Below are 115,343 nucleotides of genomic sequence, written 5' to 3'. Positions count from 1 at the left end.
GGCTGAAATCCGGTCGAGCATGACTTCTTTCAATGTGCCGCGCAAATAATCACTTTTTTCTTTAATTTCCTCAACATCACTTGGAGGGCCTTCCGGCGCTTTTAAAATGTTGTTCACCATGCTGAATAAGCTCCTTTCAAACCAAAATCAATATACGTCACGCTGATAGCGTTTTTTCTGCTGCATGTCTGCCAGGAAGCTTTCCGCTTTTTCACGGCTCATGCCGCCTTCTTCCTGAATGATATCGAGAAGCGCCTGGTGCACGTCATGCGCCATATGCTGTTCATCACCGCAGATGTATACGGCGGCTCCCTGCTGCAGCCATTCATACAGCTCTTTGCTTTGTTCTTTCATGCGGTGCGCACATATACTTTTTCCTCCGAATCCCGGGAAAAAGCGACGGCCATTTTTGTGAGAACACCGTTTTGCAGCCATTTTTGCCATTCCGTCTGGTACAGAAAATCAGTGACAAAGTGCTGATCCCCGAAAAACAGCCATGTTTTCCCTTCAGCTCCGGTTTCTTCACGCTCCTGCATAAAGGAACGGAACGGTGCGATGCCTGTCCCCGGCCCGACCATAATGATCGGTGTATCCGGATTTTCCGGCAGCTTGAAGTTTTGGTTGTGCTGAATGTAAATCGGAAGCGTATCTCCCGGCTGGAGTCTTTCCGCACACAAAATGCTGCACACGCCTTTACGTTCTCTGCCGTGCGCGTCATATCTGACCGCTCCGATTGTCAGATGCACCTCTTCCGGATTCGCTTCTAAACTGCTTGCGATCGAATAGAGCCGGGCCGGCATTTTACGCAGGATCGAAAGAAAGTCTTCCGCGGAAGCTTCCCACGGACCGAAATCCCGGACGAGATCAAGCAGATCACGGCCGTTGGTGTATGCTTTCAGCTGCTCTTCGTTTCCTTCGGCCAGAAGTTCACTCAGCTTTTGATCAGCCGTAAACTGTGCGGCCTTTTGCAAAAGCGGCTTTGTTAAGACGGTAATTTCAAAATGAGAAGTAAGCGCGTCTTTCAGCGGACGGCGCTCTCCTTGTTTATTCACCGCCACTTCCTGTTCCGGATTCCATTTCAGCTCATTGATCAGCTCATCAACGAGCGCCGGATCATTTTCCGGATAGATGCCGAGGCTGTCTCCGGGCTGATACGCGAGGCCCGACCCTTCAAGCGAAAGCTCGAGATGACGTGTTTCTTTATTTGAACCGCGTCCGTTCAGATTGATGTTCTCAAGAACCTCCGCCCGAAACGGGTTCGTTCTGGAATAAACGGATTCACCGAGAGCGGGCGTCTCGGCAGGCGCTTCGGCTGTTTGATTTCCCGCTCCTTCGTTCAAACCGCCGATGACCGCTTCAAGCCATTCCGAAAACGGCTCATCATAATCAAGATCGCAATCAACCCGCGGCGCAAGCTGGGTGCCGCCGAGCTCTTGAAGACGCTCGTCAAACTCTTTGCCGGTCTGGCAGAAAAATTCATACGAGCTGTCCCCGAGCGCCAAAACGGAGTAACGGAGCGCTTCAAGCTTCGGCGCGCGTCTGCCGTGAAGAAATTCATGAAAGGCCAGCGCGTTATCCGGCGGATCGCCTTCTCCGTGCGTGCTCACCACGATCAGTAAATTGTTTACTTTTTTCAGATTATTCGGCTTAAAATCGTTCATCGACGCGACGGTGACCTGGAATCCCCGTTCCTCAAGCGTCTTTACCGTCTGTTTCGCAAGACCTTCCGCATTTCCCGTTTGCGATCCGTATAATACGGTCACTTCTTTCGAGACTGCCGGGCTTTCTGCAGGAGCCGGAGCAGCGGGCGCGGCTGTTTCACCGGATTCGGACCGGGCCGCAGCCAAATAACCGCTCAGCCAGATTTTCTGTGATTCTGTCAAGGTCGGCAGAAGGCGGTTAAGGAGCTCTGCCTGCTCCTGATTAAACGGACTGTTCATGACCTGAAGTTGCAACGATATCCACCTCACAAGGAATTAAACGTAACGTACGTTATTTCTATAGGAATTGTCAAAATAATATTCTAATTGAAACTTTACCGAAAGTTTGTATGTAAGTAAAATATATAATCATGATGACAACGATTAAGATTACTAATGATAAAAAGCCCTTTGCACTCGGCAAAGGGCTTATACGAATAAGCCGGCGGGCACTTCTTTTATAAAAGGAGAGGGTTCTCCCGGAGACAATACGGTCAAATGATGCATCGCCCGCGTACAGGCCGTATATAACAGCTTACGGTCATGTTCGCTATTGTACTGGGCAGCAGAGGCGTCAGCGGCAATGACGGCGTCAAACTCAATGCCTTTTGCCAAATAAACGGGAATGACGCATACCCCTTTTTGAAAAGGCTGGTTTTCTTTATTGATCAAGCGGACACCGCTCTCGGCGCTGACTGCCTGAAACACTTTTTTGGCTTCCGCGGCCGTTTTGCAGATGACGGCGATCGTCTCCCAGCCTTTTTGTCTGAGCTCCCGGATTGTATCCGTCAATTGTTCCTGCCGCGCATTTTCTGTATCCGTCCGCAAAACACGCGGTTTTTCCCCGTTCCGGTTAAAAGGCTCAATGTCATCGCCGTCAGCCAGCAGCGCTTTCGTAAATTCAACAATCTGCCGCGTCGATCTGTAAGTCCGCTTCAGGCTGACATACTTTTCTGCACCATTGCGAAAGCAGCCGGCGAGGGAAGAAGGGCCCGTAATGGTGTGGGCATAAATCGACTGGCTGACATCACCGAGCACCGTCATCTTTGCCGCCGGGAAGATGCTTTGAATATACGTGAGCTGAAATGAGGAATAATCCTGCGCTTCATCAATGAAGACGTGCTTCATTTGTGTGTTTTTTCTTTTTCCTTCTAGCAGATCCTGCAAATACAGATACGGAGCGGCATCTTCATACAGAAGCGACCGTTCTGCAAATGCGTTTCTGGTCAAAGCGCCGATGCTCTCCCAATGATCGGGCTTTTCATCAGCTCCCCAGTCTGAAAACAGCCGGAGATACATCCGTTTTATATCGAGAAAGCCGAGCCGTCTGACGGCCTGCTTAATCGGTTTAAAGGCTTTCCCGACAATAATGGCTGCAAGCAGGCGCTGTTCGCGCTGATGGTCGTCAAATGCAGGTTCATCATCTGCCGCCTGCTTCTTGAGTGTTTGATAAACCTCAGCATAGTCTTCCTTATCAAGCAGCTCGCTCTCCTGCAAGACCCATTCCTTCTTACGCTCCTTTTTTTCGAGAGCGCTGATTTCCGCGAGAAGCCATTCCGCCGTCAGCTCCGCTCTGTTCGGAATCGGCAGCTGCTGATCAAGCGAATAAAAATAGGCTTCAATCCGCTCTTTTGAAATCAGGATGTCTCCCCGAAAGCTGATCTGTTTACATATCAGGCCGGAGACCGAAAGCGACCCGGCATAGCGGTCAATCAGGGCCTGGAAAGCTGGTGACGCTTTGTAAGCAATGGCTGCGAGCCTTACGGAAAGTGCGTCCTGATTTTGTTCAGTCAGGCAATATTCAAGCTGCTCGTACGGGCTTTCACAATCAAACTTTCGTCCGAGACGGCGGATGATATATTCCTGAAAGGTGGCCTGCTCCATATTCTCTTCTCCCAGTTCCGGCAATACGGCGGAAACATAACTGTTAAACAAAATGTTCGGGGAAAACAATACAATCTGACGGGCATCAAGCACCCCGCGCCCGCGGTACAGCAAGTAAGCGGCCCGCTGAAGCGCCGCGGATGTTTTCCCGCTCCCGGCGGCTCCCTGAACGATGAGATATTTGCTTTTTTCATCCCGGATGATTTCGTTCTGTTCTTTTTGGATGGTTGACACGATGTTTTTCATATGCTGTCCGGAATGGCCGCTCAGCACCTCTTGCAGCATTTCGTCACCAATCGTCATATCCGTGTTAAACATCGCTTTAAGCGTCCCGTTTTTAATGATGAACTGCCGCTTCAGTGTGATGTCTCCCTCTATCGTTTCTTCCGGAACTTCATAGCGTGCTTTTCCCGGAGAATATTGATAGTAAAGAGATGAGATGGGCGCGCGCCAATCATAAATGAGAAATTGCTCGTTGTTTTCATCCATCAAAGAAGTCAGCCCGATATAAATCCGCTCGGAAGAGGACTCCCCTTCTTCCGTAAAATCGACACGGCCGAAGTAAGGAGAGGTTTTCAGCTTTTGGATTTTTTGAAGCTGCCGGTATTGAAGCCGATGCGTCCGTTCACGTTCTGAAAGCATTTCCGCCTGCTGTTTAATGCTTGAAAATGTCTCAGCCGCTTCATGGGCGTCATCCATATTCACGGTGACATCATCCCAAAACGTTTTTCTCAGGCCGACAATATCCTGCTTCAATCCGCCCGATGAGGCTTCAAGATGAGTTTGTTTCTGTTCCAGTTCCTTCATGACAAAATTGATTCTTTCCTGCTCTTCTTTCCACTCTTTATCACGTTTTGCCATCAGCGGCACCTCCGAGATCAAGCTGACAAATCCGGCTTTCCTCATACAAACATATATGCAACATATTATTCAGCATTATGGTCAAATACCCTTTTTCTTATCATATCGGGCGTCTTTTTTTATCAGAAGCGAGTTATGCAGAAAAACCGATTTCTTTTATGAAATCGGTTTTTTACTGATCTATATGATAGGAACGATTCGGCAGGCGCCACCTGAACACATAACTGCAGATGCGGCATGCCACAAGCACAAGAAACAGCACATACAAACCGGCGGCATCCCCGGCCCAGCCGAGGCCCACGATTAACCCTCCGAGCGCGGCCCAGACTGCATAAATTTCCGCCTTGAGCACAAGCGGCTTTCTGCCCGCGAGCAGATCCCGTATGATGCCGCCCCCGCTGCCGGTCAGGACCGCTGCCGCAATCACCGCACTGAGCGGATGGCCCATTTTCACGGCATATAAAGCGCCTTGGATGGCAAACGCCGATAGCCCGATGGCATCGGATAGGTTGCCCCATTTACTCCAATGTCTTAACAGCAGCTTCGGAAACAAAAAGACAATCGTAACTGATGCGAGAGCGATTTGAAAAAACGCGCCTTGCTCCCACAAGGCGGAGACCGGAACACCGATCAGCAGATTTCGGATGGCTCCTCCGCCGAACGCCGTTACAATCCCCAAGATATACACGCCTAAAATATCATACTCCTCTTCCATCGCAACAATCGCTCCGCTGACCGCAAACGCAATGATGCCGATTACACTAAGCAGCTCCCAGGCCATTCCATATGCTCCTTTTTATTTGTTAAATTTTCTGACGACCATTAGATTTTATAATCGCTTTCTCTTAAAATCAACCTTATTTTTGAAAGATTCTGATTCCTAATCCAGGACAACCTCACCCGCAACCGCTGAGAGCGAGAATATTTTCCTATTTTATACTTTAATGGAAGGTTTATCGGAAGTTTCATTGAATACTTTCTCTAACAAAAAGGGGGTTATGAGATGAAAATCAGTTCACTTGTTTTTCCTGTTTTATTGGCCGCCGGATTAATTCCCGGCCTGCCGTCAGCCGAAAGCCATACGCATTCGCACACTCATGCGGAGCCGGCGAAAACGGTATATACGGACCCGCTTCCGAAAGCCGATCATTTTAAAGATCTGAAGGGCCCGGTCCAAGTTGAACAGACGGTTGACACAAAAATTCTGGATGAGAACGGCAAGCAGGTCGGCACGAAACGATTCAATGCCAATGTCAGTCAGGATAAAGCCTCAACTAAAGCCAGCACGGGCTCCCAGAAGGTCAGAGTGCTGGCGGTGGCGGACGCTGAATACCGCGCCAAATACAGCGACTGGCAAACGCGAATCGTCCAGATCGTGGAGCAGGCGGATGTCGCTTTTAACCGTGATCACAACATTGATTTCGTCGTACAGGCCGTTCAGGCTTGGAATTCCTCCGGCTCAAACAGTTCTCAGATTTTATCGAATCTCCAAAGCAGCTTCAGAAATCAAAATTATCATTTTGTCGTCGGTTTTACCGCAAAATCGAGTTTTGACGCCGGCGGTATCGCGTATGTATATAACGGCAAACCGAGCGGCCCGGCTTTCAGCGTGAACCTTGATCAAGGAACGGCCAACACGGCGAAAGCGGCACAGCACGAGTTTTCCCATAACTTCGGACTTCAGCATGACGCCCAAGGCAGCGGCATCCGCTGCGTCATGAATTATGATTATGCCTATTCCGTGGATATTTGGGACAGCTCCCATAACAGACAGATTGCGACAAACAAAGCTTGGTACAAATAATAGAAAAAGAGCCGCTCCCCATGGAGCAGGCTCTTTATTTTGCCGTGCGTTCCGTTTTGACAAAACACATGCAGATAATAATGAGAATAAATGCCGTCAATGCCAAGAAAGGAATGGTAATGAAACCGAACCAGTTAATATATTCAGATGAGCAAGGCACGCCGTACACACACGGCTTGATGCCGCTGAAACCGGGCACCTTCTGCTCAAGGTAATGCATGGTCGATATAAATGCGCCGATGACGGCCATCGGCAGCACATATTTTTTCACGCGCGTGTCACCCTGGAAGGTGGCGATTCCTAAAATCAGGACAAGCGGATACATGAGAATTCTTTGATACCAGCACAGCTCGCACGGTATGAATTTTCTGATCTCGCTGAAATAAAGGCTGCCGAGCATGGCAGCAAGAGCTATCACCCAAGAAGCATATAAAAATACGATTCTATTTTTCATTTTTCAGCTCTTTCTTAATCGTTTTTGAAATCTCCTCATAATCAGAGAATTCTTTAATCACTTTGTCATTTACGTAAATCGTCGGTGTCGCCGTAATGTTTAATTTATCATTCAGGTCAGTGTCAGCTTTCAGCTCTTTTGCAAAAGTCTCTTTATCAAGGTTTTCCTTCAGCTTGTCAGGATCAACCTTTTTCGCGGTGCTTTTGACCGTTTTTTCAAGCAATGCAGGCGTGACCCATTCCTGTTCGCTTGACGGCTGCTCTTCAAACAGCTTTTCATGGAAAGCCCAGAATGATGCCGGGTCTTCCTTCCACACCTCTTCTGAAGCAAGTGCCGCCAGACGCGAGCCGCTTCCGTGGTACATGACGTTCACAAATGAAAATTTCACGTCGCCTTTATCGATAAAATCTTTTTTGATTTTCGGAATGATATCGCTGTTAAATACTTTGCATGACGGACATTTGTAATCTCCGAATTCAACTACCGTAACAGGCGCGCTGTCTTTGCCGAGCACGGGCTGTCCTTTAATGGAAGGCTGTTCGGCGACTGTTTCGCCCGCTTTTTCCGTTTGGTTGTTAATAATTACGATGGCCGCAAATAAAACGACAACGATTAACGTCAGAATCACCGCAAATTTCGCAGACGATTGTTTCTTTTTCACTCAGACACCTCATTGTTTTTAAAATAAAAAAGAAGCGGATGCCGGATGGCCCGCTTCTCTATTTTACCAAGACAACCTTGTTTAAGAAAACCCTGAAAAATGAATTATCTTTGACAATTATTCCGCTTTCACTCTCATGACGCGCATCGCGTTGGCAACGGCGATCAGCGTGACGCCTACATCTGAAAAGACCGCTTCCCACATGGTGGCGAATCCGAATGCGCCAAGCAGGAGAAAAATGATTTTTACACCTAAAGCAAATCCGATGTTCTGCCAGACGATCCGGCGTGTGCGGCGTGCAATCCGGATGGCTTCGGCTGCTTTTGACGGCTGGTCTGTCATCAGGACGACATCGGCCGCTTCGACGGCGGCATCAGAACCGAGAGCCCCCATGGCAGCTCCGATGTCAGCTCTGGCAAGCACAGGCGTATCATTAATCCCGTCGCCGACAAACATCAGTTTTTCATTCGGTGAAAGCGCCGCTTCAAGTTCTTCGACGCGGTCTACCTTGTCACCCGGCAAAAGCTCTGTGTACACGTCATCAATACCGAGCTCTCGGCCGACAGCTTCTCCGGTCTGCTTTGAATCACCCGTCAGCATCACTGTCCGCTTCACGCCGAGCGCTTTTAAATTGGCAATGGCCTGTTTGGCGTCCTCTTTGATTTCATCTGCGATCACGATCGCCCCCGCATACTGCTGATCAACGGCGACATAAACGACGGTTCCGTTATTTTCAGCTGTGCCGGAAGCGATTTGTTCTTTTGCCATCAGTTTTTGATTTCCGGCCAAAATCGTTGATCCGCCGGTTTTCACCCGAATGCCGTGTCCGGGTATTTCTTCATATTCTTCAATCTCCTCAGCCGCTAACGGTTGATTGTAAGCTTCACGGATGGAAGAAGCAATCGGATGATTGGAATGGACTTCTGCAAGCGCGGCTGCATGAAGCAGGCTGTCATTCGTAAATCCTGCCGCCGGTTTGATATCAGTCACGGCGAAATTGCCTTTCGTTAAGGTTCCCGTTTTATCAAACACGGCGTATGCCACCTGATTGAGCGCTTCTAAATAGTTGCTGCCTTTCACGAGCACCCCTGCTTTAGACGCAGCCCCGATACCGCCGAAAAACCCGAGCGGAATGGAGACGACGAGTGCGCACGGACAAGAAATCACAAGGAAAATCAGCGCGCGGTACACCCAGTCGGATAGCGCGGCTGAAGGCACGAGAAGCGGCGGTAAAAAGGCGAGAAGCACCGCAACAATGACAACGGCCGGTGTATAGTACTTGGCAAACTTCGTAATAAAGTTTTCCGTTTTCGCTTTGCGTCCGGCCGCATTTTCGACCAGATTCAATATTTTTGACACGGCAGAGTCTTCATACCCTTTAGAGGTTTCAATATGAAGCACGCCGTTCTGATTCATAAATCCGGCCATCACCTCTTGCCCCGGCTCCGCTTTTCTCGGCACGGATTCGCCCGTTAAAGCGGATGTATCCACCATCGAGGAACCGCTCAGCACCTTTCCGTCCAGCGGAATCCGTTCTCCGGGATTCACGACGATGACCTGTCCGACTTTGACGTCCTGCGGGGGAACGGCAGCCATGCCGTTTTCCGTTTTCACATTGGCGTACTCAGGACGGATGTCCAATAACGCGCTGATCGATTTTCTGGATCGGCTGACGGCCGCTCCCTGAAACAATTCACCGATCTGGTAGAACAGCATGACCGCGACGCCTTCCGGATATTGATGAATGATAAATGCGCCGATTGTGGCAAGCGCCATCAGAAAATGCTCATCAAATACCTGGCCGCGGACAATATTTTTTCCCGCTCTGGCTACGATATCGCCGCCGATGATCAAATATGAAGCAAAAAAGAGCAGAAACTCAAGGACGGCGCCCGTGTGCGCGAAGTAAGCGATGACGGCCAAAACGGCGCCCGCCGCCAATCTCACTAACATCAGCTGCAGCTTTTTGCGGTATTCATCCTCACCGGGTTTGTCTTCGTGCTTCGAACGAACGGTCACATGAGGATCAATGGACTTTACTTTTTTCGCGACTTCGTCTTTCATCCATTGCTCGTTTTTCCCGCCGGCTGAGACCGTGATGGTGCTTGCCGCAAAATTGACAGCACAGCCGTCTATGCCGTCAATGGCTTTTACGCCGTTTTCTATTTTTTTTGCACAGTTGCTGCAATCAAGTCCGTCTAATACAAATTCACCTTTGGCTGCTTTCATTTTCGACTCACCCTACTTTCCGTAATAGGATTCCCATAACATCAATACAGCTAAACGAATTTATATATATGAACATATACTCATATATGTGTTTTCTCTATTATATGCAGGCTTTGAATAAAGTGTCAATAAAAAAGACAAAACCGGCATCAGCCGATTTTGTCTTTTTTCACCTTCTGTAAACGCAAGGCATTAAGCACGACCGATACCGAGCTGAATGCCATGGCGGCGCCTGCCACCCACGGAGCCAGAAAGCCGGCTGCCGCAATCGGAATGCCGATGCTGTTGTAGCCCAATGCCCATCCTAAATTCTGCTTGATGTTTCTCATGGTCAGCCTGCTCATGCCGATGGCGTCGGCAATGCCGTTCAGGTCTCCGCGGATCAGCGTAATGTCCGCTGCTTCCATTGCGATATCGGTGCCGGTGCCGATGGCCATCCCGATATCGGCCACAGCCAGCGCCGGAGCATCATTGATGCCGTCACCGACCATCGCCACGCGCCGGCCTTCTTTTTGCAGCCGGGAAATTTCCGCCGCCTTTTGTTCGGGAAGCACTTCGGCGATCACGCTGCCGATGCCCGCGGCTTTTGCAATGGCTTCCGCGGTCTTTTTGTTGTCACCGGTCATCATGATGACGTCAAGCCCCATATCATTCAGGCGTTTCACCGCGGCCGGAGATGTTTCTTTGATGGTATCGGCGACTGCGATAAGCCCCGCCGCTTTGCCGTCTGCCGCAATAAGCATCACCGTTTTTCCTTCCGCCTCCAAGCGGGCCATGTGCGGAAGCAGCGCCTCATGTTCAATGTGTTCTGATTCCATCAGCCGTCTTGATCCGGCTAGAATCGTTCTGCCGTCGGCCTCTGCATAGATTCCGGAACCGATCCGGGCTTGAAACCGGGTGAGTTTCGGGATGGAAATCCCCCGTTTTTCGGCTCCTGACACGATGGCTTCTCCGAGCGGGTGCTCTGATCCCGTTTCGGCGGCAGCCGCCAGCCGCAGGAGTTCCTCTTCGTTCATTCCATCTGCCGGTACGGCGTCTGTCAGCACCGGTCTGCCGTTTGTCACCGTTCCTGTTTTATCCAGTACGATGGTCGTCAGACGCTGGGTCTTTTCTAGATGCTCACCGCCTTTAAAGAGAATGCCGAATTCAGCTGCGCGGCCGGAGCCCGCCATAATGCTCGTCGGAGTGGCGAGGCCCAGTGCGCACGGACAGGCAATGACAAGCACGGCGATGAATTTGCCGATCGCTTCAGAAAACTGTCCCGGCGCCGCCCATACATACCAAATGAGAAAAGTCAGCACGGCCAGCCCCAGCACAATCGGGACGAAAATGCCTGAAATGTGATCCGCGAGCCGCTGAATGGGGGCTTTTGATCCTTGGGCTTCTTCCACGATTTTAATAATGTGTGCAAGCGCGGTATCTTTCCCGACATTCACCGCTTTGATTTTGAGAAAGCCGTTTGCATTGATCGTCGCCCCGGTGGCGGTGCTTCCGGGAGACTTATCGACAGGCATGCTCTCTCCCGTAATCATCGATTCATCAATCGCGGAATGGCCTTCAATCACTTCGCCATCGACAGGAACGCGTTCTCCAGGTTTCACGTATACGATATCCCCCGTCCGGACCTCGTCAATCGGAATTACCTGTACTTTGCCGTCCCGCTCAACCGCCGCCGTCTTCGCCTGAAGCTTCATTAGCTTTTTAATCGCTTCTGATGAGCGGCCTTTTGCTTTCATCTCTAAAAGCTTTCCAAGCAATATCAAAGTCAGCAAAATGGCGCTCGTTTCATAATAAAGCCCCTCAGCATGTCCGTCTCGCCCGAGAGACGCAATCGTCATGTACAGGCTGTATGCGTAAGCGGCCGTCGTTCCGAGCGCAACGAGAACATCCATATTGGCGCTTTTGTTTCTCAGCGCCTTGTACGCTCCCGTATAAAAAGGCCAGCCGATGACGAGCTGCACCGGGGTGGCAAGCGCGAATTGCAGCCACGGATTCATCAGGATATCCGGCATCCAGATAAAAGAAGTAAAAGAAAAATGGCTGACCATCGACCATAAAAGCGGAAAGGAGAGAACGGCAGAAAATATCAGCCTGATCAGCTGCTTTCGCTGCTCTTTCTCCTTTTGGGATAATCCGCCGTCTCCATCAACCGCTTTCTTCCCGTCTAATCGGTAGCCGAGTTTTGCCACGATCTCTTTCAGCTCTTTCGGTGTCACCTCTTTCGGATTGTATTCAACGGTGACTGTTTCCAGGGCGAAATTCACCGGTGCGCTCACAACGCCCTCTGTTTTGTTCAGGCGCTTTTCAATCCGGTTGGCGCAAGCGGCACACGTCATGCCTTCAATCTGAAAATCGGCTTTTTCCGTCACGACGTGATAGCCGAGTTTTTCAATTTTATCCTTTATGGCGCCAGCTTCGATTTTGTCAGGCTGATAAGAAATATTTGAGGTCTCAAGCGCAAGATTGACGGAAGCGTCATTGACGCCGTCCATCCGTTTCAGCCCTTTTTCAATTCTTGAAGCGCAGGCGGCGCATGTCATGCCTCCCACCTGAATGGTCATTTCTTTCGGTTCACTCAATGTCCTCATCTCTCTTCATAAACCCCATGGGGGTATAATTATGATAAAAGAAAACCGCGCCCGTTCCCGAAGCGCGATAAATCCTATACGACGTCATACCCTTGATCTTCAATCGCGTCTTTTATATCTGATACGGAGACTTTGTTTTCATCAAACGTCACATCCACCTGTCCGGCTTCCAATTTCACCTGAACCGCCGTCACTCCGTTCAGTTCTCCCACTCCGGTCTCTACTGCTTTTACGCAGTGCTGACAGGACATGCCTTCGACTTGCAGTGTTTTTTGTTCCATGATGATTCCCTCCACGTCTTGTTTTTTCTTTTTTATGTTACCATACCCCTGTAGGGTATTTCAAAACATTTTATTTTACGATTTCGCGATTTTTTTCACAACATCAAGCAGCTCGGCAATCGCCTGCTCCCCGTTTCCGCTCTCAATGGCGCCGGCTACGCAGTGATGGGCGTGATCTTCCAGCAGATGAAACGCGACTTTCTGCATGGCCGCCTGCACGGCTGAAATCTGCACGAGAATATCCACGCAGTATCGTTCGTTTTCCACCATATTCTGAATGCCCCTGACTTGGCCTTCAATCCGTTTCAGCCGGTTCAGAATCTGGTCTTTTTCTTTGGCGCTTTTATGATTTAACGATTGATGCTCGGTATGTTTGTCCATTTTCCACCTCGGTTTTGTTCTTCGTTACCTTCATTATACAGACTTGAAAATCCGGTGTAAAAAATTTTCAACACACAAGTTTTACCAGTACACCCGCGGGGTATATATTGTTATCACATATCATGAGGGGGAAGTTCATTGAAAACGATACAGGTTGGCATATTGGGATATGGTTTGTCCGGGAAAGTCTTTCATGCGCCGCTTTTGGACGTCCTTGATGATTATCAGATCAAAAAAGTCATGACCTCCAGAACGGAGGAGGTCAAACGTGATCTGCCGGGGGCTGAAGCCGTGCGCGCGATTGAAGACATTACCGGCGATCCTGACATTGATCTCGTCATCGTTACGACACCGAGCGGAATGCATTATGAATCAGCGATGAAATGTCTCCTGGCGGGAAAACACACCGTCGTGGAAAAACCGATGACGGCGACTTCAGCAGAAGCGGAGGAGCTGAGAAGAACGGCTGAAAATAAAGGCGTCTTACTGAGCGTGTACCACAACCGGCGGTGGGACAATGACTTTTTAACGATACAAAAGCTGATTCGGGACGGGGCGCTTCAAGACATTCATACATATCAAGTCAACTACGATCTGTACAATCCGGTTGTCCAAGAAAGATGGCGCGAAAAAAGCGGACCCGCCACGGGAACGCTGTATGATCTCGGTTCACATATTATTGACCAGACACTCCTGCTTTTCGGAATGCCGGAATCCGTCACGGCACATGTGATGAAACAGCGGGACAACAGTGAAACCGTCGATTATTTTCTGGCCGCGCTCCATTACGGCAAACTTCAGGTCATTCTTCAATCCGGCTCCATGAATGCGGCAAACGGCCCGCGCTATCAGATTCACGGACGGAATGCAAGCTTTATCAAATACGGAAAGGACGGACAGGAAGAGGCGCTTTCAGCCGGCCAAAAGCCGATTGACGACAGCTGGGGCGCCGATGACCCTGACAACTTCGGAGAGCTGACAATCGCAGCGGATGAAAAAAGGCATACAGAAACAATCCCCTCTGAGAACGGCTCTTACCTTACGTACTACAAACTGCTGGCGGACAGCATCTTAAACGGAAAACAGCTTCCCGTTACGGCAAAAGAAGGCATCGATGTCATCCGTGTCATTGAAGCGGCGATGAAAAGCAGCGAGCAAAAACGGACGATTGCCCTTTAATATAAAAAAACCTCCCTGCCGACGGCGGGGAGGTTTTTTTAAGATCAGAATGATTTTCCGGCTTCTTTCGCGCGGGCAATCGCATCTTCTTTAATTTGCTGTGCTTTATTCGGTTCAGCATTATGGCCTTCAACGATTAAACCGTCAAAAGAAGGAACGCCGAAGAAGTTCATCATGATGCCGATGTAACGGTGGCCCATTTCCATCTCAGCCGCCGGGCCTTCAGAGTAATAGCCTCCGCGCGCCTGAATGTGGAGCGCTTTTTTGTCAGTCAACAGGCCGATCGGGCCTTGCTCTGTATATTTGAATGATTTTCCGGCTACAGCCACAGAATCAAGGTACGCTTTCATAACAGGCGGGAATGAGAAGTTCCAAAGCGGTGTGACGAATACGTATTTGTCAGCTGACGCGAATTGATCGCTCAGCTCGTTCAGACGGCCGACTTTCGCTTTTTCGTTTTCAGAAAGCTCTTCAAATCCTGTGCCGGATTGAAGTTTTCCCCAGCCGCTGAATACATCCGCGTCGATATGAGGAATGTTCTCTTTGTAAAGGTCGATATGTACAACCTCATCATTCGGGTTTGATTCTTTATAAGAATCGATAAACGCTTTTCCTGTCGCCATGCTGTAAGATGTCTTTTCATCATGAGGATGAGCAGTGATATAAAGTACTTTTGCCATTGTAAACAGCCCTTTCGTTTTCAAATTACACACACATTTATTATGAAATATGAATGTTTTTTTATACTGATCAGTTCTGTAATAATTATAGTTACAAAAAATTCTTTTCGCAACAATAATATCTCGAAATCAGTATATTTTTTAAAAAAGGCTGTAATGACGGGAATGGCAAGCAGCAGAAAAAGCAGAAACATTTAGTTTCTGCTCAAAATCGGATTTGGTTTGCAGACCGGAATATCCAACCCGAGATTCCCCCGCAGTGTATCCGCCGGATAGCTTTTTCGGTACAGCCCCTTTTCCTGAAGGATCGGTATGACTTGATCTACAAAGGCTTCAAGCATGCCCGGGATGTCAGAGTGAATGATAAACCCGTCCGCCGCTTCCCGCTGAAACCATGTTTCAATTAATGATGCCACACGTTCCGGTGTCCCGATAAAGTTGGTTCGCGGAAACGCGGCTTCGCGCGCCACTTGACGCAGCGTAAGATTCCTGGCTTTCGCCTCTCTTTTGATACGGTCTGTCGTGCTTTGAAACGCGTTTTTCCCGACGTCGCCCAAATCAGGAAACGGCTCATCCAGCGGAAAACGGCTCAGATCATAATCGTCAAAAAATCTGGCCACATATTTAACGGCGTTCTCTATCGGTATCAGCTCGGCGAATTCCTGATATTTCGCTTCCGCTTCTTCTTGTGAACCGGCTATAATCGGACTGATTCCCGGAAAGATCCGCAGCTTGGAAGCATCCCGGCCGTAATCCGCCGCCCGCTTCTTCACATCATCATAAAAAGCTTTCGTTTCCTCAAGTGAATTGGAGTGCGTAAAGACTGCATCTGCATTCCTCGCGGCAAACGACCGGCCGGTTTCTGAAGACCCCGCTTGGAAAACGACCGGCTCTCCCTGTTTGGACCGGCCGATATTCAGCGGGCCCTCCACTTGAAAATACTCGCCTTTGTGATACAGGCGATGCAGTTTGTCAGGGTCAAAAAACTGCCCGGTTTCTTTGTTGCGGACGAAGGCATCTTCTTCCCAGGAATTCCACAGACCGCGCACCACGTCCACATGTTCCTGGGCGATGTCGTAGCGCCGGCTGTGGTCGGGAAGGCTTTCTTTGCTGTGATTGCGCGCGGCTCCCGCCTGCGGAGAGGTGACGAGATTCCAGCCCGCCCTGCCGCCGCTGATATGGTCAAGAGACATCAGCTGTCTTGCGATGGTAAACGGCTCAGTGAACGAGGTGGAAAATGTGCCGATTAAACCAAGATGGGTTGTAGAGGCGGCAAGCGCCGATAAAATAGTGATCGGCTCAAACCGATTTAAGAAATGCGGGATGGACTTTTCAGAAATGAACAAGCCGTCCGCAATAAAAGCAAAGCTGAACAGCCCTCTTTCAGCGGTCTGCGCTTTTTGCCTGTAAAACGCCGCATTCGTGCTTGCTGTCGGATCGGCGTCGGGATGACGCCAGCCGTCCGTTGTGCCGCCGACACCGTGAATCATGGCTCCGAATTGAATTAGATCCGTCCGGCTCATTTTCTCTCCCCCTTTTCCCCCTCGTAATCGGCAAGCGCCCGTTCTACATGCTCAATGCCGACTTGAGTAACGGCCTGATACACACGGCTGTCACCGCTGCCGATTTCAACGACGGGAACATGACGGATGCCGTACTTCGTCTGCAGCACGTCACGCAATTCGTCCCGCTCTGTCACATCAATTGTTTCGTATGCCACGGCTTTTTCCCGCAAATATCCTTTCACTTCATCACAATAGGAGCAGCCCTGTTTGCTCCAGACCACTACGTTTACTTCATGACTCATGTTCATCCCTCCTATAATTGTGGGGCCGGCTGCACCGCTTCGCTTAACAGCCGGTAAGACAATCGTTTTTCCTCAGCGTTTTTGATAGGCGACAAAATCACAAAATCGGTAATGCTGTATTGAACGGATAATCGTCGCAGCTCGGCGGCGGTCTCTTCTTTTGTCCCGGCAATCACACCCGTCTTTTGTGTGATCAGCTTATATGGCTGCGTGACTTGTTCAAGAAACGCTTCAGCTTGTTCCCGGGAACCGACATTCACCTTTTTGCCGTCTTCGAGAATGATTTTGACCGACTCACGCGATACGACGTGTTTTTCCGCTTCTGCTTTTGTATGTGCGGTAAATACCATCGGCGCAAGGTGAAATTCCGCCTTCGATCCTTTCGGCAGATGCTCGTCAAAGGCGTGGCGCGCTTTTTCTAACGCAGCCTCTTCACCGTTTATGAAATAGGCGAAAACGAAGGAAATGCCGAGTTTGGCCGCGGATATCGCGCTTTCCGCGCTGCCGCCGAGTAAAAAGATGTCAGGCGCATACTCAGTATGCGGCGTCGGCCGCAATGACGCGTAGCGGTGCGAGTCCGAAAAATCATTTCGGATGAAATGAGTCAGCTCCTCAAGCTTTTCTTCAAACAAACGGGCGGGCTGGATAAGCTCCCGCTGCAGCGCATCGGTTGACAGCTGAAATCCGCCGGGCGCTTTGCCGACACCGAGCGCCACACGGCCGGGAGCAAGGGCGGACAGAACCCGGAACTGCTCCGCCACTTTATAAGGACTGTAATGCTGCAGCATCACCCCGCCGGATGCGAGACGGATTTTTTTCGTGCTTGCGGCAAGATACCCCAGAACAATTTCCGGCGCTGATCCCGCTATCTCTTCATTGTTATGATGCTCCGCCGCCCAGAAACGGTCATATCCGTATTGTTCGGCCTCCTGAGCCAATCTCACCGTTTGCCGTAAGGCTTCTTCTGCGGTTTGGTTTTCCGAGGTGACACTTTGGTCTAAAATGCTTAAACGAATCATACGACAGGCTCCTTTATGCGCTCTTTTATGTCATAACCGTAATCAGGCAGCACGCGGCGGAGGAACTTCTTCGTTCTTTCTTTTTTCGTCTTGTGAAAAACTTCCTCAGGCGTTCCTTGTTCCACGATTGCTCCTTCATCCATAAACACAATTTGGTCGGACACTCTTCTGGCGAATTCCATCTCATGTGTGACAATGATCATGGTGGCGCCGGTCCGCACAATGTTAAGCATCACCTCAAGCACCTCGGCGACAAGCTCCGGATCAAGGGCTGCGGTCGGTTCATCAAACAGCATCACATCAGGATGAATGGCAAGCGCCCGGGCAATCCCGACCCGCTGCTTTTGTCCTCCCGACAGTTGATTCGGATAGGCATGCAATTTATCCTGAAGCCCCACCTTGGCCAGTTCCCGCTCGGCAATGGCGTACGCATCTGATTTTTTCATTTTCCTTGCGACCGTCAGGCCTTCCATGACATTTTGAATTGCCGTTTTATGCGAAAACAAATGATATTGCTGAAAAACCATCGCCGTCTGTTTCCTCAGTCTGAGAATGTCTTTTTTGGCAGGCTTTTTGCAGTTAATGACTTCACCGTGCAGCGAAATGGCGCCCTCATCCGGCCGCTCAAGTAAATTAAGGCAGCGCAGAAAAGTGGTTTTCCCGGAACCGCTCGGGCCGATGATGGTCACGACTTCTCCTTTCCGGACACTTAAATTGATCCCCTTTAACACGTGATGACTGCCAAAATGTTTCTGAATGTTTCGGATTTCGATCATAATGCGCCTCCTTGATATCTGGCCGCTCTTTTTTCCGCCAGACTGTTTACTGCTTCGAGAATCAGCGTTAATCCCCAATAAATCACGGCCGCCCCGATAAATGCTTCCAGAAACGCATAGTTATCGGATGCCGCAATCGTCGCCGTTCCTGTAATTTCAGGCACTGCAACAATTGCCGCGATGGAAGTGGTATGCAAAAAGCCGATGCCTATATTGGTGAAGTTCGGCAGCGATATCATGAACGCCTGCGGCAGAATTACGCGCCGAATCATCTGGCCCCGCGTCAGACCGATTGAATATGCCGCCTCCGCCTGCCCCGTATCGACGGCCATGATCCCGGATCGGAGAATTTCCGTCATATAAGCGCCTGCCGTTAATGACAGTGCCATGATGACAAACACGGCGACCGGAATCTGATTGGCCGACCAGCCGAGATGAAACGCGCGGCTGAATTGTTCGGCAATCAGCGGAACCCCTAAATAAATCAGCATGATATGGAGAATCGCCGGGGTGCTGCGGAAAAAAGACACGTAAAACGCTGAGCAGGCCAGCAGCCATTTGATGCGGAATATACGCACCGTGATATTGCCGAGAGCTATGAAAAATCCGGCAATAATCGGAATGACCGTCATCGCCAATGTAAGCGGAACGGTTTTCAACATTTGTTTTATCGCAGTGCCGATAAATGGAATGTCCAGCTCCACTGTTCTCCCTCCTTTTCAGCCGTGCGCACTCATGTCAAAAACCGTCACAAGGCGCGTCTCATCTTTCTTGATTCGTTTTTCGGCCCATCTGAAGACACATTCAAATAAAAGGGCGGCCGCGTAATACAGAACAGAAAGCGAGATATACACTTCAAGAGAATGATTGCTCGATGTAATCAAGGTCTGTCCTCTGCCCGACATATCCATCACCCCGATCGAAAAAGCGAGTGATGTATCTTTTAAGAAACCGATCACCATATTCCCGATGTTGGGAAAGGCCTGCACGAGCGCCTGCGGCAGAATGATGCGCCGGAATGTCTGCCCCCCGTTCAGCCCGATGCTGAACGCCGCCTCCGCCTGCCCGCGGTCGACGCTGTTCACACCTCCCCTGATGATTTCGGCCGCTCTTGCCGCGCTGCTCAGCGCGTACGTGGCGATGGCCGAATACAAAGGGTCCATTTTAGAGGTATCAATTCCGGCGAGCGCCGTGAGCGCCGGAATGCCGTAAAATACAATGAACAGCTGCACCATGATGGGCGTTCCTCTGAAAAAAGAGATATACAGCTTCGCATACTGATTCAAAACGGGAATGCGATAGATGCGGGGCAGCGCCAAAAGCAGCCCCAATAGAAAGCCGAACAGCAAAGACACCGCCAATATATACAGCGTGACGGGCAAATACCCGAGCAATGTCGGCACAAAGGACGCGATCATACTGATATCAAACGCTTTTTCCATTGCCGGTCCCTCTCTTTTTCACTTAATATTGCTCCTTTGAATAATCCGCGCCGAGCCACTTTTCACTCAGCTTTTTAAGCGTGCCGTCATCAATGATTTCCTTGAGCGCTTTATCAATGTCATCGCTCAGCGTTTGTTCATTTTTGTTAAACATAAAGAACACTTTGGCATTTGACAGCACTCCGCCGACCGTTTTTTCTTTGATTGCGCTTGTTTTGTTTTGAAAATCGACAGCAAACGGCGTGGAAATCGTTGCATCAGCGCGGCCGGATTTCAGCTGGTTGGCCGCATCGTTTGAACCTTGACCCGCATAGGCGATTTCAAACGGACTGCCGTGTTTTTCATTCCATTTTTTCAGCACAAGCGCGCCGTTTGACGTCGGACTTGTAATGACCCGCTTTCCTTTCAAGTCATCAATGCCGTGAATGTCCCCGTTATCTTGGAGCACCGTGATTTTCAGCGGGAAGTTGTTATACGCGACTTGATTGAACAGAAATTTTTTCTCCCGTTCGGCGCTTTTCTCCATTTGATGAGCCACGATATCGACTTTATGCTGGCCGAGGCTGACAAGCAGGTTGGAGAAATCCATCGTTTTAAAGGTGAATCGATAGTCCGGCAGGCGTCTGTCAAGCTCTTTCACCAGCTCAACGTCATAGCCCGTCAATTTGCCTTTATCATCAATAAAGCAAATATTCGGAAATTGAGTTCCCGTGCCGACCGTAATGTTCTTCACGTTTTTCTGATTGCCTGATGCCGCCTCCCCGCCCGCGCCGCAGGCTGATAACGCCGCCGTTGCCGCAATTGTTAATGACATGACCGCCAGTCTTATTTTCATGTGATCGCCCCGTTTTCTGCTTCAATTATTTCGTGAAACTTGATTTTGAATAATCCGCGCCGAGCCATTTTTCACTCAGCCTTTTCAATGTGCCGTCCTTCTCAAGCTTTTGAATCGCCCGATCCGTATCGTCCGCCAGGGTTTGGCTGTTTTTATTGAACATAAAATACACCTCGGTATCGAGCAGCACATCACCGACCGTCTTTTGTTTGAACGCGTGCGTCTTATTTTGAAAATCGACGGCAAACGGCGTGGATACGGTGGCGTCAGCGCGTCCTGTCTCCATTTGGTTCGCTGTATCATTGCCGCCCTGCCCGGCGTATTTCAAGTGTATCGGGCTGCCGTGGGTTTTGTTGTATGCCGTCATATAATCCGCCGCATTTGACGTCGCGCCGACGATGACGGTTTTCCCTTTTAAATCCCGGAGCGCGTGTATCGCGTCATTATCCGCCTTCACCGTAATGTACATCGGCGAGTAGTTATACGGGATTTTGTGATACAAAAAGCGTTTCTCCCGTTCCTTGTTTTTCGCCATATTGTGCGCGATCACGTCAATTTTCCGGTTTCCGAGACTTGTAAGCAGATTCGAAAAATCCATCGTCTTAAAGACAAATTTGTATTGGGGCAGCTGTTCATCAATGGCTTTCATCACTTCAATGTCATAGCCGGTCAGCTCGCCTTTTTCATCCATAAAAGCAATGTTCGGAAAATCAGTTCCCGTGCCGACGATAACGGTCTGCACGCCGCTCCCCGCTTTCGTGCTTTCTCCTTGCCCGCACCCGGCCAGCACGCCGAGCAGCAGAAGCAGACAGCCGGCTCTGATCCGTTTTTTTATCATTGCGCCCAGCTCGGTGTGCCTAACAGCGACGCGTCAAACCGCTCCGGTATGAGCACCTTTCTCATCATGACTCCGATGTCTCCGTCTTTCTCCTGCTCAAAATACACTTCATATCCCCTCCGTCTGTACATATCTACAAGCCAGGGATGCTTGCGCGCCGAAGTGCCGAGCGTGATGGCCGGGGCCTTCAGCGTATCCCGCAGCACATGTTCCTCCACATAAGTCAAAAGTTTGCTGCCGATGCCCTGCCCCTTCAGCTCAGGAAGCGTCGCAAACCACCAGACAAACGGATATTTTGACGGAGGCGTGTCACTCTCCCACGGAAAACGGATCGTAATGGTTGAAAGAAGCCGTCCGTCCCGTTCGAGCACGACGGCTGAATGATTTTCAATATTTTCCATTACCATATCGATGTCGGCCCGCGCCGACGGCCAGTCAATCTCCAAATTGCGGATCGGCTGAAACGCGCTGTACAGCAGCTCTAAAAACTCCGGCGCATCCTTTTTCTCAGCCAATCGAAATATGTCTTCACTCATTCCGGTCACTCTCCCCGCAAAAATATATAATTCCAATTTGTTTACTAAGCTTTGATTGTTTATACTATAAAGCAAACTGATTTGTTTGACTAATCAAAAAAAGTAAAGGAAAGGTTCAAGAAAATTAATGAACAGCCGGGAGGGGATTTCGTTGGAATTACGCACCATTAAAACGTTTCATACCATCGTACAGTCAGGCAGCTTTTATAAGGCCGCCGAAATTCTGAACTACTCACAGCCGACGATTTCAATGCGGATTAAACAGCTGGAGCAGGATGTAGGCGCGCAACTGTTTGAACGTGGAAAGAAGCTGAAGCTGACAAGGGCGGGGCGGCTGTTTCATGAGCGGGCCGGGCAGCTTCTCGCGCAATACGAGGTGCTTGACCATACTCTGGCCGATATCAGACAGGGCCAGGCCGGCCTTATTCAGATCGGCATATCCGAACCGACGGCAAGCCTGATCTTCCCTGCCGTGCTGCGGGGTTTCTTAAATGATTATCCGGACATGTCGATCAATGTCAGCGTGGATGATGCCAATACATGCAGCCGCAAACTGCTGGAGGGCGCCATTGATTTTGCGGTATGCGGCGAGCCGGAGCTGATTCTGGAAAATTACTTTGATCCGTTTTTCCATGACTCGCTCAATGTCATCGTGTCCAACAGACATCCCCTTGCCGCCAAAGCAAGCGTTAATCTCGAAGATTTAGAAAATGAATGCCTGATTTTTACGCCCGCCAATTGCCCGATCCGGATTCAAATTGAACAGCACCTGCAGCGGGCCATCGGCAGCAGCTATCGAAAAATGGAGCTGACCAGCAGCATGGCTCACCAATACTATGTCAGGGAAAATATCGGCGTTTCAATCTTTACGGCGACGGCGCATTCAGAACCGATCGAGGGCACGAAGGTCATTCCGATCCATAACTTAACAATTTCACCGCCGGTCGGGCTGTTGACAAACCAAAAAGAAGAGCATTTTGACTGTGCCACAAAAGATTTAATCAGCAGGATCATCAGCCGGTTTCAGCGTGATCCGCATTAAAAAAACCCCCGCTTTACGGGGGTTTTTGTATGTTCATCTTATATAATGCTCCGCACCAAGCCGCCGTCGATCCGCAATGCAGATCCGTTAATGGCAGACGACAGCGGGCTGCTTAAAAAGGCGACAAAATGAGCGATCTCTTCCGGACGGATCAATCGCTGAATGATCGACGTCGGACGATTTTCCTTCATAAATCGTCTCTCCGCTTCAGCCACTGTCAGGTTTTCACCGGGATAAAGCGACTCCAGCATCGTTTCGACGCCCTCTGTTTTCGTGGAGCCCGGCATGACCGTATTCACCGTCACATTCGTCCCTTCCGTGAGCTCGGCCAGACTGCGTGACAGCGACAGCTGCGTCGTTTTCGTAGCGCTGTAATGAGCCATTTCCTGAGAAGGCATGACGGCCGCTTCACTCGCGATAAAAATCACCCGTCCTTCCTTCCGCTCAATCATCCGCTTTGCATACCGGCGTGTCAGCCGCACGCCGCTCATGATATTCACCTCGAAAAACCGGAGCCACTCTTCGTCAGGAATATCAAAGTATTCCGCAGGTTCAAAGATTCCTAAATTGTTGACGAGAATATCCACATCCGGATACTGCTGAAAAATCGCGCCGCATCCTTCCGCCGTGCCTAAATCAAATGCGGCCGGATAGAGACGGGCATCCGGCGTCTGTTTCTCTAGTTCCCGGATCGTTTCGTTTACCTTTTCTTCACGGCGGCCGTTAATGATCACGGCCGCACCTTCTGCAATCAGCGAAGCCGCAATCGCCTTCCCGATGCCTGACGTAGATCCCGTCACAAGCGCCGTCTTCCCTTTCAACTGCAAGTCCATCATCCATTCCTCCCTATCGTAAGTCTCTTCTTATATATGGACAGAAATCGAAAGCCTGAAACCTTCCGTCCCTATTATCGGGTAGAAAAATGGATGAGGGGAAGTACGCACTTTTTAGTGCCTGTCCGTTGTCCCGGCTGACGGCTGATCAATTTGAATGAAAAACTCACCATCTAAATCTGCCTGAGCCTTTTTTAATATCCTTAATACATCATCAGCATCCGAACCCAATTCCTTCTGACTGATCTCAAAATTCTTCCACACCAAAGTCAGCGGATATTCTATCCAGCCTGTCAGACAATCCCATAAGGCATTCAGATTTTCACCATAAAAGTCCGGGAAATCTAATTGATCTTTTAAGATTCGGTGTAATGCTTCTATATTTTTAAAATCGTTACCATCAATAACTACTTTTAACATCAATAAAGTCCTCCATTATTATTTTATTTTATGAAATGTTTTGTAATGATTTGTTGTTTTGTAAATCAAACCATCATTCGAATAAAGCAGCCTGTCACTTCCCCTATACCCTTTAGTATAATTGATATCTGCTTCATGCTATACTCTATTTTTTGCTGCAGGCAAACGGTTGCCCTCGTTCTCAAATATATCTCCACCAATACTTTTCCCTGGTGCTACCTCTGCTAAATTTCCCTTTTTATTTTTCCACCCCAATTTTTTCTGCTTCTGCTTTTGTAATGTAGTTATTCGGCAACTTACCATGTTTGGAAACATAATCAGCTACTTCACTGAAGCTATTCAGTACTTTATTAGCTTTAACACTATTCTCAACATATTTTGATGTTTTGTTAGCCTTTGATACGGTTCCCGCCAATTTTCCTGGAAGCTTGGTTAAATCTCCCCCTACTATACTTAATGCGGCTACTGTTCTATCAAAAGCGGATAGGTCATTTTGGGTAATCAGGTCTTTACCTGATATGGCTTCGCTCCCACCTTTAATATTCGATAAAATTGGAATGAGGTCAGCAGTAACAGAGAACATGCTTTTTGCATTTTTTAGGTTGCCTGCATCATAATGAGAGATATTGTCTATATTAACTTCTATTTTCTTTATATTTTTTTGAGAATTCTCCAATTCCTTTGTTTTTTTATTTAGTTTATTTAATTTCGTAGTCGTTAAACCATCTGAAGAATAATAATGATAATTATAATTCACTTTAGTCTTACCTACAGCATCCAAGTTTTTATCCAGCTTATCAAGTGAATTATTCACATGTTTCATATTTTTGGATACTTGCGAAACTCCAGAATTAATCTGATCAACTGATTTGGTCATTTGCCTTATATTAGATTCAATAGCTTTAAGATTAGCATTCGTCTCGTCTGTTGCTTTATTTAGACCGACCAGTGCATGATTCATTTGATCATAACCATGATTACACTGATCCATGGCTCCTTGCATATCATCTAAGTCCCTATTCATTTCATCTACTATTTTATTCATGTCATCAAGGTTTTTAACCCATCCGTCCATGGCTTTATTCATTTGGTTAACATTTTTTACTTCGCCATCAAGAATAACATTAATTTCATCCATAGCTTTATTACATTGATCTAATGCAGCAACTATTTCATCAATATCGTTACCAATTTCCTTCAAAGTCCGCACAAGAATTTTATAATCATCTACTGCTCTTTGTACTACAGGGATAACCTTAGTTCTTATTAATTTTTTTGCATTTTTAATTTCGTTATCAATAATTTTTTTAACTGCTTTCTTTTTTGTTTCTACCCATTTTGTTTGTTTAAACTTATCTAATTTGTGATACTCTTCCTGAAGCTTTAAAAGCGTATTTAATGCTTTGTCTAAATCAGTAAGATCCTTCTTGTTTATTTCATTTGAAGCAGCAATTGCTTTTTCAGGCTTTATGTAATTCGGTAAATTAATCATTGAAAACATGAAAATAATTAGAATAGCAATTAAGATTTTTTTCACAAAAATGTCCTCCAGATTCTATTATCAATAATAAAGTTAAATTTATAAATTGAGTAAAGCACACTCCACCTTTCCTTTATATATATTTTTTTCAACAATTTAACTTAATAGTTACATCACTAAAATATGGTTTTTTCAACCTATAAAAACCTTGCAGTTATAAAGTTTTTACTTTCATTTAATTAATTTACTAATTATAAGGTAAGAAGTATGAGGATTATTTATCTAATTAGAAGGGAAGGTACACGAAAAAAACCGCAGCGCTGTCATATGCAGGCACTGCGGTTCTGAGTTATTATTGAGGCGGTGAAATTTATTTTAGTTCTTAAAAAGGTATAAAAAAACGCTAAAAAAATAGCGTAAGTTAAAAAACATAAATATAAAGTTTTATATTTTTTATAAAGTACCGCAACAAGTACAATAGATAGTCGATACGAGAAATATTTAAAGCTGTCTGGTGTCAAAAGAATCCTTATTCATGAATTTAGACGCTCTCACGCATCATATTTGATTCATAAAAGATGCAATCCTCTTGTCATTGCTCAGAGGCTAGGACATAAAAATGTGGTGAAAGCGTTAATACATATAGTCACCTCTATCCCTCTGCCACAAAGGAAAAGGTTGCGCTTATGAACAAAGAAATTTTTAAAAAGTGTTGCCACTCTGTTACCGTCCATTGTTGAACCTTCCCGATGCCTGACGTAGATCCCGTCACAAGCGCCGTCTTCCCTTTCAACTGCAAGTCCATCATCCATTCCTCCCTATCGTAAGTCTCTTCTTATATATGGACAGAAATCGAAAGCCTGAAACCTTCCGTCCCTATTATCGGATAGAAAAATGGATGAGGGGAAGTACGCACTTTTTAGTGCCTGTCCGTTGTCCCGGCTGACGGCTGATCGATTTGAATGACAAACCGATTCTCTAACTCTTCCTGAGCCTCTTGAAACAGCTCCAAGACATCATCAGCATCCGAACCCAATGCCATTTGACTGGCCTCAAAATTCTTCCACACCAAAGTCAGCGGAAGTTCGATCCAGCCTGTCAGACAATCCCATAAGGCATTCAGATTTTCACCATAATAGTCCGGGAAATCTAATTGATCTTTTAAGATTCGGTGTAATGCTTCTGTGCTTGTAACATCTTTTCCGTCTATGATGACGACTATCATTCACATTCACTCCTTTATTTCGCATGAAAAAACCGCAGTGCTGTCATGTGACGGCACTGCGGTTCCTCTGTTATGTATGGAGACGGTGGGAGTCGAACCCACGTCCAGAAACATCGATTACTTAAGCGTCTACGAGCGTAGCCTGCATATTTCGTGTTTCACTCGTCTTCATGCCTGCGGGCGGGCCTTCCGAGAGCTAGTCTGTCAGTCTCTTCTTACGTTCTCAGACGGGAACGCAAGCGTAGCCTACTTGGATGTGCTCTTCACAGACACATAGGCAATGTCAGGAAGAGCTCGCTGCGTTTATTAGGCAGCTAGTGCTAAGTTTTGGTTAAAACTTTTAGTTTTGCCAGTTATATTTAGGTGCGTGTTAACGAGATCGCCTCTCGGCTCGCAGCTCAAGCTCGATCCATCCCTGTCGAATCCGTAACGTCCCCTTGTTAAGGGTATACGGGAGATCTATCAAGCTCTTGCTCAACTGGCTGTACTGTTATTATACCATGATCACAGGCAAATTCAATTGGGAATATCTTCAATAAACAGCCTGTGAATCTGATGTGTGAACAGTATAGCACAGGGCATATCATCACATCAAGGCTCAGGCATCAGAAGCCTTTTTGTCTGTCTCTGAACGCTCTTTCGATTTCTCTTTTGGCGTCTTTTCGTTTTAAATCATCACGTTTATCGTATGTTTTCTTCCCTTTTCCGAGGCCGATTAATACTTTGGCGAAGCCGTTTTTCAAATACAGCTTCAGCGGCACGAGGGAATAGCCTTTCTCTTTCGTCAGGCCGATCAGCTTATTGATTTCTTTCCGGTGCATCAAAAGCTTTCTCGTCCGGAGCGGGTCGTGGTTATAGCGGTTTCCCTGCTCGTACGGGCTGATGTGCATGTTGTGGAGGAACACTTCGCCGCGCTCGATTTTCGCAAAGGAATCCTTCATGTTTACGCGGCCGGCGCGGATGGACTTAATCTCCGTTCCCTGCAGCACGATGCCTGTTTCATAGGTTTCTTCTATAAAGTAATCATGGTTTGCTTTTTTGTTTTGCGATAATACTTTGCCTGATCCTTTTGGCATGCCTTATCCTCCTCTCTCCGCAAAAACCGTTCATGTGTGCGATACGCTTTATTTTAGCAAATGGATCGTTCCGCGACAATGAAAATGCGGCTTGCGAAAGAAAGCAAACAGAGCATTATGCCCCATTTGCTTTTCGCATTTACTTCTTCTTTTTGCGTTTTTGTTTCGGCGCGTTTTGGAAACCGCGTTTTTTCTTTTTCTTCTTCGGTTTTGTAAACCATTCCCCTTTTTCCTCCGATTTCGGCGGTGAAGCCGGGGTATTGCTGTTTAACACGCGTTTCCGCGCCGGTCTGCCTCGTTTTCTGCGGTCGCCTGTTGTTTCTCTCGGACGGCGGGTGCCTTTCATGCCGACAATTTCAAAGTCGATGTTTCTCTCATCTTTATTGACGTCGACGACTTTGACCGTGATTTCGTCTCCGATGCGGTAAACGTTGCCCGTGCGTTCACCGATCATGGCGAAATGCTGCTCGTCAAAACGGTAATAATCATCCGTCATAAAGCTGACGTGCACAAGCCCTTCAATCGTATTCGGCAGCTCGACGAACATTCCGAAATTCGTGACGGAACTGATCATGCCGTCAAATTCCTCGCCGATTTTATCAAGCATATATTCCGCTTTTTTCAGATCGTCCGTTTCCCGCTCGGCGTCAACGGCGCGCCGTTCCATCGTTGACGTATGATCAGCGATTTCCGGAAGGCGTTCGGCCCACTTTTCCTGAGTCGCTTCGTCCGATTGTCCGTTGATCAAATACGTTCTGATCAGCCTGTGAACGATTAAGTCAGGATAACGGCGGATCGGCGATGTGAAGTGCGTATAAAATTCAGTCGCCAGCCCGAAATGGCCCAGGCTTTGCGGGTCGTATTTCGCCTGCTTCATGGAACGGAGCATAACCGTTGAAATCACCGTTTCTTCCGGACGGTCCCGCACTTCATCAAGAATGCTCTGCAGTGCGCGCGGATGAATGTCTCCGGCTTTCCCTTTGACGATATAACCGAATGTCGTCACGAACTCCAGAAACTTTTGCAGTTTTTCGGCGTTCGGCTCTTCGTGAATCCGGTAAATAAACGGCACGTTCATCCAATGGAAGTGCTCGGCCACCGTTTCGTTTGCCACAAGCATGAATTCTTCAATCAGCTTTTCCGCTACTGAGCGCTCTCTGATGATGACGTCTTTTACGGCGCCTTCCTCATCGACGAGCACCTTCGCCTCTTTAAAATCAAAATCCACGGCGCCGCGGTCCATCCGTTTCGCCCGGAGAATTTCCGCCAGACGTTCCATGTCTTTAAACATCGGGACGAGCGGCTCATATCTTTCTTTCAGCTCGGCGTCGTCTTCTGTGAGGATCCGGTTGACATCTGAATAGGTCATTCTTTCCGTCGTTTTGATGACGCTTTGGAAGATCTCGTGCTCTGTCACCTGTCCCTGCTGGTTGATTGTCATTTCGCAGGAAAGCGTCAGGCGGTCGACCTTCGGATTTAACGAACAGATTCCGTTAGACAGTCTGTGCGGGATCATCGGAATGACCCGGTCAACCAGATACACGCTTGTCCCTCTTTCCAGCGCTTCTTTGTCAATCGGAGAATTCTCCGTGACGTAATGGCTGACATCGGCAATATGGACGCCGAGCTTGTAGCTGCCGTTATCAAGCTTTGTTACAGTGACGGCGTCATCCAGATCCTTCGCATCCGCGCCGTCAATGGTGACAATGACCTGATCGCGGAGATCACGGCGGTCTTTGATGTCTTTTTCATCGATGGTATCGGGCGTGCTTGTTGCCTGCTCCATCGCTTCAGCCGGAAAATCTCCCGGCAGGCCGTGCTTATGGATGATGGATAAAATATCGATGCCCGGATCATTTTTATGGCCGAGTATTTCAACGATTTCTCCTTCGGCGTTCATTCTTCCTTCAGGGTAGCTTGTCAGTTTGACGACGACTTTATGGCCTTCCGCAGCGCCGTTATTGGCATGTTTCGGAATAAAAATATCACTCGTGATTTTCTTATCATCCGGGATGACAAAGCCGAAGCTTTTTGTTTCTGTGTATGTGCCCACGACGCGGTCGATGCTTCTTTCCAGGATGCGGATGACCGTGCCTTCCTGTCTCGATCCGCTTGACTGGGAATTGAGCCGCACCATGACGATATCTCCGTTCATAGCTGTATTCAGCTCATTCGGCGGAATAAACACATCGCTTAAAGAGGTATCCTCCGGCAATAGAAACGCGAAGCCCTTCGCATGCGCGGAAATTTTTCCTTTTACTAAATTCATTTTTTCCGGAAGCCCGTAGCGGTTGCTTCTGGTGCGGACGATCTGTCCCGTCTCCTCGAGCGCCACCAGCGCTTTTACCAGCTCTTTAAATTCATCGGCTTCCTTGATGTTCAGCATCTCCTCGAGTTCCTGAATGGTAAGGGGCTTGTACGCCTCTTCCTTCATAAACGCGAGAAGACGGTCCATAAACGCTTCTTTTTCCATTATTCGACCTCCTGTTTGTTACCAATCGAGTTTCTCTAAAAATTCGTACACATCCTGATGAACGAGGTCCCGTTCTTTATCGAGCGTAATGACATGGCCTGATTCTTCATACCATTTCAGCTGTTTGTCGTCCGTTTCCACCTCGTTGAAAATGATGTTCGCACTTTCTGTATTAATCATATGGTCATGCCGTGCCTGAACCACAAATGTCGGGGAATAGATCATGTCGACGTTTTTGCGCACATCGGCAATCAGCTCCTGGAGCGATTTGAGCGTATTCATCGGCGTTTTTTCAAACTCCTTCATTTCCTTTTCAATCTGCTCCGGCTGTTTTCCTTCGAATTTTTTATAATTGCGCGCGTAGGAGAGAACTCCTTCGTACATAACCTCTTCACTTTTAATGTGCATCGGCGCACACATAGGAACAATTCCCTTTATGGGTACAGTGTAACCCAATTTCAATGAAAAAACCCCGCCAAGCGACAGTCCGCACGCCGCAATGTTTTCATAGCCTTCAGACCGTAAATACTCATAACCGTCCATGACGTCTTTCCACCAATCTTCAGGTCCCGTATGTACCAGCTCTTCCGGCGGAACGCCGTGCCCTTTATATTGAGGCGCGTGACAAGTGTAGCCGCGCTCATTCAAGTAGCGGCCGAGCATTCTGACGTCTGCCGTATTTCCCGTAAATCCGTGCAGCAGAAGCACCGCTTTGTCTCCGCCTTTAAATGTAAATGGTTTTGGTGTCACAATTTTCATGCTCATAACCCCTTTTTTGCACATTCAATTTAGTTTTCCACAGTTTTGCGAGAAACAAACGCCGTCTCTCAACAAGAAAAAGGCCTGATATTAAATCAGACCTTATACAAACATTGCCTTATACGATATACGCTAGCGAAATCGTCAACACGAAAAACAAGACTGCCAGCACAACGGTTATGCGGTGAAGAATCAGATCAAGGCCCCTTGCTTTCTGTTTTCCGAAAAGCTGCTCCGCCCCGCCTGAAATTGCACCCGATAAACCGGCGCTCTTGCTGGTTTGAAGCAATACGACAATAATAAGTGCAATACTGACGATAACCAATAAGGTAATCAATAATGTGTGCATCCCATACACCTCCAGACTGACTGGCCTACATTGCTTCTATTTTACATGAAAAACAAAGGCATGTCACGCCGTATCGGTGCACATCATGTCAGAAAAACGGAAATGCGTTTGAATCTTCCATTATCATTGACTTTTGTCAACAAAGTCGTAGTAAAAAAGATCTTCAAATTTCATGTCAAAGTAATAGAGCATTTTTCCGATGACCAGCTGGCCCGGCCTCCGCTCTCCATTCAGTACACGGCTCAGTGTGGCGGGAGATATTCCGATCTCCAGGGCGAGCTGGTTTAACGAGTAGTCATTATTGACCATATACTGCAGCACATAATCTCTTCTGATCTGTATCTTTTCGACCACTTTCTTCACCTTCCGTTCTGTTAAATACTTTCTTTCTTATACATAAGATACGGCTTTTGTTAACTTTTGTCAATACTTTTCCAGCCTGGCTATTCCCTTTAGTCAATAAACATACTAGAATATAAATAGACCGCGGGAGGGGGAGAGACTGTGGAAAGCTTCGGGAAACAATTGCGGACATTACGGGAAAAAAGGCATCTGACAGTGAATCAGCTGGCAACGTATTCAGGCGTCAGCGCCGCGGGAATCTCGCGGATTGAAAACGGCAAACGCGGGGTGCCGAAACCTGCAACCATTAAAAAGCTCGCAGATGCGTTAAAAATCCCGTATGAGGAACTGATGCAGACGGCGGGATACATAGAGACCGTCCAGGAAACGAGAGCCCCGTACGACACGGGCTGCACCTTGCTGGAAAAAGCCGAAACGTATGAGCTGCATGATTTATCCCTTTTGGAGCGGGAGAACTGGCGGCACCTGTCGAAAGAAGACTTGGTTCTGCTTGATAAATACTTTGCGTTCTTAGCGGCGGAAGCCAAAAAAAGAACAAATGAAGACTCATGACTTTGCACATGTGAGGCGATCTTATTGAACACATTCGGAAAGCAATTAAGAGAGCTGCGCCGCGCCCGGAAGCTTACCGTCAATCAGCTTGCCGTCTATTCCGGCGTCAGCTCGGCGACCATTTCCAGAATTGAAAACGGGCACCGCGGCATTCCTAAACCCGCGACCATCAGAAAATTGGCGGACACATTAAAAATCCCGTACGAGGAGTTAATGGCGCGGGCCGGACACATCAAGGCATTTCAGGAGGAAATCCGTGAAACCTCCGAAAGCTATCAATCCATCTGCGCCATCTATCAGACCGCCGTTGACAGAGGCGCGGAGCATCTGCCGCTGTTTGACAGCAAAAAGTGGCAGCACTTCACAAAAGAAGATATTGAAAGCGTCAGCAAGTACTTTGATTTTATTGCGGCTGAAGCGAAAAAGCGCTCCCCGGATTCCTCATCCTCTTTTTGACCCTCTCCTCAACTTAACAAGCGCCAGACGTACGTTCCCTCCGATTTTGCGGTATAATAGCAGAAGACGAGGTGAAAAAGCATGAACCAATCAGAAATGTGCCCCAGATTCGAAAAAGCGGTCGACATCCTAAGTAAACGCTGGGTGGCTCTAATCGTCTTTCAGTTATTGAACGGACAGCAGCGATTTAGCGAAATTGAAGCGGCGCTTCCGAATTTAAGCGGAAGAGTCTTGTCAGAACGTCTGAAAGAACTTGAAACAGAAGGTGTCATCAAACGGGATGTTATCCCCGAAACGCCTGTCCGCATTGAGTACTCTTTAACGGAAAAAGGCTGCGCATTAGCCCCTATTTTAGAGGAAATTTCCAAGTGGTCTTCAACATGGATTGATCCTTCCTGATAAACTCTTTTCCGCATAAGCGGCTGATCTCTCAAACGGACAGCCGTTTTTATTTTTGCTTTTCTTATACAGAAAAACAAGCCCTCAGGCGTGCAGGGCTTGTTTTTGTCTGACGCCTTCCAGCGGAATTCGAATCTCCGCCCGGGCTCCTCCAGACTCCTGATTTTCAAGTATTAATTCGCCGTGATGAAGATGTACGACGTGATGGGCGAATGTAAGCCCCATGCCGTGATGCCCCGCCGAATGTCTGCTTTTATCCTCCGTGTAAAAAAGCTGTGTCGCTCTTTTCAGCGCTTCCGGCGAGAACCCGCTTCCGCTGTCGGATACGGCAAGATGGAGGGCGGAATCGGTGCACAGGACGTCCACACGGATTTCCCCTCCTTCCGGCGTATAGTCGACGGCATTTGCCGCGATATTCATGACCGCCCTGTGGAGCAGCTCATGATCGATCGGCGCTTCTATTCGGTCAATTCCCCGTTCGCTGAGGACGAGATCAATCTGCTTCGGCCCCGCAAGCGCCGCCGCATCACGATATATGTTTTGAACCCACTCCTTAAGGTCGGTATATTCGACATGAACATCAACTGCCTCCTCCGCTTTGGAAAGCTGGATCAGCTGTCCGACATAATGCTCGATTTTGTTTCCGGCATCAATGATATACTGCGCATATTCCGCCTGCTCCTCATCAGGTTCTGTTAACTGAAGCAGCTCGGCATTTCCTTTAATGATCGTTGCCGGAATTTTAATATCATGCGCAAGCGCGCCGATTTGTTCTTTCTTTATCCGCTCCGCCTCCCACTGCGCCGCCAGAGATGCCTGAAGCGCGTCTTTCATTTTCAGCAGAGAGTCAATGACATCGTCAAATTCCTTTATACGAGACCTTTTTGGATTGATATTTAAATTCTGTTTTTGAATGCTTGCCGTAATGGAGCTGAGTGTGCTGAAATGCCGTCTCAGCTGATTGGCGAAACGCGTCGTCACGATAAAAACGGTCAAAAGAAGCAAAGTGATCAGAATCGTAAGACCCGTCCATTCATAATTCGGCAGATAGCGCCTTAACAGCGGCGACTGAAATTCCGACCTGAGTGAATATTGGAGAACGCCGTATTCATCTTTCCGATTTATCACCATGAATCCTTTTTGAGCATAATTAAAATACGGCTGATGCTGAATCTTTTTTCTGGCGTTGGCCGCATCTTGTTCCGTCATCGTTCCTTTTGTCATCCGCTTTGTTTTTTTATCAAAAACGGCGTATGTCATACCGTCGGGAATCATGTCTTCTGTTATCTTTTCCGCTGATTTCAGGCCGGGTTTGATCTGTTCCGCCTCATGCTCGCTGTAGTTTGCGGGCAGGATCGCTCCGGCATTCATGGCAATGGCATTTAAGGCGACGCATAATGCCGCCACCCCCATCGTGCTCAGACACAAAGTGATGGTAAATTTGACAAGCTCTTTGCGGATGCTGGATTTTCCTTTTGCTATTCCCATTTGTATCCGACACCCCACACCGTTTTGATCGGATCAGCCCCGTGTTCTTTACATTTTTTCCGGATGGTTCTGATAAACTCCGTAATGGTTGAATAGAGCGCATCGCCGTCCAAGCCGTACACTTCCTCGTAAATCTGCTCCCGTGAGAATGTTCTGTTTTTATGCTGTGCCAGAAATTCAACGATTTTATATTCGTTTTTCGTAAGAGGCAGTTTCCGGTCATCCATCCATACTTCTTTATTGTCAAAATCAAACATGAAGCCTGATATCAGCCGTTTCCTCTGATGCTTTTCCCGCCGTTCCCTTCTGACATGCGCGTTTACCCTTGCCATCAATTCCTGTACGCCGAACGGCTTTGTGATGTAATCATCAGCGCCTGTCATGAGACCTTTCACAATGGATTCTTCGTCAGACTTTGCCGTTAAAAACAGGATCGGGCTGTCCACCAGCGGCCGAATCCTCCGGCAGAGTTCAATCCCGTCCGTTCCGGGCATCATGACATCAAGAAGAATCAAATCATAGCCTTGAAAAAAATCCAATGACTGATCTTCCGCTTTTTCGAGAATCGTTACTGTATGCTGATCACGCTGTAAAATATTTCTGATCAGAACGAGAATATCTTTTTCATCATCAATTGCTAAAATGTTTGCCACCGGCCGAATCGCTCCTTGCCTTTATTCATATGAACGCCGCCCTTCCCATCTTCTGCACCAATAGAGGCCGGCCAGACATAATATCACTATAGAAAAATATAACATTATTTCTCCGAATCTCATATCGTATCTTACATAAGGGAGGAACTCTTTTTTGACTTTGTCAAAATGCAGCAGTCCTGCAAGGCCTGAAAGCCGCACGCTCCATGCCCACGGAAAAAAACGCCAGATGATATCGCCAAGTCCCGTATTCATGAGCGCCGCCATTAATAATCCCGCACCCCCTAAAAGCCCGGACGGTCCCATGCCGTACTGTATGCCGACAAAAAAAGAAATCATATAAAGCGGAATACTGCCGGCAATCAGCCACGCCCCTCCTTTTAAAAAGAGAAGATACGGGAGATCATTGATGTGAAGAACAAATTTCAACCCCGCCAAATAAAGACAGATGGCGAGACCTGCCGATAACACATTCAATAGGAGCAGCAGAAGCAGCTTGCCCGCAAAACTGACGATTTTCGAATGCGGAACCGCCAGCATCATCTGAAAATAACCCGCCTGTTCCTCGACGGAGGCAGACATGCCGCAGACAATACTGATGATTAAAGGGTATAAAACGGCAATCACGTTGAAGAAGACGCTGTACAGCACATAAGGCTCCTGAATCCTTCCATACATCATATATAACAGGAAAAATCCCGCGCATAAAACCGGCGCCGCAACATGCATCCATATGAACGGCGTGCGCTTCATTTTTAATACATCGGCCCACATATATCGTAAAAGCACGGTCATGACCGGTTTCCCCCTTTTGAAAAAGACACTGCGGAAATCAAACTTATTGCGATAAAAGAAAGGATAGAAAGAATAATAGCCGGAAAGATCACGTTTCCGTTTAATAAGCCGCTGTTTGCGGGAAGCGGAATTCCGTTCGGATGGATCCCGAGAATCGGTGACATCACCCGGACTGACCAGCTCCATGGGCTCAGCCACCACAATGAGCCGGACGCCGGCACAATACCCAAAACAAAGGCGGCGATCATATTCACGAGAATGACTGCCGTAAATCCGAACTGCCTGGCAATCCATAAGCACAATGGAATTTCCCAAAGCGTCGTCAGCCATAAAAGGAAGCCTGCTTCAACGCCTTTCAGCTGCAGCGCAGCAATTGCCGGAAATACAAGGCCAAGTAAAAACATGATGATGAAAAAGACGATTTGCGACAGGAGTGAATACAGCGCGATCAAGCTTATTTTTGAGAGCCATATGCTTTTTAAATCTGCCGGCAATGAGTACACCGCGCGGTCATTCGCAGATTTTTTCTCTTTTTTAACAGATAAACCGCACATTAGAGCAATCATGAGCGGCATGAAAATAACCGCCCACCAATTGAACGTGCCCGTCATAAAATAAGCCGTATTCAGCAGAAAAGAAAAAGCCGTGTTCAGAAGCGGGATCAGAATGATCAGCTTTCTGATAAATGTTCTTTTAGATGTAAGATGTTCCGCCTGCATGTACTGAATCATTTCCCAGTCCCCGCTTTCTCCCGTGTTGATTTGACAACCTCCAGAAACAGCCGCTCCAGATCGTCTTCCCGGCTGATTTCTCCCTGATATCCTAAAACGCCGTCACTGATGATTCCGATATGGTCTGCGATCTGCTCGACTTCTGATAACAGGTGGCTTGATAAAATAACCGTCATTCCCTGTCCGGGCAGGGAGCGGATAAATTCCCGCAAATCCTGAATCCCCATCGGGTCCAATCCGTTTGTCGGCTCATCAAGAATTAAGAGCGACGGACGGTTTAATAATGCTAACGCAATGCCGAGACGCTGTTTCATTCCCATGGAAAATTGTCCGGCGCGCTTTTTTCCGGTTCCCGTTAATCCCGTGATTTCCAGCACTTCCGCAATTCTTGAATCAGGCAGTCCGAGCATCACGCAGCGGACTTTCAGATTTTCAGCGGCTGTCAGGTTGCTGTAAAGCGGCGGCGCTTCAATCAGGGAACCGATGCTTTTCAAATCTTCGCGCTTCCATGTATGTCCGTCGAACAGAACCTCGCCGGATGTTTGCTGCAGCATGCCGGTCAATATTTTGAGAGTCGTCGATTTTCCCGCGCCGTTCGGACCGAGCAGGCCGTATATACTGTTGCGTTTAACCGATAGAGACACATCAGCCACTGCCTGTTGTCTGCCGAATGATTTTTGCAGCCGTCTCGTTTCTAAGATGTTGCTCATATGATTACCCCTCTGCTTTGTTATTTGATATGTAAGACTTTACAGCGCAGTTATCAAAATTTAATCAAGAAATCAAAAAAAGCATCCTTCACGCGGAAGAATGCTTTTTTTCATGAGGCTGAGCGTACGATCAGCTTTCTTTTTTGTTTTTTCACCGGGCTTAGGGCTCGCTCCAGCCACGCCATCAGCAGGTCTGCGGCCACCGCCATCAGCGCGGTCGGGATGGCGCCCGCCAGAATAATGGCGGTTCCGTTTGTCGCGTTCGATCCTCTGACGATCATATCGCCGAGGCCGCCCGCCCCGACGAAGGTGCCGATCGCCGTGATGCCGATGGCAATGACGAGCGCCGTTCGGAGACCCGCCATAATGACGGAAAGCGCAAGCGGCAGCTCCACCATACGAAGGATTTGGTATTTCGTCATGCCCATCGCTTTTCCCGACTCGAGATAAGCGTGCTCGATATTAATAATGCCTGTGTGCGTATTTCTGAGAATCGGCAGCAGTGAATACAAAAACAAAGCCGTGATAACCGTATTGGCGCCGAGTCCCATGACAAGCATCAGGACGGCGAGCATCGCAAGCGCCGGAACGGTTTGAATCACGTTCGCCACAGCAAACACCCAGCCGGCGAGACGCCCGTGCCTGGCTGTCACAATTCCGGCCGGAATGGCGAAAGCGGCAGCGAAAACGACGCCGTACGCCGACATGAGAAAGTGCCGCCAGCACTCATACAGAACATAGCTGCCGTTTTGAGCGTAATACGTAAACAGCTCTTTCATCGTGTCCATCCGCACATCTCCTTTCCGTTATTCAAAGTAATGATGTTTTTCTAAATATTCCTTGGCCACGACGGACGGCTCTTTTAATCGGCCGTCAACTTCGTAATTCATTTTCTGCATCATCTTCGTATCAATCGCGCCGATCATTTGATTGATCACGTCCTCCAGTTCGGGATGCTCTTTTAATACATGATCCGGAACGACGGGTGAACAGTCATACGGAGGAAAGAACCGCTTATCATCCTTCAGCGTTTTCAGTCCGTAAGCGATGATTCTTCCGTCGGTGGAATAAGCGAGCGCGATATCCATCTTTCTGCTTTTCAGCGCGTCGTATACGAGGCCGATCTGCATTGGATACGTGCCTTCAAATGACATTCCGTATGTTTTCATAAAATCCTGATATCCGTTGCCTCTCAGCTTCATCCAATAGTTATCTACGCCGAATTTCAGATGAGACGCTTCTTTTTTGACATCGGATACCGTTTCTAAATGATACTTTCGGGCAAGCTGTCCGGAAACGGTAAAGACGTATGTATTATCAAAACCGTAAGAATCAAACCATTTCATGTCATATCTGTTTTGAAATTCACGCTGAACGAGCCGCAGCGCTTTGTCCGGGTCTTTTTCCGGCTCCATGCGAAGCGTCCCGGTCAGCGCGTCTCCTGTATAGCGCGTCGCGGCGATATCAATATCACCGTTGATCAAGGATTGCTGCTGTACGGCGTTGGAGCCGAGATTTTTAATAACGGATGTTTTCAACCCGCTGTGATGTTCGATCATCTGTCCGAGCATGCTTGCGATGATTTCCGATTCGGTCATGCTTTGCGCGCCGATTTTAATGGTGTCCTCCGATGCGGCGCTCAATCCCGGGAGCGAGCATCCGCCAAGGAGCAGCATGCCGAGACAGGTGATTGCGAGCAGCCGTTTTTTGCATCTATTCCCCATGTGAGACCTCCTCCTTATGAAGCGTCCTTTATGCTTTTCAGCCCGTCAGGCGTGACTTTCCGTTCTGTCATCCCCAGCATGTAATCGACGGCGGCCGCCAGCATCGTGACCGGAACGGCGCCTGCGATAATATACTCCGGCTGATAAAGGTTCAAGCCGATAAAAATGTAATCTCCCAGCCCGCCTCCGCCGATAAAGGAGGCGAGCGTCGCCCAGCCGATTAAATAAATCGAAGACGTTCTGATGCCCGCCATGATGACCGGAGCGGCAAGCGGGAGCTCTACAAGCCTGATCTGCTCCCATGCCGTCATGCCGATTCCTTTTCCCGATTCCAGAAGATGCCGATTGACGCCGAGAATCCCCGTATACGTGTTTCTGAGAATCGGCAGCATGGAATAGAAAAACAGCGCCGCAACGGCCGGGACCTTTCCTACGCCTAAAAGCGGAATAAAAAACGCAAGAATGGCAAGGCTCGGCAAGGTTTGAATGATGTTGACGATGCCGATAACGGCGCCGGCTCCTCTTTTCATCCTCGTCAGCAGGACGCCGAGCGGAACGGCGGCGAGAATGCCCGCCATGACGGCGATTAATGAGATGTACAGATGCTCCCATGTTTTATAAAGCATTTCTCCGCCATTTGCCTGTAAAAATTGCACGGTCTGATTCATATCAATTGAAGCCTCCTCATGACATCACCGCGAGCTGATTCTCTTCTCCCCAGATGGAGTCATAGACGATGTCAACGAGGCTTGCCCTTGTCACGATTCCCGTTAGCCGGCCGTCCTCATCAAGGACCGGCACAAATTTCACGCCTCTTTTTAAAATTTTATGGACGGCGTCGCGAAGCAGAGTGCCGCTTCTGACCGTGTACAGATCCCGTTCAAGCACTTCCGCGACGGTTACCGCTTGTCTTCGTTTGCGGTCAATCATCTCCACATCGACATAACCTTGGAGAACGTTCTTTTCATCAATGACGAGCAGCGAATCCACCCGCTCGGCACGCATCAGCTGAATGGCGGCTGACAGTGTTTTCTCAGGTGTTACCGTCACGGGATCGGGATTCATGATCTGCTCCACCCGTTCAATATCAGGGCTGGATGATTGAATCAGCCGTTCCTTGCCGATAAACTCCTCAACAAATTCATTCGCCGGAAATCTGAGAATCTCATCAGGCGTTCCGGCCTGGACGATTTCTCCCGCTTTCAGAATGACGATTCTGTCCGCAAGCTTGATGGCTTCGTCCATATCATGGGTAACAAATACGATGGTTTTATGTAAGGTTTTTTGCAGTTTTTTAAATTCTTCCTGAAGGGAATCTCTCGTAATCGGGTCAAGCGCCCCGAACGGTTCATCCATTAAGATAAGCGGCGGCTCTGCGGCAAGTGCCCGTAATACACCTATTCGCTGCTGCTGTCCTCCGCTCAGTTCATGAGGGTAACGGTCTAAATATTCAGGCCCCATATCAACGAGCTTTAAAAGCTCGCGCGCCCGTTCCTTCCGTTTTTCGGCAGAATGCTTTAAAAGCTTCGGAACGAGCGTAATGTTCTGCTGAATGGTCATATGCGGAAACAGCCCGATCTGCTGGATGACATAGCCGATGCTTCTTCTGAGTTCCACCGGGTCTTGTTCCATAATGTTTCGGCCCTCTATCAGGATTCTGCCTTCTGTCGGTTCAATTAAGCGGTTGATCATTTTCATCGTCGTCGTTTTGCCGCAGCCGCTCGGTCCGATAAAACAAATAAATTCGCCTTTGTCGATATTCAGGTTGATGCTATTGACGGCTTTTTTCCCGCCTTTATACGTTTTCGAGACATTTTCTAATGTCAGCAAACACTCACACCTCCGATATTAAATTTGTTCAAATCGTTAAATTCAAATTTAACTTTTCAGACAATTGAACGTTTCCCATTATAAATTAAACTTTGTAAATTAAAAAGTTTACAATTTGTCCATATTATATATAAAGGTTGTGTAAGCACTGATTTACCCATATTGACCGGCAAAGTTCTTCTTATTGCTCCGAATTACTGCCAAATTCTCTCGGAAGAGCATTTCCGCCGGTTTAAAAATGTGGTATATTGACATCGGAATTGCTGACTGAAAGGATTGAAACTGTTGGAGAAAGATCCGTTACACGTAATCGAACAAGCTGAAGATCATTTGATAGAACGAATCGCTGAAAATATGCATACATTCGGAATGCCCGCGACGGTGGGGCGCATTTTAGGCATTATTTATATGAACCGCAAGCCGATGACCTTAACTGAATTATCAGAAGCGACCGGCATGAGCAAAACGAGAATGAGCCAGGCGGTCCGTGAAATGCTTGACGTCAATCTGGCGGAAAAAGTGTTTGAAAAAGGCGTCCGCAAAGATTTATACGACGTCGAGCAGGATTATTATCAAACCTTTATTACGCTGTTTACGGCCACATGGAGCAAGGTCGTCAGCAAAAATAAAATGATGCATAAAAAGCTGAACCGCGAACTGACGGCCGTCCTTGAAAACGGCGTGCCGGAAGAAGCTGAGGAAAAAATCAACGAACTGCTGAAAGAATTAAAGGATTGGCTTGATTACTACAACTGGATCAGCCGTCTGATCGAGTTTTTTGAAAGCGAAGAAATATTCAAGCATGTTCCGAAGCCATAAGAAAAAAACGCCCTGACCCGCAAGGCGTTTTTTTCATGCCGCATTCGGCGCTTTGGTTCGTTTTTTCTTTCTCACCGGACTCAGCGCCCGCTCCAGCCATGCCATCACAAGATCTGCAATAACGGCCATCAGCGCTGTCGGGATGGCGCCGGCTAAAATAATCGCTGTTCCGTTCGTGGCGTTTGAGCCCCTGACAATGATGTCACCGAGTCCGCCCGCGCCGACAAACGTTCCGATTGCCGTAATGCCGATCGCGATGACAAGGGCCGTCCGCAGCCCCGCCATGATGACGGAAAGCGCAAGCGGCAGTTCCACCATGCGGAGCACCTGAAATTTGGTCATGCCCATCGCTTTTCCCGATTCAAGATAAGCGTGTTCAATGCTGGCGATTCCTGTGTACGTATTCCGGATGATCGGAAGAAGCGAATATAAAAACAGCGACAAAATCACCGTATTGGCGCCGAGCCCCATGACGAGCATCAGCACCGCAAGCATCGCAAGCGCCGGCACGGTCTGAATCACGTTTGTCACCGCGAATACCCAGCCGCTTAATGTTCTGTACCTGGCAATGAAGATGCCGAGCGGGACACCTACGATCGCCGCAAATAAAACGCCGTATACCGACATGAGAAAATGGCGGTAAAACTCCTGAAGCACATAGGCGCCGTTTTGAGAATAATAAGTGCCGAGCTGCTGCAGCACTTCCATTTGCCCCACCTCATTTCTTATTCAAAATAATGATGTTTCTCCAAAAATTCTTTAGCGACGACGGACGGTTCTTTCAGCTTGCCGTCCACCTCGTAATTCAATTCCTGCATCGTTTCCGTATCGATTTTGCCGATCAGTTTATTCACAATGCCCTTCAGTTCAGGATGCTGCTTCAGCACGCTGTCGGGAATGACCGGCGAACAGTCATACGGCGGGAAAAACTGCTTGTCGTCTTTTAAAATTTTCAGATCGTACGCTTTAATCCTTCCGTCCGTTGAATAAGCGAGGACGGCGTCCATTTTCCCGTTTTTCACGGCATCGTATACAAGTCCGATCTGCATCGGATAGGTTGTGCCGAATTCAAAACCGTACGTGTCGGTGAAGCCCTTATAGCCGTCGCCTTTTCTTTTCAGCCACGCATTGTCTACACCTAGCTTAAATTGATCCGCATGCTTCTTAATATCGGACACTTTGTCTAAATGATCTTTTTCCGCAAGCTCTTTCGTGACGGTAAAAGCGTATGTGTTCTCAAATCCGTAAGAATCAAACCATTTGTAATGGAAGCGTTTCTCAAATTCCTTCTGGACGATAGATAATGCTTTTTTCGGGTCTTTTTCCGCTTCCATGCCGAGGGTGCTCGTTAAATCCGTTCCCGAGTAGCGCGTCGCGGCGATATCGATTTCACCGCCGAGCATCGCCTGCTGCTGGACATAGTTCGATCCGAGGTTTTTAATTAATGCCGTATTCAAGTCTGTATTATGCTCAATCATCTGTGCGAGCATATTGGCGAGAATTTCTGATTCCGTCATGCTTTGCGCCCCGATTTTAATCGTATCATCGGAAGCCCCGCTCAGGCCGGGAAGGGAACAGCCGCCCAGAAGCAGAGCAGCCGACAGCGCCAGTGCGCACATCCATCTCTTTTGGTTTCTTTTCAAAACAGCCAACTCCTTATGATACTTCCTTCAGTCCTTTCAGCCCTTTCGGCGTCACCTTCCGTTCCGTCGCCGCCAGCAGATAATCAATGATAATGGCTAAAATGGTGACGGGCACGGCGCCGCCGATAATATATTCAGGCTGATAGAGATTCAGGCCGATAAAAATATAGTCTCCGAGCCCGCCGCCCCCGATAAAGGAAGCAAGCGTCGCCCAGCCGATCAGATAAATGGTGGATGTGCGGATGCCCGCCATGATCACCGGAACCGCAAGCGGCAGTTCCACAAGCCTGATCTGCTCCCAGACCGTCATCCCGATGCCTTTTCCCGATTCCAGCAGATTTTTGTTTACGCCTTGAATGCCGGTATACGTGTTTCGGAGAATCGGCAGCACCGAATAGAAAAACAGCGCGACGATCGCGGGCACCTTTCCCACGCCTAACAGCGGGATAAAAAACGCCAGTATCGCGAGACTCGGCAAGGTCTGCACAATGTTGACGGCGCCGATGACGGCGCCTGCGCCCTTTTTCATTCTCGTCAGCGCCACTCCGAGCGGAACGGCGACGACAATGCCTAATATGACGGCGATGATCGAAATGTATAAATGCTCCCACGTTTTATATAACAGTTCTCCGCCGTTCGTCTGCAAAAACTTGATCATTTCATTCATTGTAAGCGTTCCTCCCCTTGTCAGCCTGTCACCAGCTGGTCTTCCTCGCCCCAGATTGAATCGTAAACGATGTCGACAAGGCTCGCTCGCGTGACAATTCCGACTAAATGCCTTTGTTCATCAACGACGGGTACATATTTCATTCCGCGCTTTAAAATTTTGCGTACGGTATCACGCAGCAGTGTACCCTGCTCGACCGTATACAGATCAGAGCGGAGCACGTCGCCGACGAGGCTCGCTTTTTTCCGGTTCTGATCAATGATCTCGACATCGACATACCCTTGCAGCACATTCAGGTCATCAACGACAAGCAGGGAATCGACACGGTGCTCCCGCATCACTTGGATCGCCTGCGAAAGTGTTTTGTCCGCCGTAACGGTGACAGGCTTTTTGTTCATCATCTGCTCGACGCGCTCAATGTCCGGTCTTGATTGCAATAAGCGTTCTTTGCCGATAAATTCTTCGACAAACTCATTAGCCGGATTCCGGAGAATGTCATCAGGAGTGCCGGCCTGAACGATCTCTCCCGCTTTTAAAATGACGATCCGGTCAGCCAGCTTAATGGCTTCATCCATATCGTGGGTTACAAACACAATCGTTTTATTCAATGTTCTTTGCAGTTTTTTGAATTCTTCCTGAAGGGAATCCCGTGTAATCGGGTCAAGCGCGCCGAACGGTTCATCCATAAGAATAAGAGGCGGTTCCGCTGAAAGGGCGCGCAGCACGCCGATTCTCTGTTGCTGTCCCCCGCTCAGCTCGTGAGGATAGCGGTCTAAATATTCCGGGCCCATATCGACGAGCTTCAAAAGCTCCCGCGCCCGTTCCTTCCGCTTTTGTTCCGGCCATTTCAGCAGTTTCGGCACGAGGGAAATGTTCTGCTGAATGGTCATATGAGGGAAAAGTCCGATCTGCTGAATGACGTAGCCGATTTTCCGTCTCAGCTCCACCGGGTCCTGCTCCATAATGTTTTCGCCATCGATAAAAATCTTTCCGGATGACGGCTCAATCAGTCTGTTAATCATTTTCATCGTCGTCGTTTTTCCGCAGCCGCTCGGCCCGATAAAACAAATAAACTCGCCTTTTTCGATATTTAAATCAATGCTGCTGACAGCTTTTTTTCCGCCTTTATAGACTTTCGATACATTTTCTAATCTCAGCAATCCGTGCACCTCCGAAGGGTTCCGTTATTTTTCTGAAAAGTATAATCTTTATTATAAGATGAAATTTGTAAAATAAAAAGTTTACAATGTGTTGAAATTATATACAATATACGTATTTTTTCATGTTATCCCGCTGACAATGCGGATGTTCTTACAATCGCTCCCGATAGCTCGCATATCCTGCCGCATCATCTTTTTCATCAACTGTAAAAAATATGATATATTGTCAGCATGAAAAGCCAGTGAAGGGATGATCAGCCGTGGAAAAAAACGCTCTTGATATCATCGGGCATGCTGAAGAGCATCTCATTGAGAGAATCGCCGAGAATATGCATACATTCGGAATGCCGGCCACACTTGGTCGTGTGCTCGGTATTATTTATATGAACCGCAAGCCGATGACGTTAAATGAGCTGTCAGAGGCGACCGGGATGAGCAAAACGAGGATGAGCCAGGTGGTCCGTGAAATGACTGATGCCAATCTGGCGGAAAAAGTGTTTGAAAAAGGCGTTCGCAAAGACCTTTACGACGTGGAGCGTGATTATTACCAAACGTTTATCTCCCTGTTTACGGCAAATTGGACAAAGGCGGTCAGCAAAAACAAAATGCTCTATAAAAAGCTGAACCGCGAGCTGACTGAGCTTCTGGAATCGGAAAATCTCAGTCCCGATATTGAAGAAAAAGCCCGTCAGCTTTTGGATGAACTGACGGATTGGCTCCATTATTATGACTGGCTGAGCCGTTTGATAGAATTTTTTGAGAGTGAAGAAGTGTTTCAGCATGTGCCGAAAATAGAAAAAAGCAGCACCCGAAGATAACCGGGCGCTGCTTTTTTAAGTCAGGAAACCAATATCGGGAACATGCCTTTCAGACCGGCGCCGATCATGCCGATCGCCACCACCGCCAAGATCAGCCCCATCAGTCGGGTAATGACGTTCATTTCGGTTTTCCCGAGCTTATTGCTGATGAAAGATGAATAGTGAAAGAAGATGAACGTCATCGCGATGACGGCCGCAATGCCGATAAGCACGCTGATGTAATGGATGATGCCGCCATGGCCGGCCGACAGACTCATCACCGTCGCAATCGTACCGGGACCGGCAATAATCGGAATCGACAAAGGCGTCACGGATATATCGGCTTTCTCCTTGCTCTCCCCTTTCTCTTCATGATGGAGAGACTGTACATGAGATTTCTTCGCGTTCAGAAGATTATAAGCGATGCCGAAAATAAAAATGCCGCCCGCGATACGCAAGGCATGAATGTTAATGCCGAACAGTTTAAAGATCAGATGGCCTAAGATTAAAAAAGCCGCCAAGATGATAAACGACAGCACGGAAGCCTTGCGTGCGATCGCTGTCCGTTCTTTCTCCGGGTATCCTTCCGTCAGTGAAAGAAAAATCGGCACGTTTCCGATGGGATTGGAGACTGCAAACAGTGAAATGAAGACATGAATGATGAATGAAAACATGCGTACCTCCTTATGACTTGCCATTATTGAGTTATGTTTTGTTCTCCGCTGTTTCTTATGCATGATTTTTACCCCGGGGTCTGCTTTTTATAACCTCAGCCGGACGATCCGGAAAACAGAAAAAACCGTCCTTGTAAGGACGGTTTTTTTCTGTTTGCTATCTCCATAAGCCTTTTCCGAATTTCAACAGCCGATAAAGCATTTTCAATTTTTTTAGCATGCGTTAATTTCCTTTTTCACTCTGAATCAATGCGCCGAGAGACATGATATCTGTCAGCTCCAATAAAATTCTACCATATTGGGTACTTTTTCTCTATTATCATTTCATAGAGAAGGTGATTTATATATCTTTAGAAAACTCCGTTACATCCGTCCTATTTTCTTTTATAATGTAAATATTGAACAAAATCCCTATATTACTTGTAAAAGGAGTTTTAGAATGTATTGTTCCCAATGCGGCCATCATACTGATGGCGGAAAATTTTGTGAAAAGTGCGGTGCGCTCCAGCACGGGCAGGGAGGCGCAGGCCAAACACAGGGTCAGGCCGCTCAGGCCGGCGCCGCGGCTAAACAGGCTTCAAAGCAATTTGCCTTATTCGTGCTTGATGTGTTAAAGAGACCGTATCAAACATGTAAAACGACAGGCGGCGAACAGCTTGTCAGCAGCATCATCAACATGGTGCTTTTCTGCCTGCTGACGCCGATTATGTTTTATATTCTCTTATCAGACGGCTTTCGTGATGTCAGTTTTACCGCGGTTGTGATCAAACCGGCGCTTACCTTTGCATTATGCGTATTCTGCCTGTATCTCTTGATTTTTATCGCTTTGAAGGCCGGCGGCGCGCAGGTGTCATTTAAAGATTCGCTGTCCAGATTCGGAGCATTTTTGATTCCGTTTACAGCTATTTTGCTTCTTGCCCTCATTTTTATGCTGCTTCATACAACCGTTTGCTTTACCATTCTGGCTGTCGGTCTTTTAGGAGCGGCGTTTGCCGTGCCTCCGCTCATGCTGGCGAGCTATCAGCATCAGCTCACGGCTAAAGCGGATATCATTTATTCTGTTATCGTCATCTATTTGATCATTTGCGTAACGTTTCAATTCACGATCAAGCATTATATGAAAGAACTCATGAATTATTTCTTCTTTTAAAAACGGAAACCCCGCCGCCTGATTGGCGCGGGGTTTTTTTTATTGAATGGATGTTAAATAAATTCTTCCGTCTTTGACAACGCCGCCATACGTCCAATTGTATGTTCTGAGCTTCGGACTGCCGCCGGCTTTCGTAATATAAAACTCCTCGTACGTATGAATCGTCAGATGAGAGCCTTTCTGTGAAAAGCTTTTGACATTCACTTTATTAAATACTTCAGTCGTCCCCTCGCTGTACAGTTTTTTGACCAGTTTCTGCTGATCAGCATACAAAGGGCTTCCCCTCTTCTAAATTGCCCGCCATGATGGCAAAATTGTTAAGGCTGACGGCGCTTGATTGATTTGTCAGGTAATCAGTCATAAACGATGTGACTTGCTCGTTTGTCACGCTGCCTGAAGCTGTATTTCCTTTGGAAGATGCCCATGCGGATGTATAGGTTTTCGGCTGGTCGTTTTTTATTTTTTTTTACATTGGTCCCAGAAGAATCTGAGGCAGGGTCAGCTTTTTCGAAAACCCATTTTTTATGTTTTGTATCATATGAGAGTACATAATGAAAGCTCGGCTCAGCCTCTTCCATATCAGGCTTCGTATTCCCGTCGAAATAAGCAGACTCATGAAGCTCTTTACCCGTAACAGTTGCTTGCCAGCGGCCGTTCTCTTGAGAAATCGCAAATGAATCCAGATCAAAGCTTGTCTCTTTATACTGATCTTTCAAAAAGGTGCCGGAACTCTTCATGCCGGATACCACTTCTTTCGTCTGCTCTTTCCAGGCGGAACCAGCCTCGGTCATCTGATCGGTATTTCCGTCTGCCATCGCTTTTGTATACTGCTTCGTTGTTTTGACAATCGTGTCCATGATTGTTTGTTGTGTATCTTGATCCGGGATAAGCGTTAAGTCCACATCAGTACTGTTGATCGGAACATCGGCAGTTTTCATTTTTCCCCAAGGAAAATCAGCCTCCACGGCGGCTGTCATGGAACCGTCAGTTAAGAGCGGACCGTATGTAACGGATTTAAACGGATCTTTATGGACGGACTTGCCGTTTATCAGCAGATCGCCTTTCGCGTTTTTGAAGCTGTCTGCCGGAGTGAACGTCACATCCTCGGCGTCTAACGGCAGGTCAAAATCAACATTCCGGCTGCCGGCCGCCTCTGCCTCTTGCTTTTTGACAACGTCAACCGTGTCATTTTTAAGCTTGGCTTCCGCCGTGTAGACACCGGGTGCATACGGGCCGAAGATTTGGGTTTCATCGGCTTTTTTGACCGTCCCTGTTTTCTCGCTGTTGATATAAAGATCGGCACCTTTATAATTGCTGGTGACGCGGAAATAAACCGGATCGACTTTCAGTTCGTAATGGTCAAACAATAGAAGGGTTTTACCCTCTTTTTTGACGTATACCGCATCTTTTTCTGATGAATTGCCGCGAAGCGTTGCCAGCAGTTCATCGTGTTTCTTTGCGTATGCAAGGAGCGGTTTGACATTGGTCTCATTCAGCTTCAGTTTTTTGTCTGAAGGAGTGAGCAGGGCTGCGAGCTTTTTCGTGTCCCCGTCATGAACCGCCTGTTCGAATTGATCCGTGAGCCTTTTTTCAGATGTCAGCCAGGCTCCGGTTTTATATGCGGCAATCAATAAGATCAGCGCTGCGGCTATGCCGCCCCATATGAAGAGCGTTTTTTTAGGGATCGGCTTTCTCATTTGTGAAGCAGGTTCAGCCGCTCTTACAGCCGCCTGCCGTTCAAGCCGGCTTCCTTTCCCGATCGGTTTTCCGCATTCTTTACAGAAATGCGCCTCTTCGTTGTTCTGTCGGCCGCAATACTTACAAAAAAACATGACTTTCCTCCTATTCAATCTGCAAAACTTGTATAACTTTTCCTATGTTTCATATTTTATAATAAAGTAGAATGATTTTGGAGTTATTTTGAAAAATAGCTGTCGATCATAATGGAGGAGGAGAAACAGACATGCAAAAACTGAGCATCCGAAAAGCCGCGGAGCCGGATGAAGCGCTGTATGAACTATTGCTGCTGGCCGATCCGTCGAAAGAGATTGTCGATGATTATCTTGTAAGAGGAGAATGCTATACGGCTTGGACGTCAGACGAGCTTGCAGGGGTTTACGTCTTATTGCAAACAAGGCCGAAAACGATAGAAATCGTAAACATCGCGGTAAAAGAATCGCTGCAGAACAGAGGATTCGGAAAACAGCTGGTGCGGGATGCCATTGAAAAAGCGAGAGAATCGGGAGCTGACACGATTGAAATCGGCACCGGAAATTCCAGTATTCATCAGCTGTCACTCTATCAAAAATGCGGATTCCGCATTCAGGCTGTCGACCATGATTTTTTTATCAGACATTATGATGAAGACATTTTTGAAAACGGCATTCAATGCCGGGATATGATACGGCTTTATTTGGATTTATGATAAAAGGGCGCCGGCTGACATCGGCGCCCCTTCGTTTAACATTCAGACGGATTGATCCGCTTGTTTCTCTGTATTTCTTTGACTCCCTTGTCTGACTGAAAAAACAGCAAAAACGATCGTAAGGGTCAGTCCGACCGCCGCAAAAATATAATCCGCATTCATCAACAGCAGAAGCCCTGTGTAGACAGCGGCCGACAGCGGTTCACCCATTTTGACAATGGAAAAAATCAGTGCAAAGACCCTTCCGAAATATGCGGCCGGAACCGTCTTTTGGAAATACAGCACCGTTTGCACATCAATATACGAAATGATGATGCCGAGCACCAGGAAGATGATGCACTCAAACCCGTGAAGCGGAAAAAACAGCACCAAAATGAGCAGTCCCGCTGCCGTTAACGTCCGCGGATACAGCCGGTTCAAGCGTTTTGTATTCCATTTGAAAAATACGGCCAGATTGCCCAAAAGCATCCCCGCCTGAAACATTGAATACATGACGGCAAACCATACAGAATAGTTCTGCTGAAAACGCTCCACAGCAAGAATCGGCCCCATTACTGAAATAAGACCGGCAATGACGAGATTTACGACGAAAAAGTATCCGACCGAAGTCAGCCATGCCGCATTTCCTTTCAGCATTCTGTAACCGGCTTTTACATCTTCAGCCCCGTTGCTTTTTTCATTGGGCTGTTCTGCAATACGGATGAACGCGATAAATGCCGCGGAGATAAAAAAAGCAGTTCCGTTTATGGCAAACAGCAGCCCGAACGGAATAGCCGCAATCATGATCCCGCTGATCAATTTTCCGACGATGAGTCCGATCAAGTCACTCGTATTGATCAAAGATGTCGCCTGATCAAGATGCTGTTTGCGGACGAGCAGCGGAATGATCGCAACTTTCGCCGGCGCAAACAGCATCGATTGCAGAGATAGACAAAAAGCGCACACCCCGGCTATCCACACGGTTAATAAATCGTTCGCGCTGAGCACCGCCAAGAGGATCATGATGACGGCCCGGCCCGTATTGCACAAATACAAGATCGACTTTTTTCGGAATAAATCAATCAGCGGTCCCGCCAGCACGCCAAATGTCAACGGCACGAGTTCGATAAAAGAAATAACGCCGACAAGAATTTTGCTGCCGGTCAATTCCAGCACTAACAGCGGCAGTGCAATAAGCCAGATCCCGTCCGCCGCTGAAGAAAACACCTGCGCACACCAAAGCTTTGCATAGTTCGGTGTTCGATATGTCATATCAGGCCCTTTTTTGATCCTCGGCATCAGAAACACCGCCGAACCATTCCAGCGTTCTCCATGATTCCCGTCTTTCCGTATAATCCTCTTCCATCACCTCAAATACAATGCCGGTATCTTGATTCCGATAAAGCTCCTGCAAAGTATCTGCAGCCCGTCTCAGCAGCTCCTCAGCGATCGTCCCTTCACTCGGATGGCGGCCCTCAAAACAGCGGACGCCGCCATGCGGGAACGCAAGCTGGCGAAATGAGCTGAAGTGATAATGTTTAATGCTCTCTTTTATCGAGAGAAACTGAAAGAAATCCGGGTATCTCAGCTGGTCATTTCTGAACATAAGCGCGGAAGACAAGTGAGTCTGATAGGTAATCGCCCAATGGCACAGATCCCACGTAATACCGACATGTTTCAGATCCAGCTGAACCAGCTCTGTAAAATCCTCAGGATAAATGAAAATCGGATCAAAATCCTCTCCCAGATTCCCGATGATCGGAAGGTTTTCCACACCGATCCAAATGTCCGTCCCTTTCAGCTGCTCATCAAACTCTGCGAAAAACTCAATGATTTTTTTACGGTTTCCTTCCAGGTCATAGACTTGAAATTCCTCAACCGTCATAAATTGATTCGCATGAACGGTTATGCCTTTGGCGCCGTATTTCACAGCGAGCTCCGCAAAGTGATAAAGCTGTTTTTTGATGTGATCTTCATGCACATAATCGGCATGATCTGTCGGGAAATGCAGCGTCAATAATGAAGGATCAAGCTGTTTTGCATATTCCAGCGTCTGATTGAATGTTTTGAGATAATCCGCTTCACTAAAGGAGCGGCCGTCAAAAATATTGGCTTCCAGACCGTATCCCGCTTCCACCCATTTCTCATCGATTTGCTTCGGATCAAGTCCGAAAAACGGAATTTGAGCAATCATAGGACAGTCACCATGTTCCTCTCACAAGCATAAACGCTTCCGCAGCGGAAAAACCCGATTTTGCTCCCCATACACGGGCATTATGTTCGATTGCCTGCAAAGAGCGGGGATGAGGGAAGTCCCTGAGCTCGGAGCCGTAACACGCCATCGATTTCAATTTCATTTCAAGTTCAGCTTCAATATTAACGAAGAAGTTGGCATGAAACTGATCCTTCTGACAGTAATTCCATTCCGTCGAAGACAATGTTTCATAGGCAAAAACCCGTTTTACCGTATGGCCGGGAAGCGGACGGGTTGCGGTCATGACCGCTCTGAATACGACGGAGTGGTCAATATTAATGTCACCGCCGTACTGGGTATACACAATGTCAGGCTGAAAACGATTGATTTGTTTCTCCGCTTCCTTCACGACATCCAGCAAATCCATTGAATCCATTCTGTTATCAGGAAGGTTCAGCCTGACAAAATCATGGATGCCCAAAGTGCTGAGCGCTTGTTCCGTTTCTTGAGCAGAATGCTGCATAACGGACTCTTCAGGCTTCTCATAATCCGTTTTTCTTGATGACTTGCCTTCCGCCATAATGACTGCCGACACGCTGTCACCTTGGCGGACATGTTTGGCGAGCGTGCCGCCGACGCCGATAATTTCATCGTCGGGATGCGCTGCAAATACCATTACTTTCATCATATTGCCCTCCTTTAACTAACATTTCAGCTGTATCCGCTCCGCAGTTCATCAGCATATCAAGCATGGAGAGGTGAGGGATATGCTCCCCGAATAATTGAGGATAGTCAAAATGCCGGATCTGCTGATACTCAATGACAATTCCGTTTCTATCAAAATCGCTTTCTATTAAATAGTCGGAACCCTGACTGCCTGAATAATAACGGTCCGCCCCCAGCTCCTGACAAAGCGCTAAAACAAAATCGCTTTTTTTCTCCTTCCGGCATTCAAGCTCAGAGACATAACAGAGCGGCGTTTCAATTCGGAGCTCTTTTCGGAAAAATTCAATGATGTGCATATTCAAATCATGGAGATATTCCCACTCCCTCTGATAGACATCTTGAAAAAAATGCTGGTACCGCTCAAAATAGGGAGCTTTCGCATAGTTCATCTTAATCGCCATCCAATGTTTTTTCCGCCAATCCTGTGTCTGGTCGATTTTCATATGCCGAAGCTCTATGTCTTTATATTGTTTCATCTGCAAAGGCACCGTCAGCCATCTGGGGCCCTGCGGCGTTTTGATTCTGTTGCGGTTCAGAAACCCTTTTTTCTCAAATTGAGCCGTGTCATGAATGGCAAACAGATCCGACTTATACATTTTTTCAAAAAAACCGTACCACGGCAGATAACTGGATTGATGGCCGCTTATTGTTTTCATTCCGGTTTCGTAAAAAGTCGGCATTGTTTTTCTTCAGCTCCCCAATATCGTTTCGGTCTTGCGATTTCTTTACTGTGTGAATAGCCAAAATCAGCCCATTGAAGCTTGCGGCAAATGGCGAATTGCAAAGCGTCACGCATCAACAAGTAAGAGGCCTGCGCTTTTTTTCCCGCAAGGCTGTTTACATTCTGCCAATAATAGAAATGAGAGCGGTCATAGAGAAAAATACTGCTGCTGATCAGCGTCTCATCCTGATATGCTCCGACCCAAAACATCCGGTCAGCAAACGTGTCAAGCAGTTTTTGGAAAAATCCCTGGCTCAGCACATAAGCCGCGCCGATTGCCGCCGTATGCTCCTTGTAGAGTTCGTAAAATGATTCAAGTTCTTGTCGCCCGATCAGCCTGGTGACAATATTCTCTTTTTCAGCGTATCTGACTGCCGTCCGGGCTTTTCCGGAAATGCCCGTCCAAAGTTCGTCAAACGTGTCCGGAAGCGTAAGAATCCGTGTCGCCTTTTCCGTCCACCCTTCCCCGATTTCTTCTGTAAAAGAAGTCTGACCGTACGGCAGCAGCATCCGGGATATGTTCCGGCCGAATATGGCCTCGATTTCACTTTGAAGCCATTCAAATGAGATGGGGCGATCTGAAATAACGCCGCCGTATCCGATCATATTGCCGGATAATACGCCCTTCTGTTCAAAAAGCGGAAGATAGATGACCTGTCCTCCGTCCGTTGTCAGTCTGACAGGGTGAAATGACGTGCCGGGAAGCTCTTCCATGAGAATTCCCCAATCATAGCTTTGAAACAACCCCGCCTGATACATGTCAGCGGCCCGATCCCATGCCTGGCGGCTCGTGCATACTGCTGTTTTTTGCATTGTTATCACCACTATTCAGTCTTATTCTGTTGCTCACAATATGATAAAACGGATTCGGCTACATATCTGACTTGCTCCTTTTGAAAAGGAGGTTTAAACGGCAGAGAAAGAACTCTCTTCCAAAGCGGATCTTCCCCTTCTTCCGCCGCATATGTTTCATAAATCGGAATACGTCCGAGGGGAAGATAGTTCCAGCATGTTTGGATGCCTCTTTCGGCTAAATAAACGGAACACCCGTACCGCTCTTCATCCCTGGGGAATACAATCGTTAAATAATTCAGATGTTCTCCTTCTTGGGGCTGGATCATCTTTATGCCGTACGTCTCTTCCGCCTTTATAAAGATTTCTCCCGCCGCTTGTAAGTTTCGGAGCGAAGCTGTTACAAGCTGATCCATACGTGAAAGCTGATCTTCAATAATGGCTTCCCTTGCCGGATGCATGCGAAGCACCGGTACAACAGCCGGTTTATCCGGCAGAGCTTCGAGCTTAGTGGCTTTCATGGAAGGCATGACGCCCGCTTTCCTATAAATATATGAAAGGGGATGATGCCGTTTCCGTTTCATTACAGCCTGTATTCTTTGATTTCTGATATAAATTCGATAGTCAGCTGCCACTTGGCTGCGCTGCTCCATCGGGAAATTTGCTTTTTGCCGAAGCCATTCTTTCGGCGCGATTAACGCGCCGCCTCCGATACTCGCAAGCGGTTTTGACGGGCCGAAGCTTAAAACACCGAAATCGCCCAGACCGCCGGCATATGTATCCGCTTGTTTTGTAAACATGGCTTGAGCGGCATCATCAATGACAAAAATACCGTGTTCCTTCGCCCAGTCAATGATGGCGGTATTTTCTCTCCGTCCGTATACATGCGTGAGGATAACCGCACACGTCTGCCGCGTCGCTTTTTTTTTGACATCCTCAAACGATAAAGAAAGATGCTCATCCAGCTGCGCAAAAACAGGCGTTGCACCGGATTGCACTACGGCATCAATGACATTCGGGCAGCTGAAGGATGAGAAAATCACTTCTTTCCCCGGCCCGGCTCCCGAATAAGTTAAGGCGAGCACCAGTGCCGCACTGCCGCTGGAGGTCAGTACAACCCCTTTTCCGTACCGTTTTTCCAGCTTTTCAGTCAGTCCGCTTTGTCCGGCAGTAAGCAAGTGCTTCACCGCGCGCAGACGGCCCCTGACGGAAAGCTGTCCGGGATAAACGGGATATTTGACCACTTCCGGGTTTTTAGGAAAGTGAAAGTTTGTGCTTTTGTCTTTCATCTTTTATGATCTCCAGGCCTTCATGCAGACTTACTTTCGGAGCGTAACCGAGTAAACGTTTCGCCTTCTCGATTGACGGCGCCCGTTTAAAAATCTCGATGTCTTTTCCCCTCACGCCGTCTTCGCCCAGCTTTTTAAACAGATAGTTATCCTTCTCTCTGCCAGAGAGCACATTAACTTTTTCAGCCAGTTCTTTTATCGTGATCGGCTGGTCGTTCCCGATATTGAAGTCTTCAAAGACGGCTCCTTCATGAATGAGCGCGAGATAAGTTCCGGTGACGATATCACTGATGTAGCTGAAGCAGCGTATTTGTCCGCCGTCCCCGTAAAGAGGCAGCTCAGAGCCATTCTCGGCCAGGCTGAAAAACTTGTTGATGACAAAATCCTCGCGCTGTTTCGGCCCGTATACATTAAAGTACCGGACGACCCGAATATGAAGTTCGTCGGAAGCCTGTTCTCTCAAATATTCCTCTGATTGCAGTTTGGCTTTTCCGTAAGCCGATTTCGGAAGCTTTCGGCTTGTCTCGGTATAAGGAAAATCCGGTGAATCGCCGAATACTTCTGAGCTCGATGAGAAAAGAAGTGTTCTGATTCCCAATTCACCGCATACCTCGGTGACGTTTTTCGTTCCTTCAAAATTGACCCGTATGACGTCTTCTTCATTGCTTCGGCAGCTGTCTACACCGACCATTGCCGCCAAATGGACAACCGCATCCGCTCCCCGCAGTGATTCGCGGAGGGACGTCCGGTCAAGGATATCCGTTTGGCGGTATTCAGTGTCAAAAGCCGGCTCCTTTTGGTCTGCAATAATGGTGTGATAACCTTTAGCCTGTAATAATGCCGCCAATTCGCTTCCGATAAAACCGGCTCCTCCGATAATCGCAATATGTTTCATGATCCTACCTCCTGGCTGATAGTCAAAACTTCTTTTATAGACTTGACAATATAGCTGCAATCCTCATCTGATAACTGGCTGTAAAGAGGCAGTGACACGATCTCCCGGAAAACACGTTCAGTAACCGGAAGCTCGGCAGGAAAATGTTTTTGATAGTAAGGATGCATATGCACGGGAATAAAGTGCACGCTCAGCCCGATTTGTTTTTCTTTCATTTTCTCAATAAACAGATCTCTGTCCATGCCGCCGTTCTCTCGGATCCGCAAAATAAATAAATGCCATGAGTGCGTTATGCCGTTTGGAATGTCAGAAAGCGGAAGCGCTGCTTTGTCAGATTGGCCCGACAGTTCACGCACATAAAATTGAGCGATCTGTGCCCGTTTTTCTTGAATTTCGTTTGCGCGCTTCAATTGAACCAGACCGAGCGCGGCCTGAATATCCGTCATATTATATTTAAAGCCCGGCAGTAACACGTCGTATCTCCAGCTGCCTTTTTCACCGTACCGGTTCCAGGCATTTTTTGTGATGCCGTGCCAGCCGTACAGCCTCGCTCTTTCTGCGGCCTGTTCGTCTTTCATGACGAGGGCTCCGCCTTCCCCCGTTGTAATATTTTTGGTGGCATAAAAGCTGAAGCACACGGCATCTCCGTGAGTGCCGATCATGCTTCCGTTATATTTTGTACCGAGCGCATGAGCGGCGTCTTCAATCAGATACAATCCGTTTTCTTTACAAATGGACTGCAAGTTTTCCAGATCAGCCGGATAGCCGGCAAAATGAACCGCAATTACCGCTTTTGTGCGCGGCGTTATTTTCTTCCTGACATCTTCAGGATCGGCACATAGACTTTTCTCGCATATATCCGCAAACACAGGAACGGCTCCGGCGTGCAGGATGACATTGACGCTGGAACAGAACGTGAAGCTCGGCACGATGACTTCATCGCCTTCTCCCACACCGAGCGCCAATAAAGCCATATGTAATGCAGCAGTGCCTGAATTACAGCTGATGACGTGTTCGGCTCCAATACATTCTCCCAGCTTTTTTTCAAAATCGATTACCTTCGGGCCTTTCGAAATCCAGCCCGACTGAATCGTTTCGGTTACGCTTGCGATTTCTTCGTTTGTCATATCAGGTCTGTGAAAAGAGATAAATCGATTACTAATGACCGTTCCCTCCTTATAAAGTGACAACTCTGCAATTGTCGGCTGATTTTTCCCTGCATACATTTCTTGTGTCAAAGATAATCGGTGAGGCATCCTTCAAAATACTGTAGTCGATTACATCGTGATCTGTATGAATGATGATGACGTCGTACTGATTGATTTGTTCTCTTGTGAAAGGGACAGATTGTTTGCGGCTTCCGTCATTCAAGCGGATCTCGCTGATAAACGGATCATGATAATCAATTTTTGCGCATCCCTTGTCCATCAATTCTTCCATTATCGTAAACACTGAGGATTCACGCGGGTCATTTGTATTTTTTTTATAAGCGGCCCCTATTATTAAGATGCTGCATTTGTCTTTGCCCGCCAGTTTCAAAGCATAGTCAGAGACAGAAATCGGCATGTTAGAATTGATTTCGTCCGCCAGATCAATTAATTTTGTCTGCAGTCCTTTTTCATTCGCGATCCATTTGAAGTAAAAAGGATCAATCGGGATACAATGGCCTCCGACTCCGGGGCCAGGGATAAATTTTTGAAAGCCGAACGGCTTCGTGTCCGCCGCGCAGATGACTTCCCATATATCAATATCAAGTTCACGGCAATTAAGCGCCATTTCATTGATAAGAGCTATATTGACATAACGATAAGTATTCTCTAGGAGTTTAGCTGTTTCAGCTACTTCGGGTGAGGTGACCGGGTGAATGCTTGTAACAATGGTGTTGTAAAACGCTGAGGCAAGTTCTGTGCAAGTCTGTGTGGTTCCGCCGACTACTTTAGGAATATCTGAAACTTCATATTGCCTGTTGCCCGGATCGATTCTTTCCGGAGAATAAGCCGTAAAAAAGTCTGTTCCTATTTTCATGCCGCGGCTTGATGCCATTCTGTCGGCAATCTTTTTTTTCGTTGTTCCGGGATAGGTGGTGCTTTCTAAAATTAAAAGCTGATGCTGCCTTCCATAAGCAATCATGCTGTCAACTGCACTGTCGATGTAGGTTAAATCGGGGATCTTGTCTTTTTTGTTCAGGGGTGTCGGCACACATATCACAATGATGTCGCATTTTTGGATGAGCGACATGTCGGCGCTGATTTGAAAGCGTTTTGTTTGTAAAGCCGAGTTCAGTCTGCCGTCCTCTATATCTTGAATATGGCTGCTTCCGGCGGCTAACAAGGAAACCTTTTCACTGTTTTTGTCGAATCCGATCACATTGTATCCTTTATCGACACATTCCAGCGCAAGAGGAAATCCCACATATCCCATGCCTAACACGCCTACTATCGCCTGCTTCGTTTCAATCAGATGTAACAGCCGTTTTTGACCAAGGTTGCTGGCTTCTTTTGTGACAGTATTCATTTTTCGCCCCCTAATAGATAGAAAAGAGTATTGTTTTTTACAATTTAAAACAAATATCGATCGATATCGCAATTATAACAAAAGTTAAAATTTGATAAATGAGTTTTACATCCTTTTGTGAATTAGGTATTATCTATTTATTTTTCTTTTATTTGTAAAATAAAATCCTGTTAAATGGTATATATCTGGTAACGAGTGAGAAAATCTCCCTTAATTGATAGAATATACAGAAAATAATATAAAAAACAGGCCGAAGCCTGTTTTTTATTCTTTCATTGCCTCAGTTACTGCTGCGGAAACGAGTGCCCCAGCTTTCTCTAGCCGTTCTTTGCTGATGTGTTTCATATTATCATTTTCGGTGTGGTACCAGGGCCCCGGCTCCTGTGTATCGGGGCTGAGCCAAATCCAGTTAGCCGACGGAATCCCCGCTTCATAAAAAGAGACATGGTCTGAGTAACCGAGCTGAATCAGGTTTGGCTTGACCAACCGGGATTTTTCAGCGGCTTTTTCAGCGTACCGGACACTCGGGTTTTCCCTGCCGTCAGGAGTCGTGACACACATTTGACTCGCTTCTTCCCAGTCAGTCGCAATCATATCGGCATTAAAATTGGCCTGGCTGTGCTTTCTTTCATTGTTCGTGAGTGTACTGACGTAATAAGATGAACCCGCAGACCATAATTCTTCTGCACCGAACAGGATAAAGCGGATCTCTTTGTCTTTCGGTATGTGTGTCAATTGCTTGCTGATTTCCAGAACGGCAGATGTGCCTGAGGCGTTATCATCCGCTCCGGGCGCGCCTTTTACGCTGTCATAATGCGCTGTGACATAAATAATATCAGCATCAGAAGAGTTGGCCTGTGCCGCTTTGCGCGTTCCTATGATATTTTGTGAGGTGCGGTTTTTATAGTTTTTAAATTGAATGACTGCCTGCTTTTCCTGCAGCAATGCTTCACCGTCTTCTTTTTTCATACCCGCCGCCGGTATCGTGATTCCTTTATCGGTCTGCGGACGGACGGCGAGCGGTTTTGTTGTCTGATTATAAATAATGACTGCTTTGGCTCCCGCTTGTTCGGCATGTTTGATCTTTTGAGAAACGGGGATCTTTCCTTCGCGTATCACTGCAATCTTTCCTTTGGCTCCTGTTACGTCATTGCGTGATCCGCAGCCGCCGTCAAAAATCCCGCCTTCTATTTTGAGCTCTTTTTCAACAGCGGATTGATCAGCGGAGCGGAGCGGGAATTCATGATCTCCCGCTGTGACTGAACCTGAATAGTACTTTTTCAATGGAAATGACTGTACTTTGACACTGGCGCCCTGAGCCCGCAGGCGATTCGATATGTATTCAGCCGCTTCCTTTTCTTTCGCAGTTCCGGTTTCCCGCGGTCCGATGGTTTCACTCAGATCATGCATAGTGTCCAATGCCTCATCGGCATCAAAAACCGGGGCGGTCACAGTTGAATAAGCATGAGTTTCGGACAGCGGTCCGGCAGATGCGCCCCATATGACGCTTGCTGCCACCGCGGCTGACATAAATGAAAATTTCATCATAATCCCTCCTCTTATTAACACCTCTTCCCTTTCGATTGAAGAACACTGATTCCTTTAAAAAGGGGAAAAAATGAATATTATTGACCAAATGAAGATGAAGAAAAAGGAGGGAAAAGCCCGGGACCATAAAAAAACGCCGGGAGAATATCTCCCAGCGTCCATTCCATTACTTATTCAAGTTATAGAAAGAGTTGATACCATGGTATTGAGCAGTTTCAGCCAACTGATCTTCGATGCGAAGAAGCTGGTTGTATTTCGCAACACGGTCCGTACGGGACGGAGCACCTGTTTTGATTTGTCCTGCATTAGTTGCCACAGCGATGTCAGCGATTGTGCTGTCTTCAGTTTCACCTGAACGGTGAGAGATAACGGCAGTGTAGCCCGCGCGTTTCGCCATTTCGATCGCATCGAATGTTTCAGTCAATGTACCGATTTGGTTTACTTTGATCAGGATAGAGTTGCCTACGCCGTTTTTGATACCTTCAGCAAGCTTTTTCGTGTTTGTAACGAAAAGGTCGTCACCGACAAGCTGAACTTTTTTGCCAAGACGCTCTGTAAGAAGTTTGTGGCCTTCCCAGTCGTTCTCGTCAAGTCCGTCTTCGATAGAGATGATTGGGTATTTAGAAACCATTTCTTCGTACCAGTCAACCATTTCAGCAGATGTTTTCACAACGCCTTCGCCAGACAGATGGTATTTGCCGTCTTCTTTGTTGTAGAACTCAGAAGATGCAGCATCCATAGCAAGCTTCACTTCTTCGCCAGGTTTGAAGCCGGCTTTTTCGATTGCTTCAACGATTGTTTGAAGCGCTTCTTCGTTAGAACCAAGGTTCGGAGCGAATCCGCCTTCGTCACCTACAGCTGTGTTCATTCCTTTAGCAGAAAGAACTGATTTCAGGCTGTGGAAGATTTGAGCGCCCATGCGAAGCGCTTCACGGAAGTTAGGCGCGCCTACAGGCATAATCATGAATTCTTGAATGTCTACGTTGTTGTCAGCATGCTCTCCGCCGTTTACGATGTTCATCATCGGTACAGGAAGCGTTTTTGAGTTGAATCCTCCAAGGTATTGGTAAAGAGGAATCTGTAAGAAATCAGCAGCTGCGCGCGCACAAGCCATAGATACGCCAAGGATTGCGTTCGCACCGAGTTTGCCTTTGTTTTCAGTTCCGTCAAGCTCGATTAAAAGCTGATCGATTGCGTTTTGTTCAGTTACGTCAAAGCCGAGAAGCTCTGGAGAAATGATTTCGTTTACGTTGTTAACAGCAGTTAACACGCCTTTTCCAAGGTAACGGTCTTTGTCGCCGTCACGAAGCTCAACCGCTTCGTATTCACCTGTAGAAGCTCCGCTTGGCACTAATGCGCGGCCGAAAGCTCCTGTTTCTGTATATACTTCAACTTCAACTGTCGGGTTGCCGCGGGAGTCAAGGACTTCGCGTGCATAAACATCAACAATGTATGGCATGAGTTTGTCTCTCCTTTTGATTTACGCTTATTTTTGAATTAAAGATGTTCCGGTCATTTCTTTCGGTTTTTCAACACCGAGAAGGTCTAATAACGTTGGTGCGAGGTCGCCTAGGATTCCGCCTTCGCGCAGCGTCACGCCTTCTTTCGTCACAATGACAGGGACTGGGTTTGTCGTATGGGCAGTGTGCGGTTCGCCTGTTTCTGTAATCAGAATGTCCGCATTACCGTGATCAGCGGTAATGATGGCATGTCCGCCTTTAGCGATAATGGCGTCAACCACTTCGCCTAAGCATTCGTCCACTGCTTCAATTGCTTTAATCGTCGGTTCGACCATTCCGGAGTGGCCGACCATGTCAGGGTTTGCAAAGTTCAGGATGATCGCGTCGTGCTTGTCAGCCGCGATTTCTTTTACAAGAGCATCCTTCACTTCATACGCGCTCATTTCAGGCTTCAGGTCATATGTCGCGACCTTCGGCGAGTTAATGAGGATGCGCTCTTCGCCCGGGAATTCTTCTTCGCGGCCGCCGCTCATAAAGAACGTAACGTGCGGATACTTTTCAGTTTCTGCAATGCGAAGCTGTTTTAACCCGTGCTGTGCTAATACTTCACCGACCGTATTGTCAAGGTTTACCGGTTTAAAAGCCACATATCCGTCAACAGATTCACTGAAGTGAGTCAGGCAGACGAAATACAGGTTTTTCGGATGATTTTCACCGCGGTCGAAATCGCGGAAATCTTTGTTGGTAAACGTGTTTGAAATCTGGATGGCGCGGTCTGGTCTGAAATTATAGAAAATCACAGAATCGCCGTCATGAATTTTCGCAACGGGTTCACCGTTTTCTTTTGTGATGACGGACGGAATGACGAATTCATCATGAATGCCGTTCGCATAAGAATCGTCGACTACATCCATCGCGCTGCGGTAAGACGGGCCTTCGCCGTAAGCCATTGCGCGGTACGCTTTTTCCACACGGTCCCAGCGTTTGTCGCGGTCCATGGAGTAGTAGCGTCCGGAAATGCTGGCGATTTCGCCGACACCGATTTCTTCGATCTGCTCATTCAGCTGCTGAATGTAAGTTTTCGCCGTTTGCGGACCTACATCGCGGCCGTCGAGGAAACCGTGAATATACACCTTCGTCAGTCCTTCACTTTTCGCAAGCTTCAGCAGCGCGAATAAATGATTGATGTGACTGTGTACGCCTCCGTCAGAAAGAAGGCCGAACAGGTGCAGCGCTTTGTCGTTGTCTTTCGCGTTTTTGATGGCGTCAAGGAACGTTTGATTGCGTTCGAATTCGCCTTCGCGGATGGCAACGTTCACGCGTGTTAAGCTTTGGTACACAATACGTCCGGCGCCGATATTTAAATGACCGACTTCAGAGTTCCCCATTTGTCCTTCAGGCAGTCCGACTGCTTCGCCTGATGCCGTCAGCGTCTGATGAGGGTATTGGTTCCAATAACGGTCGAAATTCGGTTTTTTCGCTTGTGCGACTGCGTTTCCGACTGTTTCATTGCGTAATCCGAACCCATCAAGAATGATGAGTGCAGCTGGTTTTTTACTCATATTGACCTTCCTCCAATAATTGAACGAATGACTGCGGTTCAAGGCTTGCGCCGCCGACCAAAGCACCGTCAATATCGGACTCTGCCATATATTCTTTAATATTTGCAGGTTTTACGCTGCCGCCGTATTGAATGCGGAGCTTATCAGCAGTTTCCTGGCTGAAGCTTTCAGCAACGACTTTACGGATATGCGCGCAGACGTCGTTTGCATCTTTCGCTGTAGAAGATTTGCCTGTTCCGATTGCCCAGATTGGCTCGTACGCAATAACGGAAGCGGCAACTTGCTCTTCAGAAAGACCCGCAAGCCCTTTTTTCACTTGATCGGCAACAAGATCATTTGTTTTTCCGGCTTCGCGCTCTTCAAGCGTTTCACCTACGCAAATGATCGGCACAATGCCGTGTTTGAAAGCGGCATGCGCTTTTTTGTTAACTGTTTCATCAGTTTCAGCGAACATTTCACGGCGCTCAGAGTGTCCGATGACGCAGTAATCCACGCCAAGGTCTTTCAGAGCGACCGGGCTGATTTCACCTGTGAACGCACCGTTTTCTTCAAAATGCATGTTTTGGGCGCCGACTTTCAGGTCAGTTCCTTTAACAGCAGAAGTCAGCTTTTCTAAGAAAAGAGCTGGTGCGCAAACAACGGCTTCCGCTTTGTCTGCTGCTGGAATGGAAGATTTCACTTCTTCAACGAAGCTGACAGCCTCGCCGAGTGTTTTGTTCATTTTCCAGTTACCGGCTATAATTGGTTTTCTCATCTGTTCCACTTCCTTATAGCAGTTTTTATTTATCGTTCAGCGCAGCTACACCCGGAAGCTCTTTGCCTTCCATGAATTCAAGGGATGCGCCGCCGCCTGTTGAGATATGGCTCATTTTGTCAGCAAGGCCGAATTTTTCAACGGCTGCCGCAGAGTCTCCTCCGCCGATGACAGAGTATGTATCGTTTGCCTCTGCCAATGCTTCAGCCACTGCTTTTGTGCCTTGAGCGAACAAGTCGATTTCGAATACGCCCATCGGTCCGTTCCATACGACAAGTTTGCTGTTTTTGATAACTTCAGCGTACGTTTCGCGGGTTTTCGTTCCGATGTCGATCGCTTCTAAATCACTTGGGATCTCAGAGATCGGCACGATTTGAACGTTTGCATCGTTAGAGAAATCATCAGCAACGAGAACGTCTTCCGGCATATAGAATTTAACGCCTTTTTCTTTCGCGCGGTCCATGAATGATTTTGCAAGTTCGATTTTATCTTCTTCAAGAAGAGATTTACCGACTTCATAGCCAAGCGCTTTTACAAATGTGTAAGCAAGACCTCCGCCGATGATCAGGTTGTCCACTTTATCAAGCAGACTTTCGATTACGCCGATTTTGTCTTTTACTTTCGCGCCGCCGATGATTGCCGTAAACGGGCGCTCAGGATTTGTCACGGCTTTGCCGAGAACGTCAAGCTCTTTTTCCATCAGGAATCCTGCAACCGCCGGCAGATGCTCGGCAATTCCGGCTGTAGATGCGTGAGCACGGTGGGCAGCACCGAATGCGTCATTGACATATACATCCGCAAGCTCAGCAAATGCTTTAGCAAGCTCAGGATCGTTTTTCTCTTCACCAGGGTAGAAACGTACGTTTTCCAATACAAGAACGTCTCCGTCCTTCATATCAGAAATTTGTGCTTTTACAGCATCGCCGTAAGCTTCATCCGCTTTTTTCACTTCTTTTCCGAGCAGTTCGCCTAAGCGTGCAGCGACAGGAGTTAAACGAAGCTCCTCAACCACTTCGCCTTTCGGGCGGCCTAAGTGGCTCGCAAGAAGGAGTTTCGCGCCTTGGTCTGCAAGGTGTTTGATTGTTGGAAGCGCAGCTCGGATACGAGTATCGTCTGTTACTTCCCCGTCTTTCATTGGAACGTTAAAGTCAACGCGGCAGAATACGACTTTGCCTTTTACGTCGATGTCTTTTACTGTTTTTTTATTCATGCCTTAGGAGATCCTCCTTCAAAATGGTTTGCATAGCACGAAAAACGTGAAACGTGAAACCGCCTCATGATGCTTCCGCCGCGGGGCAGATTGCAGCTTCCGGGCACGGGGCAGATCGTCTTCTGAGCCAGGGCAGGCGGCCGAAAACGAAAGTGCCGCGGAAACTTCAAAACGCGGACGTTCTGCAGCAATCCGGCGCTTTCTGAAAGCCGGTTCTCATGGAAAAAGGGAAAGGGAGTCCGTCCCCTTCCCTTGTCCGCTTTCATTATAGCGTTTCTGTCCGAAAGAACCAAGTCCGGCCCTTTCCGGGAGCTATGAATTAAAGACCTTGTTTTGCGATGTAAGCTGCAAGGTCAACAACGCGGTTAGAGTAGCCGCTTTCGTTATCGTACCAAGAGATTACTTTTACCATGCTGCCTTCCATAACCATTGTAGAAAGAGCATCGATTGTAGAAGAGTTAGCATTGCCGTTGTAGTCTCCGGATACTAATGGCTCTTCGCTGTATCCAAGGATTCCTTTAAGATCGCCTTCAGCCGCTTCTTTAAGAGCTGCGTTTACGTCTTCAGCCGTTACGTCTTTGTTAAGTTCAGCAACTAGGTCAACAAGAGAAACGTTTGGAGTCGGCACACGCATAGCTCCGCCGTTCAGTTTGCCTTTCAGTTCAGGAAGAACAAGGGAAACTGCTTTAGCAGCACCAGTTGATGTAGGAATGATGTTTTCAGCTGCTGCACGCGCACGACGGTAGTCTTTGTGCGGAAGATCAAGAATTTGCTGATCGTTTGTGTAAGAGTGAACAGTTGTCATCATACCGCGTTTGATGCCGAATTTGTCGTTAAGTACTTTTGCAAACGGCGCAAGGCAGTTTGTTGTGCAAGATGCGTTAGAGATAACATGGTGGTTAGCCGCATCGTATTTGTCTTCGTTAACACCCATAACGATTGTGATATCTTCTTCGTTAGCAGGTGCAGAGATGATAACTTTTTTCGCGCCTGCTTCTAAGTGTTTCGCAGCGTCTGCGCGTTTTGTGAAGAAACCAGTAGATTCAACTACGATTTCAACGCCTTGTTTGCCCCAGCTGAGTTTCGCAGGATCGCGCTCAGCAGAAACTTCGATTGTTTTGCCGTTAACAACAAGGTTGCTGCCGTCAACTTTAACTTCTGCATCTAATTTTCCGTGTACGGAATCATATTGTAAAAGATGAGCAAGCATGTTAGCGTCTGTTAAATCGTTAACTGCTACTACCTCAACTTCAGGATTGTTTAATGCTGCGCGGAATACGTTACGTCCAATACGACCAAAACCGTTAATACCGACTTTTACTGCCATGATTATTTCCTCCTTTAAATAAGTGAGAGATATTTATATTGAGGGACTGTTATCCCTTAATAACTTCTTTGCGGCTCCTTCGTCCGTGACGAGAACCGTGTTTCGCTGCTTTTTAAAATAAGCTTCGATTGCTTCTGCTTTTGATGATCCGCCCGCTACCGCGATAATGTCGGGAATGGCATCGAGGTCATCGAGCTGCATTCCGACTGAATGCACCTTGTGAACGACTTCTCCGTCCGCATTAAAGTAGTAGCCGAATGCCTCTGTCACCGCATGATTGTCATCTATTTTCTTCAAATCTTCCAAAGGCGTGTTTCTTCGCTCCGCCATTGTTCTAGCTTCGCCGATTCCGTGAACGAGCATACTCGCTGATTTAATCGTGTGAAGCACCTCTTTTACGGAAGGTTCTTCAATAATAGATGAGTAGGCGCCTTGTGACAGCTGGCCGGGAACGAACAAAAGCCGGTAAGTGCCTGAAGCCTTTTCCGCCATATGCGCGCATATGGTGTTCGCCTGGTTTTTCACATCTTCGCCTAAACCGCCTCTTGCGGGCACAAACAGGAGCTCGCGGTTTTTTGAATCCGGCGTCATCATATCGGCGACGGCTTCAATTGTCGTACCGCCGGTTACAGCGACGATATTTTTGCCTGAAAATCTCTTTTTCATACATGCAACGGCCGCTCTCCCTAATTCTTTTTTGACCCAAGGAGATTGGTCGCTGTCTCCGGAAACAATAATGGCGTCTTTCAGATTGAGCCGCTCTTTTAATGTCTTTTCCAAAAGCGTCAATCCTAAAACATCCTTCATCGTATCTTCCAGAATCGAAAGCAGTGAATAGCCCTCTTCCGTCATTGTCATGCCGTTTGTTTTAATATCGATGAGATTTTGTTCTTTCAAGAACTGAACCTCGCTTCTGAGAACGCGCTCGGTCAATCCGAGACTGGCTGCAAGACTTCTGCGGCCGATCGGTTCTGTAAGCCTGATATACTGCAAGATTTCAAATCTTTTCTGCATCACAAGCAAAAGATCAGGCAATAATTTTTTTTGAGCTTGTATTAACTGGTTCATGACTCAAACGTTCCTTCCTATTCATACTGGACAGAAAATGTCCCGCTATGACAAAAAACGTCCCATCATAGCCAAAAAAAATTATGTCTGCTTTCTTTAATTATTTTAACAGGATGACATTGTTAATTCAACTGTTAAAGGTCAATTCCTCGACATTCTTCGCAGGATTTACCAGTATCTCCTTGATACAGTCATTATATACAGAAACGGAATGAAGGTGACAGACAAAAGCCCGCCGGAGCGGACTTTTGTCGTAAAACGCTTTCATTTTATCCAGAGTTTTTCTATTTCTTCTAATGATTTATTTTTCGTCTCAGGGCAGATCGTCACGACAAACAAGAAACAGAGAATATTAATGACGGCGAATATCCAGAAGGTGTACGCGAGCCCCAACCCGCTGATCATCATCGGCACGAACTGGCCGATCGCCCAGTTGGCCCCCCATAAGAATATCGTCGCAATACCGGCGGCGCGTGCGCGGAGGTGGTTCGGAAAGATTTCCGAAATCATGATCCACGTAATCGGCCCGACTGATACGCAGAAAGCGGCGACGAATCCCAATATGATGACGACTAAAGCCGGACCGCTCGCCAGCTGAAAATAAAAGGATGCCCCGATTAAGATCATGAACAGCGCCATAAAGGCAGATCCGACCCCCATCAGCTTTTTCCGGCCTACCTTATCGACTAAAAGAACCGCGATAATGGTGAAAATCACTTCAACGACACCGACGATGCATGTCGTGATAAACCCCGCATTCTGTCCGAAGCCCATCATTTTGAAAATTTCCGGCCCGTAATACGTAATTGCGTTCATGCCGATGACCTGATTGAATAAAGCCAGCAGAATCCCGATCACAAGCGCTTTTCTCAGCCCCGGTTTAAACAGCTGAGACAATGAACCCATTTTTTCTAATTGTAAAGACGTTTCGATTTGTTTGATTTCTTCTTTCGCGGTCTGCTCGCCGTTAATGCGCGTCAGCACGGCGAGGGCTTCATTCCGGCGCCCCGCTTTCGCAAGCCAGCGCGGACTTTCCGGCACGATAAGCAGCACGATAAAAAAGATGACGGACGGAATCATGCCGTAAGCGAGCATCCACCGCCAGCCGGTGTGCACCCCCCATTCATACGAGCCGGACTGCTGGACGGCGAGGTTAATAAAATAAGTGCCGGAGATCCCTAATATCGTAAACAGCTGATACAGTGAAGACAGACTGCCGCGTATGGCCGGCGGAGCCGCTTCGGTAATATACGTGACAGAAAGCGAGGAGCCCATGCCGATTCCGAGACCGCCGATGACTCTGGCGATCACTAAGGAAGACACACTTTGAGAAAGCGCAGAGACAACCGCTGACACCGCAAACAACAGAGCCGCTGCCATCAAAATCTTTCTCCGTCCGAACCGGTCACTCAAAAATCCGGAAATTCCGACGCCGAAAACACCGCCGATCATAATGCTTGAAATCACGAGCCCTTCCATAAAAGGACTTAAGCGGTACAAATCTTTCAGGAAACCGATGGCGCCGGAAATCACCGCCGTGTCATAACCGTACAAAAGCCCTCCCAGTCCGGCCGCGCATGAGATGAGAATGACAAACCACTTCGAATGCTGCCGAGTGACAGGTACATTTGAGCCAATTGGTGCCGGGTGATTCTTCATGAATTTTACCCTCCCGCGAATAATAGAATAAAAACGCTTACAAAACAGAGTGCGGCGCTTGACGTTGCTTTGTTTTCTTCAGAACCGCCACATTTGTACGTACTTATAAAGAATTTTATCTAAAAATAAGGAAAATTAGTACGTACAAATAAAGAATAAGCAGTTTTTCATAATCTGTCAATTATTTTTACAGCTTGATGAAAGGGCTTACTATGTTATACTTGAATTTGTCCGTATACATTTTGGAGGAATTGATATGCTACCGAAATATGCTCAAGTAAAAGAAGAAATTTGTTCATGGCTGAATCAAGGAAAAATACAGCCGGACGAAAAACTGCCTACGGAAAATGAGCTGATGCAGCAGTTCGGGGTCAGCCGCCATACCATCAGAAAGGCGATCGGAGATTTGGTCTCGCAGGGGCTGCTGTACAGCGTTCAGGGCGGAGGCACCTTTGTCGCTTCACGCACGGCGAAATCAGCCATGCATTCAAACAAAACGATCGGTGTCATTACAACGTACATATCAGACTATATTTTCCCGAGCATCATCAGGGGAATTGAATCTTATTTAAGCGAACAGGGGTATTCCATGCTGCTGACGAGCACCAACAACAATACAGAAAGTGAGCGGCGCGGCCTTGAAAACCTGCTGTCCAAAAATATAGACGGGCTGATTGTCGAGCCTACGAAAAGCGCGCTGCAGACGCCCAACATCGGCTACTATCTCAACCTGGAGAAAAACGGCATTCCGTTTGCCATGATTAACGCCTCTTATGCGGAGCTGGCCGCACCGAGCTTTTCCGTCAATGATGTCAAAGGCGGCATGATGGCTTGCGAATACGTCATGTCCCTCGGCCACACGCACATTATGGGTATCTTTAAAGCGGATGACACGCAGGGCGTCAAACGGATGAACGGCTATCTTCAGGCGCACCGGGAGCGCGGGATTTTCCCGTCTCCGGACATGATCGTGACTTATACGACTGAGGAAAAAGAAACCGTGCTTCTGCAAAAAATTAAGCATACCCTTGAGCAAAACAGCGGATCATACCCGACGGCCATTCTTTGTTATAATGATGAAATTGCGCTGAAGACGATTAATCTTCTCAGAGAATTCGGCTTAAAGGTGCCCGATGACGTGTCAGTCATGGGCTATGACGATTCACATTTCGCCCAGATTTCCGAGGTGAAGCTCACCTCTGTCAAGCATCCGAAATCCATTATGGGGAAAGCGGCGGCAAAATACGTCATCGACTGCTTAGAGCATAAAAAACCGAAGAAGGATGACGTCGTGTATGAACCGGAACTCGTCATCCGGAATTCCGTCAGGCGGATCGGCGAATAAAAAAAGCAATGTGCGCGGCACATTGCTTTTTTTGCTCAGCTGTTTTTTAATTCGGCAATGATTTCAAATGATCTCATTCTGTCGGCATGCTCAAAGCTTTCTGAATTCACCATGATTTCATCCGCCTGTGTTGTCCGGATGAAGCTTTCCAGCTTTTCCTTCACACGCTCCGGTCCGCCGACGATCGTTGAACTGAGCTGTTCATTGACCATCGCTTTTTCATACGGCGACCAGATTTGATCCATGTCTTCAACAGGAGGCTTCAGCTGGTTCGGCGTGCCGCGGACGAGGTCTAAAAATCTTTGATAATGCGATGTCGCCAGATGCTCCGCCTTTTCATCCGTATCGGCGGCAATGACGGTGACGCCGACCATCGCGTACGGTTTATCCAGTACGTCTGACGGACGGAAGGAGCTTCGGTACAGCTCAAGGGCGGGCACGGTGTTTTTCGGTGAGAAGTGAGCCGCAAAGGCGAACGGAAGCCCGAGCTCTCCCGCAAGACGCGCGCTGAAGCCGCTCGATCCCAAAAGCCAAATCGGCACGTCCAGCCCTTCGCCCGGAATGGCGCGGACTTGATTGCGCACATTGCCTGACGGTTTGAAGTAATTTCTCAATTCTTCAAGCTGCTCCGGGAAATCCTCCCCGCTGTTTATGTTTCTTCTTAAGGCCCTCGCCGTTAATTGGTCGGTACCCGGCGCACGCCCGAGTCCGAGGTCAATCCGCCCCGGATATAACGTTTCAAGGGTTCCGAATTGCTCCGCGATTATAAGTGACGAATGATTCGGCAGCATAATGCCCCCTGAACCGACGCGGATTTTTTTCGTGCCGCCGGCGATGTGGCCGATCAGCACCGCCGTTGCCGAGCTGGCGACTCCTTCTATATTATGATGCTCCGCAAGCCAATAGCGGTTATAGCCCCACTCCTCGGCGCGGCGCGCTAAATCCATGCTGTTGCGGAACGATTCAGCAACCGTTCCCCCCTGTACGACCGGCGATAAATTCAATACGGAAAACGCAGTATCTTTCAATGTATGTTCAGCCATCGTTTTCTCCTTTATGGTTTAGTGTAAGCAGATCTTAAACAAGGTCTCTACCACACACCTTACCACAGCTTTTCCCGTGAGTTAAACAATTTGATTCGATGATCTTCGAACAATCAGTCAGCGGTCGTCACTAGTGAACTCTGTATGAATGAATCTATTACATTCAGATATGAAGAGCTTTTCATCCTATAAAAGTGAAAATCTCTCGTTGAAAAAACATATCCAATAATGTTAAGATATGTATGATATTGAATAGGAAGGAAGTCATAGTCTATATGCGTAAAAAAATCTTAATGGCACTCACCACAGCTTTACTGGCAGCAATCTTCTTTACCGGAAACACCGATAAGGCATATGCCGCAGACTTTTATTCCGGCACTCAGCAGCATTTAAATGTAAGCGGATTTACCGATGCCTCCTACTACACGAAAAAAGCGAAAAGTGTCGATTTTACTCTCAGTACAGCGTATCCGTCAGATCGAACTTTTAAAGGAAACCTATACTTACAGCGAAAGTCAGGAAAGAAATGGACGACTTGCAAAAAAACAACCTTTTCTTTCTCAGTAAGGGTGACTAAGTCATTCTCTTTAAAAGGATGCAAGACAGGTTATTATCGTGTCAAAGCTACGTTCAGCGGTTCAAAACTTGTCAATACGACAAACTCTTTTAAAATTAACCGATAAGATTCAGGACCCTAAGATTTTTAGGGTCTTTTTATTCATTCTTTGTGAGCTCCTGCGCGATTTGAATAAAAAGTTTTGCAGCTAATGAAGCCTCTTTTACAGACGGAACGGCAAGCAGAACATCACGGTACACCGCCTGATTGAGTTCCCTTGTCACGACATTTTCCGGCAGCGATATTCCGGACATAGACATTTGTGATAATATCGCAATTCCCAGTCCCTCTTTGATCATGCTGATGGACGTATTGACGTTGTAAACAGTGAATGCGGCAGTCAGCACAGATCCTGCCTCCTTAAACATATCAATAAACGGTGATTCGTATCCTCCGTCACAGATGATCATCGGCTGGCGGTCAAGATCTTTCAGAGTGATTGACTCACAGCTGCAAAGCGGATGATTATTTCTAAGCACGACGGCCATTTTATCTTTTTTCAGCGGCAGATATTCCATGTCTTCCGTAGGAAAAAGAGTGATACCCACATCTATTACCCGGGAGCGGAGCCATTCCTTTACTTCGTTAACCGTTCCTTCATGAAGCACCAGTTCAAGCTTCGGATACCGTTTTTTAAACACGCTGATCAGCTTTGGAATGAAATAAGCGGAAGCGGCCGGAAATGTGCCGATGTGAATCGTTCCCTGTTCAAGCCCTCTTTCCGCGGCCGCCAGCTGCTCGGCTTTTTCTATGCCTTTGAGCACCTCTCTGATATGAACGAGAATTTTTCCGCCCGTGTCCGTGAGCCTTACGCCGTTGCGGCGCTCGCGGATGATCAGCTTGATGCCGAGCTCTGACTCAAGCGCCGAGATGGCATGGCTGACGGCGGGCTGCGTCATATTCAGCGCCTGCCCCGCTTTTGTAAAGCTTCCCGTTTCAGCGATTTGAACAAAAACCCGCAGTTGTGTAATCGTCATAACGTTTTACTTATGCTCCTTATAAAAAAGATTCATTTTATTTATCTTACTGATTACCGTATCATATGATGGAATTGTTCTACAAGGAGTGAACGACGTGAAACAGCTTTCGAAAATACAGACGGCTCTTATGCTGGCGTTTCTAGTCACGGTATGGGGAATTAACTGGCCGCTGACAAAGGCCGCGCTTGCCTATTCGCCGCCTCTTCTGTTTGCCGGAATCCGCACGCTGATCGGCGGACTTCTATTATTAATGGTGGCGCTGCCCCGTTTTAAAAAGCTGCGTTTTAAAGAAACGTGGCCGATCTATCTGATTTCTGCCATTTTAAATATTACTTTATTTTACGGCCTGCAAACGGTCGGATTGAATTACCTGCCTGCCGGCTTATTTTCAGCCATCGTGTTTTTCCAGCCGGTGTTAATGGGCGTTTTTTCTTGGCTGTGGCTCGGGGAAGCGATGTATCCTTTAAAAATAGCCGGTCTTATTCTGGGCTTTGCCGGTGTCGCCGTCATCAGCGCAGCCGGTTTCGGAGGCCATATTTCCATCGCCGGCATTCTTTTGGCTCTAGGCTCCGCAGTCAGCTGGGCGCTCGGCACGGTATATGTGAAAAGAACGGGCGGACGGGCGGACTCTATCTGGATGGTCGCTCTTCAGCTTCTGATCGGCGGCGTGCTGCTTGTCAGCTCCGGCCATTTTTCAGAAAGCTTTTCAGCGATTCAATGGAAAGCTCCGTTCATTCTCAGCCTTCTGTTCATTTCGGTATTTGTCATCGCGCTCGGCTGGCTCGCCTTTTTTACGCTTGTCGGTTCAGGGGAAGCAAGCAAGGTTGCCTCTTACACCTTCCTGATCCCGCTCATATCCATTATCGTCAGCTCGATATTCCTGCATGAGCCGCTGACCGTCAGCCTTTTAGCCGGACTGCTTCTGATCGTCACAAGCATTTGTTTTGTGAATATAACACCGAAGAAACTGAAAACACCTGCTCTGGCCGCAGAAAAAAAGGCCGTTCATTAAAAAAACTCTTGCCGCGCGGCAAGAGTTTTTTTATTTATTGACGTCTCCCTTTCACGAGATACGCAGCCGTAATGAGCAGGTAGATGGCCGCAGTGATACATGTGATGACGATGGACGTCGTCGCAATTACGCCGATCAGGATGGCCAAAAGCGCAAGCACCGCGAACCATGTCGTGTACGGGAACCATTTGACGTAATAAGCCGGCTGTTCTGTTGAATGTTTTCTTGATTTTAAATGGGCGAATCCAATAATCAGCCAGATGAACAGCACGGTATAGCCGAGGGAACCCATCAAATAATTAAACGTCTGGCTTCCCGCAAATAATGAAATCAGGACGCCTACATATAAAAATGACGTACAAGTCAGAATCGCATAGACGGGAACCTTTTTCTTCGATAGTTTTGAAAAGATTTTCGGCACCCGGCCGTCAGAAGCCTGCGTAAATAAGACGCGGGATGATCCGTACAGTCCCGAGTTCATAGACGAGATAATCGCAAGAAGAATGACGGCATTCATAATATGGTCGGCACCCGGAATTCCGATCATCTTAAATACTATGACAAACGGGCTTTCGGGAACGCTGTTGACTTGATTCCAAGGAATCAGGCTGACGATGATGAAAAACGGCAGCAAGTAAAAAGCGACAATCCGCGTTAACGTGCTTCGGACAGCTTTCGGGATCACCTTTTCGGGATTTTTTGTCTCCGCCAGCGTGACGCCGATGATTTCCGTTCCTCCGTATGAGTAGATCACGACGAGCATCGCCGTAATGACGCCCCCCGCTCCATGCGGGAAAAACCCTCCGTGATCGGTTAAATGAGACAGCCCCGGCGCCGTGTGATTGCCGAATGAGAAAAATAATAGCAGAATTCCGCATAAAATAAAGATGACAATCACTGTAATTTTAATGAGCGCGAGCCAGTACTCCGTCTCGGCAAACAGTTTCACAGAAAGCATGTTTACGACCGTCACCACGATGGAAATGATCAAAGCCAGTATCCATATCGGACATTCCGGCAGCCAATATTGAATGAAAATGGCGGCTACGACCGCCTCCGCGGCAATATTGAGCACCCACATTTTCCAATAGATCCAGTCTAAAAAGTATGCAGCGTACGAACCGAGAGACTGCTGAACCAAATCACGGAACGTCCTTGCATGTTTGTTTCTGACGGCCATTTCGGCCAGCCCCTGCATAATAAACAGCAGAATGATTCCGCCGAGGAGGTAGGCCAGTAACACGGACGGCCCCGCTTCATCAATCGCCGTGCTGCTGCCTTTAAAGAGCCCGGCCCCGATTGCGCCTCCAAGCGCCATCATCATAATGTGTCTGGACGACATCGTCCGTTTTAACGTTTGCTTGTCCTTTTCCATTTATCACACGCCCTCTCGCAAAAAGTGTTCATCACATAAAAAAGCACGCCGCCTCTTTAGGAAAAGAGACGGCGTGCCTCAGGCAGCCGCGGTACCACTCTTGTTGATCCCGAATATCCGGAATCCAGCTTAAAAACCTTTTAACGAAGGTCAGCCGTTAGGACATAGGGAATATTCCGACAATTCCGTTCCGCCCTGCCACTTCCGGGCGAGTTCAAAGAACAATCAGTCCGCGTTTCACCAACCCGCAGCTCTCTTTTTCTGACTGGATTCTTTTACTGCTCCCGTTCACAGTGTTTTATGTTAAATGAATCTCTTGAGTTTTTATTTTCTGAATATAGTAACATAATATACAGTCTTCTATTTTCAAAGTCAATACTAATTTTTTCCGCTGGTTTTCTTATCACCTATATAAGACATTTTGACTGAACATGTTTATCTTCATATGAGGATTGAGACGGCTCCTAATATGGCGTAATCGGCATATATGGACTGAGCGGCAAAAAGTTGGCAGAAATATGAAAGGTTACTCTTATTCCGGTATCTCAGCTTAGTAACTGTACACATTTCATTTCTAATACTTCAACTCCAATGACCCCACAAGGTTCTATACCCGGAAGTCATATTCCATTTATTAAAGCTATTGACATGAAACCAATTCCACAAATTAAACTCGTGGAGAACACTAGTTGGCGTAACACGAAACAGTATAGATGCATTAGTGGCGTTACAGCTAGTGTTTTTGAGTTTTTAAAGGAGATTTTCAGGATATAAATGACAATAACGAGAAAATCGGGTGTATAAAGTTGAATAAAACACCTACTTTTTTACAAAAAATGATAATAAAAGGTTGATATGGTACGGGTTTCATACTTTAAGATGATGATGTGTCTTCACTGAATACTAAATAAACATTTCCAGGAGGCGTTTCCTATGCAGTCCAGCACATCATTTAACAGCCCGGCTTACCTTGAAACAAACGGAGTAATGAAAATCGCTGATATAACCTATAGTAATAATGAATGGCTGAACTTTGACATTGGAGGAGAAGGGATTTTTAAGAAATCAGGTTCTTATTTAGTTCCATCTCTTCCAGTAGAATTTCATTGTCATGGAATCGGTGACTATGATTTTAGCAATTTAGACCAATTAGATATTGAAAAGATCAATACACTAGCTGAAATAGAAGGGATTTTCTGTGTACCCTCTATCTTTCTTCCTCATAATCAATTAGATCAATTTGCATCCTTTATGAAAGAGTTCCATACACAAAAGAGAAAGGGACGTTACCGTAATATTTTAGGTATTTCACTAGAAGGACCATTATTGGCCAGCTTTGCAGGCACACCGGAAAAAGGGAATTGGGCACCCTTAAAAAAAGAATGGGAAAAGATCGCTTCATGTGGAGAATATGGTCTTATTTATACGGTACTGTCTCCAGATGCTATGACTGAAAACTCCTATCTAAAGAAATATATCACCGAAAAACATCCAAGTTTAGAATGGATTGTAGATACACTTGTGGAGGCTGGAGTAAAACCGGCGCTGGGTCACTTCCAAAAAGCATACCCGGAGGAAACCTCTGAACTTATAATGAAAGTTATAGATACAGCGCAAAAACGCAGCAAATACACTGGATCAGATGCCGTTTTAACAGATCATTTGTTTAATGATATGCCAAACAATTTTAAACACACCTGGAGAACACCCCAAGAAAGAGTACATAGATTAGAGGGGTTAAAAGATGCTCGGTTAGATAAATGGAACATAGATAATATCAACACACTTGTCGGAGAAGTACCCGGTACTTTGATGAGAGCCGCGAAAGAAGGTTTATTAACCATTTGTATGAATTTTGATAGTGAACATGTAGACTTAGAAGTTGCACGGCGGGTTGTAGAACTTGTTGGCTCTGAGGGTATTATAGCAATGACAGATCGCATTGACACAGATTCCATGTGCGGCCAATCACTGGAGAAAATTGAAGGGAATAATCTGTGGTATCAAGGAAAAGGGTATGTAGCGGCAGGCTCTTACACAATTGATCGGCTTATGCATAATATTCGTGCTATAGGTTTTAATGAGAAAGTTGTATGGAATATGACATCATTTGTGCCATTAAAAGCTTGTCATTTCCTAAATGAACTTGAAAACCTATCCATGAAGCCCTTCAGTTTTATAGATGAAACGAAAAAAAGAGCTCATTTCAAAGCGCCTGCCCCAGAGCTGATTCTGCGCTAAGCAAAAAAGACCACCATAAAGTGGTCTTTTTAAGTTGACTTTCTTTTAATAAGTTTTAGTTCCAACTTATTTATATTGGGGACATCTTTGTTATTCATTAAGTTATATAATAAATTTGCTGCTGTTTGTCCCAACTCTTTAATAGGTTGATGTATCGTTGAAAGTTCTATTACCTTAGATATCGGCTGATTATCAAATCCTATAACCGCCAGTTCTTCAGGTATTCGTATTCCCTGTCTTTTCGCTTCATAAATGATTCCCGCCGCAACATAATCACTTCCTACAACCATTGCCGCAGGACGAGGTGACTTATTTAGTAATAATTTTGCTATTTCTATACCATTCTCAATAGTGTACTGTTCCTCAAAGTACCAATTATCACTCCATTTCAATCCGTATTCATTTTGAAAGTGAAAAAATGATTTTTTTCTGCTTATGCCAACACCGCTCTTAGGATTTCCTATACACAGACCAATGGATTGATGTCCTTGATTTCGCAGATGATCTATTGCCATTTTGATTCCTGACTCATGATTAATAAATATATGTGCAACCTGTTTGCTTGCAGAAGCTTCACAGGAAACAATATTACCATACCCAGATATCTCGTCGAGTACGTGATGGGGGCTTACACAGGATCCCAAAATAAGACCGTCAATAAGTTTGTATTTCAATCTGTTAAAAAACTCCATTTCTTGTTCAGGATCGTTATTTGATTGGTGCACAAGTAAACTGTAATTATGTTTATTACACTCTTCGCCTATTCCGGCAATCAGTTTACTGAAAAACGGATGGTTGATTTTAGGAACAATGACTCCGAATACATTTGTCTTCCCCCTGGATAGGTTAATCGCGTTGAAATTCGGTACATAATTTAATTCCTTCATAGCTTTTAACACAGCGTCCCGCTTCTCAGGTTTTACATAAGGATGATTATTGAGAACTCTAGAAACTGTTGTCCGAGAAACGTTCGCTTTCTTTGCTATCTCTGTAATGTTTGTCATTACTGCTACTCCTTTTTAGACAGCGTTATCAGGATTTCACACTGAACAACACAAGGGAAAATAAGCATTTAATTCATTGTTTTATCATGGCCTGCATGAATATGTGCGCCTTCCTGTCCCACACTATAGATAGAACGGGGCTTCCCCATCTTGTGTAATAGTTTGTCAAATAAACCTACTAATATCCCCAGACACAGCAGCACAATGATGGTTCCTATCCCAATCGGCCCCTGAAGAATGATTGCAAGCACAAAAGCTAAAGCTTCCCCTATCGTCTTTGTAATATTAATACCCCAACCTGTACGTTCAGTAATAGCCAGCATTAATTCATCATTCGGTATCGAAGGAAAAGATGCTCTTAAATAAATAGCGATTCCCATAGCCAATATACACAACCCTATCAAAAATAAACTCCATTGAAGAATTACAGCATCTGTTTTTAAGAACGAAAGAACCTTTAAGTTTAAAAGGTCAACAAAACTTCCAATAATAACAATCGGAATAAAACCGGCTAGATTAGGAAACCGCATTTTTATGAGGCTGTTTATAAAGATAAGGATTCCTCCGACAATGAAAACCCATGACCCGATTGTAAGGCCAATGAGTTCTGATAAAGCCACGTTCAGAGCATCCCAGGGGGCAATCCCGGTATTAGATTTAATCATACATACAACCCCTACGGATAAAATAAACAATCCGACAATATAGATTAAACATCTTTTCACAAAATGGATCATGGCTGTATACTCCGCGGTTTAGGGTCTTCTTCTTTCGTCAGAATGTAGTGATCAAAAGCATAAGATACACCACACTCATCATTCGATAACGTTTTAAAAGCAGCCAATTGAATAAGCTTCTTATCTGCATTTCCCATGGCTATCCCTATTCCTGCTGCACGAAACATAGGCAGATCATTTAGATTATCACCTATTGCAATTGCATTCCGCGCATCCGTTCCATAATGTTCACAAAGTTTATTTAATGACGCTCCTTTATCTACTCCTGAACTTGTGATCTCGAGATTGAATGCTCCTGAACTCGTTACGGCACACTCCTTCAGTTGTGCAAAATATTCTTTTGCTTTTTTTAATTTTCTTCGATTTGGCGAAACGATCATACATTTTATGACATACCGATAATCGATAGGGTCAATTGTACCCGGTATTTCCTCTAAGCCGTATTGATGTATCTGAGCTTTAATAGAATTCCAAAATACTTCTTGATTAAAATGAGGTTCTTCCATTACTGTATTGTAAAGTTCTTTTTCAAGCTGCTGAATTCCTTGATTTGATACGACAATTTTGTCAGATAAGTAAAGCTGATAATAGATTTCTTCTTTATTTAACCATGTGATGATAGGTTGGATTACATCTGAATCCATAAAATGTTCGAATATGACCTGATTTCCCACATCAATTTGAGCGCCGTTTGAAGCAATGATCGGAAAATCCAAATCATATTTATTGATGATGTGTTTTGCATCAAATAAAGCTCTCCCTGTAGCGATTGTTACAAGATGACCTTGTTTTTGTCCGAGCTTTAAAGCTCTTACATCTTGTTCTTGGATAGTTAAGTTCTCTGATAACAGCGTGCCATCTAAGTCAATTGCAATTACTTTCATGTGAATTTCCTCCTCAGAGTTTAAAAATCATTGAAAGTATAATGTATGGTACGCGTTTCAGAGCAATTAGATTATTATATTAATTTGAAGTTTTTCTGAGAAGCTGATTAGACTCTGCTTCCCAAGTGTTCTCCTGCTTAATAATCCTTCTCTTTTGATCAATCCAGTTAATAAAGAACTGACTGCTAATGGCGGAACACTAATTTGAAGAAATTCATCTGAACTTCAAGCGCCGGCAACTTGGGCACCGGCACTTTTCAGAGAACGATCACTTTTTGTAAAAATCGGATGTCTGAAGTGTCATTGAGGCGGTTTCCCCGATATACTTTTCTCTTTTCTTTCATTTGCGGTAAAGAAAGCAAAACCTGATTCCCTTATGACAGAACTTGCTTTATCATAAAAGTATGCGTTTACATTCGAGTAGGGAGGTTATAGCATGACCCCTGTGAATTCAAGCAGCATCGGGAAAATTCAGGCGGCCAGCAAAGGTTTGTCGCCAAAATTGAGAGCGATTGCAGACCATATCGTGAAGGAACCGAAAGACGTGGTTCACCTTTCCATCATTCAGCTGGCGGAAAAAACGAAAAGCTCTGAAGCGACGATTTTCAGGCTGTGCAAGCGGCTCGGTTTTTCCGGCTATCAGGATTTAAAAATCGCGCTTGCTCAGGAGATCGTTCAGGAGCCGGTGCAGCACATTCATGAAGAAATGAGCCCCGACGACGATATCGAAGTCATCATCCGGAAAGTTTTCCGCACAAACATTTCCGGTCTGACCGATACCTTTCAATTATTAGACCCGGCCGACGTTGAAAAAGCGGTAGAAATGATCCACCTCGCAGACAGAATTGAATTTTACGGAAACGGCGGTTCCGGGCTGATCGCCACTGACGCGTATCATAAATTTATGCGTACGGGTATAAATTGCATCGCGCACACGGATTCTCACTTTCAGGCGATGTCAGCGGGTCTTCTCGGTCCCGAAAGCGCAGTCATCGGCATTTCTCATTCGGGGAGCAACAAGGACGTGCTCGACGCGGTGAAAACGGCCAAATCGCTCGGCGCCGGCACAATCGGCATTACAAGCTACCAAAAGTCTCCGCTCACCCAGATTTCCGACGTTGTGCTGTATACATCAACAAGGGAGACGGCTTTCAGAACGGAGGCGATGTCCGCAAGGCTTGCCCAGCTGTCGGTCATTGATACACTGTATTTCGCCACGGCCCGGCTGCGGCAGGAGAAAACGCTCGCCAACTTGCAGCAAATCAGAAAAATGATCGCGCACAAACGTTTGTAATATTTATTTTTCAAAAGAGAGAATGCCGATACAGCGGGAATTGAGGCAATTTTATGAAAAAAATTTTCTTCTTCATCGTTGATTTATAAAAAAATTATTCCTATAATTGACTTTGTAAGGGCATACATTATAAATCTATCTTATTATTCAATCAGATTAGGCGGGATATATTATGAAGGAAACCCAAGCTGTTATCGGTCTGGATATCGGCACGACCAGTACGAAAGCCGTTCTGTTCGGACCAAGAGGCAAAGTGTTAGCCAAGCATTCGGTTCACTATGATTTAATACAGCCAAAGCCGGCATGGGCCGAGCAGGATCCTGAGCACATTTTGGAAGCGGTGATCGGAAGCATCAGGGGCGCCGTCACAAAGGCCGGACTGAGTCCTGACAATCTGCTTGCAATCGGCATCAGCACCGCCATGCACTCATTGATAGCTGTCGATCAAAACGGCGGCCTGCTGACCAAAAGCATCATTTGGGCGGACAACCGCAGCGCCGAGCAATCAAAACGGATTTTAAAAGAGATGAACGGTTTTGATATTTATAAAAGAACGGGTACGCCGATTCACCCGATGTCTCCGCTTTCCAAAATTGTGTGGATGAAAGAACAGGATAAGGAGACATTCGCGAAAACCGCCAAATTCATCAGTATTAAAGAATATATTCTGCACGAGTTTTTCGGAACTTATGTCGTCGATTATTCGATCGCTTCGGCAACGGGGCTGTTCCGATTAGATACGCTTTCCTGGGATGAAGAAGCGCTCCGGATTGCCGGAATCCGGGAAGATCAGCTGTCGGACATCGTGCCGACCACTCATCAGCTGCGCGGCCTTGCGCCGGAAATCGCTGCACGGATGGGCATTCATGCGGATACACCGTTTATTATCGGCGCAAATGACGGCGTGCTCGCCAACCTGGGAGTCGGCGCGATCGGCAAAGGCGAAGTGGCCGTTACGATCGGAACAAGCGGAGCCGTGCGTTCGGTGACGGATGCGCCGATTACGGATGAAAAAGCGCGGACATTCTGTTACGCGCTGACTGACAAGCATTGGGTCATCGGAGGCCCGACGAATAACGGAGGCATTATGCTGCGCTGGCTTCGAGACGAATTCGCTTCTCCGGAAGTTGAAACGGCGAAGCGGCTCGGCATTGATCCGTACGATTTAATGATTGATATTGCTGATAAAGTGCCCGCAGGCTCTGAGGGATTGCTGTTTCTGCCGTTTTTATCAGGGGAGCGCGCGCCGTTTTGGAACCCGAATGCCCGCGGAACGTTTTTCGGCATCAGCCTCCGCCATAAACGGGAGCATTTTATCAGAGCGGTGCTGGAAGGCGTCATCATGAGCGTCTTTTCAATCGGTGTCGCACTGAGAGATTTGGCGGGCCCCGCAAAAGACGTGCGGGCTTCGGGAGGATTTGCGAGATCGCCGCTGTGGAGGCAGATTTTGTCCGATACGATGGGACGGGAAGTCCTCGTTCCGGAAAGTTACGAAGCCTCTGCGCTCGGAGCGGCCGTTCTCGCTTTGCACAGCCTTGGCGAAATGGAACGGATCGAGGATGTTCAGGACTGGATCAGAATTTCGCACCGCCATGAACCGAACGTCAAAAACAGCGAAACATATATTGAGCTGTTTTACTTATACGAGCGGCTGTATGACAAGCTCAAAGATGAATTTGACGTCATCAGTGAATTTCAGCTCAAACAAAGCCGTTAATTCTTCTTTGAAAGGGTGAAAAGGTCATGTTACTGTTTATTGTCATTGCCGCTATTATCGTTTTACTCTTATTGATTACGGTCGCTAAGTTAAATCCTTTTATCAGTCTTTTGATTACATCCATCCTTGTCGGTTTCGCAACGGGCATGAATCTGCCGGACATTATCACTTCGATGAAAACCGGGCTCGGCAATACGCTTTCGCTGCTTGCGATCGTGCTGGCCCTCGGTACGATGCTCGGCAAAATGATGGCTGAATCAGGCGGTGCGGAGCGGATCGCCCACACCCTGATCGGCCGCTTCGGCAAAAAGAAAGTGCATTGGGCGATGATGGCCGTCGCTTTTATTGTCGGCATCCCGGTCTTTTTCCAGGTCGGCTTCGTCCTGCTCGTGCCGCTTTTATTTACGATTGCGATTGAAACCGGGGTTTCATTAGTGACGATCGGGATTCCGCTCCTTGCGGGACTTTCCGTCGTGCACGGATTGGTTCCGCCCCACCCGGCGGCGATGGCGGCTGTCGGCATTTATCACGCCAATGTCGGAAAAACGATTTTGTTTTCTTTAATCGTCGGCATTCCGACTGCCATCATCGCGGGGCCGCTTTACGGAAAATGGATTGGTAAGCGCATTCATAAACCCGTTCCCGAACTGTTGAAAAAACAATTTATTGAACGGAATGAAAAACGCAAGCTTCCGGGATTCGCAAATACATTGTTTACGATATTGGTACCGGTGATCCTGATGCTTATGGCCACGCTTGCCGAAATTGCGCTTCCGGAAAAAAGCACGCTCTATGAAACTTTTAAATTTATCGGCGACCCTGTCACGGCGCTTTTGATCGCCACGGTTTACTCCTTTTTCAGCCTTGGTTTTTATCAGGGCTTTGACAGAGAAAGCATTTTAAAATTCAGCAATGACTGTCTGGGACCGATTGCTTCCATTCTGCTTGTGATCGGAGCCGGCGGCGCTTTTAACAACGTCCTGATTGATTCAGGCGTCGGCACGTATATCGCTGACATGGCGAAACACTCAAGCTTCTCTCCCGTTCTTTTAAGCTGGACGATCGCGGCGGTCATCCGTGTCGCCACGGGTTCAGCGACTGTCGCCATGATGACGGCGGCCGGCATTGTTGCTCCGATTGCATCTGTCATGCCGGGCGTCAGCAGCGAGCTTCTCGTTTTGGCAACGGGAGCGGGCTCTTTGATTCTGTCACATGTCAATGACTCCGGTTTCTGGCTCATTAAAGAGTATTTCGGAATGACGGTAAAAGAAACGTTCCTGACATGGACGGCGATGGAAACGATTATTTCTGTCAGTGCGATCTGTTTTATCATGATCATTAACGCGTTTATATAAAAACAAACCCCGGCCGCAAACCGGGGTTTGTTTTTTTATCGGTCATTCACAAGGATATAAGCGGCTTTAACGGGTCCGTGGACGCCGACAACCAAATCCATTTCGATATCGGCCGAGTTGCTCGGTCCGGTAATATAGTTGATGCAGGAAGGAACGGTGACGCCGTCTCTGATCTGCTGTTTCAGTATATCGCTGGCCTGTGTCATTCTCGGCACAATAGAAGATTTCGGGATGATTGCGATATAGGTGGTCGGAAGCAGGCTGACGGAACGGCCGGCATGCTCTGACGCATACAAAACGACGGTGGCTGATTCCGCAAGCGTGATCTCGCTGAATGTGATGCCCACATTCGCTTGTTCCGCTTTTTCAATATTTTTCGCTCCTTGTTCCGCGTCCCATTCCCAAACGGAAATCCCTTCGTCCGGCCACTCTTCTGTCATAAGGGTCTGCAAGCCGTACATTTCAAACCGGCTGTCCTTCGGAATGATGACAGGCCCTCCTTCAAAGCGGTTCACCTGCGCGCGCAAAGCGTCGTAAAGCCCGGCTGCATCCGTTTCGATCAGTTCGGTATGAATGTTGACGCAGTGGTCTTTCAGCATCGTGACAAGATCGTCTTCCGTACAGTCCGCATGCGTTTGATATTGAGGCTGATACTTCCATTCAGGCAGGGACACGCCTGATTTCCTGCGCTCTCTGCCCAGACTTCCGGCGATCCGGTTTAGAAAGGATTCCTGATGTGTAACCGTCCCTTTCATCATCATTCTTCCCCCTTTTGTTTTTCCCGGTCTTTAAACCAATCTCTGAATCTCGATTTATGCGGCGCAGGGAAGTCCCGTATTGCCGTCCATTCTTTTAACGGCCCCGGCCCTTTTGATATTTTGTCATCCTCCGTAAACGGCGTCATGGCGGCAGGCGCCCATTTCGATCCCATTTTATAAAGGGACGGGGATGACGAGCCGAGCCCGAAGGCTTTCATCGCCAGTTTTTCGCTGATCGGCGCTTTGCCCTCTTTTTCCACAATGTTCTGCCGATGCTTGAGCAGCAGCTCGTGCAGCGGAATTTTAACCGGACACGCTTCCGTACAGGCCGCGCATAAGGAAGATGCGTACGGGAGCTCCTTGTATTCGTCATATCCGCCGAGAAGAGGCGATAAGACGGCGCCGATCGGACCCGAATAGATGGACCCGTACGAGTGTCCGCCGACATGCCGGTACACGGGACAGACGTTGATGCAGGCGGCGCAGCGGATACATTGCAGCACCGATTGGAATTCCGTGCCGAGTATGCGGGAACGCCCGTTATCCACAACCACGAGGTGGAATTCCTCAGGCCCGTCAGCTTCTCCTTGCTGCCGGGGGCCCGTCAGCGCCGTAATGTAACTTGTAAGCCGCTGGCCGACCGCGCTTCTCGTCAGCATGCTGACAAGCACTTCAAACTCAGAAAATGAAGGAACGATCCGCTCCATTCCCATCACGGTGATCTGCGTCTTCGGCAGCGCGGACACAAGGCGGCCGTTTCCTTCGTTTGTCACGAGACTGACCGATCCGGTATCCGCGATTGCAAAGTTGCAGCCCGTGATGCCGACATCCGCTTCGAGAAATTTTTTCCGGAGGACGCTGCGCGCGTGCATGACGAGCTCTTCCGGTTTTTCCGTCTGTTTGTATTCGAGTCTCTCTTTAAACACGTCACGGATCTGCTCTTTGTTTTTGTGAAGAGCGGGAGCAACGATATGTGACGGCGGATCGTGATCGTCAATCTGGAGAATGTATTCGCCGAGATCCGTTTCTGTGACTTCACAGCCCTCTTCCTCAAGCACTTCGTTCATATTGATTTCTTCTGTCACCATGGATTTGGATTTTACGATTTTTTTGGCGTTTTTCTGACGGATGACATCGCGGATATAGGAGGACGCTTCTTCCGCCGTTTCGGCGAAAAAGACATGCCCGCCTCTGTTGGCGACGTTTTCGGCGAGCTGTTCCAAATAGAAATCAAGATTGTCCAGCACATGCTGTCTGATTTCTTCCGCATGGGAACGCCAATCCTCCCAGTTTCCCAATTCCTCGGCCGCCTGAAGCCTTCTTGTCCTGAGCCGTTCCTGCGCTCCGGAGACGGCTCCTCTCATAAACTCATTATCTATTCCTTCTGATACCCGCTCTTTAAAAGCGGCGGTACCGATTTTCATCGCCATGATTTTACCCCCTTGTTGTTTCTCGTCTTATCTGCTGTTCAGCACTTCTGCGATGTGCATGACTCTGACGTTTTTATCCTTACGGTCAAGACGCCCGCCGATATTCATCAGACATCCGCAATCCGCCCCGATCAGCACCTCGGCCTCCGTGTCTTCCACGCAGGCGACCTTCTCATCCACCATTTGTTCAGAGATTTGCGCCATTTTCACAGAAAATGTTCCTCCGAATCCGCAGCATTGGTGCTTTCCGGGAAGCGCGGTCAGCTCGAGCCCCTTGACATGGCGCAAAAGCTTCATCGGCTCCTCCGACACGCCGAGCAGCCTCGTCATGTGGCATGATGTATGGACTGTCGCTTTTTTATGCAGCACCGCCCCGACATCCTCCACCCCGAGAACGTTGACGATAAAATCTGTTAACTCATATGTTTTGTCCGCAAGCTGCTGCGCTTTTGCGGCCCACTTCGGATCGTCCTGAAACAGATGCGGATATTCACGGAACATCGTCGTACAGGAACCTGACGGGCTGACGACGTACTCCGCTTCTTCAAACGCGGCAATCATCCGCTTCATCGCTTTTTTCGCATCCGTCACATACCCGCTGTTGTATGCGGGCTGCCCGCAGCAAATCTGCCCCTCGGGAAAATCCACCTCGCACCCGAGCCGTTCCAGCACCTCAACCGTCGCCTTTCCGACATTGGTCTGAAACATATCCACAAGGCACGTGACAAATAATGAGACTTTCATGATGAACCCCTCTTTCATCCTCAGTATGTGATCTGGTCATCTGATGACCTGTTTTTGGAAAGCTCTATGAATATCCTACACTATTCTGAATATGGATTGGAAGGTTTTTCTGAAAAATCCTTTCGCCCGATGCGCTGAAGGGTGCAAAAAAAGAGAAGCCTGAAAGCTTCCCATGCTGCTCTACATCCCGTTTTTCAGCAGGCGTCCCAGTTTTTGCACACCCTCTTTTATCGCGCCTTTACCGGCAAAACTGAACGACAGGCGGAGATATTCGGCACCGTCTTCCTGATGCGGAAAAAAATATTTTCCGGGTACATAGGAAACGCCGTGAGACAGAGCCCGCGCCAGCATTGCGGACGTATCAGCCCCCGGCGCTTTCACCCATACAAAGTAACCGCCTTCAGGCACGTGCCAGGATGCGGATTCCGGAAGATATCGCGCTGATGCGGCGAGCAAAACATCACGTTTGCTTCGATATGCTTCCCGCAAGGCGGCGAGCCGTTCTTCAATATTCGTTTGTTCCAGATAGACGGCGGTCACCGCTTGGGAAAACGGGTGGCCTAAGTCTTTTTTTAACCATGACAATGCCGTAATGAATGCGGCGTCCCCTGCAATCCAGCCGATCCTCATACCCGGGGCGATGACTTTTGATAATGAACCGGCGTACAGCACCCGGCCGTTTTGATCCATGGCTTTCAAGGGCGGCGGAATATCGGTGAATCCGAGCTCGCCGTATGCATCATCCTCCAAGATGAGAAAATCATACGCTTCGGCAAGCTGAAGCAGGCGGGTTCTCCGCTTCGCTGACATTACGGTTCCCGCAGGATTCTGAAAAGCGGGTATCGTGTAGAGAAGACGGGGAATCAGAAGCCCTTTTCGTTTTCTTTCCTCAAGCATGAACGCTAATGTTTCTGTTTGCAGGCCCTCTTGATCTGTCGGAATGCTCATGATATGCGGTGTGTAATTTTTAAAAATCTCGAGCGCTTCCATATAAACCGGAGCTTCAACGGCAGCGGCGGTTTGTTCATCGAGGAAAACCCGGGCTGCCAGATCTATCGCCTGACAGGCGCCTGACGTCACGAGCAGCTCATCGTCCCGACAGTGAATGCCGCGGGTGGCTAACCGTTCTTGAATCTGCTTTTTTAAAACGGCCGTCCTCGGGCTTCCCATATAATGCAGCGGCAGATCGCGCTCCTCATCCAGAAGGTGGGCGGCGGCTTCTTTCAGCTCCTTATCAGGAACGAGTGCGGGATCGGGATAGCCGGAATGCAGGGGGATGCACGCTTTCGGAACTGCCGGCATCCATTCCCCGGGAGGATCGTTTGTCAGAGCTTTCTTTACATGGTCAGAAAAAAAAGATTCGGCCTGCATGTGATGTTATCCCCTTTCACAAGTCAGCTTCTATACATTTTCTTCAAAATAAGCCCCCAGCACTTCTTCCACATTCGTCAGATGCGCCGTCATCGCCGCTTCCGCTTCATCCGCGTCTCCAGCGGCGACGGCGCTGTAAATGCGTTCATGCTCTTCATACAATCGCTGCACGCTCGTTCGTTTAGAAAACAGCCAAATTTTTCTCGTTTCTCTCATTGTTTCCAAAAGGAGCGCGGAGACATGATTCATGAGATGCTTAAGCAGCCCGTTTTGTGATGCTTCCGCCAGCGCCATGTGAAAGGAGAAATCTGCTTTTTCGCCCAATTCTTCATCTCCGTCGATGTCTTTCATCTCCAAGAGAGCTTGGCGGATTTTTTGTAAATCGTCTTCGGTGCGTTTTTCAGCGGCCATGGCGGCGACGCCGAGTTCAAGCAGCTTTCTGACTTCGAGCAGCTGTTTGACGTCCTCTTTTTTCATCAAGAGGGCGGAAGAAAGCGGCTGGGAAACATGAGACGGCTCAAATTCTCTTATGTATGTGCCTTCTCCCTGCTTCATGTCGACGAGCCCCATCGCTTTCAAAGCCGACAGCGCTTCTCTGACCGCCGAGCGGCTGACCTGAAAACTCTCAGAAAGCGCCTGAACGGAATCAAGCTTTTCACCCGGCTTAAGCTCGCCCGCTTTTATCTTCTCCAGCAATGCGTCAGCGACTTCTTCGTAGATTTTTTTCGTTTTAATTTGTTTATATTTCAACGCGATCACCCCGTCACTTGTGAATCTTGATGTTTATCGTCTATTATACTTCTTTTTTCGCACCGCCGACAGGTTCAGACAATTTGTTCAAGAAAAGTATTGTACTTTCAAAACTTTCAAAATATAATGCTAATTAACCCGGTCATCAGATGACCTTATCATAAAAAGTAATCGCTTACATGACATAAGGAGGGGTTTTTTAGGGATGCAATGGACACAGGGGTACGCTCCTTTAGGGGGAAATTTGCTTTTATCGGCAGCTTGCGCGCTCGTGCCGATTATCTTCTTTTTTTGGGCGCTTGCGGTGAAACGGATGAAGGGGTACATCGCGGGGCTTTTCACGTTAGCCGTTTCACTTTTAATCGCTGTATTTGTTTACGGCATGCCGGCGGAAAAAGCGGTGATGTCCGCTTCTCAGGGAGCGGTGTACGGGCTGCTTCCGATCGGCTGGATTATCGTCACATCGGTCTTTCTGTATAAAATCACCGTGAAAACGGGACAGTTTGAGATTATCCGGAGTTCGGTGCTCTCAATTACAGATGATCGGCGTTTGCAGGCGCTGCTCATCGCCTTTTCATTCGGGGCGTTTTTAGAAGGCGCCGCCGGTTTCGGCGCTCCCGTCGCGATCTCGGCCGCTTTGCTCGTCGGACTTGGTTTTCAGCCGCTGTATGCGGCGGGAATTTGCCTGATTGCCAATACGGCCCCCGTTGCCTTCGGTGCGATCGGCATTCCGATTACCGCCGTCGAAGGTCCGACCGGGATACCTGCAATGGAAATTTCCCAAATGGTCGGCCGGCAGCTTCCGTTTTTATCCGTCTTTATTCCGCTTTACTTAATCATTTTAATGAGCGGGTTTAAAAAGGCTTTTGAGATATGGCCGGCCATTCTTGTTTCCGGCGTCTCCTTTGCGGCCGTGCAGTACGCAAGCTCGAATTTTTTAGGGCCTGAGCTGCCGGATGTGCTGTCGGCGCTTGTTTCCATGGCCGCGCTCGCTCTGTTTTTGAAATTTTGGAAACCGAAAACGGCCTTTCGTTTCGCCGCAGAACGGGAATCAGCAGCGGCCGCTGACCGGGCGCCGATCAAGTACGGGGGCGCCGCGGTGTTTAAAGCGTGGTCTCCTTTCCTTCTTCTGACGGCCATGATATCCGTTTGGGGGATTCCCGGCGTGAAGGCTGCCTTAACCGGTCATTATGAAGGAACGTCAATGTGGCTTTCCTGGCTGAATGCAGCCGGGCGCGCATTGACCTTCACGCCTCCCGTCCCATTTGTAAATCAGCAGATTCTTCAGGCGGACGGCACGCCGATTGAAGCCGTATACAAGCTTGAGCTTTTCGGTTCAGCGGGGACGGCGATTCTGATTGCCGCCGTCATCTCCAAGTTCGCCCTCGGCATGTCGTGGAAGACGTGGGGCGAAGCGTTTATTGAAACGGTGAAAGAGTTAACGCTTCCGGTTGTGACCATTGTTTCTGTTGTCGGCTTTGCTTATGTGACGAATGCTTCCGGCATGAGCACGACACTCGGTCTTGCGCTTGCCATGACGGGCGCGATGTTTACCTTTTTTTCGCCGGTGCTCGGCTGGCTCGGCGTATTTATTACCGGCTCTGATACATCGGCCAACCTATTGTTCGGCGGATTGCAAAAGGTGACGGCGCTCTCTGTCGGGATGGACCCGGTTCTCTCCGTTGCCGCCAATTCATCAGGCGGTGTCACCGGAAAAATGATTTCTCCGCAATCCATTGCGGTTGCCTGTGCCGCTGTCGGTCTGGCGGGCAAGGAAGCCGACCTTTTCCGCTTTACGATTAAGCACAGTCTGTTTTTGCTTCTGCTCGTCTGTCTCATTACATTTTTACAGCATCATCTGTTTTCATGGATGATCCCGTAACACGGAGAACCTCCCCGGGGTTTGGCTCGGGGAGGTTTCAGCTGTACCGTTTTCTCGCCGATGACGGCGGAATATTTAATTGGTCACGGTATTTGGCGACGGTGCGCCTTGAGATTCGGATGTCATATTGTTCATGCAGCAGATCGGCAAGCTTTTGGTCTGAAAAAGGTTTCTTTTTATCTTCTTTATGGACCAATTCCTCCAGATGCGCTTTTACGGCATAATTGGAGGCGCCGCCGTCCCCCGATGATTCAGCTTTCGCCGAGAAAAATGTTTTCATTTCATACAGTCCGTACGGCGTCTGAACGTACTTCCCTTTGATGGCCCGGCTGATCGTTGATTCGTGGAGCTCCAGCGTTTCCGCCACCTCTCTTAAGGTCAGCGGCTGCATTCCGCTTTTTCCTGTGAGAAAAAAGGATTCCTGCCGTTCAGTCAGGACGCCGATAATTCTCGTGATCGTTTGTTTTCTTTGCGACAAAGCCCGGTTCAGCCAGCGCCATTCCTGATATTTTGCCGACAGATAATTTTTCGTGTCACGGCACCCGGCAGCTGACAAGAGCGGCTGATAATGGGTATGAAGCTGGATGTCAGGAAACGAACGGCTGTTGAGCCGCGCTTGAATGATGCCGTTTTTCACTGTGATGAAAATATCCGGTTCCACGTAAAAACCCGGCTCCTCATGCGCATAACGGAGCCCCGGCCTCGGATCAAGGGCGCTGATCATGTCAGCGATGTCCTGAATGTCTTTAAGCGGAATGCCCGTTTTTGTTGTAAGCGCTTTCCAGTTCTTTCTTGCAAATAGCTCAAAATAGGCTTCGGCAATCCATTCCGCCTGTTCGTTCCGCTCAGGAAGACGGCGGAGCTGAAGAAGGATGCATTCCTGCAAAGACCGGGCGCCGATTCCCGCGGGCTCAAGGGATTGAAGCTTTTTCAGAACCGCTTCCGTCTCCTCTTGTGAAGCGGATACATGGTCGGCGGCAGCTGGTATGTCCTCTTTTAAATATCCGTTTGAGTCCAATGAATGTATCAGATAATTGAAAATCTTTTTCTCATCATCGGACAGCTTCATGTCTAAGGCTTGCTGTTTGAGCGAATCCTGCAGCGTTTTGCGGGTATGTCTGATCTGCTGGCTTCCGTCCCGTTCTTTCATCCTGTTTTTATTTGTTTTATGGTAAGATAGTGGCGGCGTGTCTGTTTCCTTTCGTTCAATCAGAGGGTTTTCCAGTGAGAGCTCATCAATATATCCGGCCAGTTCCGCGGAATTGTATCCGAGTAATGTGATAGCCTGTTTAAGCTCTTGCGTTAATTGAGGCTTTAACATTTGTGTTTGCTGAAGTTTGATATCCATCATGCTCACTCCCCTTTTTTCATTGTACATGATTGGTTTCATACCGTATATACTTATTAAAAGGAGTTGCTTTATAGATGTCAGAACTTTTTTCTGTTCCTTATTTTATTGAAAACTTTACACAGCACATTGAAATGAATCCGAATGAAGACCGAATTCATGCGATGAACAGCTATTACCGCTCCGTCGTCTCAACCCTTGTTCAGGATCAGCTGACGAAAAACTCGGTTGTGCTCAAAAGAATTCAGCATTTGGATGAGGCGTACAACAAAGTAAAACGCGGAGAAACAAAATAAACCTTCCGCTCATTCAAAGCGGAAGGTTTTCCTTCGTGCCGGCGATTTCCCCGATCAGACGGACGTCCGGCGCTTCGTGCATCCAGGTGTAATAATAGTTGGCGTTTTTCCCGTATGAATTATCAATGACGGTATTCGGTTTCCCGAGAAGCGAGGACAGGATGTGGCCGTGAAGCCTTGACGTTTCCACCGATTCGTACCTGCTGAAAAACAGAACCGCTTTTTTCGTCAAGAAATCGGAATAGCGTTTCCAAAACCGCGCAATCGGCAGCGGGTTTCCCGCTTTTTTATTCAAAACATTCAGTGTTTGGAAAAAAGCGATTCCCCTGCGGTCGCTTGCTGACAGCACATCCTGCCAGTCGCAGCTTTTAACGGAAGGATTGTTTTGCAGCTTCGGATTGATTTCCCCATCCGTGCGGATAAAATGAAGCCTGCCGCGTGACGGAGCCGCTGACGCCGCGATCGGATACAGCTGATGGGCCATATCAGGCATAAGCCCGATATGATTCGCCGAAAAAAAGCGTTTCGCGGTCTCGTATGACACATGATCCCTCGTAAACAGGTGGAGATCCTTGTGCCCCGCAAAAAGCGCCGATGTCTTCCCAAGCCGTGTCTCATCCTGATAATAGATGGATTGCGGCAGGATGACGATCCTGTTTTCCGGGAAGGATTTGACGATTTTTTCCCTGAACGTCTGATAGTACTGATAGAGATCCCCGAAATTTCCGCCACCCTGACAGACGATGATCGTCTTTTTGTCCGCCCGGCGCCCGAATGGAAAATTGTCGGGATTCCAGCGCTGTTTCACGCAGATGCCGTGTGCTTTAAAAAACGCCTCCGTCCCTTTCATTATCAATAAATCCCCTACATTTCCGTAGAGGGGATAGTCGGCATATATGATGTCAGATTGCGGCGGTATAACGCTGAGCAGACCCGTCAGCGTCTCTTTTAATCGGCTCATAACATGGCGGCTGTCCATGTTTTCTCCCCTTTCGTTTCAAACAGTTGCGCAAGTGCGTCAATGACACGCTGCTGCTCCTCAGAAGACAGGTCAGACCCGGACGGCAGACAGATGCCCCGGCTGAAAAGGTTCTCAGAGACACGCTCATGTTCGCTGTGAGGATAAAAGACGGAAGATGAGAAAAGCGGCTGCGTATGCAGCGGTTTCCACAGCGGCCGGGCCTCAATATTCTGTTCCGCAAGACAGGCGACGGCTTCTTCCGGCGTCACGCCGTTATCAAGCGTCAGAGCCGTCAGCCAGCGGTTTGAAACCGTTCCTTCAAGCTCCGGCATCATGCGGATGCCCGGATATGTTTCCAGCGCTTCCCGATACCGGTGAAAGATTTCTCTCCTCGCCCGGACGCGATCTTCAAGCACTTCCAGCTGCGATATACCCACGCCCGCGAGAATGTTGCTGAGCCTGTAGTTGTAACCGAGCTCGCTGTGCTGGTAATGAACGGCGGCATCTCTCGCCTGTGACGCAAGAAACCTCGCTTTTTCAATCGCGGCTTCATCGTCAGACACGAGCATGCCGCCTCCCGATGTTGTAATGATTTTGTTGCCGTTAAAGGAATAAATGCCGAAACGGCCGAACGTGCCGCTCTGCCTGCCTTTATATGTTGATCCTAAGGACTCGGCAGCGTCTTCAATCAGACAGACGCCGTATGCGTCACAAAGGCTCATTAATTCATCCATTTTCGCGCTTTGGCCGTAAAGATTGACGGCGATCACCGCTTTCGGGAGTCTGCCGCGCCGCTTTGCATCCCGCAGCGCCCGCTCAAGCGCATCGGGCGACATATTCCACGTCTCCCATTCCGAATCAATAAAAACGGGCTCAGCCTGCTCATACACAATCGGATTCGCCGTGGCGACAAACGTAAAGGAAGGACAAATTACAGCGTCTCCTTTTTTCACACCCGCAAGCCGCAGGGCAAGATGGATGGCGGCCGTTCCCGAGCTTACGGCCGCCGCGCTTTTCACTCCCGCATATTCCGCGAGCCGCGCTTCAAACGAATTGACGAGCGGACCGAGCGGGGCAATCCAATTGGATCGGAAGGCTTCTGCGATGTATTCCTGTTCTTTTCCGCTCATATGAGGCGGAGACAAATAAATCCGTTTGTTTGTTTGCATGAAATCATCCTTTTTCATTATGGATAGGGGGGATGACGCGGGCCGGAACGCCGACCGCCGTCACATGGCCGGGAATTCTGCTGATGACCGCAGCCCCCGCGCCGATAACGGACCAAGGGCCGATGTCCATCTGCGGTATGACGGACGCGCCGATTCCGATGTGCGTTCCTTCCCCGACTTTCACTCCGCCGGCAAGCGCCGCGCGCGGTGAAAGATGGACGTAATCTCCGATTGCATTGTCATGATCGGCAACCGCACCCGTATTGATGATGCAATGGGCGCCGATGTCAGCGCCCGCCTGAATGACGGCGCCCGCCATCACAACCGTTCCGTGTCCGACAGAAGCCGTTTCACTGACGATCGCCCCGGGGTGAATGAGTGCAGCATAATCTATATCTTCAATCCCAAGCGTTTCAGCAAACTGCTTTCTGACGCCGTTGCGGCCGATGCATATCGTGAACACGGCCTCGGGGACGAGTTTCTGAAGTATGTGCACGTCTTCCGTCCGGCCCGTATATAAACCGTTCCGAACGGCAAAACCGCTGAATCCGTCGTCCAATATGCCCGCAAGCTCCATATCGGAACGGGCCTGCACGATTTCCTTCACGACTTTTCCGTGTCCGCCGTTTCCGATCAGCACGACCTTTTTCACGATGACATATCTCCGCTGCCTGTGAAGCGCTTTGCCGTCACATGGCCGGCTTGGTGTATGCCTTCTGACACGAGAACTTTTTTCACTGTTAAAAGCAGAATCTTTAAGTCGAGCAGAAAGGTGCGGTTGTCGACGTACCACACGTCGAGCTTGAATTTCTCCTCCCATGAAATCGCGTTTCTCCCATTGATCTGCGCCCAGCCCGTAATCCCCGGCTTCACCTCGTGCCGCCGCGCCTGCTCCGCCGTGTAAAGCGGCAGATAATCCATCAGCAAAGGGCGGGGGCCGACCAGACTGATATCGCCTTTGAGCACATTAAAAAGCTGGGGAAGCTCATCGATGCTCAGTTTTCTGATCAGCCTTCCCGTTTTGGTCAGGCGCAGATGATCCGGAAGCAGCACACCGTTTTCATCACGCGCATCCGTCATCGTTCTGAGTTTATACAACGTAAACGGACGCCCATTATGCCCCGGTCTCGTCTGTTTGAACAATACCGGAGACCCGATGGCGCATCTGACGGCTGCCATGGCGAAGAGAAGAATGACACTCGCGCCGCACAATAACAGCGTCGCGGCCGCTATATCAAATACACGTTTCACCTTCAAATCTGAACAGCTCCTTTCACTTTTCGGCATTTCTGTAAAGCAAGCCGCCTTTCTTCTTTCGTACAAATGAAGAAAAAAGCGAATGCGGCATAGCTTATGCATACGGCAAGCCCCGCGGCGATCAGACCGGCCCAGCTGTCAAGCGGTGAAAACAGCCGGATACCCCGGCAGACGGCCCAGGCAAATACGGCCGCCGCCAACGGTCCGAACATGCCTTTGTAAAACGCGGTTTTCTGAAAGCCGGTAATATGCGAAACATACAGCGGTGTGAAGACGGCATTTTTCAAAATGAGGGAGACAGCCCCGGCAATGGTGATGCCGTACAGCCCGAGATGTGCCGGTCCGCTGAGAACCACGGCCAATATGACATTCAGTCCGCCTAAACATAAAGTAACGACGGCGGGCGTTTTTTGTTTATTAAAAGCCGTCCATACGTAAAAAAGCGGCATGACAGAGAGACTGACCGCCAAATACGCGGCGTGAATATATAAAAGCGGCGCCGTCTGCACAAACGACGGGCCCAGCCAAATCGCCAGAAACGGTTCGGCAAGCCCTCCTAATAACGCAGCGGGAAGCGCGAGGAGAAGCCCGTTCATCCGCACGGCCTTATTGGCGTAAGACAGGAGGCCTTCCATATCGCCTTTTGAATAATAGGAAGTCAAAACCGGCGCAAACAGTGAAGCAAGCGTCCCGGCAAGACTTCTGAGCAGAAGCGGGAATTGAATAATCGCCGCATAGACACCCGCTTCAGACGGCCCCAGCACGAGGTTGGCCGTCATGAGGTCAATCTGCAGAAACAGCAGCACGCCGATCTGGTTGACAGAACTCCAGGCACCGGCCGAAAACAGCACTTTGCTCGTCTGTAATGACAAAGTTTTACGGCTGAAAGAAAACCACGGAATCAATTTCTTAAAGAAGAAAAAAGTCAGCACAGCTGCACAGACAGCTCCCGCTAATGCCGAAAGCTGGATCTGCCAGATCTTCGGCGGCAGGCACGTAAACAGAGCGAGCACACACAGCACCCTGATCAGCATTTGCACGGCCTGAATGGAACTTGTGATATAAAGCTTGTTGGCAAAAAACGGCCCCGTCGCGAACCCCGCCATAAAAAACGTCAGCATAAACAGCACGCTGCCGATTACGATAGACAGCCTCACATCCGTTAAGAGCCCGGCCGGTACATTCATAATCTTGTCAATAAAAAAAGCAGTCCCGGCGAGCGGCACAGCGAGTAATAGAGATATCACGACAGACGCGGCTAAATAATTGCTTACATACGCATTGGCCTCGTCTCTGTTCCCCCTGTGGGCGGCGACGGAGAAAAACCTTACAACGACAGAGCTCAGCGCAACGGTAATAATAGAGAAATAGTTAATGATATTCTGTGTCAGATGGACAAACCCAAAAGCCTCCACGCCTAATGTTTTCACAATAAAGGGCGTCATCCACACTGATAAAAACACCGATAGTAAAAACGCCGTCACATTGGCGCCGAAATTAATGGCAAATTTCATGCTCCTTCCGCACTGCCTTTCTCTTTCGTTTTCCGATCGAAAAATGCATGCAGAAGCAGCGGAAGGCGCATTTTGCACAGACCGAGCACCACACGTTCCCCGGCCAGCAGCTGTTTATGCCGGCACGGCGTGCTGCGCACCGCCGTTTTTACCATGTCATACGTTAAAATTCTGCCGATGTGCGCCGTAATCTCATGTGACGGCTGCGGGGCGGCGCATGCATTGGCGATCAGCATCGGGATCTGATGCTTACACAAATACGTATTGATATCGCTTTGGCAGGCGTCCGTCAGCCCGTTCGCCTCATAAAAAGCCATTTTCGCTTCATATTGCTTTTGCAGTTCGTCATCTAAGTGTGGCTTAAACGGAGTTTCTGTAAGGCTTGTGGGGTTTTCCCGGTAAATATAAAGCCCTTCATCTATCACTTTGACACGTGCTGCATGGCGGAACGCTGCCAAGTTAAACGGAGAGTCCTCGGCAAATCGGATATCTTCATGAAACAGCAGCCCTTGCAATACTTCTCTCCGGTATATATAACGCCATACGTACCAAATAAACCGATGTTCGTGCGCGCAGGTCAGCAGATCAGTCATCTCAGCCGCTGTGAAGACGCGGCCCGGCGGAATGGACGGCGGCATATACGCTCTTTCCTTAGACGGCGTTTCCTTATAATAGCCGCATCCGGCGATATCCAGCCGGTTCTTCTCCGCTTCTTCATAAAGCCGCTCGAACATCGTTTCCGTCACATAGTCATCGCCGTCCACAAAGCCGATATAACGGCCGCGGGCGGCTTTAATTCCGGCATTGCGGGCCGAGCTGAGACCGCCGTTTTCTTGATGAATCACCCGGATTCTCGCATCTTCTGCGGCGAATTGTTCGGCCATCCGGCCGGACTGATCCGGTGAGCCGTCATTGACGAAAATAATTTCGATGTCTCTCAGCATCTGTTTTGTTAAAGATACCGCGCATGCTTTAATAAAAGGCTCTGTCTTATACATCGGGACGATTACGCTTACCAGCGGCGCGTTCATTGGGCATCACCGCTGATTTTCGAGCGCAGCCCGGCAAAATAAACACTGCGCATAGAACCGCCTTCCTCATACTTGCCGCTCAGCAGCCGGTTTACAGCGGCCGTCACGGCTTCAGGCTCCGGACGTTCAAGCAATGTCATGTTCGGTATATGTTTCAGCCATTGAAAGCCTTCCATCACTTTATGGTCAAAAGAACGAATGACGACACAAGGCGTTTTCGTCAGCGCACAAAAAATCATCCCGTGAAGCCTGTCAGTTACGACGGCTTCCGCGCCTTTCAGTGTATTCCACAGCGCCTCCAGCTCTTCTTCCCGTGTATGGCGGCTGACTCTCCGGCCGACCGTCGTGGTAAAGGAATGCAGCTCTCCGTATTCTTCAGCCAAAGCTTCTTTTACCATCGTTCTTTCCTCAGCGGTCAGCGCGCTCTCCCGGTCCTCACGTAAGCAGAGGTAGATCCCTTCCCGCGGGAGGCGCCGTTCGCTTTTATCCAAATATAAGACCATGTCAGGCTGTTTGAGCACTGTTTTTCCGGGAAAATGACGCTTCATCCATTGATACGTCGTCTCGTCTCTTGCCATTAACAAAAGGTCGGGATGCGCATTATACACTTTTTGGGCGCGTTTCAGTTCCTTCCGCCCCTTTTTTGAATCAGAAAAGTGAGCCGTCGCCGGAAGCTGAACGATCCGATACTGATGGAATGTTTTTATAATAAAACGGCGCGTCCATTCCTCATAACGGTACAAATCACCCATGTTCCCGCCGCCGATGATGAATACCATATCATCGGGGTGGCGTTTTTTGATCAGCGCTTTTGCGGATCTGTATATATCCTTCATATCCACCTCAATGATGTCAAAATCGGGATACTCCCGTTCAAGAAACGTTTTGCTTGCGTAGGCGATGGCGTGATCGCCGAGATTATCGTGGGACGGAAGCAGCGTCAGAATGATCTTTTTTCTTGCCGCTGTATGCCCCGCCCCGTCCGCTGCCGTTCCGAAATGAAATTGAGACGGGTATTTCACCTTAAGCAAAAGCCATTCCGCGAGATTGATTTTTAAAGATTGTATCGACATGTCTTCACCCTCTGATTTTCATTTTGTACTCGATTGCCCGCTGATACGCGGCTGATGCCAGCGATACGAACGGAATCAGCTTCAGCTTCGCCAAAAGCAGAAGGCATGAGCGTTTAGCGTCAAACGGCGCCGTTCCTGTTTTGGAAAGACTCAGGCGGAACACGGGATCAGCGCATATCCGGCTGATATTCTGCCATTTCTCAGAAAAACGTCCGCCGTTATTCCGCTTCCATTCATTAAGCAGGCAGACTGTTCCGTGCTGGACGATAAAAAAGTCCAGCTCCTGCCGGTATTCCTGTAAGCAGCCGTTTTCACGCAAAAAAGCCTCGTTCAGCCGATAGAGAACCAGACCTGAGTCAAACAGCTTTTTCTGATAGCTTTGCACAATGGAAGTCAAGTGAATCCGATAATGATAGAGCGGCTGATCCACGTACGAGACCGCATCCGCGAATACATGCGCCCGGAGGCTGAAGTACTGATCCTCCACGTGTTCCAGCTCATCACGAAGCGGAAAGCGCAGCCGATGATGTTCGATCATGGTTCTGTTGTACAGCTTGTTCCATGAAAATCCGCTGACTCTTCCCTCAAATAAATCTTTCAGGTAGAGTTGTTTCGGACGGCCCTCATACGCTGAAGCGATCGTTGATACGACAGTTTTCCCCGTATCCGCAAATTCAGCCGCATATTCGCAAATGACGAGATCAGCCTGATCAGCCTTCGCTTTTTCATACATGCGCAGGCAATAATCCGGTTCAACCCAGTCGTCCGCATCAATAAAAGCGATAAATTCGCCGCGCGCCGCCTCAATGCCCTTGTTGCGGACCGCGCCGAGCCCCCGGTTTTTCTGATGAATGACCCGTATTCTCTCATCCCGCTTTTGATAGGTTTCAAGAATGGCCGGGCTTTGATCCGTTGACCCGTCATTGACGGCGATAATTTCGATATTGGCGAGCGACTGATTGAGCAATGAATCTAAACATTTTTCTAAATAGGTTTCCGTATTATACACAGCAATTAATAAACTGACCGCGGGTGTTTCCATATAAACCTCCAGTATCCATTACCGGGAAAAAATCGTTCTGTACGGAAGCACAGACGAATCGACCGGCATAAGCAAATAGCTGTAAAGAAAATAACAGACAATAATGGCGATATAAATCAGGGCATTCGATTTTTCATCAAAAATCCTCACAAAATAAGGGATCAGGATCATTTGGTACAGGCCGAAATATATATTAAACCGGGCAAAAATAACATCCTTTGTCGCCAGCAGACCGAACAGCAGGCCGAGCAGACAGAAATTCACGATGACATCAATGCCAGGCCAGAGCTTCCGCAGCCGCTCCCGGTAGCAGAAAGCCAAAAACAGCGGCAGAAGCAGCACCGCGATTTTTACGACGTTCATCCCGTTCGTATTGGTCATCAGCCATTTCTCATAATGGCCGTACGAGCTGTTCTCCAGCACGACGACAAACAGCGAAATGAACTTCTGATACAGAAACGTCATGAGAAGAAACAATGCCGACAGCCCGAAAATCGCGGGCGACCATGCCTTTCTTCTGACGATAAAATAAACCGGAATCATGATCAGGGCCGAGGAATGAAAGAGCGAGCACATCAGCACGATCAAAAAATAACGCTTCCAGCTTCCGCTGATCACGTAGCGGACGGCCCAAAACAGCACGGCCGCCACCATATACTGCCTGATGCCGTTAAAAGAAGCGTAATAATGATACGTGCCTAAAAACAAAAACACACTCAGCTCAAACGGACGCCCGAACTCGGCGAGCCCTTTTAAAATAAAGCTGCACGTCACGACCGCTACGGTGAAATACATGATTTGCGGATCTTTCGTGATAAAATTCATGAGCCAGATGAAAGCGGTAAACCCCGGATCAACAGCGGCTTTTTTCGCTCCGAACCCGAAAATCTCCCATATGCTGCCGTAATTGCCCGCCAGTTTGTACATCAGCGCGTACGTCTGAAAATCCGTTCCGACTCTGTAGCGTAACCCGGAGACCAATACCAGCGATAGCAGCGGAACCAGCATGACGAGCTGATTCGGGCGGTACCCGGTCGAAAGCGATTGATCACGCCCGCCGCACATTTTCGCGAACCATGACCAAATATAAACAATTCCCATATTGACTACATATACAATCATTCGTTACTGTTCCTTTTCACAATTCATATTGTAAAGCTTCATAACAGCCCCCGCATTTTCTCCCGCATCATATCCCAGCCGTCCGAGGGTTTCTTTAATGCGGGCCTTGTCAGGCACCGGCGTCTCCGCTGCCCGTAAAATTGCGGCTGCCCATTGTTCGGGCGGCTCTTTGAGGCTGAGCCTGCTGACCAGTCCGAGCCCGGCATCGGCTTCTTCTGTTATGCCGTCTGATATCACGCACGGCACCCCGGAGGCCTGCGCTTCAACGAGCGTGACAGGCAGCCCCTCATATAGAGACGGCATGACTAATACATCCAGCGTTTTCAGCAGATCATGAACGCGCTCCTCTACGCCGATAAAACGCACATCATCATCAAGCCCCAGCTTCTCCGCCAGTTTTTCCATATCGGTGCGAAGCGGACCGTCTCCGGCGAGAATCAGCTGAAAGCCGATGCCCCGCTCTTTCATATCAGCGGCCAGCCGGAGCAGAAATTGGTGGTTTTTCTCCTCTGTAAAGCGGCCGATATGTCCGATTGCCAAACGGCCGCCGGCAATGCCCCGCTTCCTTTTTTCCGATTCTGTGTCCGCACGCCCGCCGGCAAATAAATCGAGATCAATGCCGTTCGGCAAAAGATGCACATCTTTTTCTTTACCGAATAAGAAACGTCCCGCCTCTTCCCCGCAGGCGCACAGCGCGGTGGCGTTTGCCGTGATCATCCGTCTGAATACAAATAGCTGCATCCCGGCAAGCCGCGACGACCGCCCCCGCCACGACGTGCTGTGAGAATGGCAGATCCTCACCGGGACACCGGCTAAACGCGCAGCCAGCGCGATAAATCCCGATTGAAAATCGGTATGGGCGTGCACGGCGGCAAACGGGCCTTTTTCCTGAATCACCCGTTTGACCTGTTTCACAAATGTTATCGGATTTGTGCTGCCGATGCTCGGCACATAAAAAAGCCGTCCGCCGAGAGTAAGAATTTCCTCATCATAAGCGCACGGATCGTTCCTATGGGTTAAAAAATCAAACTGCACCTTCGTTCTGTCCATCTTCCGGTACAAATTCATCATCATCGTTTCTGCGCCGCCTCTGTTCATCCCGCTGAAGATGTGCAGCACCCGCACAGGTGTGTCAGTCATGTTCGGCAAGCCCTTCTTTTTGGCGGATGTCCCTGTTTTTATGATAACGGTTCATGACCGCGGGCGGCGTAATGGCGCGGATGAGCGGCTTTGCGATATACACGTAATGGGAAAACGGCAGCTTCAGCCGTCTGCACGCCTGAAAAACGAGCACAGCATTATCAATGGAATACGTGAACGACCTCCGTTTAAACGCATCGCTGTCCTCTCTCACTTTATACAGCGTTTCTTGGAGATTGTACCCTCTGAAGCCCTCTTCAAAAAAGCGCAGCCACAAATCGATATCCTCCATCCGCCGCGTCCGCCTGACTGACCGGTAGCCGCCGAGCGCTTTGTACGCTTCGGCCCGCATCATAATGGTGCCGTGGCAGAACGGTGTGCCTTTCGCCATGATTTCCGGTTTCGGCACCGGCGGCAAAAGCCGGGCGCCCCTCACGCCGAATTCGTCAAATACGAGCATACCCGTGCCTACGACTTGATAGTGGGCGTGCTTGTTTAAGAAAGCGGCCTGTTTTTCCAGTCTCCTAGGGGCGGAGATATCGTCTCCGTCCTGTCTGGCGATATAATCCCCCGACGCGTATGTCAGACAGCGGTTCAAAGAAGCGGCAAGCCGTTGATTTGTCCTATTTTGAATCAGCGTAATCCGGTCGCTGTAATGATCCGCGTAACGGCGCGCAATCTGATACGTTCCGTCAGTTGACGCGTCATCACACATAATCAGTTCCCAATTCTTATAAGATTGGCTCAGGATGGATTCAATACTCTCCGCTAAAGTCTCTTCGCAATTATAAATTCCCATGATGACGGAAATTTTCGGTTGTGCTCCTGCATTCATACGCTTTTCTCCTTTTTATCCATATAACCGGCGTAAATGTGCGCCATTTCCTTTACCGTACGTGTTTCTGAAAAACATTCCGCCGTCCTGCGCCCTTCTTGCCCCATTGCTTTTCGCAGCCCCGGGGAGCGGTACAGCTTTTCAATCCGATCGGCAAACGCCGCGCTGTCCCCCGCCGGCACGAGAAAACCGTTCACGCCGTCTTCGATGATCTCGCGGTGCCCCCTGTTGTCCGCGGCAACGGCGGGCTTTTCGGCAGCCATTCCTTCAAGCAGATTCATGCCGAGTCCTTCGCGGATGCTTGAGGCGACAGACAGATCAGCAAGCTGAATCAGTTCATGAATATCGCGGCAAAAACCGTAAAACCGCACCATGTCGGATACACCGAGTGATTCAGCCTTTTTTCTGTACGGCTCTTCCATCGCGCCTTCTCCGGCAAATACGAGTTTCAGCTCCGGGATGCGGTTCTTCAGCAGTGCCGCAGTCTCAATGAGAAGTCCCTGGTTTTTATTGCCGTTTAATTCAGCGGGGTATACGAGAATAAATTCCCCGGCGCCGAAGCCGTGTTTTTCTCTCAGACGTTCACTCTCTTCCCGGCTCACAGGGCGAAACCTGTCTGTATTCACCCCGATGCCGTGTATTTTTTTCGCGCTGCAATCTGTTTTTTTCATTTGCTTGGCCCGTTCGTAATCCTCTTCATTAATCGTAATCAGACAATCCGTATAAGAAGAAAGAAATTTTTCGATCGGGTAATAAAGAAGCCAGTTTTTCAGAGGCGCTCCGTCGCAGAAGTGAAAGCCGTGCGCGGTGTACAGCACCTTTGTCCCTTTTTGGCGCGCTTGTCTCGCCGCAAGGCGTGCAAGCACGCCGCCGACCGGCGTATGACAGTGAATCATGTCGTAGCCGTTGTCCTGAATGAGCCGTTTCAGACGCCTGTAAACAGAAAGATTTTCGGGATGAAACGGCGAGCGCCGGATCGGAATGGAAAACTTTTCATCAACGAACGGAAGATTCATATTGCCGCCTGCCGCGACGTGCACCTCCCAGCCCATATCCTGAAACCATTGAAAATACGGAAGATGAAAGGCTTTAAAATGATAATCGACTGTGGCGCAGAATAATACTTTTTTCGTCATCTTTCTGTCCTCCCATCACACGCCTGCGGCCGCTTCTTCATGTACTGATTCAATCGCCTCAAACAGCCTTTTTCTCAGCTCTTCTTCAGGCAGACGGCTGAATTCCTCCATAAAACGGATGAGCACGGCCCAATTCCCGTCCACCGCTTTCCCGATATGGATTTTCGGAAAAATCTGCTCCGTATGTACTTCATTATGATTCAGCAATTCTTCATACATCTTTTCTCCCGGACGGATGCCGGAGAATTCGATGGGAATCTGTTCTGTCGTATAGCCTGATAAATGAATCAGGTTTTTTGCCAGATCGACGATTTTGACGGGTTCTCCCATATCCAGAACGAAAATCTGCCGCCCTTTTGCAAGCGCACCCGCCTGAATGACGAGTCTTGACGCTTCGGGGATCGTCATAAAATATCTTGTCATCGCCGGATGCGTGACGGTGACGGGTCCGCCTTTTTCAATCTGCTTTTTGAAAATCGGAATGACGCTGCCGCGGCTTCCGAGCACATTTCCGAAACGGACGGCGGCGAATTTGGTGCGGCTGATCTTTCCGAGGTTCATGATGACCATTTCCGCAAACCGTTTCGTCGCGCCCATGACATTGGCCGGATTGACCGCTTTGTCAGAAGAAATCAGCACGAATGTTTCCGTTCCGCACATGTCGGCGGCTTCGGCGACATTTTTCGTGCCGATGATGTTGTTTTTAACGGCTTCTTCCGGATTATGTTCCATTAACGGCACATGTTTATGGGCAGCCGCATGATAGACGACGTGCGGCTCGTATTTTTTCATCAAAGTAAAGATTTTATCTCTGTCCTGAATATCGGCGATCTCCGCGTGAAAGAGCACCTCTTTGCCGAAGCGTGCGGACAGCTCGGTATGTACGGAATGAATGCTGTTCTCCCCGTGGCCGAGAAGGACGATTTCCCGCGGAAGAAACGCGCTGATCTGGCGGCAGATCTCAGAACCGATTGAGCCGCCGGCGCCCGTGACCAGAATCGTTTTTCCCTTGATGCTGTCAGAAATTTTGCTCGTATCAAGGGTGACCGGCTTTCTGCCGAGCAGATCTTCGGCTTTTACATCCCTGATGTGTCCGGCAGCCTGCGTTCCGAGCAGGATCTCATCAAATTGCGGCATGATTTTAATATGGGCGCCCGTCTGCACACATTCTTTGTATAACGTCTGAAGCTCATGGGTGCAAAGAGACGGAATGGCGATGATAATATGGTGAATTCTCAGCCTCTGCACCGCCGGCATAATGCTTTCTTTTCCGCCGATGACGGGCAGGCCCATGATTTCGAGCTTATGCTTCGTCTGATCATCATCAATAAAAGCCACAGGCATGATTCCGAGATCGTTTTTCTGGGTAAGCTGACGGACGAGCAGCGTCCCTCCCGCACCTGCGCCGATGATCAGCGCCCGGGAAGAGTCATTTTGCTTCCTGCCGATCGTTTCTTTCAGCACCCGTGAAATCATCCGGCTTCCTCCGATGAACAATAGCTGAACCATCCAGCTGACGGCCAACAGCCGGAACAAAATCGTGTGGAACACCCCGTATTGGACGGCGGCTGTCACAGCTGCGGACAGCGTGATCCCCTTCAGCAGATCAAGCAGCTCGCCTATTCCCGTGTACGTCCATACCTGCTTATACTGGTGAAACATAAAAGCGCATACATGATGGCTGATCAGCATGCTCACGGCAGTCAGCAGGAGCGCTCCGGAGTCATAAAAGTGATAAGAATCCTCAAAAAATTGATATCCTATAACAACGGAAAGTAAAACGAGATACGTATCCAATGCAAAAATCATTGAAAGTCTTCTCCGGTAAGTCAATCTTTCCCCTCCTCATTTATCGGTTTAGCTGATACGGTTTTCGTAAAAACAGACATAACAGCTAAGCCGATAACAATGCATCATCTTAAGATAAATTGGGCATTTAACCCGTCCTCACACCCCGCCACCGACGACCAGCATCTAAGGCAGCGGAAAACGCCGCCCACAGCAGAGCCGAGTGCCTCCGTTGATAAAGGTAAGGAGACATCACCTGCACCGCTCAATACGAGTAGTGCTCTGTTTTTTTGATTTTCTTTTTATTCAGCAGCGCCCCCAAAAGCTTTGCCTTAGACTGCTGAAGCGCGTCTTTCGCCTTTTGGACGGTATCCATTTTCGTTTTTCCGCTCAAGACGACGAGAACGCTTCCATCTGTCTGGTTCGCTAAAATCTGTCCGTCCGTCACCGCCAAAAGCGGAGGTGAATCGAAAATAACCAGACTGTACCGGCTGTACATCTCCTGAATCAGCTCTCCCATCGCCTTTGAAGATAAAAGCTCAGCCGGATTCGGCGGCGTCGGCCCGCTCGTTAAGACGTAAAGGTTATCAATCAGCGTTTTTTGCACCGTTTCGCCGAGGGAAGCGTTTCCGACTAACACATTCGTAAGGCCTTGTACATTTTCAAGCTGATAGGTCTCGTGTATCGTCGGTTTTCGTAAATCCGCATCGACGAGCAGCACCTTTTTTTCCTGCTGCGCAAATACCGCGGCAAGGTTGGCGGCGCTGAATGACTTTCCTTCTCCCGGAACGGAGGAAGTGACGAGAATAGAGCGCAAATGGGTCTGAACAGAGGAGAACTCAATATTTGTCCGAATGGTGCGGTATTGTTCAGCCACCAATGATTTGTGATGTAAAACGGATATTTGAGCCAGTCCCCTTCTTGATTTCTTTTTTCTGAATCCCAAACGCCTCACTCCCCGAAATGTTTTTCATCAGACCGTGTCTGCTGATTTTTGATGTCATACACAACCCCTAAAACAGGCAAGTCTGTTTTTTCGCTGAGCTGCCGCTCGCTTTTAACGGTTTCATCAAGAAAGTGGAGAAAAAACGCAAGCGTCACACCCGCCATGAGAGCCGCACCGAACGCCATCATGATATTCCTGATGCGCGAAGGCTTGACCATCGGGCTTTCCGATGCTTTTGCCTCGGACAAAACAATGACGCCTTTTATATTCATCCTGTCACGGACTTCTTTTTTAAATGTCTTCATCAGCGTGTTCGCTATAGCGGCGGCCTGTTTCGGGTTCTCGTCCTGCACCGCTACGGTAATGATCTCTGAATCGGTTTCGCTGCTTGTCGTGATCTTTGCTTTTAAAGCGGATGCCGTCTCAGAAAGATGCAGCTTCTGTTTCACTTTCTCAAGCACAACCGGGCTTTTCATTATCGTTTGAAACGTATTGTTGTAATGAAGATTCAGCTGAACGTCGCTGAGATTCGAATTTTTTTCACCGCTTGTTTCATGAATGAGCACTTGGGTCGATGCCTGATAAACGGGCGAAACCACCCGGAATTGGATGTATCCCGTCACCAGCGTTACAACTGCTGTCATGATAAAAATCAGTAAAAGTCTGTGTTTAATAATGTCAAATAATTCTTTAAAACTCATATTCTCATTCATGTAATTACAGCCTCATCCTTATTGCATCAGGCTTAAACGCCCCCTTCTGTTAATGATTGGATTATAAAAGAAAAGGTCGAAATTTGAAAATTTCAAATTAAGCCATTTAGTTCTTTTTAGAGAACATTATCATGATTTTCCTCTTATTTACTGCACTTACCTTATAATTTTAAATTTTATAAAGAACGAAAAATTTCTTATAATGAACAAAAAATGCCAGTATACAGGGGAGAATTCAGCACAATGATTGGAAGAATAATTCGTTTATACCGCAGAAGAAAAGGCTACTCTATTAATCAGCTAGCAGTTGAAGCAGGTGTCTCTAAATCTTATTTAAGCAAGATAGAACGGGGGGTTCACTCAAATCCGTCCATCCAATTTCTGAAAAAAGTATCCGCCACCCTGCAGGTCGATCTGACGGAGCTTTTTGATGCCGAAACGATGCTGCATCAGATGGGAGACACGGAAGATGAGTGGCGCATCCACCTTGTGCAGGCCGTGCAGTCAGGCATGCCGAAAGAAGAACTGTTCACCTTTACGAACAAACTGACTGAAAAACGCCCGGAGCCCGCACCCTACCGCAACAGAAAACTGACTGAATCCAACATTGAGGAATGGAAAGCGCTGATGCAGGAAGCCAAAGAACTCGGCTTGTCCGTTCAGGAAGTCAGATCATTTTTAGAACGGAAGCGTTACTAATGATATGCTGATGAAAAGGCTTTTATTCGCTTCATGTCTTCATCTCTGTTTATAATGAAAAGAAAAAAGGGGATGAAATGATGACAAAACTTACCGTTCAAACCCGCTGCGGCGCACTGAAAGGAACTGCCGGCCGCGGCGTCCGCACATGGAAGGGCATACCGTACGCGAAGCCGCCCGTCGGAGAGCTCAGATTTAAAGCGCCGGAGCCGCCCGCACCTTGGGACGGCGTAAAACATGCCGACTCGTTCGGGCCGATTTGTCCGCAGCCGGATGATATGCTGTCTATATCGTTTTCCGGAGATATACCGGCTCAATCTGAAGATTGCCTTTACCTCAATGTTTTCGCCCCCGATTCAGAGGGCGAAAAAAAGCCTGTCATGGTATGGATACACGGCGGGGCATTTTATTTAGGTGCCGGAAGCGAACCGCTTTACGACGGATCTGCCCTTGCCGCTGAGGGAGATGTCATTGTCGTGACACTCAATTACAGGCTCGGACCGTTCGGCTTTTTACATTTGTCTTCTATTCATGACGCGTATTCCGCCAATATCGGGCTGCTCGATCAGATCGCCGCGCTGCGCTGGGTGAGGGACAATATCTCCGAATTTGGAGGAGACCCGGATAACGTCACGATATTTGGTGAATCGGCAGGCGGCATGAGCATCGCCTCACTTATGGCAATGCCTGACGCAAAAGGCCTGTTTCATAAAGCCATTTTAGAAAGCGGCGCCTCTCATACGATCCCGGCGGACATGGCAAAAGACATCGCGGCGGCTTTTATTCATGAAGCCGGCACTGATCAATTGCAGGAGCTTTCCGTTAATGACCTGCTTAAGACTGCGGATAAAGTGCGGCGCTCACTAGATCAAAACATTTTCCAGCTTTTGTTTCAGCCCGCCATCGATCCGGCCACATTGCCTGCGGAACCTGTGAAAGCCATAGCAGACGGGGCCGCAGAAGGCATACCTATGATTATCGGAACCAATCGTGATGAAGCATATTTGTTTTTCACCCCTGATACAGATATTCATTCCGAGAAAAAGCAGCAAGATTATTTGCATTATCACCTCGGAGAAAACTGCACCGAGCAAGCGGCAGATTTATATCCGCATTCATTAAAGGGACAAATCGATATGATGACGGATCTGATTTTCTGGCGGCCGGCTGTCGCTTTCGCACAAGGACAGTCCCAGCATGCACCGGTCTGGATGTACCGCTTTGATTGGCATGGCGAAACACCGCCGTTTCATAAAGCCGTTCACGCTCTGGAATTGCCGTTTGTGTTCGGAAACTTTGATTCTTTGAGAAAGGCGCTGCAAGAACCGCTCGGTGACGACGCAGAACAGCTTTCCAAACAAATCCAATCCGCATGGCTCGCTTTTGCAAAAACCGGAAACCCGAACACCTCTCACTTCAATTGGCCTGAATATGAAACCGATTCACGCGAAACTTTGCTTTTCAACACGGATACCGCTGTCGAAAGTGATCCCGATGCAGCAAAACGCCGCATCCTGTTTCAAGCATAAAAAACGCCAAGGGAGCCGGCTCCCTTGGCGTTTCGTTTTCATCTTACTTCAGACATCGCAGAATATCCGTTTCCACATTACCCCTGATATGTTATATTCTAACCCAATAAGTTAAACAAACATTCATAAAGGAGTTTTTATATGGAGAAATCAAGTATTATCGGCACAGCTGCCGTTATAATTGGGGCGCTTATGACCTTAGTTTCATTTATCTTCCTGCGCGACACTGATTTCTATGCTGTGAGGTGGATAGGGGTTGTTATCATGGTTGCAGGGTTTTCATGCGGGCCGGCCCACACCATTTCAAAACATAAAAACAAACATGAAAAAGAAACCCGGTAACCTTTACTGGGTTTCTTTCATACACTTCATTTCATCTCACTTCATAATGCAACTCCGCAAATTGCTTATAGCGCCTGACATCAGTCAGCTTCAGCCCTGTCTCCCGGTCTCCGGGTTTGAACAAAGAAATTCCGCGGCCGAGCAGAACGGGGGCGATCTGAATGATAAACTCATCGACAAGTTTTTCCTCCAAAACCGGGTGCAGCAGATCACTCCCGCCGACAATCCAAATCCGCTTGCCTTCTTGGCGTTTCAATGCTTTTATAAAATCGGCAGGCTCTTCATGAATAAACCGCACATGTTCAGTGCACCCGGTCAATGTCCGCGAAAACACATAGCATTCTTTACCTTTGTACGGAAATTCCTCAGGCAATAAAACCAATATTTCTTCGTATGTTTTTCTGCCCATGATGATCGTATCGACAGATTCATAGAAAGCTTCATAATCGGTGCCGTCTTCACCTTCAGTTCCGATTAACCAATCTAAAGAGTGATTTTCCCGCGCAAGATAGCCATCTGCGCTGACAGCTCCGTAAAAAACGAGCTTTCTTTGACCGCTCATAAAAATCCCTCCCCCTTTTTTATTATACCTTGAACATGCGGATGAAATGAAAAATGATAGAACCGGATAAAAACCCCTGCTACCGGGTTTTCGTTTCTTCCTGCTTTGGAGATGCTGTTAATATGCCGTCTATCCATCTTCCGGTAATCGGCATAAAGAAATGAAGGATGATCCCGCCTAAACAAACGGTTAATAACGTTCCGATGCCTACCGGACCTTTTAGCATCACGGCCAGTATGAAAAATATGAAGTAAATGACCGTTCTTGAAAAAAAGATGCTTCTCCCGGTTAAATCGCGGACAATTAGCGTTAACCGATCAACCGGGATCGGGGCGAAATTTGTGTGCAGATAGGTTGCGGTTCCTATCCCTATCACAACTAAACCGATTGCAAAACAGCCCGCTTTTCCGTACCATAGTTCAGGCGTTATGACTCGATGCAGAAAAAAAAGCCACATATCAATCCCGATTCCCGTTATAAACGCCGTAATCATCCCTGAAAATTCCGGCCTTTGCCTTTTTAACATTGAATTACAGCAAATTAACAGGAAAGCGATGATGATTTCCCAGCTTCCCACGGTAAGCCCTGCATGGACGGACAATCCCACAATAAGCGCATCAAAAGGCGACGTTCCAAGATCTGATTGAATCGTGACAGAAATACCAAAGGTCAAGATCATGATTCCTAAAACATAAAAAACATATTTCACTTTATCGTCCTCATTTTCTTATTTTATGTTGCAAATACAACAAAATTACGGTATGTTTACTATACGGTATTTTCATTGCAAATACAACAAAAAATCAGCTGATATGATAAATGAAGAAAGGAGCTGTATGACCATGAGTATTCAATTAAAAAAGTGCAGCCTTAACGATATTACAGAGCTCCGGGAGATAAGCATTGAAACATTCAATGCTACATTTAAGGATCAAAATTCACCTGAAAATATGAAAGCTTATTTGGAAAATGCATTCCGCTCTGAACAGCTGAAAAAGGAATTATCCAATCTGTCTTCTCAATTCTATTTTGTTTATTATCATGATGACCTTGCGGGGTATATAAAAGTCAACATGAACGAAGCACAGTCAGAAAAAATGGGGGAAGATTCTCTTGAGATTGAGAGAATTTATATAAGAAAAAGCCATCAGAAACACGGGCTTGGCAAATATCTGCTGAATGAAGCTGTGAAAATCGCAACAGCACACAACAAAAAGAACATCTGGCTGGGCGTATGGGAAAAAAACGAAAATGCAATCGCCTTTTATCAAAAAATGGGGTTTGTCCAAACCGGAGAACACTCTTTTTATATGGGGGATGATAAACAAGTCGACTTTATCATGACCAAAACCCTGTCGTAAAAGGATACAAAAAACCCGGCCAAGCTGCCGGGTTTTTCTCTTATTTTAATTTTCCCGCACGGATATCATCGGTCATTCCTTCGTACGGCGCTTCTGAAATCAATGTTTCGTTATTGATTCCCGCATTGTTGAGATACGTAATGTCCGCAAACTCGGGAACGACATATTTCGGGTACGTTTCATATTTCTCACGTGACTCTTTCATCACGTCAATGTAATCATTTTGGTAGCACACCGTGATTTCCGGATGCTCATGCACCCATTTCGGGAAGAAAATAATTCCGTGCATCCGTTTTTCATTCGGCATAAAGTTTAAGGAAACGTCTGTGCCTGTCGGTTCAGTCCATGACACTTTGTATACGCCTTCTGTCAGCTTGACGATATTCACTTCCTGATCGCGCACCCAGCGGCCGCCTACCATTCCGCTATGAATCCGATAGTCGATCGTATGATCATTTTTAATATAGATTTCATACTCCCAGCCGTTTTCATACGTGTAAATCATATGGCTTCCGATAAAGTTTTCCATGTTGACTCACTCTCCATATTATTATTGAACTTCATAAATATCTAACCGAATGTCATCCGGCAATCT

114 protein-coding genes, 1 other RNA gene, 4 pseudogenes and 1 other annotated feature (2 of these 120 only partly in view) are annotated in these 115,343 nt (G+C 47.9%); of the genes and pseudogenes, 25 read left to right on the top strand and 94 right to left on the bottom strand.

The annotated features are described in order from the left end of the window. The 4 genes and pseudogenes from cysI to MJQ52_RS15315 all read right to left on the bottom strand — a co-directional run. Positions 1-120, bottom strand: the 5' portion of a protein-coding gene (gene cysI / locus MJQ52_RS15330) for an assimilatory sulfite reductase (NADPH) hemoprotein subunit (protein ID WP_094247502.1). Its footprint begins 1,596 nt before the window's first position; 120 of the gene's 1,716 nt are visible here — the first part of the coding sequence; it begins with the start codon at positions 118-120; the stop codon falls past the left edge of the window. Between the two features lie 27 nt (positions 121-147). Beyond that, positions 148-1,955: pseudogene (locus MJQ52_RS15325) on the bottom strand (assimilatory sulfite reductase (NADPH) flavoprotein subunit). Positions 1,956-2,129: 174 nt separating this feature from the next. After that, entirely contained in the window at positions 2,130-4,445 is a 2,316-nt protein-coding gene (gene helD, locus MJQ52_RS15320) for an RNA polymerase recycling motor HelD (RefSeq protein WP_025853855.1), read from the bottom strand. A 172-nt stretch (positions 4,446-4,617) separates the two neighbouring features. Continuing rightward, entirely contained in the window at positions 4,618-5,226 is a 609-nt protein-coding gene (locus MJQ52_RS15315; RefSeq protein WP_007410017.1) for a trimeric intracellular cation channel family protein, read from the bottom strand. Between the two features lie 222 nt (positions 5,227-5,448). Between MJQ52_RS15315 and MJQ52_RS15310 the strand changes: the two genes are divergently transcribed. Beyond that, positions 5,449-6,249: a zinc-dependent metalloprotease gene (locus tag MJQ52_RS15310; RefSeq protein WP_025853854.1), complete on the top strand. Its 801-nt coding sequence runs from the start codon at positions 5,449-5,451 to the stop codon at positions 6,247-6,249. Positions 6,250-6,283: 34 nt separating this feature from the next. On the opposite strand, the gene MJQ52_RS15305 is transcribed toward MJQ52_RS15310, so the two are convergent. The 6 genes from MJQ52_RS15305 to csoR all read right to left on the bottom strand — a co-directional run bounded on the left by MJQ52_RS15305 (position 6,284) and on the right by csoR (position 12,843). Beyond that, a complete protein-coding gene (locus tag MJQ52_RS15305; RefSeq protein ID WP_025853853.1) occupies positions 6,284-6,703 on the bottom strand; it encodes a disulfide oxidoreductase in 420 nt (139 codons plus the stop codon). Further along, entirely contained in the window at positions 6,693-7,364 is a 672-nt protein-coding gene (locus MJQ52_RS15300) for a DsbA family protein (RefSeq protein ID WP_025853852.1), read from the bottom strand. The genes MJQ52_RS15305 and MJQ52_RS15300 overlap by 11 nt, the downstream gene beginning before the upstream one ends. 117 nt (positions 7,365-7,481) lie before the next feature. Then, a complete protein-coding gene (locus MJQ52_RS15295; RefSeq protein ID WP_071543372.1) occupies positions 7,482-9,593 on the bottom strand; it encodes a heavy metal translocating P-type ATPase in 2,112 nt (703 codons plus the stop codon). Positions 9,594-9,742: 149 nt separating this feature from the next. Beyond that, positions 9,743-12,172: a heavy metal translocating P-type ATPase gene (locus MJQ52_RS15290; RefSeq protein ID WP_094247500.1), complete on the bottom strand. Its 2,430-nt coding sequence runs from the start codon at positions 12,170-12,172 to the stop codon at positions 9,743-9,745. An 83-nt stretch (positions 12,173-12,255) separates the two neighbouring features. After that, on the bottom strand, positions 12,256-12,462 hold the full coding sequence (copZ, locus tag MJQ52_RS15285) for a copper chaperone CopZ (protein WP_015240581.1): 207 nt from the start codon (positions 12,460-12,462) through the stop codon (positions 12,256-12,258). Positions 12,463-12,537: 75 nt separating this feature from the next. Continuing rightward, complete coding sequence (gene csoR / locus MJQ52_RS15280) at positions 12,538-12,843, bottom strand: copper-sensing transcriptional repressor CsoR (protein ID WP_013353610.1); 306 nt, start codon at positions 12,841-12,843, stop codon at positions 12,538-12,540. Between the two features lie 138 nt (positions 12,844-12,981). Here csoR and MJQ52_RS15275 point away from each other — a divergent pair, with 138 nt between their 5' ends. Beyond that, positions 12,982-14,022 (top strand): oxidoreductase, encoded by a 1,041-nt coding sequence (locus MJQ52_RS15275; RefSeq protein WP_044052898.1) that lies wholly within the window; start codon positions 12,982-12,984, stop codon positions 14,020-14,022. Positions 14,023-14,066: 44 nt separating this feature from the next. Here MJQ52_RS15275 and azoRB read toward each other — a convergent pair whose 3' ends face one another. The 10 genes from azoRB to MJQ52_RS15225 form a co-directional block, all read right to left on the bottom strand. Beyond that, on the bottom strand, positions 14,067-14,702 hold the full coding sequence (gene azoRB / locus MJQ52_RS15270) for an FMN-dependent NADH-azoreductase AzoRB (RefSeq protein ID WP_094247921.1): 636 nt from the start codon (positions 14,700-14,702) through the stop codon (positions 14,067-14,069). A gap of 194 nt (positions 14,703-14,896) precedes the next feature. Next, positions 14,897-16,225 carry an LLM class flavin-dependent oxidoreductase gene (locus MJQ52_RS15265; RefSeq protein ID WP_094247499.1) on the bottom strand — a complete coding sequence of 443 codons (1,329 nt, stop codon included), beginning with the start codon at positions 16,223-16,225 and terminating at the stop codon, positions 14,897-14,899. Beyond that, positions 16,222-16,509 (bottom strand): glutaredoxin family protein, encoded by a 288-nt coding sequence (locus MJQ52_RS15260; RefSeq protein ID WP_094247498.1) that lies wholly within the window; start codon positions 16,507-16,509, stop codon positions 16,222-16,224. Before MJQ52_RS15260 ends, MJQ52_RS15265 begins: the two co-directional genes overlap by 4 nt. Before the next feature lie 11 nt (positions 16,510-16,520). Beyond that, complete coding sequence (locus MJQ52_RS15255) at positions 16,521-17,528, bottom strand: LLM class flavin-dependent oxidoreductase (protein ID WP_094247497.1); 1,008 nt, start codon at positions 17,526-17,528, stop codon at positions 16,521-16,523. Further along, entirely contained in the window at positions 17,525-18,304 is a 780-nt protein-coding gene (locus tag MJQ52_RS15250) for an amino acid ABC transporter ATP-binding protein (protein ID WP_094247496.1), read from the bottom strand. The genes MJQ52_RS15255 and MJQ52_RS15250 overlap by 4 nt, the downstream gene beginning before the upstream one ends. After that, entirely contained in the window at positions 18,301-19,008 is a 708-nt protein-coding gene (locus MJQ52_RS15245) for an amino acid ABC transporter permease (protein WP_070082373.1), read from the bottom strand. Before MJQ52_RS15245 ends, MJQ52_RS15250 begins: the two co-directional genes overlap by 4 nt. Positions 19,009-19,023: 15 nt before the next feature. Continuing rightward, complete coding sequence (locus tag MJQ52_RS15240; RefSeq protein ID WP_094247495.1) at positions 19,024-19,746, bottom strand: amino acid ABC transporter permease; 723 nt, start codon at positions 19,744-19,746, stop codon at positions 19,024-19,026. Between the two features lie 22 nt (positions 19,747-19,768). Then, positions 19,769-20,581, bottom strand: coding sequence for an amino acid ABC transporter substrate-binding protein (locus MJQ52_RS15235; protein ID WP_015387707.1), 813 nt, complete (start codon positions 20,579-20,581; stop codon positions 19,769-19,771). A gap of 25 nt (positions 20,582-20,606) precedes the next feature. Next, positions 20,607-21,419, bottom strand: coding sequence for an amino acid ABC transporter substrate-binding protein (locus tag MJQ52_RS15230; protein WP_434181835.1), 813 nt, complete (start codon positions 21,417-21,419; stop codon positions 20,607-20,609). Next, positions 21,416-21,955, bottom strand: a complete 540-nt coding sequence (locus MJQ52_RS15225; protein ID WP_434181834.1) for a GNAT family N-acetyltransferase — start codon at positions 21,953-21,955, stop codon at positions 21,416-21,418. The genes MJQ52_RS15230 and MJQ52_RS15225 overlap by 4 nt, the downstream gene beginning before the upstream one ends. A gap of 151 nt (positions 21,956-22,106) precedes the next feature. Between MJQ52_RS15225 and MJQ52_RS15220 the strand changes: the two genes are divergently transcribed. Next, on the top strand, positions 22,107-22,997 hold the full coding sequence (locus tag MJQ52_RS15220) for a LysR family transcriptional regulator (protein WP_204529950.1): 891 nt from the start codon (positions 22,107-22,109) through the stop codon (positions 22,995-22,997). 38 nt (positions 22,998-23,035) lie between these two features. Here the strand turns inward: MJQ52_RS15220 and MJQ52_RS15215 are convergent, their stop codons facing one another. From MJQ52_RS15215 to MJQ52_RS15205, 3 genes and pseudogenes are all read right to left on the bottom strand, one after another. Then, positions 23,036-23,830 (bottom strand): SDR family NAD(P)-dependent oxidoreductase, encoded by a 795-nt coding sequence (locus tag MJQ52_RS15215; RefSeq protein ID WP_003151697.1) that lies wholly within the window; start codon positions 23,828-23,830, stop codon positions 23,036-23,038. 114 nt (positions 23,831-23,944) lie between these two features. Continuing rightward, on the bottom strand, positions 23,945-24,250 hold the full coding sequence (locus MJQ52_RS15210) for a barstar family protein (protein ID WP_434181833.1): 306 nt from the start codon (positions 24,248-24,250) through the stop codon (positions 23,945-23,947). Between the two features lie 18 nt (positions 24,251-24,268). Next, positions 24,269-24,833, bottom strand: a pseudogene (locus tag MJQ52_RS15205) (ribonuclease domain-containing protein). Positions 24,834-26,207: 1,374 nt separating this feature from the next. Between MJQ52_RS15205 and MJQ52_RS15200 the strand changes: the two are divergent. Beyond that, entirely contained in the window at positions 26,208-26,420 is a 213-nt protein-coding gene (locus MJQ52_RS15200; protein ID WP_223883537.1) for a hypothetical protein, read from the top strand. Here the strand turns inward: MJQ52_RS15200 and MJQ52_RS15195 are convergent. The 8 genes from MJQ52_RS15195 to MJQ52_RS15160 form a co-directional block, all read right to left on the bottom strand. Beyond that, positions 26,383-26,535: a hypothetical protein gene (locus MJQ52_RS15195; protein ID WP_223883513.1), complete on the bottom strand. Its 153-nt coding sequence runs from the start codon at positions 26,533-26,535 to the stop codon at positions 26,383-26,385. The genes MJQ52_RS15200 and MJQ52_RS15195 overlap by 38 nt on opposite strands. 114 nt (positions 26,536-26,649) lie before the next feature. After that, positions 26,650-26,955: a barstar family protein gene (locus MJQ52_RS15190; protein ID WP_025853841.1), complete on the bottom strand. Its 306-nt coding sequence runs from the start codon at positions 26,953-26,955 to the stop codon at positions 26,650-26,652. A gap of 74 nt (positions 26,956-27,029) precedes the next feature. After that, positions 27,030-27,392: a transfer-messenger RNA gene (gene ssrA / locus MJQ52_RS15185) on the bottom strand. Between the two features lie 168 nt (positions 27,393-27,560). Further along, positions 27,561-28,031 (bottom strand): SsrA-binding protein, encoded by a 471-nt coding sequence (gene smpB / locus MJQ52_RS15180; RefSeq protein WP_029973572.1) that lies wholly within the window; start codon positions 28,029-28,031, stop codon positions 27,561-27,563. Between the two features lie 139 nt (positions 28,032-28,170). Next, positions 28,171-30,504, bottom strand: coding sequence for a ribonuclease R (gene rnr, locus MJQ52_RS15175; protein WP_191073217.1), 2,334 nt, complete (start codon positions 30,502-30,504; stop codon positions 28,171-28,173). A gap of 18 nt (positions 30,505-30,522) precedes the next feature. After that, the gene (locus tag MJQ52_RS15170) at positions 30,523-31,263 is read right to left on the bottom strand and encodes an alpha/beta hydrolase (protein ID WP_014305833.1); all 741 of its coding nucleotides are present in this window, start codon (positions 31,261-31,263) and stop codon (positions 30,523-30,525) included. Positions 31,264-31,381: 118 nt separating this feature from the next. After that, the gene (secG, locus tag MJQ52_RS15165) at positions 31,382-31,612 is read right to left on the bottom strand and encodes a preprotein translocase subunit SecG (protein WP_173612813.1); all 231 of its coding nucleotides are present in this window, start codon (positions 31,610-31,612) and stop codon (positions 31,382-31,384) included. A gap of 123 nt (positions 31,613-31,735) precedes the next feature. After that, positions 31,736-31,921: a helix-turn-helix domain-containing protein gene (locus tag MJQ52_RS15160; RefSeq protein ID WP_087920807.1), complete on the bottom strand. Its 186-nt coding sequence runs from the start codon at positions 31,919-31,921 to the stop codon at positions 31,736-31,738. Positions 31,922-32,116: 195 nt separating this feature from the next. Between MJQ52_RS15160 and MJQ52_RS15155 the strand changes: the two genes are divergently transcribed. The 3 genes from MJQ52_RS15155 (at position 32,117) to MJQ52_RS15145 (ending at position 33,382) form a co-directional block, all read left to right on the top strand. Further along, the gene (locus MJQ52_RS15155; RefSeq protein ID WP_014418895.1) at positions 32,117-32,527 is read left to right on the top strand and encodes a helix-turn-helix domain-containing protein; all 411 of its coding nucleotides are present in this window, start codon (positions 32,117-32,119) and stop codon (positions 32,525-32,527) included. A 24-nt stretch (positions 32,528-32,551) separates the two neighbouring features. Then, positions 32,552-32,983 carry a helix-turn-helix domain-containing protein gene (locus tag MJQ52_RS15150; RefSeq protein WP_003151674.1) on the top strand — a complete coding sequence of 144 codons (432 nt, stop codon included), beginning with the start codon at positions 32,552-32,554 and terminating at the stop codon, positions 32,981-32,983. An 81-nt stretch (positions 32,984-33,064) separates the two neighbouring features. Then, positions 33,065-33,382: a winged helix-turn-helix transcriptional regulator gene (locus MJQ52_RS15145; RefSeq protein WP_003151672.1), complete on the top strand. Its 318-nt coding sequence runs from the start codon at positions 33,065-33,067 to the stop codon at positions 33,380-33,382. Positions 33,383-33,466: 84 nt separating this feature from the next. Here the strand turns inward: MJQ52_RS15145 and MJQ52_RS15140 are convergent, their stop codons facing one another. From MJQ52_RS15140 to MJQ52_RS15100, 9 genes are all read right to left on the bottom strand, one after another. Further along, positions 33,467-34,870 carry a sensor histidine kinase gene (locus tag MJQ52_RS15140; RefSeq protein ID WP_434181832.1) on the bottom strand — a complete coding sequence of 468 codons (1,404 nt, stop codon included), beginning with the start codon at positions 34,868-34,870 and terminating at the stop codon, positions 33,467-33,469. Next, positions 34,861-35,523 (bottom strand): response regulator transcription factor, encoded by a 663-nt coding sequence (locus tag MJQ52_RS15135; protein ID WP_070082382.1) that lies wholly within the window; start codon positions 35,521-35,523, stop codon positions 34,861-34,863. Before MJQ52_RS15135 ends, MJQ52_RS15140 begins: the two co-directional genes overlap by 10 nt. A gap of 21 nt (positions 35,524-35,544) precedes the next feature. Then, a complete protein-coding gene (locus MJQ52_RS15130) occupies positions 35,545-36,318 on the bottom strand; it encodes a lantibiotic immunity ABC transporter MutG family permease subunit (RefSeq protein WP_025853836.1) in 774 nt (257 codons plus the stop codon). After that, positions 36,315-37,049 carry a lantibiotic immunity ABC transporter MutE/EpiE family permease subunit gene (locus MJQ52_RS15125; RefSeq protein WP_003151666.1) on the bottom strand — a complete coding sequence of 245 codons (735 nt, stop codon included), beginning with the start codon at positions 37,047-37,049 and terminating at the stop codon, positions 36,315-36,317. The genes MJQ52_RS15130 and MJQ52_RS15125 overlap by 4 nt, the downstream gene beginning before the upstream one ends. Further along, on the bottom strand, positions 37,046-37,759 hold the full coding sequence (locus tag MJQ52_RS15120) for a lantibiotic protection ABC transporter ATP-binding protein (protein WP_071392291.1): 714 nt from the start codon (positions 37,757-37,759) through the stop codon (positions 37,046-37,048). The genes MJQ52_RS15125 and MJQ52_RS15120 overlap by 4 nt, the downstream gene beginning before the upstream one ends. A 110-nt stretch (positions 37,760-37,869) precedes the next feature. Then, a complete protein-coding gene (locus tag MJQ52_RS15115; protein ID WP_070082385.1) occupies positions 37,870-38,547 on the bottom strand; it encodes an ABC transporter permease in 678 nt (225 codons plus the stop codon). Between the two features lie 18 nt (positions 38,548-38,565). Then, positions 38,566-39,483, bottom strand: coding sequence for an osmoprotectant ABC transporter substrate-binding protein (locus MJQ52_RS15110; RefSeq protein WP_070082386.1), 918 nt, complete (start codon positions 39,481-39,483; stop codon positions 38,566-38,568). A gap of 14 nt (positions 39,484-39,497) precedes the next feature. After that, a complete protein-coding gene (locus MJQ52_RS15105; RefSeq protein ID WP_014305838.1) occupies positions 39,498-40,151 on the bottom strand; it encodes an ABC transporter permease in 654 nt (217 codons plus the stop codon). A 16-nt stretch (positions 40,152-40,167) separates the two neighbouring features. After that, positions 40,168-41,313, bottom strand: a complete 1,146-nt coding sequence (locus MJQ52_RS15100; protein ID WP_044052886.1) for a betaine/proline/choline family ABC transporter ATP-binding protein — start codon at positions 41,311-41,313, stop codon at positions 40,168-40,170. Positions 41,314-41,598: 285 nt separating this feature from the next. On the opposite strand from MJQ52_RS15100, the gene MJQ52_RS15095 reads away from it, so the two are divergent. Next, complete coding sequence (locus MJQ52_RS15095) at positions 41,599-42,132, top strand: GbsR/MarR family transcriptional regulator (protein WP_003151660.1); 534 nt, start codon at positions 41,599-41,601, stop codon at positions 42,130-42,132. A gap of 33 nt (positions 42,133-42,165) precedes the next feature. Here MJQ52_RS15095 and opuCD read toward each other — a convergent pair whose 3' ends face one another. The 4 genes from opuCD to opuCA are packed head-to-tail and all read right to left on the bottom strand — an operon-like array spanning position 42,166 to position 45,602. Next, positions 42,166-42,840 carry a glycine betaine/carnitine/choline/choline sulfate ABC transporter permease OpuCD gene (opuCD, locus tag MJQ52_RS15090; RefSeq protein ID WP_003151658.1) on the bottom strand — a complete coding sequence of 225 codons (675 nt, stop codon included), beginning with the start codon at positions 42,838-42,840 and terminating at the stop codon, positions 42,166-42,168. Positions 42,841-42,857: 17 nt separating this feature from the next. Continuing rightward, positions 42,858-43,751, bottom strand: a complete 894-nt coding sequence (gene opuCC, locus MJQ52_RS15085; RefSeq protein ID WP_088412342.1) for an osmoprotectant ABC transporter substrate-binding lipoprotein OpuCC — start codon at positions 43,749-43,751, stop codon at positions 42,858-42,860. A gap of 37 nt (positions 43,752-43,788) precedes the next feature. Further along, positions 43,789-44,442 carry an ABC transporter permease gene (locus MJQ52_RS15080; protein WP_003151654.1) on the bottom strand — a complete coding sequence of 218 codons (654 nt, stop codon included), beginning with the start codon at positions 44,440-44,442 and terminating at the stop codon, positions 43,789-43,791. A 20-nt stretch (positions 44,443-44,462) separates the two neighbouring features. Further along, entirely contained in the window at positions 44,463-45,602 is a 1,140-nt protein-coding gene (opuCA, locus tag MJQ52_RS15075; protein WP_191073220.1) for an osmoprotectant ABC transporter ATP-binding protein OpuCA, read from the bottom strand. A 260-nt stretch (positions 45,603-45,862) separates the two neighbouring features. Here opuCA and MJQ52_RS15070 point away from each other — a divergent pair, with 260 nt between their 5' ends. After that, a complete protein-coding gene (locus MJQ52_RS15070) occupies positions 45,863-46,420 on the top strand; it encodes a GbsR/MarR family transcriptional regulator (RefSeq protein ID WP_014418904.1) in 558 nt (185 codons plus the stop codon). Positions 46,421-46,440: 20 nt separating this feature from the next. Here MJQ52_RS15070 and MJQ52_RS15065 read toward each other — a convergent pair whose 3' ends face one another. After that, the gene (locus MJQ52_RS15065) at positions 46,441-47,073 is read right to left on the bottom strand and encodes an NAAT family transporter (RefSeq protein ID WP_191073221.1); all 633 of its coding nucleotides are present in this window, start codon (positions 47,071-47,073) and stop codon (positions 46,441-46,443) included. 439 nt (positions 47,074-47,512) lie between these two features. Between MJQ52_RS15065 and MJQ52_RS15060 the strand changes: the two genes are divergently transcribed. After that, positions 47,513-48,223, top strand: coding sequence for a zinc ribbon domain-containing protein (locus MJQ52_RS15060; RefSeq protein ID WP_191073222.1), 711 nt, complete (start codon positions 47,513-47,515; stop codon positions 48,221-48,223). Positions 48,224-48,262: 39 nt separating this feature from the next. On the opposite strand, the pseudogene MJQ52_RS15055 reads toward MJQ52_RS15060, so the two are convergent. Beyond that, positions 48,263-50,055: pseudogene (locus tag MJQ52_RS15055) on the bottom strand (zinc ribbon domain-containing protein). Between the two features lie 131 nt (positions 50,056-50,186). On the opposite strand from MJQ52_RS15055, the gene MJQ52_RS15050 reads away from it, so the two are divergent. Beyond that, positions 50,187-50,648 (top strand): GNAT family N-acetyltransferase, encoded by a 462-nt coding sequence (locus MJQ52_RS15050; protein ID WP_146284059.1) that lies wholly within the window; start codon positions 50,187-50,189, stop codon positions 50,646-50,648. A gap of 42 nt (positions 50,649-50,690) precedes the next feature. Here MJQ52_RS15050 and MJQ52_RS15045 read toward each other — a convergent pair whose 3' ends face one another. The 14 genes from MJQ52_RS15045 to MJQ52_RS14980 form a co-directional block, all read right to left on the bottom strand. Continuing rightward, complete coding sequence (locus MJQ52_RS15045; protein WP_146284058.1) at positions 50,691-51,926, bottom strand: MFS transporter; 1,236 nt, start codon at positions 51,924-51,926, stop codon at positions 50,691-50,693. Further along, entirely contained in the window at positions 51,901-52,821 is a 921-nt protein-coding gene (locus tag MJQ52_RS15040; protein WP_015387694.1) for a TIM barrel protein, read from the bottom strand. Before MJQ52_RS15040 ends, MJQ52_RS15045 begins: the two co-directional genes overlap by 26 nt. Positions 52,822-52,828: 7 nt before the next feature. Continuing rightward, on the bottom strand, positions 52,829-53,506 hold the full coding sequence (locus MJQ52_RS15035) for a PIG-L deacetylase family protein (RefSeq protein WP_077722860.1): 678 nt from the start codon (positions 53,504-53,506) through the stop codon (positions 52,829-52,831). After that, positions 53,469-54,227, bottom strand: a complete 759-nt coding sequence (locus MJQ52_RS15030; protein WP_076851287.1) for a WbqC family protein — start codon at positions 54,225-54,227, stop codon at positions 53,469-53,471. The genes MJQ52_RS15035 and MJQ52_RS15030 overlap by 38 nt, the downstream gene beginning before the upstream one ends. Next, entirely contained in the window at positions 54,200-55,081 is an 882-nt protein-coding gene (locus tag MJQ52_RS15025) for a GNAT family N-acetyltransferase (protein WP_015387692.1), read from the bottom strand. Before MJQ52_RS15025 ends, MJQ52_RS15030 begins: the two co-directional genes overlap by 28 nt. 11 nt (positions 55,082-55,092) lie before the next feature. Then, positions 55,093-56,349 (bottom strand): aminotransferase class V-fold PLP-dependent enzyme, encoded by a 1,257-nt coding sequence (locus MJQ52_RS15020; RefSeq protein ID WP_094247490.1) that lies wholly within the window; start codon positions 56,347-56,349, stop codon positions 55,093-55,095. After that, positions 56,315-57,244: an NAD-dependent epimerase/dehydratase family protein gene (locus tag MJQ52_RS15015; protein WP_094247489.1), complete on the bottom strand. Its 930-nt coding sequence runs from the start codon at positions 57,242-57,244 to the stop codon at positions 56,315-56,317. The genes MJQ52_RS15020 and MJQ52_RS15015 overlap by 35 nt, the downstream gene beginning before the upstream one ends. Further along, positions 57,241-58,371 carry a DegT/DnrJ/EryC1/StrS family aminotransferase gene (locus MJQ52_RS15010; protein ID WP_014305849.1) on the bottom strand — a complete coding sequence of 377 codons (1,131 nt, stop codon included), beginning with the start codon at positions 58,369-58,371 and terminating at the stop codon, positions 57,241-57,243. The genes MJQ52_RS15015 and MJQ52_RS15010 overlap by 4 nt, the downstream gene beginning before the upstream one ends. A 49-nt stretch (positions 58,372-58,420) precedes the next feature. Further along, entirely contained in the window at positions 58,421-59,758 is a 1,338-nt protein-coding gene (locus MJQ52_RS15005) for a nucleotide sugar dehydrogenase (RefSeq protein WP_094247488.1), read from the bottom strand. Between the two features lie 264 nt (positions 59,759-60,022). Next, positions 60,023-61,303: a M28 family peptidase gene (locus tag MJQ52_RS15000; protein WP_070082400.1), complete on the bottom strand. Its 1,281-nt coding sequence runs from the start codon at positions 61,301-61,303 to the stop codon at positions 60,023-60,025. A gap of 169 nt (positions 61,304-61,472) precedes the next feature. Further along, on the bottom strand, positions 61,473-62,765 hold the full coding sequence (gene eno / locus MJQ52_RS14995) for a phosphopyruvate hydratase (RefSeq protein WP_007409956.1): 1,293 nt from the start codon (positions 62,763-62,765) through the stop codon (positions 61,473-61,475). A gap of 27 nt (positions 62,766-62,792) precedes the next feature. Then, complete coding sequence (gene gpmI, locus MJQ52_RS14990; protein ID WP_003151620.1) at positions 62,793-64,328, bottom strand: 2,3-bisphosphoglycerate-independent phosphoglycerate mutase; 1,536 nt, start codon at positions 64,326-64,328, stop codon at positions 62,793-62,795. Next, complete coding sequence (gene tpiA / locus MJQ52_RS14985) at positions 64,321-65,082, bottom strand: triose-phosphate isomerase (protein ID WP_003151618.1); 762 nt, start codon at positions 65,080-65,082, stop codon at positions 64,321-64,323. Before tpiA ends, gpmI begins: the two co-directional genes overlap by 8 nt. Positions 65,083-65,107: 25 nt before the next feature. Next, complete coding sequence (locus MJQ52_RS14980; RefSeq protein ID WP_167860436.1) at positions 65,108-66,292, bottom strand: phosphoglycerate kinase; 1,185 nt, start codon at positions 66,290-66,292, stop codon at positions 65,108-65,110. Between the two features lie 53 nt (positions 66,293-66,345). Here MJQ52_RS14980 and MJQ52_RS14975 point away from each other — a divergent pair, with 53 nt between their 5' ends. Continuing rightward, on the top strand, positions 66,346-66,498 hold the full coding sequence (locus tag MJQ52_RS14975) for a hypothetical protein (protein WP_015387688.1): 153 nt from the start codon (positions 66,346-66,348) through the stop codon (positions 66,496-66,498). Positions 66,499-66,611: 113 nt separating this feature from the next. Here the strand turns inward: MJQ52_RS14975 and gap are convergent, their stop codons facing one another. From gap to MJQ52_RS14960, 3 genes are all read right to left on the bottom strand, one after another. Further along, positions 66,612-67,619 (bottom strand): type I glyceraldehyde-3-phosphate dehydrogenase, encoded by a 1,008-nt coding sequence (gap, locus tag MJQ52_RS14970; RefSeq protein ID WP_003151611.1) that lies wholly within the window; start codon positions 67,617-67,619, stop codon positions 66,612-66,614. Between the two features lie 33 nt (positions 67,620-67,652). Then, positions 67,653-68,687, bottom strand: a complete 1,035-nt coding sequence (cggR, locus tag MJQ52_RS14965; RefSeq protein ID WP_003151607.1) for a gapA transcriptional regulator CggR — start codon at positions 68,685-68,687, stop codon at positions 67,653-67,655. A 264-nt stretch (positions 68,688-68,951) separates the two neighbouring features. Beyond that, positions 68,952-70,346 (bottom strand): sugar porter family MFS transporter, encoded by a 1,395-nt coding sequence (locus MJQ52_RS14960; RefSeq protein ID WP_003151605.1) that lies wholly within the window; start codon positions 70,344-70,346, stop codon positions 68,952-68,954. A 256-nt stretch (positions 70,347-70,602) separates the two neighbouring features. Between MJQ52_RS14960 and MJQ52_RS14955 the strand changes: the two genes are divergently transcribed. Further along, entirely contained in the window at positions 70,603-71,691 is a 1,089-nt protein-coding gene (locus MJQ52_RS14955; RefSeq protein ID WP_142385909.1) for a GntR family transcriptional regulator, read from the top strand. A 35-nt stretch (positions 71,692-71,726) separates the two neighbouring features. Here the strand turns inward: MJQ52_RS14955 and MJQ52_RS14950 are convergent, their stop codons facing one another. Continuing rightward, a complete protein-coding gene (locus MJQ52_RS14950) occupies positions 71,727-72,734 on the bottom strand; it encodes an LLM class flavin-dependent oxidoreductase (RefSeq protein WP_024085821.1) in 1,008 nt (335 codons plus the stop codon). 275 nt (positions 72,735-73,009) lie between these two features. Between MJQ52_RS14950 and MJQ52_RS14945 the strand changes: the two genes are divergently transcribed. After that, the gene (locus tag MJQ52_RS14945) at positions 73,010-73,417 is read left to right on the top strand and encodes a hypothetical protein (RefSeq protein WP_003151600.1); all 408 of its coding nucleotides are present in this window, start codon (positions 73,010-73,012) and stop codon (positions 73,415-73,417) included. A 31-nt stretch (positions 73,418-73,448) separates the two neighbouring features. Here the strand turns inward: MJQ52_RS14945 and MJQ52_RS14940 are convergent, their stop codons facing one another. Further along, a complete protein-coding gene (locus tag MJQ52_RS14940; protein ID WP_094247486.1) occupies positions 73,449-74,327 on the bottom strand; it encodes a LysR family transcriptional regulator in 879 nt (292 codons plus the stop codon). Positions 74,328-74,424: 97 nt separating this feature from the next. On the opposite strand from MJQ52_RS14940, the gene MJQ52_RS14935 reads away from it, so the two are divergent. Then, positions 74,425-75,342 (top strand): DMT family transporter, encoded by a 918-nt coding sequence (locus tag MJQ52_RS14935; RefSeq protein ID WP_094247485.1) that lies wholly within the window; start codon positions 74,425-74,427, stop codon positions 75,340-75,342. Between the two features lie 34 nt (positions 75,343-75,376). Here MJQ52_RS14935 and MJQ52_RS14930 read toward each other — a convergent pair whose 3' ends face one another. Next, positions 75,377-76,717 carry an amino acid permease gene (locus tag MJQ52_RS14930; RefSeq protein WP_022553812.1) on the bottom strand — a complete coding sequence of 447 codons (1,341 nt, stop codon included), beginning with the start codon at positions 76,715-76,717 and terminating at the stop codon, positions 75,377-75,379. A gap of 61 nt (positions 76,718-76,778) precedes the next feature. After that, positions 76,779-77,018: a binding site (T-box leader), on the bottom strand. A 632-nt stretch (positions 77,019-77,650) separates the two neighbouring features. Between MJQ52_RS14930 and MJQ52_RS14925 the strand changes: the two genes are divergently transcribed. Further along, positions 77,651-78,958 (top strand): N-acetylglucosamine-6-phosphate deacetylase, encoded by a 1,308-nt coding sequence (locus MJQ52_RS14925; protein ID WP_265210230.1) that lies wholly within the window; start codon positions 77,651-77,653, stop codon positions 78,956-78,958. Between the two features lie 29 nt (positions 78,959-78,987). Here MJQ52_RS14925 and MJQ52_RS14920 read toward each other — a convergent pair whose 3' ends face one another. From MJQ52_RS14920 to MJQ52_RS14910, 3 genes are all read right to left on the bottom strand, one after another. Next, complete coding sequence (locus tag MJQ52_RS14920; protein ID WP_070082404.1) at positions 78,988-79,962, bottom strand: LacI family DNA-binding transcriptional regulator; 975 nt, start codon at positions 79,960-79,962, stop codon at positions 78,988-78,990. Between the two features lie 68 nt (positions 79,963-80,030). Beyond that, positions 80,031-80,699: a YczE/YyaS/YitT family protein gene (locus MJQ52_RS14915; protein WP_156735813.1), complete on the bottom strand. Its 669-nt coding sequence runs from the start codon at positions 80,697-80,699 to the stop codon at positions 80,031-80,033. Then, positions 80,696-81,583 carry a Cof-type HAD-IIB family hydrolase gene (locus MJQ52_RS14910; RefSeq protein WP_094247484.1) on the bottom strand — a complete coding sequence of 296 codons (888 nt, stop codon included), beginning with the start codon at positions 81,581-81,583 and terminating at the stop codon, positions 80,696-80,698. Before MJQ52_RS14910 ends, MJQ52_RS14915 begins: the two co-directional genes overlap by 4 nt. A gap of 436 nt (positions 81,584-82,019) precedes the next feature. Between MJQ52_RS14910 and MJQ52_RS14905 the strand changes: the two genes are divergently transcribed. The 3 genes from MJQ52_RS14905 to MJQ52_RS14895 all read left to right on the top strand — a co-directional run bounded on the left by MJQ52_RS14905 (position 82,020) and on the right by MJQ52_RS14895 (position 85,949). Continuing rightward, positions 82,020-82,877 carry a MurR/RpiR family transcriptional regulator gene (locus MJQ52_RS14905; RefSeq protein WP_071392309.1) on the top strand — a complete coding sequence of 286 codons (858 nt, stop codon included), beginning with the start codon at positions 82,020-82,022 and terminating at the stop codon, positions 82,875-82,877. Positions 82,878-83,049: 172 nt separating this feature from the next. Continuing rightward, complete coding sequence (gntK, locus tag MJQ52_RS14900; RefSeq protein ID WP_007407372.1) at positions 83,050-84,594, top strand: gluconokinase; 1,545 nt, start codon at positions 83,050-83,052, stop codon at positions 84,592-84,594. A gap of 26 nt (positions 84,595-84,620) precedes the next feature. Further along, positions 84,621-85,949, top strand: coding sequence for a GntP family permease (locus tag MJQ52_RS14895; RefSeq protein WP_015418256.1), 1,329 nt, complete (start codon positions 84,621-84,623; stop codon positions 85,947-85,949). 35 nt (positions 85,950-85,984) lie between these two features. Here the strand turns inward: MJQ52_RS14895 and MJQ52_RS14890 are convergent, their stop codons facing one another. From MJQ52_RS14890 to MJQ52_RS14870, 5 genes are all read right to left on the bottom strand, one after another. Beyond that, positions 85,985-86,707 carry a LutC/YkgG family protein gene (locus MJQ52_RS14890; RefSeq protein WP_003151581.1) on the bottom strand — a complete coding sequence of 241 codons (723 nt, stop codon included), beginning with the start codon at positions 86,705-86,707 and terminating at the stop codon, positions 85,985-85,987. Then, entirely contained in the window at positions 86,707-88,137 is a 1,431-nt protein-coding gene (locus MJQ52_RS14885) for a LutB/LldF family L-lactate oxidation iron-sulfur protein (RefSeq protein ID WP_007407375.1), read from the bottom strand. The genes MJQ52_RS14890 and MJQ52_RS14885 overlap by 1 nt, the downstream gene beginning before the upstream one ends. A 27-nt stretch (positions 88,138-88,164) precedes the next feature. Then, entirely contained in the window at positions 88,165-88,881 is a 717-nt protein-coding gene (locus tag MJQ52_RS14880; protein WP_007613889.1) for a (Fe-S)-binding protein, read from the bottom strand. 180 nt (positions 88,882-89,061) lie between these two features. After that, on the bottom strand, positions 89,062-90,252 hold the full coding sequence (locus MJQ52_RS14875) for a PLP-dependent aminotransferase family protein (RefSeq protein WP_094247483.1): 1,191 nt from the start codon (positions 90,250-90,252) through the stop codon (positions 89,062-89,064). 30 nt (positions 90,253-90,282) lie between these two features. Then, on the bottom strand, positions 90,283-91,002 hold the full coding sequence (locus MJQ52_RS14870) for a FadR/GntR family transcriptional regulator (protein ID WP_017418877.1): 720 nt from the start codon (positions 91,000-91,002) through the stop codon (positions 90,283-90,285). Between the two features lie 205 nt (positions 91,003-91,207). Here MJQ52_RS14870 and lutP point away from each other — a divergent pair, with 205 nt between their 5' ends. Further along, complete coding sequence (gene lutP, locus MJQ52_RS14865; protein WP_065180494.1) at positions 91,208-92,884, top strand: L-lactate permease LutP; 1,677 nt, start codon at positions 91,208-91,210, stop codon at positions 92,882-92,884. Positions 92,885-92,921: 37 nt separating this feature from the next. On the opposite strand, the gene rpoN is transcribed toward lutP, so the two are convergent. Then, positions 92,922-94,232 (bottom strand): RNA polymerase factor sigma-54, encoded by a 1,311-nt coding sequence (gene rpoN, locus MJQ52_RS14860; RefSeq protein WP_031304540.1) that lies wholly within the window; start codon positions 94,230-94,232, stop codon positions 92,922-92,924. Positions 94,233-94,309: 77 nt separating this feature from the next. Between rpoN and yvfG the strand changes: the two genes are divergently transcribed. Next, entirely contained in the window at positions 94,310-94,528 is a 219-nt protein-coding gene (gene yvfG, locus MJQ52_RS14855; protein WP_003151570.1) for a protein YvfG, read from the top strand. Positions 94,529-94,541: 13 nt separating this feature from the next. Here the strand turns inward: yvfG and MJQ52_RS14850 are convergent, their stop codons facing one another. The 15 genes from MJQ52_RS14850 to MJQ52_RS14780 form a co-directional block, all read right to left on the bottom strand. Further along, complete coding sequence (locus tag MJQ52_RS14850) at positions 94,542-95,507, bottom strand: polysaccharide pyruvyl transferase family protein (RefSeq protein ID WP_017418874.1); 966 nt, start codon at positions 95,505-95,507, stop codon at positions 94,542-94,544. Next, complete coding sequence (locus tag MJQ52_RS14845) at positions 95,486-96,658, bottom strand: DegT/DnrJ/EryC1/StrS family aminotransferase (RefSeq protein ID WP_094247479.1); 1,173 nt, start codon at positions 96,656-96,658, stop codon at positions 95,486-95,488. Before MJQ52_RS14845 ends, MJQ52_RS14850 begins: the two co-directional genes overlap by 22 nt. 4 nt (positions 96,659-96,662) lie before the next feature. After that, a complete protein-coding gene (locus MJQ52_RS14840) occupies positions 96,663-97,310 on the bottom strand; it encodes an acetyltransferase (RefSeq protein WP_094247478.1) in 648 nt (215 codons plus the stop codon). Beyond that, on the bottom strand, positions 97,307-97,915 hold the full coding sequence (locus MJQ52_RS14835) for a sugar transferase (protein ID WP_032858368.1): 609 nt from the start codon (positions 97,913-97,915) through the stop codon (positions 97,307-97,309). The genes MJQ52_RS14840 and MJQ52_RS14835 overlap by 4 nt, the downstream gene beginning before the upstream one ends. Further along, positions 97,912-99,429 carry an MATE family efflux transporter gene (locus tag MJQ52_RS14830; RefSeq protein WP_094247477.1) on the bottom strand — a complete coding sequence of 506 codons (1,518 nt, stop codon included), beginning with the start codon at positions 99,427-99,429 and terminating at the stop codon, positions 97,912-97,914. Before MJQ52_RS14830 ends, MJQ52_RS14835 begins: the two co-directional genes overlap by 4 nt. Further along, positions 99,426-100,460 (bottom strand): glycosyltransferase, encoded by a 1,035-nt coding sequence (locus MJQ52_RS14825; RefSeq protein ID WP_013353685.1) that lies wholly within the window; start codon positions 100,458-100,460, stop codon positions 99,426-99,428. Before MJQ52_RS14825 ends, MJQ52_RS14830 begins: the two co-directional genes overlap by 4 nt. Beyond that, a complete protein-coding gene (locus MJQ52_RS14820; RefSeq protein ID WP_013353686.1) occupies positions 100,457-101,533 on the bottom strand; it encodes a polysaccharide pyruvyl transferase family protein in 1,077 nt (358 codons plus the stop codon). The genes MJQ52_RS14825 and MJQ52_RS14820 overlap by 4 nt, the downstream gene beginning before the upstream one ends. 4 nt (positions 101,534-101,537) lie before the next feature. Then, positions 101,538-102,575, bottom strand: coding sequence for a glycosyltransferase family 2 protein (locus tag MJQ52_RS14815; protein WP_013353687.1), 1,038 nt, complete (start codon positions 102,573-102,575; stop codon positions 101,538-101,540). 18 nt (positions 102,576-102,593) lie between these two features. Next, positions 102,594-103,697, bottom strand: coding sequence for an EpsG family protein (locus MJQ52_RS14810; protein WP_094247476.1), 1,104 nt, complete (start codon positions 103,695-103,697; stop codon positions 102,594-102,596). A 3-nt stretch (positions 103,698-103,700) separates the two neighbouring features. Further along, the gene (locus MJQ52_RS14805) at positions 103,701-104,837 is read right to left on the bottom strand and encodes a glycosyltransferase family 1 protein (protein ID WP_094247475.1); all 1,137 of its coding nucleotides are present in this window, start codon (positions 104,835-104,837) and stop codon (positions 103,701-103,703) included. Further along, the gene (locus tag MJQ52_RS14800) at positions 104,830-105,672 is read right to left on the bottom strand and encodes a glycosyltransferase family 2 protein (RefSeq protein ID WP_434181831.1); all 843 of its coding nucleotides are present in this window, start codon (positions 105,670-105,672) and stop codon (positions 104,830-104,832) included. Before MJQ52_RS14800 ends, MJQ52_RS14805 begins: the two co-directional genes overlap by 8 nt. Further along, the gene (locus tag MJQ52_RS14795; RefSeq protein ID WP_022553825.1) at positions 105,669-106,808 is read right to left on the bottom strand and encodes a glycosyltransferase family 4 protein; all 1,140 of its coding nucleotides are present in this window, start codon (positions 106,806-106,808) and stop codon (positions 105,669-105,671) included. The genes MJQ52_RS14800 and MJQ52_RS14795 overlap by 4 nt, the downstream gene beginning before the upstream one ends. A gap of 15 nt (positions 106,809-106,823) precedes the next feature. After that, on the bottom strand, positions 106,824-108,641 hold the full coding sequence (locus MJQ52_RS14790; RefSeq protein WP_021495233.1) for a polysaccharide biosynthesis protein: 1,818 nt from the start codon (positions 108,639-108,641) through the stop codon (positions 106,824-106,826). A 220-nt stretch (positions 108,642-108,861) separates the two neighbouring features. After that, positions 108,862-109,542, bottom strand: coding sequence for a CpsD/CapB family tyrosine-protein kinase (locus MJQ52_RS14785; RefSeq protein WP_017418865.1), 681 nt, complete (start codon positions 109,540-109,542; stop codon positions 108,862-108,864). A gap of 5 nt (positions 109,543-109,547) precedes the next feature. Then, positions 109,548-110,255 carry a YveK family protein gene (locus tag MJQ52_RS14780; RefSeq protein ID WP_017418864.1) on the bottom strand — a complete coding sequence of 236 codons (708 nt, stop codon included), beginning with the start codon at positions 110,253-110,255 and terminating at the stop codon, positions 109,548-109,550. Positions 110,256-110,498: 243 nt separating this feature from the next. On the opposite strand from MJQ52_RS14780, the gene slrR reads away from it, so the two are divergent. The 3 genes from slrR to MJQ52_RS14765 all read left to right on the top strand — a co-directional run bounded on the left by slrR (position 110,499) and on the right by MJQ52_RS14765 (position 112,825). Further along, positions 110,499-110,954, top strand: a complete 456-nt coding sequence (slrR, locus tag MJQ52_RS14775) for an HTH-type transcriptional regulator SlrR (RefSeq protein ID WP_017418863.1) — start codon at positions 110,499-110,501, stop codon at positions 110,952-110,954. 80 nt (positions 110,955-111,034) lie between these two features. Beyond that, a complete protein-coding gene (locus tag MJQ52_RS14770; RefSeq protein WP_289414648.1) occupies positions 111,035-112,483 on the top strand; it encodes a carboxylesterase/lipase family protein in 1,449 nt (482 codons plus the stop codon). 141 nt (positions 112,484-112,624) lie between these two features. Next, positions 112,625-112,825 carry a hypothetical protein gene (locus MJQ52_RS14765; protein ID WP_014418938.1) on the top strand — a complete coding sequence of 67 codons (201 nt, stop codon included), beginning with the start codon at positions 112,625-112,627 and terminating at the stop codon, positions 112,823-112,825. 31 nt (positions 112,826-112,856) lie between these two features. Here the strand turns inward: MJQ52_RS14765 and MJQ52_RS14760 are convergent, their stop codons facing one another. Together MJQ52_RS14760 and MJQ52_RS14755 are read right to left on the bottom strand one after the other, a co-directional pair. Beyond that, positions 112,857-113,387 carry a dihydrofolate reductase family protein gene (locus MJQ52_RS14760; protein ID WP_017418861.1) on the bottom strand — a complete coding sequence of 177 codons (531 nt, stop codon included), beginning with the start codon at positions 113,385-113,387 and terminating at the stop codon, positions 112,857-112,859. A gap of 79 nt (positions 113,388-113,466) precedes the next feature. Beyond that, positions 113,467-114,096 (bottom strand): YczE/YyaS/YitT family protein, encoded by a 630-nt coding sequence (locus MJQ52_RS14755; protein WP_014305880.1) that lies wholly within the window; start codon positions 114,094-114,096, stop codon positions 113,467-113,469. A gap of 133 nt (positions 114,097-114,229) precedes the next feature. Here MJQ52_RS14755 and MJQ52_RS14750 point away from each other — a divergent pair, with 133 nt between their 5' ends. Then, positions 114,230-114,748: a GNAT family N-acetyltransferase gene (locus MJQ52_RS14750; RefSeq protein WP_025649312.1), complete on the top strand. Its 519-nt coding sequence runs from the start codon at positions 114,230-114,232 to the stop codon at positions 114,746-114,748. A gap of 40 nt (positions 114,749-114,788) precedes the next feature. Here MJQ52_RS14750 and MJQ52_RS14745 read toward each other — a convergent pair whose 3' ends face one another. Continuing rightward, positions 114,789-115,277, bottom strand: coding sequence for a phenolic acid decarboxylase (locus MJQ52_RS14745; protein ID WP_014305882.1), 489 nt, complete (start codon positions 115,275-115,277; stop codon positions 114,789-114,791). 21 nt (positions 115,278-115,298) lie between these two features. After that, a pseudogene (locus MJQ52_RS14740) lies at positions 115,299-115,343 on the bottom strand (DUF3237 family protein); its annotated part runs 105 nt beyond the window's last position; the annotation flags it as partial.

Source organism: Bacillus sp. jun7 (assembly GCF_051034795.1).
Classification (GTDB): domain Bacteria; phylum Bacillota; class Bacilli; order Bacillales; family Bacillaceae; genus Bacillus; species Bacillus velezensis.
The sequence above is the reverse complement of the archived record's forward strand: the minus strand, read 5'-3'. Positions and strand labels throughout refer to the sequence as shown.

Bases quoted from the DNA above. Each gene is read 5' to 3' on its own strand.
- MJQ52_RS14905 (WP_071392309.1), top strand. From the start codon at position 82,020: ATGACCCCTGTGAATTCAAGCAGCATCGGGAAAATTCAGGCGGCCAGC.
- MJQ52_RS15125 (WP_003151666.1), bottom strand. From the start codon at position 37,049: ATGATTCAGTACATGCAGGCGGAACATCTTACATCTAAAAGAACATTT.
- MJQ52_RS15190 (WP_025853841.1), bottom strand. From the start codon at position 26,955: ATGATAGTCGTCATCATAGACGGAAAAGATGTTACAAGCACAGAAGCA.
- MJQ52_RS15050 (WP_146284059.1), top strand. From the start codon at position 50,187: ATGCAAAAACTGAGCATCCGAAAAGCCGCGGAGCCGGATGAAGCGCTG.
- opuCC (WP_088412342.1), bottom strand. From the start codon at position 43,751: ATGTGCGCACTGGCGCTGTCGGCTGCTCTGCTTCTGGGCGGCTGTTCC.
- MJQ52_RS15160 (WP_087920807.1), bottom strand. From the start codon at position 31,921: ATGGTCAATAATGACTACTCGTTAAACCAGCTCGCCCTGGAGATCGGA.
- MJQ52_RS15025 (WP_015387692.1), bottom strand. From the start codon at position 55,081: ATGCAAAAAACAGCAGTATGCACGAGCCGCCAGGCATGGGATCGGGCC.
- MJQ52_RS14895 (WP_015418256.1), top strand. From the start codon at position 84,621: ATGTTACTGTTTATTGTCATTGCCGCTATTATCGTTTTACTCTTATTG.
- MJQ52_RS15140 (WP_434181832.1), bottom strand. From the start codon at position 34,870: ATGGGAATAGCAAAAGGAAAATCCAGCATCCGCAAAGAGCTTGTCAAA.
- MJQ52_RS14795 (WP_022553825.1), bottom strand. From the start codon at position 106,808: ATGACGAAAAAAGTATTATTCTGCGCCACAGTCGATTATCATTTTAAA.
- MJQ52_RS14885 (WP_007407375.1), bottom strand. From the start codon at position 88,137: ATGGCGATGAAAATCGGTACCGCCGCTTTTAAAGAGCGGGTATCAGAA.
- MJQ52_RS15020 (WP_094247490.1), bottom strand. From the start codon at position 56,349: ATGAAAGACAAAAGCACAAACTTTCACTTTCCTAAAAACCCGGAAGTG.
- MJQ52_RS15305 (WP_025853853.1), bottom strand. From the start codon at position 6,703: ATGAAAAATAGAATCGTATTTTTATATGCTTCTTGGGTGATAGCTCTT.
- csoR (WP_013353610.1), bottom strand. From the start codon at position 12,843: ATGGACAAACATACCGAGCATCAATCGTTAAATCATAAAAGCGCCAAA.
- MJQ52_RS15010 (WP_014305849.1), bottom strand. From the start codon at position 58,371: ATGACAAACGAAGAAATCGCAAGCGTAACCGAAACGATTCAGTCGGGC.
- MJQ52_RS15130 (WP_025853836.1), bottom strand. From the start codon at position 36,318: ATGACCGTGCTTTTACGATATATGTGGGCCGATGTATTAAAAATGAAG.
- MJQ52_RS15260 (WP_094247498.1), bottom strand. From the start codon at position 16,509: ATGAGTCATGAAGTAAACGTAGTGGTCTGGAGCAAACAGGGCTGCTCC.
- MJQ52_RS14845 (WP_094247479.1), bottom strand. From the start codon at position 96,658: ATGCAAACAAACAAACGGATTTATTTGTCTCCGCCTCATATGAGCGGA.
- MJQ52_RS14980 (WP_167860436.1), bottom strand. From the start codon at position 66,292: ATGAATAAAAAAACAGTAAAAGACATCGACGTAAAAGGCAAAGTCGTA.
- rnr (WP_191073217.1), bottom strand. From the start codon at position 30,504: ATGGAAAAAGAAGCGTTTATGGACCGTCTTCTCGCGTTTATGAAGGAA.
- MJQ52_RS15105 (WP_014305838.1), bottom strand. From the start codon at position 40,151: ATGAATCAGACCGTGCAATTTTTACAGGCAAATGGCGGAGAAATGCTT.
- copZ (WP_015240581.1), bottom strand. From the start codon at position 12,462: ATGGAACAAAAAACACTGCAAGTCGAAGGCATGTCCTGTCAGCACTGC.
- MJQ52_RS15035 (WP_077722860.1), bottom strand. From the start codon at position 53,506: ATGAAAGTAATGGTATTTGCAGCGCATCCCGACGATGAAATTATCGGC.
- MJQ52_RS15265 (WP_094247499.1), bottom strand. From the start codon at position 16,225: ATGAGCCGGACGGATCTAATTCAATTCGGAGCCATGATTCACGGTGTC.
- opuCD (WP_003151658.1), bottom strand. From the start codon at position 42,840: ATGGAAGTGCTGCAGCAGCTCGGCACTTATTATTCTCAAAACGGCGCC.
- MJQ52_RS14830 (WP_094247477.1), bottom strand. From the start codon at position 99,429: ATGAAATTTGCCATTAATTTCGGCGCCAATGTGACGGCGTTTTTACTA.
- cggR (WP_003151607.1), bottom strand. From the start codon at position 68,687: ATGAACCAGTTAATACAAGCTCAAAAAAAATTATTGCCTGATCTTTTG.
- lutP (WP_065180494.1), top strand. From the start codon at position 91,208: ATGCAATGGACACAGGGGTACGCTCCTTTAGGGGGAAATTTGCTTTTA.
- MJQ52_RS14750 (WP_025649312.1), top strand. From the start codon at position 114,230: ATGAGTATTCAATTAAAAAAGTGCAGCCTTAACGATATTACAGAGCTC.
- MJQ52_RS14890 (WP_003151581.1), bottom strand. From the start codon at position 86,707: ATGATGAAAGGGACGGTTACACATCAGGAATCCTTTCTAAACCGGATC.
- MJQ52_RS14875 (WP_094247483.1), bottom strand. From the start codon at position 90,252: ATGCAGGCCGAATCTTTTTTTTCTGACCATGTAAAGAAAGCTCTGACA.
- rpoN (WP_031304540.1), bottom strand. From the start codon at position 94,232: ATGGATATCAAACTTCAGCAAACACAAATGTTAAAGCCTCAATTAACG.
- MJQ52_RS15145 (WP_003151672.1), top strand. From the start codon at position 33,065: ATGAACCAATCAGAAATGTGCCCCAGATTCGAAAAAGCGGTCGACATC.
- MJQ52_RS14745 (WP_014305882.1), bottom strand. From the start codon at position 115,277: ATGGAAAACTTTATCGGAAGCCATATGATTTACACGTATGAAAACGGC.
- gntK (WP_007407372.1), top strand. From the start codon at position 83,050: ATGAAGGAAACCCAAGCTGTTATCGGTCTGGATATCGGCACGACCAGT.
- MJQ52_RS14760 (WP_017418861.1), bottom strand. From the start codon at position 113,387: ATGAGCGGTCAAAGAAAGCTCGTTTTTTACGGAGCTGTCAGCGCAGAT.
- MJQ52_RS14915 (WP_156735813.1), bottom strand. From the start codon at position 80,699: ATGATCCATTTTGTGAAAAGATGTTTAATCTATATTGTCGGATTGTTT.
- MJQ52_RS14805 (WP_094247475.1), bottom strand. From the start codon at position 104,837: ATGACTGACACACCTGTGCGGGTGCTGCACATCTTCAGCGGGATGAAC.
- MJQ52_RS14955 (WP_142385909.1), top strand. From the start codon at position 70,603: ATGCTACCGAAATATGCTCAAGTAAAAGAAGAAATTTGTTCATGGCTG.
- MJQ52_RS15120 (WP_071392291.1), bottom strand. From the start codon at position 37,759: ATGAGCAACATCTTAGAAACGAGACGGCTGCAAAAATCATTCGGCAGA.
- MJQ52_RS15065 (WP_191073221.1), bottom strand. From the start codon at position 47,073: ATGTTTTCATTCATCATTCATGTCTTCATTTCACTGTTTGCAGTCTCC.
- MJQ52_RS15045 (WP_146284058.1), bottom strand. From the start codon at position 51,926: ATGCCGAGGATCAAAAAAGGGCCTGATATGACATATCGAACACCGAAC.
- MJQ52_RS15295 (WP_071543372.1), bottom strand. From the start codon at position 9,593: ATGAAAGCAGCCAAAGGTGAATTTGTATTAGACGGACTTGATTGCAGC.
- MJQ52_RS15080 (WP_003151654.1), bottom strand. From the start codon at position 44,442: ATGAATGAAATGATCAAGTTTTTGCAGACGAACGGCGGAGAACTGTTA.
- MJQ52_RS15040 (WP_015387694.1), bottom strand. From the start codon at position 52,821: ATGATTGCTCAAATTCCGTTTTTCGGACTTGATCCGAAGCAAATCGAT.
- smpB (WP_029973572.1), bottom strand. From the start codon at position 28,031: ATGCCAAAAGGATCAGGCAAAGTATTATCGCAAAACAAAAAAGCAAAC.
- MJQ52_RS14800 (WP_434181831.1), bottom strand. From the start codon at position 105,672: ATGAATGCAGGAGCACAACCGAAAATTTCCGTCATCATGGGAATTTAT.
- MJQ52_RS14765 (WP_014418938.1), top strand. From the start codon at position 112,625: ATGGAGAAATCAAGTATTATCGGCACAGCTGCCGTTATAATTGGGGCG.
- MJQ52_RS14820 (WP_013353686.1), bottom strand. From the start codon at position 101,533: ATGTCGATACAATCTTTAAAAATCAATCTCGCGGAATGGCTTTTGCTT.
- MJQ52_RS14940 (WP_094247486.1), bottom strand. From the start codon at position 74,327: ATGACGATTACACAACTGCGGGTTTTTGTTCAAATCGCTGAAACGGGA.
- MJQ52_RS15060 (WP_191073222.1), top strand. From the start codon at position 47,513: ATGTATTGTTCCCAATGCGGCCATCATACTGATGGCGGAAAATTTTGT.
- MJQ52_RS15210 (WP_434181833.1), bottom strand. From the start codon at position 24,250: ATGTTAAAAGTAGTTATTGATGGTAACGATTTTAAAAATATAGAAGCA.
- yvfG (WP_003151570.1), top strand. From the start codon at position 94,310: ATGTCAGAACTTTTTTCTGTTCCTTATTTTATTGAAAACTTTACACAG.
- MJQ52_RS15255 (WP_094247497.1), bottom strand. From the start codon at position 17,528: ATGATTCGTTTAAGCATTTTAGACCAAAGTGTCACCTCGGAAAACCAA.
- MJQ52_RS15240 (WP_094247495.1), bottom strand. From the start codon at position 19,746: ATGGAAAAAGCGTTTGATATCAGTATGATCGCGTCCTTTGTGCCGACA.
- MJQ52_RS15015 (WP_094247489.1), bottom strand. From the start codon at position 57,244: ATGAAACATATTGCGATTATCGGAGGAGCCGGTTTTATCGGAAGCGAA.
- MJQ52_RS15005 (WP_094247488.1), bottom strand. From the start codon at position 59,758: ATGAATACTGTCACAAAAGAAGCCAGCAACCTTGGTCAAAAACGGCTG.
- MJQ52_RS15215 (WP_003151697.1), bottom strand. From the start codon at position 23,830: ATGGACTTGCAGTTGAAAGGGAAGACGGCGCTTGTGACGGGATCTACG.
- MJQ52_RS14910 (WP_094247484.1), bottom strand. From the start codon at position 81,583: ATGAAAGTAATTGCAATTGACTTAGATGGCACGCTGTTATCAGAGAAC.
- azoRB (WP_094247921.1), bottom strand. From the start codon at position 14,702: ATGGCAAAAGTACTTTATATCACTGCTCATCCTCATGATGAAAAGACA.
- gap (WP_003151611.1), bottom strand. From the start codon at position 67,619: ATGGCAGTAAAAGTCGGTATTAACGGTTTTGGTCGTATTGGACGTAAC.
- MJQ52_RS14925 (WP_265210230.1), top strand. From the start codon at position 77,651: ATGCAGTCCAGCACATCATTTAACAGCCCGGCTTACCTTGAAACAAAC.
- eno (WP_007409956.1), bottom strand. From the start codon at position 62,765: ATGCCATACATTGTTGATGTTTATGCACGCGAAGTCCTTGACTCCCGC.
- MJQ52_RS14950 (WP_024085821.1), bottom strand. From the start codon at position 72,734: ATGGCTGAACATACATTGAAAGATACTGCGTTTTCCGTATTGAATTTA.
- MJQ52_RS15225 (WP_434181834.1), bottom strand. From the start codon at position 21,955: ATGAGTGAAGACATATTTCGATTGGCTGAGAAAAAGGATGCGCCGGAG.
- MJQ52_RS14770 (WP_289414648.1), top strand. From the start codon at position 111,035: ATGACAAAACTTACCGTTCAAACCCGCTGCGGCGCACTGAAAGGAACT.
- MJQ52_RS14920 (WP_070082404.1), bottom strand. From the start codon at position 79,962: ATGACAAACATTACAGAGATAGCAAAGAAAGCGAACGTTTCTCGGACA.
- gpmI (WP_003151620.1), bottom strand. From the start codon at position 64,328: ATGAGTAAAAAACCAGCTGCACTCATCATTCTTGATGGGTTCGGATTA.
- MJQ52_RS14930 (WP_022553812.1), bottom strand. From the start codon at position 76,717: ATGGAAAAGGACAAGCAAACGTTAAAACGGACGATGTCGTCCAGACAC.
- MJQ52_RS15235 (WP_015387707.1), bottom strand. From the start codon at position 20,581: ATGAAAATAAGACTGGCGGTCATGTCATTAACAATTGCGGCAACGGCG.
- MJQ52_RS14815 (WP_013353687.1), bottom strand. From the start codon at position 102,575: ATGGAAACACCCGCGGTCAGTTTATTAATTGCTGTGTATAATACGGAA.
- MJQ52_RS15170 (WP_014305833.1), bottom strand. From the start codon at position 31,263: ATGAAAATTGTGACACCAAAACCATTTACATTTAAAGGCGGAGACAAA.
- helD (WP_025853855.1), bottom strand. From the start codon at position 4,445: ATGGCAAAACGTGATAAAGAGTGGAAAGAAGAGCAGGAAAGAATCAAT.
- MJQ52_RS14780 (WP_017418864.1), bottom strand. From the start codon at position 110,255: ATGAATGAGAATATGAGTTTTAAAGAATTATTTGACATTATTAAACAC.
- MJQ52_RS14850 (WP_017418874.1), bottom strand. From the start codon at position 95,507: ATGGACAGCCGCCATGTTATGAGCCGATTAAAAGAGACGCTGACGGGT.
- MJQ52_RS15110 (WP_070082386.1), bottom strand. From the start codon at position 39,483: ATGGGGAATAGATGCAAAAAACGGCTGCTCGCAATCACCTGTCTCGGC.
- MJQ52_RS15230 (WP_434181835.1), bottom strand. From the start codon at position 21,419: ATGATAAAAAAACGGATCAGAGCCGGCTGTCTGCTTCTGCTGCTCGGC.
- tpiA (WP_003151618.1), bottom strand. From the start codon at position 65,082: ATGAGAAAACCAATTATAGCCGGTAACTGGAAAATGAACAAAACACTC.
- MJQ52_RS14810 (WP_094247476.1), bottom strand. From the start codon at position 103,697: ATGATTGTATATGTAGTCAATATGGGAATTGTTTATATTTGGTCATGG.
- MJQ52_RS15115 (WP_070082385.1), bottom strand. From the start codon at position 38,547: ATGGACACGATGAAAGAGCTGTTTACGTATTACGCTCAAAACGGCAGC.
- MJQ52_RS15030 (WP_076851287.1), bottom strand. From the start codon at position 54,227: ATGCCGACTTTTTACGAAACCGGAATGAAAACAATAAGCGGCCATCAA.
- MJQ52_RS15000 (WP_070082400.1), bottom strand. From the start codon at position 61,303: ATGAAATTTTCATTTATGTCAGCCGCGGTGGCAGCAAGCGTCATATGG.
- slrR (WP_017418863.1), top strand. From the start codon at position 110,499: ATGATTGGAAGAATAATTCGTTTATACCGCAGAAGAAAAGGCTACTCT.
- MJQ52_RS14960 (WP_003151605.1), bottom strand. From the start codon at position 70,346: ATGAAGAATCACCCGGCACCAATTGGCTCAAATGTACCTGTCACTCGG.
- secG (WP_173612813.1), bottom strand. From the start codon at position 31,612: ATGCACACATTATTGATTACCTTATTGGTTATCGTCAGTATTGCACTT.
- MJQ52_RS14880 (WP_007613889.1), bottom strand. From the start codon at position 88,881: ATGAAAGTCTCATTATTTGTCACGTGCCTTGTGGATATGTTTCAGACC.
- MJQ52_RS15250 (WP_094247496.1), bottom strand. From the start codon at position 18,304: ATGATCGAAATCCGAAACATTCAGAAACATTTTGGCAGTCATCACGTG.
- MJQ52_RS15315 (WP_007410017.1), bottom strand. From the start codon at position 5,226: ATGGCCTGGGAGCTGCTTAGTGTAATCGGCATCATTGCGTTTGCGGTC.
- MJQ52_RS14945 (WP_003151600.1), top strand. From the start codon at position 73,010: ATGCGTAAAAAAATCTTAATGGCACTCACCACAGCTTTACTGGCAGCA.
- MJQ52_RS15195 (WP_223883513.1), bottom strand. From the start codon at position 26,535: ATGGACTTGCAGTTGAAAGGGAAGACGGCGCTTGTGACGGGATCTACG.
- MJQ52_RS15310 (WP_025853854.1), top strand. From the start codon at position 5,449: ATGAAAATCAGTTCACTTGTTTTTCCTGTTTTATTGGCCGCCGGATTA.
- MJQ52_RS14825 (WP_013353685.1), bottom strand. From the start codon at position 100,460: ATGAACGCGCCGCTGGTAAGCGTAATCGTCCCGATGTATAAGACAGAG.